This is a genomic window from Paraburkholderia sediminicola (genome assembly GCF_046026855.1).
Lineage (GTDB): Bacteria > Pseudomonadota > Gammaproteobacteria > Burkholderiales > Burkholderiaceae > Paraburkholderia > Paraburkholderia sediminicola_A.
Genome location: NZ_JAQQET010000017.1, coordinates 1 through 115,343, shown reverse-complemented (window position 1 = coordinate 115,343; position 115,343 = coordinate 1). Strand labels below are relative to the sequence as shown.

The 115,343-nt window shown below is 62.3% G+C and carries 96 protein-coding genes, 3 pseudogenes and 1 riboswitch (1 of these 100 running past the window's edge); of the genes and pseudogenes, 40 read left to right on the top strand and 59 right to left on the bottom strand.

Annotated features, from left to right (window positions below; genetic code table 11):
- Both PQR40_RS20165 and PQR40_RS20160 read right to left on the bottom strand, forming a co-directional pair.
- Position 1 carries a 1-nt sliver of a hypothetical protein gene (locus PQR40_RS20165; protein WP_408235343.1) on the bottom strand. Its footprint begins 137 nt before the window's first position, so just 1 of its 138 coding nucleotides falls inside the window; the start codon is cut by the window's left edge — 1 of its three bases falls inside, at position 1; the stop codon falls past the left edge of the window.
- A gap of 401 nt (positions 2–402) precedes the next feature.
- Complete coding sequence (locus PQR40_RS20160) at positions 403–705, bottom strand: hypothetical protein (protein ID WP_408393662.1); 303 nt, start codon at positions 703–705, stop codon at positions 403–405.
- A gap of 20 nt (positions 706–725) precedes the next feature.
- Between PQR40_RS20160 and PQR40_RS20155 the strand changes: the two are divergent.
- Positions 726–977, top strand: a pseudogene (locus PQR40_RS20155) (nuclear transport factor 2-like protein); the annotation flags it as partial.
- A gap of 85 nt (positions 978–1,062) precedes the next feature.
- Here the strand turns inward: PQR40_RS20155 and PQR40_RS20150 are convergent.
- The 5 genes from PQR40_RS20150 to PQR40_RS20130 all read right to left on the bottom strand — a co-directional run bounded on the left by PQR40_RS20150 (position 1,063) and on the right by PQR40_RS20130 (position 6,408).
- The gene (locus tag PQR40_RS20150) at positions 1,063–2,079 is read right to left on the bottom strand and encodes a 1-aminocyclopropane-1-carboxylate deaminase (RefSeq protein ID WP_408235340.1); all 1,017 of its coding nucleotides are present in this window, start codon (positions 2,077–2,079) and stop codon (positions 1,063–1,065) included.
- Positions 2,080–2,739: 660 nt separating this feature from the next.
- On the bottom strand, positions 2,740–3,342 hold the full coding sequence (locus PQR40_RS20145; RefSeq protein WP_408235337.1) for a helix-turn-helix transcriptional regulator: 603 nt from the start codon (positions 3,340–3,342) through the stop codon (positions 2,740–2,742).
- A gap of 257 nt (positions 3,343–3,599) precedes the next feature.
- On the bottom strand, positions 3,600–4,373 hold the full coding sequence (locus tag PQR40_RS20140) for an ATP-binding cassette domain-containing protein (RefSeq protein ID WP_408235334.1): 774 nt from the start codon (positions 4,371–4,373) through the stop codon (positions 3,600–3,602).
- Positions 4,370–5,344: an ABC transporter permease subunit gene (locus PQR40_RS20135; protein ID WP_408509731.1), complete on the bottom strand. Its 975-nt coding sequence runs from the start codon at positions 5,342–5,344 to the stop codon at positions 4,370–4,372. The genes PQR40_RS20140 and PQR40_RS20135 overlap by 4 nt, the downstream gene beginning before the upstream one ends.
- 83 nt (positions 5,345–5,427) lie before the next feature.
- Positions 5,428–6,408: an ABC transporter substrate-binding protein gene (locus PQR40_RS20130; RefSeq protein WP_408509730.1), complete on the bottom strand. Its 981-nt coding sequence runs from the start codon at positions 6,406–6,408 to the stop codon at positions 5,428–5,430.
- A gap of 79 nt (positions 6,409–6,487) precedes the next feature.
- Here PQR40_RS20130 and PQR40_RS20125 point away from each other — a divergent pair, with 79 nt between their 5' ends.
- Entirely contained in the window at positions 6,488–7,087 is a 600-nt protein-coding gene (locus PQR40_RS20125; RefSeq protein WP_408509729.1) for a cupin domain-containing protein, read from the top strand.
- A 171-nt stretch (positions 7,088–7,258) separates the two neighbouring features.
- Here PQR40_RS20125 and PQR40_RS20120 read toward each other — a convergent pair whose 3' ends face one another.
- Positions 7,259–8,590 carry a chloride channel protein gene (locus PQR40_RS20120; protein ID WP_408509728.1) on the bottom strand — a complete coding sequence of 444 codons (1,332 nt, stop codon included), beginning with the start codon at positions 8,588–8,590 and terminating at the stop codon, positions 7,259–7,261.
- Between the two features lie 221 nt (positions 8,591–8,811).
- Complete coding sequence (locus tag PQR40_RS20115; RefSeq protein ID WP_408235319.1) at positions 8,812–9,186, bottom strand: MAPEG family protein; 375 nt, start codon at positions 9,184–9,186, stop codon at positions 8,812–8,814.
- A gap of 398 nt (positions 9,187–9,584) precedes the next feature.
- On the opposite strand from PQR40_RS20115, the gene PQR40_RS20110 reads away from it, so the two are divergent.
- From PQR40_RS20110 to PQR40_RS20075, 8 genes are all read left to right on the top strand, one after another.
- The gene (locus PQR40_RS20110; RefSeq protein WP_408235316.1) at positions 9,585–10,805 is read left to right on the top strand and encodes an MFS transporter; all 1,221 of its coding nucleotides are present in this window, start codon (positions 9,585–9,587) and stop codon (positions 10,803–10,805) included.
- A 465-nt stretch (positions 10,806–11,270) separates the two neighbouring features.
- On the top strand, positions 11,271–12,137 hold the full coding sequence (locus PQR40_RS20105; RefSeq protein ID WP_408235313.1) for a TetR/AcrR family transcriptional regulator: 867 nt from the start codon (positions 11,271–11,273) through the stop codon (positions 12,135–12,137).
- A gap of 323 nt (positions 12,138–12,460) precedes the next feature.
- Positions 12,461–14,959, top strand: coding sequence for an acyl-CoA dehydrogenase (locus PQR40_RS20100; protein ID WP_408235310.1), 2,499 nt, complete (start codon positions 12,461–12,463; stop codon positions 14,957–14,959).
- Positions 14,960–15,083: 124 nt separating this feature from the next.
- A complete protein-coding gene (locus PQR40_RS20095; protein WP_408235307.1) occupies positions 15,084–16,496 on the top strand; it encodes a 3-oxoacyl-ACP reductase in 1,413 nt (470 codons plus the stop codon).
- Positions 16,497–16,498: 2 nt separating this feature from the next.
- Positions 16,499–17,419: a MaoC family dehydratase gene (locus PQR40_RS20090; protein WP_408235304.1), complete on the top strand. Its 921-nt coding sequence runs from the start codon at positions 16,499–16,501 to the stop codon at positions 17,417–17,419.
- A gap of 150 nt (positions 17,420–17,569) precedes the next feature.
- On the top strand, positions 17,570–18,871 hold the full coding sequence (locus tag PQR40_RS20085) for an acetyl-CoA C-acetyltransferase (protein WP_408235301.1): 1,302 nt from the start codon (positions 17,570–17,572) through the stop codon (positions 18,869–18,871).
- A gap of 150 nt (positions 18,872–19,021) precedes the next feature.
- Positions 19,022–20,827 (top strand): AMP-binding protein, encoded by a 1,806-nt coding sequence (locus tag PQR40_RS20080; RefSeq protein WP_408235298.1) that lies wholly within the window; start codon positions 19,022–19,024, stop codon positions 20,825–20,827.
- 254 nt (positions 20,828–21,081) lie between these two features.
- A complete protein-coding gene (locus PQR40_RS20075) occupies positions 21,082–21,942 on the top strand; it encodes a DUF1571 domain-containing protein (RefSeq protein ID WP_408235295.1) in 861 nt (286 codons plus the stop codon).
- On the opposite strand, the gene PQR40_RS20070 is transcribed toward PQR40_RS20075, so the two are convergent.
- The 6 genes from PQR40_RS20070 to PQR40_RS20045 form a co-directional block, all read right to left on the bottom strand.
- A complete protein-coding gene (locus tag PQR40_RS20070) occupies positions 21,939–22,346 on the bottom strand; it encodes a hypothetical protein (protein WP_408235292.1) in 408 nt (135 codons plus the stop codon). The genes PQR40_RS20075 and PQR40_RS20070 overlap by 4 nt on opposite strands.
- Positions 22,347–22,423: 77 nt before the next feature.
- Positions 22,424–24,001, bottom strand: coding sequence for an FAD-binding oxidoreductase (locus PQR40_RS20065; protein WP_408235289.1), 1,578 nt, complete (start codon positions 23,999–24,001; stop codon positions 22,424–22,426).
- A 39-nt stretch (positions 24,002–24,040) separates the two neighbouring features.
- On the bottom strand, positions 24,041–24,514 hold the full coding sequence (locus PQR40_RS20060) for a hypothetical protein (protein WP_408235286.1): 474 nt from the start codon (positions 24,512–24,514) through the stop codon (positions 24,041–24,043).
- Between the two features lie 264 nt (positions 24,515–24,778).
- Positions 24,779–25,645, bottom strand: coding sequence for an anti-sigma factor (locus PQR40_RS20055; RefSeq protein WP_408235283.1), 867 nt, complete (start codon positions 25,643–25,645; stop codon positions 24,779–24,781).
- Positions 25,645–26,187, bottom strand: a complete 543-nt coding sequence (locus PQR40_RS20050) for an RNA polymerase sigma factor (RefSeq protein WP_325043298.1) — start codon at positions 26,185–26,187, stop codon at positions 25,645–25,647. The genes PQR40_RS20055 and PQR40_RS20050 overlap by 1 nt, the downstream gene beginning before the upstream one ends.
- A gap of 15 nt (positions 26,188–26,202) precedes the next feature.
- A complete protein-coding gene (locus PQR40_RS20045) occupies positions 26,203–26,346 on the bottom strand; it encodes a hypothetical protein (RefSeq protein WP_408339711.1) in 144 nt (47 codons plus the stop codon).
- 352 nt (positions 26,347–26,698) lie between these two features.
- On the opposite strand from PQR40_RS20045, the gene hfq reads away from it, so the two are divergent.
- Positions 26,699–27,193, top strand: a complete 495-nt coding sequence (gene hfq, locus PQR40_RS20040) for an RNA chaperone Hfq (protein ID WP_408235277.1) — start codon at positions 26,699–26,701, stop codon at positions 27,191–27,193.
- A gap of 20 nt (positions 27,194–27,213) precedes the next feature.
- Here hfq and PQR40_RS20035 read toward each other — a convergent pair whose 3' ends face one another.
- A complete protein-coding gene (locus PQR40_RS20035; protein ID WP_408235274.1) occupies positions 27,214–27,441 on the bottom strand; it encodes a hypothetical protein in 228 nt (75 codons plus the stop codon).
- A gap of 313 nt (positions 27,442–27,754) precedes the next feature.
- Here PQR40_RS20035 and PQR40_RS20030 point away from each other — a divergent pair, with 313 nt between their 5' ends.
- Positions 27,755–27,943, top strand: coding sequence for a hypothetical protein (locus tag PQR40_RS20030; RefSeq protein WP_408235271.1), 189 nt, complete (start codon positions 27,755–27,757; stop codon positions 27,941–27,943).
- 516 nt (positions 27,944–28,459) lie between these two features.
- Here the strand turns inward: PQR40_RS20030 and PQR40_RS20025 are convergent.
- The 14 genes from PQR40_RS20025 to PQR40_RS19960 all read right to left on the bottom strand — a co-directional run bounded on the left by PQR40_RS20025 (position 28,460) and on the right by PQR40_RS19960 (position 42,561).
- Positions 28,460–29,185 carry a DUF2968 domain-containing protein gene (locus PQR40_RS20025; protein WP_408235269.1) on the bottom strand — a complete coding sequence of 242 codons (726 nt, stop codon included), beginning with the start codon at positions 29,183–29,185 and terminating at the stop codon, positions 28,460–28,462.
- Between the two features lie 47 nt (positions 29,186–29,232).
- Positions 29,233–30,624 carry a sigma 54-interacting transcriptional regulator gene (locus tag PQR40_RS20020; RefSeq protein WP_408509727.1) on the bottom strand — a complete coding sequence of 464 codons (1,392 nt, stop codon included), beginning with the start codon at positions 30,622–30,624 and terminating at the stop codon, positions 29,233–29,235.
- Positions 30,625–30,630: 6 nt separating this feature from the next.
- Positions 30,631–32,676 (bottom strand): TadG family pilus assembly protein, encoded by a 2,046-nt coding sequence (locus PQR40_RS20015; protein WP_408509726.1) that lies wholly within the window; start codon positions 32,674–32,676, stop codon positions 30,631–30,633.
- Between the two features lies 1 nt (position 32,677).
- Positions 32,678–32,995 carry a DUF3613 domain-containing protein gene (locus PQR40_RS20010; RefSeq protein ID WP_408509725.1) on the bottom strand — a complete coding sequence of 106 codons (318 nt, stop codon included), beginning with the start codon at positions 32,993–32,995 and terminating at the stop codon, positions 32,678–32,680.
- Between the two features lie 122 nt (positions 32,996–33,117).
- Positions 33,118–34,014 (bottom strand): tetratricopeptide repeat protein, encoded by an 897-nt coding sequence (locus PQR40_RS20005; protein WP_408509724.1) that lies wholly within the window; start codon positions 34,012–34,014, stop codon positions 33,118–33,120.
- A 10-nt stretch (positions 34,015–34,024) separates the two neighbouring features.
- On the bottom strand, positions 34,025–35,038 hold the full coding sequence (locus PQR40_RS20000; protein WP_408509723.1) for a type II secretion system F family protein: 1,014 nt from the start codon (positions 35,036–35,038) through the stop codon (positions 34,025–34,027).
- A gap of 2 nt (positions 35,039–35,040) precedes the next feature.
- Positions 35,041–36,033, bottom strand: a complete 993-nt coding sequence (locus PQR40_RS19995; protein ID WP_408509722.1) for a type II secretion system F family protein — start codon at positions 36,031–36,033, stop codon at positions 35,041–35,043.
- Positions 36,034–36,044: 11 nt separating this feature from the next.
- Positions 36,045–37,394 (bottom strand): TadA family conjugal transfer-associated ATPase, encoded by a 1,350-nt coding sequence (locus PQR40_RS19990; protein ID WP_408509721.1) that lies wholly within the window; start codon positions 37,392–37,394, stop codon positions 36,045–36,047.
- A gap of 3 nt (positions 37,395–37,397) precedes the next feature.
- Positions 37,398–38,636: a fimbrial protein gene (locus tag PQR40_RS19985; RefSeq protein ID WP_408509720.1), complete on the bottom strand. Its 1,239-nt coding sequence runs from the start codon at positions 38,634–38,636 to the stop codon at positions 37,398–37,400.
- A gap of 144 nt (positions 38,637–38,780) precedes the next feature.
- Positions 38,781–40,226, bottom strand: a complete 1,446-nt coding sequence (locus PQR40_RS19980; protein ID WP_408509719.1) for a type II and III secretion system protein family protein — start codon at positions 40,224–40,226, stop codon at positions 38,781–38,783.
- A gap of 40 nt (positions 40,227–40,266) precedes the next feature.
- Positions 40,267–41,205, bottom strand: a complete 939-nt coding sequence (cpaB, locus tag PQR40_RS19975) for a Flp pilus assembly protein CpaB (RefSeq protein ID WP_408509718.1) — start codon at positions 41,203–41,205, stop codon at positions 40,267–40,269.
- Positions 41,206–41,218: 13 nt separating this feature from the next.
- Positions 41,219–41,710 carry a TadE/TadG family type IV pilus assembly protein gene (locus PQR40_RS19970; protein WP_408509717.1) on the bottom strand — a complete coding sequence of 164 codons (492 nt, stop codon included), beginning with the start codon at positions 41,708–41,710 and terminating at the stop codon, positions 41,219–41,221.
- Positions 41,707–42,207 (bottom strand): A24 family peptidase, encoded by a 501-nt coding sequence (locus PQR40_RS19965; protein WP_408509716.1) that lies wholly within the window; start codon positions 42,205–42,207, stop codon positions 41,707–41,709. The genes PQR40_RS19970 and PQR40_RS19965 overlap by 4 nt, the downstream gene beginning before the upstream one ends.
- A 165-nt stretch (positions 42,208–42,372) precedes the next feature.
- Positions 42,373–42,561 (bottom strand): Flp family type IVb pilin, encoded by a 189-nt coding sequence (locus PQR40_RS19960; RefSeq protein ID WP_408509715.1) that lies wholly within the window; start codon positions 42,559–42,561, stop codon positions 42,373–42,375.
- On the opposite strand from PQR40_RS19960, the gene PQR40_RS19955 reads away from it, so the two are divergent.
- The 5 genes from PQR40_RS19955 (at position 42,548) to PQR40_RS19935 (ending at position 49,168) form a co-directional block, all read left to right on the top strand.
- Positions 42,548–42,736, top strand: a complete 189-nt coding sequence (locus PQR40_RS19955; RefSeq protein WP_408235233.1) for a hypothetical protein — start codon at positions 42,548–42,550, stop codon at positions 42,734–42,736. The genes PQR40_RS19960 and PQR40_RS19955 overlap by 14 nt on opposite strands.
- Positions 42,737–43,218: 482 nt before the next feature.
- Positions 43,219–44,853, top strand: coding sequence for a collagen-like triple helix repeat-containing protein (locus tag PQR40_RS19950; protein ID WP_408509714.1), 1,635 nt, complete (start codon positions 43,219–43,221; stop codon positions 44,851–44,853).
- A 206-nt stretch (positions 44,854–45,059) separates the two neighbouring features.
- On the top strand, positions 45,060–46,484 hold the full coding sequence (locus tag PQR40_RS19945) for a collagen-like triple helix repeat-containing protein (protein ID WP_408509713.1): 1,425 nt from the start codon (positions 45,060–45,062) through the stop codon (positions 46,482–46,484).
- Positions 46,485–46,730: 246 nt separating this feature from the next.
- Positions 46,731–48,431 carry a ShlB/FhaC/HecB family hemolysin secretion/activation protein gene (locus tag PQR40_RS19940; protein WP_408509712.1) on the top strand — a complete coding sequence of 567 codons (1,701 nt, stop codon included), beginning with the start codon at positions 46,731–46,733 and terminating at the stop codon, positions 48,429–48,431.
- A 251-nt stretch (positions 48,432–48,682) separates the two neighbouring features.
- Positions 48,683–49,168 carry a DUF2147 domain-containing protein gene (locus tag PQR40_RS19935; protein WP_408235221.1) on the top strand — a complete coding sequence of 162 codons (486 nt, stop codon included), beginning with the start codon at positions 48,683–48,685 and terminating at the stop codon, positions 49,166–49,168.
- 154 nt (positions 49,169–49,322) lie between these two features.
- Here PQR40_RS19935 and PQR40_RS19930 read toward each other — a convergent pair whose 3' ends face one another.
- From PQR40_RS19930 to typA, 6 genes are all read right to left on the bottom strand, one after another.
- Positions 49,323–49,772: a transposase gene (locus tag PQR40_RS19930; RefSeq protein ID WP_408389304.1), complete on the bottom strand. Its 450-nt coding sequence runs from the start codon at positions 49,770–49,772 to the stop codon at positions 49,323–49,325.
- A gap of 162 nt (positions 49,773–49,934) precedes the next feature.
- Positions 49,935–51,032 (bottom strand): cell division protein ZapE, encoded by a 1,098-nt coding sequence (zapE, locus tag PQR40_RS19925; RefSeq protein ID WP_408235215.1) that lies wholly within the window; start codon positions 51,030–51,032, stop codon positions 49,935–49,937.
- Between the two features lie 90 nt (positions 51,033–51,122).
- Complete coding sequence (gene lpdA / locus PQR40_RS19920) at positions 51,123–52,553, bottom strand: dihydrolipoyl dehydrogenase (protein ID WP_408509711.1); 1,431 nt, start codon at positions 52,551–52,553, stop codon at positions 51,123–51,125.
- A gap of 139 nt (positions 52,554–52,692) precedes the next feature.
- Entirely contained in the window at positions 52,693–53,955 is a 1,263-nt protein-coding gene (odhB, locus tag PQR40_RS19915; RefSeq protein ID WP_408389300.1) for a 2-oxoglutarate dehydrogenase complex dihydrolipoyllysine-residue succinyltransferase, read from the bottom strand.
- A gap of 133 nt (positions 53,956–54,088) precedes the next feature.
- A complete protein-coding gene (locus PQR40_RS19910) occupies positions 54,089–56,950 on the bottom strand; it encodes a 2-oxoglutarate dehydrogenase E1 component (RefSeq protein WP_408389298.1) in 2,862 nt (953 codons plus the stop codon).
- Between the two features lie 429 nt (positions 56,951–57,379).
- Complete coding sequence (gene typA / locus PQR40_RS19905) at positions 57,380–59,206, bottom strand: translational GTPase TypA (RefSeq protein ID WP_408235203.1); 1,827 nt, start codon at positions 59,204–59,206, stop codon at positions 57,380–57,382.
- Between the two features lie 318 nt (positions 59,207–59,524).
- Here typA and PQR40_RS19900 point away from each other — a divergent pair, with 318 nt between their 5' ends.
- The 4 genes from PQR40_RS19900 (at position 59,525) to PQR40_RS19885 (ending at position 64,513) form a co-directional block, all read left to right on the top strand.
- Entirely contained in the window at positions 59,525–60,040 is a 516-nt protein-coding gene (locus PQR40_RS19900; RefSeq protein WP_408509710.1) for a MarR family winged helix-turn-helix transcriptional regulator, read from the top strand.
- Between the two features lie 49 nt (positions 60,041–60,089).
- On the top strand, positions 60,090–61,613 hold the full coding sequence (locus PQR40_RS19895; protein WP_408389295.1) for an efflux transporter outer membrane subunit: 1,524 nt from the start codon (positions 60,090–60,092) through the stop codon (positions 61,611–61,613).
- A gap of 76 nt (positions 61,614–61,689) precedes the next feature.
- Positions 61,690–62,916, top strand: a complete 1,227-nt coding sequence (locus tag PQR40_RS19890; protein ID WP_408389294.1) for an EmrA/EmrK family multidrug efflux transporter periplasmic adaptor subunit — start codon at positions 61,690–61,692, stop codon at positions 62,914–62,916.
- Positions 62,917–62,950: 34 nt separating this feature from the next.
- Positions 62,951–64,513 (top strand): DHA2 family efflux MFS transporter permease subunit, encoded by a 1,563-nt coding sequence (locus tag PQR40_RS19885; RefSeq protein WP_408232726.1) that lies wholly within the window; start codon positions 62,951–62,953, stop codon positions 64,511–64,513.
- 219 nt (positions 64,514–64,732) lie between these two features.
- On the opposite strand, the gene truB is transcribed toward PQR40_RS19885, so the two are convergent.
- The 5 genes from truB to rimP form a co-directional block, all read right to left on the bottom strand.
- Entirely contained in the window at positions 64,733–65,668 is a 936-nt protein-coding gene (gene truB / locus PQR40_RS19880) for a tRNA pseudouridine(55) synthase TruB (protein ID WP_408389292.1), read from the bottom strand.
- Positions 65,669–65,760: 92 nt separating this feature from the next.
- Complete coding sequence (rbfA, locus tag PQR40_RS19875; protein WP_325043011.1) at positions 65,761–66,126, bottom strand: 30S ribosome-binding factor RbfA; 366 nt, start codon at positions 66,124–66,126, stop codon at positions 65,761–65,763.
- A gap of 203 nt (positions 66,127–66,329) precedes the next feature.
- Complete coding sequence (gene infB / locus PQR40_RS19870) at positions 66,330–69,296, bottom strand: translation initiation factor IF-2 (protein WP_408509709.1); 2,967 nt, start codon at positions 69,294–69,296, stop codon at positions 66,330–66,332.
- A gap of 94 nt (positions 69,297–69,390) precedes the next feature.
- Complete coding sequence (gene nusA, locus PQR40_RS19865; protein WP_168793450.1) at positions 69,391–70,866, bottom strand: transcription termination factor NusA; 1,476 nt, start codon at positions 70,864–70,866, stop codon at positions 69,391–69,393.
- Positions 70,863–71,321: a ribosome maturation factor RimP gene (rimP, locus tag PQR40_RS19860; protein ID WP_120296367.1), complete on the bottom strand. Its 459-nt coding sequence runs from the start codon at positions 71,319–71,321 to the stop codon at positions 70,863–70,865. The genes nusA and rimP overlap by 4 nt, the downstream gene beginning before the upstream one ends.
- A gap of 186 nt (positions 71,322–71,507) precedes the next feature.
- On the opposite strand from rimP, the gene PQR40_RS19855 reads away from it, so the two are divergent.
- Positions 71,508–71,822, top strand: a complete 315-nt coding sequence (locus PQR40_RS19855; protein WP_408509708.1) for a hypothetical protein — start codon at positions 71,508–71,510, stop codon at positions 71,820–71,822.
- A 32-nt stretch (positions 71,823–71,854) separates the two neighbouring features.
- Here PQR40_RS19855 and rluB read toward each other — a convergent pair whose 3' ends face one another.
- The 4 genes from rluB to PQR40_RS19835 form a co-directional block, all read right to left on the bottom strand.
- Positions 71,855–73,756: a 23S rRNA pseudouridine(2605) synthase RluB gene (gene rluB / locus PQR40_RS19850; RefSeq protein WP_408509707.1), complete on the bottom strand. Its 1,902-nt coding sequence runs from the start codon at positions 73,754–73,756 to the stop codon at positions 71,855–71,857.
- Between the two features lie 64 nt (positions 73,757–73,820).
- Positions 73,821–74,921, bottom strand: a complete 1,101-nt coding sequence (scpB, locus tag PQR40_RS19845) for an SMC-Scp complex subunit ScpB (RefSeq protein WP_408389286.1) — start codon at positions 74,919–74,921, stop codon at positions 73,821–73,823.
- A 353-nt stretch (positions 74,922–75,274) separates the two neighbouring features.
- Positions 75,275–76,498, bottom strand: coding sequence for a pyridoxal phosphate-dependent aminotransferase (locus tag PQR40_RS19840; RefSeq protein ID WP_408389284.1), 1,224 nt, complete (start codon positions 76,496–76,498; stop codon positions 75,275–75,277).
- Positions 76,499–76,624: 126 nt separating this feature from the next.
- Entirely contained in the window at positions 76,625–77,527 is a 903-nt protein-coding gene (locus PQR40_RS19835; RefSeq protein ID WP_408232747.1) for a LysR family transcriptional regulator, read from the bottom strand.
- 409 nt (positions 77,528–77,936) lie between these two features.
- On the opposite strand from PQR40_RS19835, the pseudogene PQR40_RS19830 reads away from it, so the two are divergent.
- Both PQR40_RS19830 and PQR40_RS19825 read left to right on the top strand, forming a co-directional pair.
- Positions 77,937–78,332: pseudogene (locus PQR40_RS19830) on the top strand (transposase); the annotation flags it as partial.
- Between the two features lie 300 nt (positions 78,333–78,632).
- Complete coding sequence (locus PQR40_RS19825; protein ID WP_408232750.1) at positions 78,633–78,887, top strand: hypothetical protein; 255 nt, start codon at positions 78,633–78,635, stop codon at positions 78,885–78,887.
- Positions 78,888–79,281: 394 nt separating this feature from the next.
- Here the strand turns inward: PQR40_RS19825 and PQR40_RS19820 are convergent, their stop codons facing one another.
- The gene (locus tag PQR40_RS19820) at positions 79,282–79,605 is read right to left on the bottom strand and encodes a hypothetical protein (RefSeq protein ID WP_408232753.1); all 324 of its coding nucleotides are present in this window, start codon (positions 79,603–79,605) and stop codon (positions 79,282–79,284) included.
- Positions 79,606–79,870: 265 nt separating this feature from the next.
- On the opposite strand from PQR40_RS19820, the gene PQR40_RS19815 reads away from it, so the two are divergent.
- The 3 genes from PQR40_RS19815 to PQR40_RS19805 all read left to right on the top strand — a co-directional run bounded on the left by PQR40_RS19815 (position 79,871) and on the right by PQR40_RS19805 (position 81,540).
- Positions 79,871–80,590 (top strand): YdcF family protein, encoded by a 720-nt coding sequence (locus PQR40_RS19815; RefSeq protein WP_408232756.1) that lies wholly within the window; start codon positions 79,871–79,873, stop codon positions 80,588–80,590.
- A 247-nt stretch (positions 80,591–80,837) separates the two neighbouring features.
- Complete coding sequence (locus PQR40_RS19810) at positions 80,838–81,086, top strand: hypothetical protein (RefSeq protein WP_408232759.1); 249 nt, start codon at positions 80,838–80,840, stop codon at positions 81,084–81,086.
- Positions 81,087–81,282: 196 nt separating this feature from the next.
- A complete protein-coding gene (locus PQR40_RS19805; protein WP_007182306.1) occupies positions 81,283–81,540 on the top strand; it encodes a hypothetical protein in 258 nt (85 codons plus the stop codon).
- Positions 81,541–81,628: 88 nt separating this feature from the next.
- Here the strand turns inward: PQR40_RS19805 and PQR40_RS19800 are convergent, their stop codons facing one another.
- The gene (locus tag PQR40_RS19800) at positions 81,629–81,919 is read right to left on the bottom strand and encodes a putative quinol monooxygenase (protein WP_408509706.1); all 291 of its coding nucleotides are present in this window, start codon (positions 81,917–81,919) and stop codon (positions 81,629–81,631) included.
- A gap of 543 nt (positions 81,920–82,462) precedes the next feature.
- Here PQR40_RS19800 and PQR40_RS19795 point away from each other — a divergent pair.
- Entirely contained in the window at positions 82,463–83,758 is a 1,296-nt protein-coding gene (locus PQR40_RS19795; RefSeq protein WP_408232765.1) for a sensor domain-containing phosphodiesterase, read from the top strand.
- Positions 83,759–83,893: 135 nt separating this feature from the next.
- Here the strand turns inward: PQR40_RS19795 and arfB are convergent, their stop codons facing one another.
- A complete protein-coding gene (gene arfB, locus PQR40_RS19790) occupies positions 83,894–84,298 on the bottom strand; it encodes an alternative ribosome rescue aminoacyl-tRNA hydrolase ArfB (protein WP_408509705.1) in 405 nt (134 codons plus the stop codon).
- Positions 84,299–84,442: 144 nt separating this feature from the next.
- Between arfB and PQR40_RS19785 the strand changes: the two genes are divergently transcribed.
- The gene (locus tag PQR40_RS19785; protein WP_408232771.1) at positions 84,443–85,084 is read left to right on the top strand and encodes a VC0807 family protein; all 642 of its coding nucleotides are present in this window, start codon (positions 84,443–84,445) and stop codon (positions 85,082–85,084) included.
- 209 nt (positions 85,085–85,293) lie between these two features.
- Here the strand turns inward: PQR40_RS19785 and PQR40_RS19780 are convergent, their stop codons facing one another.
- From PQR40_RS19780 to recC, 3 genes are read right to left on the bottom strand one after another with little or no spacing between them, the layout of a single operon-like run.
- On the bottom strand, positions 85,294–87,501 hold the full coding sequence (locus tag PQR40_RS19780; RefSeq protein ID WP_408509704.1) for an AAA family ATPase: 2,208 nt from the start codon (positions 87,499–87,501) through the stop codon (positions 85,294–85,296).
- Entirely contained in the window at positions 87,498–91,190 is a 3,693-nt protein-coding gene (recB, locus tag PQR40_RS19775) for an exodeoxyribonuclease V subunit beta (protein WP_408509703.1), read from the bottom strand. Before recB ends, PQR40_RS19780 begins: the two co-directional genes overlap by 4 nt.
- The gene (gene recC / locus PQR40_RS19770) at positions 91,187–94,564 is read right to left on the bottom strand and encodes an exodeoxyribonuclease V subunit gamma (protein WP_408509702.1); all 3,378 of its coding nucleotides are present in this window, start codon (positions 94,562–94,564) and stop codon (positions 91,187–91,189) included. Before recC ends, recB begins: the two co-directional genes overlap by 4 nt.
- 224 nt (positions 94,565–94,788) lie before the next feature.
- On the opposite strand from recC, the gene PQR40_RS19765 reads away from it, so the two are divergent.
- Positions 94,789–97,287 (top strand): FUSC family protein, encoded by a 2,499-nt coding sequence (locus PQR40_RS19765; RefSeq protein WP_408509746.1) that lies wholly within the window; start codon positions 94,789–94,791, stop codon positions 97,285–97,287.
- Between the two features lie 145 nt (positions 97,288–97,432).
- Here PQR40_RS19765 and PQR40_RS19760 read toward each other — a convergent pair whose 3' ends face one another.
- Both PQR40_RS19760 and PQR40_RS19755 read right to left on the bottom strand, forming a co-directional pair.
- Positions 97,433–97,639, bottom strand: coding sequence for a hypothetical protein (locus tag PQR40_RS19760; protein WP_408232783.1), 207 nt, complete (start codon positions 97,637–97,639; stop codon positions 97,433–97,435).
- 86 nt (positions 97,640–97,725) lie between these two features.
- The gene (locus PQR40_RS19755; RefSeq protein ID WP_120305114.1) at positions 97,726–98,208 is read right to left on the bottom strand and encodes an Lrp/AsnC family transcriptional regulator; all 483 of its coding nucleotides are present in this window, start codon (positions 98,206–98,208) and stop codon (positions 97,726–97,728) included.
- Positions 98,209–98,481: 273 nt separating this feature from the next.
- Here PQR40_RS19755 and PQR40_RS19750 point away from each other — a divergent pair, with 273 nt between their 5' ends.
- The gene (locus PQR40_RS19750; RefSeq protein WP_408509745.1) at positions 98,482–98,991 is read left to right on the top strand and encodes a cysteine dioxygenase family protein; all 510 of its coding nucleotides are present in this window, start codon (positions 98,482–98,484) and stop codon (positions 98,989–98,991) included.
- A gap of 18 nt (positions 98,992–99,009) precedes the next feature.
- Here the strand turns inward: PQR40_RS19750 and PQR40_RS19745 are convergent, their stop codons facing one another.
- The 4 genes from PQR40_RS19745 to PQR40_RS19730 all read right to left on the bottom strand — a co-directional run bounded on the left by PQR40_RS19745 (position 99,010) and on the right by PQR40_RS19730 (position 103,640).
- Complete coding sequence (locus tag PQR40_RS19745; RefSeq protein ID WP_408509701.1) at positions 99,010–101,622, bottom strand: mechanosensitive ion channel family protein; 2,613 nt, start codon at positions 101,620–101,622, stop codon at positions 99,010–99,012.
- A gap of 198 nt (positions 101,623–101,820) precedes the next feature.
- On the bottom strand, positions 101,821–102,468 hold the full coding sequence (locus PQR40_RS19740; protein ID WP_408232789.1) for an NAD(P)-dependent oxidoreductase: 648 nt from the start codon (positions 102,466–102,468) through the stop codon (positions 101,821–101,823).
- A gap of 143 nt (positions 102,469–102,611) precedes the next feature.
- Positions 102,612–103,067, bottom strand: coding sequence for an Rrf2 family transcriptional regulator (locus PQR40_RS19735; RefSeq protein WP_408232791.1), 456 nt, complete (start codon positions 103,065–103,067; stop codon positions 102,612–102,614).
- Positions 103,068–103,166: 99 nt separating this feature from the next.
- Positions 103,167–103,640 carry a BCAL1086 family glycoprotein gene (locus PQR40_RS19730; RefSeq protein ID WP_408232793.1) on the bottom strand — a complete coding sequence of 158 codons (474 nt, stop codon included), beginning with the start codon at positions 103,638–103,640 and terminating at the stop codon, positions 103,167–103,169.
- Positions 103,641–103,959: 319 nt separating this feature from the next.
- Between PQR40_RS19730 and PQR40_RS19725 the strand changes: the two genes are divergently transcribed.
- Both PQR40_RS19725 and PQR40_RS19720 read left to right on the top strand, forming a co-directional pair.
- A complete protein-coding gene (locus PQR40_RS19725) occupies positions 103,960–104,541 on the top strand; it encodes a DJ-1/PfpI family protein (protein ID WP_408232796.1) in 582 nt (193 codons plus the stop codon).
- Between the two features lie 129 nt (positions 104,542–104,670).
- Positions 104,671–104,996 (top strand): annotated as a pseudogene (locus tag PQR40_RS19720) (hypothetical protein).
- On the opposite strand, the gene PQR40_RS19715 reads toward PQR40_RS19720, so the two are convergent.
- Positions 104,997–106,751 carry a sensor histidine kinase gene (locus PQR40_RS19715; protein ID WP_408232802.1) on the bottom strand — a complete coding sequence of 585 codons (1,755 nt, stop codon included), beginning with the start codon at positions 106,749–106,751 and terminating at the stop codon, positions 104,997–104,999.
- A gap of 410 nt (positions 106,752–107,161) precedes the next feature.
- Here PQR40_RS19715 and PQR40_RS19710 point away from each other — a divergent pair, with 410 nt between their 5' ends.
- The 3 genes from PQR40_RS19710 (at position 107,162) to PQR40_RS19700 (ending at position 109,182) form a co-directional block, all read left to right on the top strand.
- Positions 107,162–108,364, top strand: a complete 1,203-nt coding sequence (locus PQR40_RS19710; protein WP_408509700.1) for an ammonium transporter — start codon at positions 107,162–107,164, stop codon at positions 108,362–108,364.
- 108 nt (positions 108,365–108,472) lie between these two features.
- Positions 108,473–108,534: riboswitch (Fluoride riboswitch) on the top strand.
- A gap of 79 nt (positions 108,535–108,613) precedes the next feature.
- A complete protein-coding gene (gene crcB / locus PQR40_RS19705; RefSeq protein WP_408232811.1) occupies positions 108,614–108,994 on the top strand; it encodes a fluoride efflux transporter CrcB in 381 nt (126 codons plus the stop codon).
- Between the two features lie 26 nt (positions 108,995–109,020).
- Positions 109,021–109,182 carry a hypothetical protein gene (locus PQR40_RS19700; protein WP_408232814.1) on the top strand — a complete coding sequence of 54 codons (162 nt, stop codon included), beginning with the start codon at positions 109,021–109,023 and terminating at the stop codon, positions 109,180–109,182.
- Here the strand turns inward: PQR40_RS19700 and PQR40_RS19695 are convergent.
- Positions 109,179–110,141, bottom strand: a complete 963-nt coding sequence (locus tag PQR40_RS19695; RefSeq protein ID WP_408509699.1) for an alpha/beta fold hydrolase — start codon at positions 110,139–110,141, stop codon at positions 109,179–109,181. The genes PQR40_RS19700 and PQR40_RS19695 overlap by 4 nt on opposite strands.
- Before the next feature lie 220 nt (positions 110,142–110,361).
- On the opposite strand from PQR40_RS19695, the gene PQR40_RS19690 reads away from it, so the two are divergent.
- The 4 genes from PQR40_RS19690 (at position 110,362) to PQR40_RS19675 (ending at position 115,072) form a co-directional block, all read left to right on the top strand.
- The gene (locus tag PQR40_RS19690; protein WP_408509698.1) at positions 110,362–111,327 is read left to right on the top strand and encodes a LysR family transcriptional regulator; all 966 of its coding nucleotides are present in this window, start codon (positions 110,362–110,364) and stop codon (positions 111,325–111,327) included.
- Between the two features lie 156 nt (positions 111,328–111,483).
- The gene (locus tag PQR40_RS19685) at positions 111,484–112,686 is read left to right on the top strand and encodes an NAD-dependent formate dehydrogenase (RefSeq protein ID WP_408232823.1); all 1,203 of its coding nucleotides are present in this window, start codon (positions 111,484–111,486) and stop codon (positions 112,684–112,686) included.
- An 8-nt stretch (positions 112,687–112,694) separates the two neighbouring features.
- Positions 112,695–113,207 (top strand): HPP family protein, encoded by a 513-nt coding sequence (locus tag PQR40_RS19680; RefSeq protein WP_459252660.1) that lies wholly within the window; start codon positions 112,695–112,697, stop codon positions 113,205–113,207.
- A gap of 299 nt (positions 113,208–113,506) precedes the next feature.
- Positions 113,507–115,072, top strand: a complete 1,566-nt coding sequence (locus tag PQR40_RS19675) for a tannase/feruloyl esterase family alpha/beta hydrolase (protein ID WP_408509697.1) — start codon at positions 113,507–113,509, stop codon at positions 115,070–115,072.
- Positions 115,073–115,343: the final 271 nt, after the last annotated feature.

Below are 115,343 nucleotides of genomic sequence, written 5' to 3'. Positions count from 1 at the left end.
TGATCGGATCTTCCTTCGGGGAGGCCGGACCACGCGTGTCGCGTGCTGCAAGCCTCCGGAATGTGGCTTGATTCACGGGTGCGGGGGGACGCGCGAGGAACCGTCAGGACGAAAAAGCAGGTGTACAGCGTCTGCGGGCATGATCCGCGATGACGGCCGCTAGCGCGGCCGAAAAATTCCGCCGGAATGATACGGATATCGGGAATGCATCAGTGCACCCCCATATGCAAACCGCTAACTGGCGTTTAGCGGCGCACTAAAACGTCGGATAGACGCCGATCAGACCGATGCGGCAAGGAATGAGAGAAAGGAGCACCTGCGCAGCCCTCCAGGCGCAGTTCCTGGCTGACCACCCGGGCAGGGTGGAGCAGAAAGGACACGGATCCGTGCCCCGGGTGTCTGCTATTTCTTCTTCGCAGGTGCGCTGGCCACGGCGGTCTTCGGCGCAGTCGCCAGGGACACACCCGCCGCAGGAGAGATCACTTTTTTGGGTTGTTTGGGCTTTTTGACCTCGCGATTACCGCGCATCGTGCTCTTCGCCAACATGTTTCTCCTGATTTGCCCGTCGCGAAGCGACAGCCATGTCGCGCAGTTTGGGCGCATCTGGTCACTCTGTCGCGATTTTTCTTTTAGATGTCCGCTGCGCGCCTGCCGGTCAAGTTCCGAAAACGCACTTCCCAGGATCAGGCACGGAGGCGGCCACATGCCCGCGCTCGGATTTGGCACGTTGCCTCGGGCGAATTAATTTGCAGGCACTGCGGAGTCATCATCCAGATAAGCCATCAGGTTTCGATGTCAGGCGAATTCAAGGAGAAGGTAATCTCTGGGTCACGGAATACACCATAACCTACAAGCGGCGAACGGCCTACACGGTCAGCATTATGGAGTTCCGCAACGGCAAGGTCGTTCACGAGACCCAGTATTTTTCGGAATCCTTTGAGGCACCGGCTTGGCGGAGTCGATGGGTCCAGCCGATCGCGCGACGTCGCGTTGCGGCGAGATACGCCCTGACACCTATCGCTCGTGCCCGACTGCGAAAGACAATCGGGCACAAGCAGGGCTTCAGCCGTTCTTGAACAGGAAGCTATAAGCATTCAACGCGGGCACCCCGCCGAGATGCGCATACAGCACGCGCGAGCCATCGGGAAACTCTCCTCGCCGAACCATATCGATCATGCCCTGCATCGATTTACCCTCGTACACGGGATCGGTCAACATGCCCTCCAGCTTCGCGCTGAGTCGAATCGCCTCGAGCGTACCCTCCGACGGAAGACCATATTCAGGACCGCCATAGCGCGTATCCAATACCACGTCCTCGTCGCGAATTGGGCGGCCAAGCTCCACGAGCTCGGCTGTGTGGCGCGCGATGCGTAGAATCTGATTGCGCGTCTGTTCCGGTTTTGCTGACGCATCGATGCCGATCACCCGGTCAGCACGGCCATCCCTCGCAAAGCCGACCACCATGCCGGCCTGCGTGCTGCCCGTCACCGAACAGACGACGATGTAGTCGAACCTGAAGCCAAGTTCGGCCTCCTGCGCCCGCACTTCCTCCGCGAATCCGACGAACCCCAGTCCGCCGAGCGGATGTTCGGAACATCCGGCGGGAATCGGATAAGGCTTCCCGCCGGCATCGCGAACGCTTTGCATCGCCTGTTCCCAGCTGGGGCGGATGCCGATGTCGAAGCCGTCGCTGACCAGTCGCACGTCCGCGCCCATCATGCGCGACATCTGGATGTTGCCCACGCGGTCATAGACAGCGTCCGAGTAATTGACCCAGTTCTCCTGAACCAGCACGCACTTCAGACCAAGATGAGCAGCGACGGCTGCTACCTGCCGGGTCTGGTTCGACTGAATGCCGCCAATCGACACCAGTGTGTCGGCGCCCTGTGCCAATGCATCGGGAATGATGTATTCCAGCTTGCGCGTCTTGTTGCCGCCGAACGCCAGACCGCTATTGCAGTCTTCCCGCTTGGCGTAGAGGTGAACTTTGCCTCCGAGGGATTCGCTCAGGCGAGGCAGCGCATGGATCGCGGTAGGACCAAAGGTCAGCTTGTGACGAGGAAAACGATCAAGGTTCACGCAAGTTCTCCGAATGGATAGGACGGTGGACTTCGTCGCCGGACATCTCATGTCGACGGCATACCATCAAATCTTAGAGAAAATCGTGCGAAACATGGTTGCGAATATTTTGGTTGTGACCATCTATTGATGGTGTTTTATCGCAATACAGCAAACTGAAATTTCTTCCAGAATATTGAAAACGAAACAAAATTGCGTACGCAAATTTGCGTATCAGACGTGCCCCGCCTTGAACCTGATCGAACCGGCAAGGAGATCCCGCGCGCGTCAGAAAGACTCATCAACCCCGAACGTCGCTTTGGCTGCCAAGGTCGCGTTGAGTCCGCCAACGTGCCTTCCTGCGACGAAGCAGGACGACGTCAGCACATGTGCGACCCGATCGTCACCCCTCTGATTAGCAGGATAGGTTGGGCGCGCTGTTTCGAGTAGCATCAGTCCCTGCATACCGGCTTGACTGTGTCGTCGGCAGTTTTGGAAGCGCGACCGTTAAGCCACAATAATTCGAAAGAGCCGGAAACCTGAGAGAACAAGACGAGAGCCCGGAAAACGCGTGCAAAAGCGGCGGGCTCAGCGTGGGAAAAGCCACTCCACAATACCTACTCGCGAGGCTAGCGAGTACCCTCGTGCGCGGGCGGTCGTCCCACGTGGGAACAGCCGCGCCTACCTGGCGCCAGGCTGGGCGGTGCCATTGGAAAGATGCTTGAGCCACAGGCTCATTAAGCCCGCTCGTCCTCGCACACCGTATTTGCGGAAAATCCCGGTGATATAGGAATGTGTGGTCGATGCGGCGAGGCCAAGTCGCTCGGCGATCTGTTTCTCGGTCGCCTCGGTGAGCAACAGCTCGACAACCTTGCGTTCGTACGGAGCAAGAACAGACAACAACGCTGAGGGTGCGGACTCCCGGCGACGGAGTTCTGTCACGTCGCGGGCTACACCGACGCGCAGGCGCTCGTGCTCCATCCAGCGTGCGGACCACGTGACGTAGACGTCGCTTCCATTCTTATGACGATAGCGGTTCTCAAAGCCGACCCGCTTGCGGCCGGCGAGGACCTCCTTCGCTTCCTTGCGCGTGGCGTCCTGATCGGCTGGGACCACGAAATCGATGATGAACTGATCGACAAAATCGCCCGGCACATAGCCAAATATATCCTCGCATGCAGGACTGGCATGGCGTATACGTCCCTGCTCATTCACGAGGAAGATTGCGTCGGGCGAAAAATCCGCGGCAGCGGTGACAAGATCTTCGATGAGTTCGCGTTTCATGGCCGGGTTGACTCCTGCGCATCCGGATCGCGCCTGGGACACCACTTCGCGTGATGCGTAAGAAATGGGAAGCAGGCTGCATTGGAGCGTCAGGGTAACGCGATACCAATATATGGTCAATTTTACTTGGCGAGTAGGCGGGCTCGCCAAGATGGCGGAGAAATTTCCGATCGCCACCCATAAATTGGGGCAATTTGATTAAGCCCCCTCCTGGTCACGGTGTTGCATCAGCAATAAATAAGGGGCGGATACGGCGCTCAGTGGTCCGATCTGCGCGCGTTCGCGTACGTGTCCCCCACCATCAGATGCACAATCTCGTCGCCGTTAGTCCCGGCTACAAGCCGTTCGCCAGCGACCTCGCCGCGCCGCAGCACAACGATGCGATCGGCAATGGCGAAGATGTCGTGAAGGTTATGCGAGATCAGAATCACGGAGACGCCCTGGGCTTTCAGCGCGGCGATCAACTCCATCACCTTGCGTTGTTCGGGTACGCCGAGCGCGGCGGTGGGCTCGTCCATGATCAGCACGCGCGCATTCCAGTAAATGGCTCGGCCGATCGCAATCGCCTGCCGCTGGCCACCCGAGAGCATCTTCACCGGACCGCTGAGCTTACGCTCGGGAATCACGATGTCGAGACGCTCGAGCACTTCGCGTGCAACCTGCGCCATGCGCGGCCGGTCGATCACCTGAAGCCCGAATTGGCGGCGCGTCGGCTCGCGCCCGAGGAAGATGTTGCTCCCGACATCGAGGTTGTCGGCAAGCGCAAGATCCTGATAGATCGTCTCGATCCCCTGGGCGCGAGCGTCCTGCGGGTCGCGCATCTGCAAGGACGCGCCGTTGAACAGCAGGTGGCCCGCGTCCGCGCGGTAGACCCCGGAGATGATCTTGATGAGGGTCGACTTGCCCGCGCCATTGTCGCCTGCGAGCGCCAGCACTTCGCCCGCCATTAGTCGCAGCGAAACGCGCCGGAGCGCCTCCACGCCGCCGAAGCGGATCGAGATGTCGCGCGCCTCGAGGATCGGCGTGCTCATTGGGCACCTCCGAGACGTTCTTTGTACTGGTCGATCAGCACCGACATGATGATGACAATGCCGACCACGATGAACTGCCAGAACGCATTGACGTCGATAAATACCAGTCCGAACTCGATCACCGCGATGATCAACGCGCCAATCAGCGTGCCGATGACATTGCCGGTACCGCCGAACAGACTCGCGCCGCCGATCACGACCGCTGCAATCGAATCGAGAAGCATCGGCTCCCCGGCGTTGGCGGCACCCGCAGCAAAGCGCGCCGTATAGACGATGCCGCCGATCGCGGCAAACGCAGCGGCGATCAGATAGATCACCAGCAGATGGCGCCTGACATTGATGCCGGCGCGGATCGCCGATTGTGGATTGCCGCCGATTGCATAGGTGTACTGGCCAAAACGCGTCTTTGACAGCACGAAATGCATGATGACCAGCAAAACAGCGGTCAGCGCCACCGGAATCCAGCCGCGGCCGAGCCACGCGAGTCCGGCATTGTCTACTGCCACCGTCATGCCGCTTCCCGCCGCGAGAAAGCCCACACCTCGTGCGACACCATACATGCCGAGCGTGCCGATGAAGGCGGGTACACCGAGCCGCGCGATCAGTACGCCGTTGACGAGGCCCGGAATCGCGCATACCGCGATGGTCAGTGGAATGGAAAACAGCAGGATCCACGGCGAGCCGCTGCCCAATATCGTGAATTGCGCGACACACACGGCGGCCAGTCCCATGACAAATCCTACCGACAGGTCGATGCCCGCGGTGATGATCACGAACGTCTGACCGATCGCGAGCAGCAGCGGCGCGCTGGCCGCCAGCCCGATCGACTGGAGATTGTAGACATTGAAGATGAACGAGCGATGATCCGAGATCCGCGCCCAGACTTCGAAAAACACCAGTAGCGCACAAAGGAAAATCCAGGGCCACACCTTGCTGACCAGTGCGAGCCGGTCGAGCCGTGAGTTATCCATAAAGTCGTCCGGGAAATCGGCAGCGGTATCCACGTGCGCGCATCGGCGCACGCGGGGATAGGTCCTCGTTCGACAGCGCTTGCCTAGTTCGAATAGATGTACTGCTTCATGTCCGGCTGGTCGATGTTCGTCTTGTCGAGCACCACGAAGCCCGTGCTCTTGAAAGGCGGAATCTTCTTGCCGCGAATCACGTCTGCCGCGAACTTCACGCCGTAATAGCCGATCTCATCCGGGCGCTGCGCAATCGCAATGTCCACGAGGCCGCTTTTGATCTGCTGGTCGATGCCAGGCACGGCGTCGAACACCACGACCTTGACCACGCCCTGCTTGCCGGCCGCCTTGACGCCTTGGGCAGCGCCACTGCCGGAGAAAGTGTTGGCGCCAAACACGCCAGCAAGGTCGGGGTTGCGCGCTAGCACCGCGGCGACGTGGGATGCAGCGCGGTTCGCATCATCCTCGTTATATTGCGTTTGCAGCACCTTGATGTTTGGGTGCTTCTTCATCTCTTCCTGGAAACCCTCGGCGCGCGCATCGGTACTTGAGATGCCCGGCTTGTTGTTTTCGCAATAGACCGTACCCTTGTCGCCGATGGCCTTCGCGAGCGAGCGCGCCGCAACGCGGCCGCCTTCCAGGTTATCCGAAGCAATATAGGACAGTGGGAAATCCGCGTCGCCCTTGCCGGTCTGATAGTGCCCATCGCCGATATACGTATCCACCGTGATGACCTTGATGCCAGCGTCTGCCGCTTCCTTCAGTGGTCCGATCAATTGCTGCTTGTCGACCGGTGAAACCAGCAGTACATCCGGATGTTTGGCAATGAACGCCTTGAGGATCGGCACCTGCTCGGTGGTGTTCCATGCCTTGGGCACCTGGAATAACAACTGGACGTGTTCTTCATTCGCAGCCCGTTCGGCGCCGCGGTGCATCGTGAAGTAGAAAGGATCGGTGACGCCCGGCAGCAACGCGACGACTGGATGCGCGGCATCCGCATGCGCCGGCCCCGCGAACGAACAGGCCATGGTCGTTGCGAGTGCAACCAGATAGTGGGAAACGAAGCGCTTCATTTTTGTCTTCCTCCTGTTGAGTCCGACGAACGGCGCCTGAGCTGATTCGTTCTGACCTTCCAGTGACGGCGTCCGGCAGTTGGCCAGTATACTGGCGGGTGTCAGCAGCGAGCCTGGTGTTTTCCAGCATCGCTTCCGCATAACTCCGCCGATGGACGCGGTTTGCCGCGGTCTCGCAGACGCGGTCTCATACCTGCCAGGCGCAGTGGCTTTGATCGCCGCGGCCACGTTCGAACAACCCCAAGTTTCTGGGTTCGTCACCAGCGAAGTTTTATGTGGACATACGCAGACCGAAAGGCGACACGACATGACTCACGATCCATCGACGGCGCCACAATTTCGCTGGAGCGATTCGAACGACGTCCCCTGGATACCTTCAACGCTCGCAAAGGGTGTCGAAGTGAAAAACCTGGGCAAGGCGAACGGCCGCGCAATCCAGCTCGTGAGATTCGCACCCGGAGCAGCGTTTCCCGATCACCTTCACACCGGCCCTGAGTTCATCTATGTCCTGGAGGGCGAAGTGACCTGGAACGGTCGAGTGCTAGGGCGTGGAAACGTCGGGGTGGCGGAAACGGGGACGGTCGAGCGCGGTTTTCACAGCATGACCGGGTGTGTGTTTCTGCTCGCGTACGACCTCGATCAGATTTTGGATTCGGTGAGGCCGGCATCGGGTCAATAAAGGTCGCACGACCCGGACGTGCTTGAGTGCCTCATGCCGCTCCACGAAACCATCAGGTTCTTGCGCTTCGGCAAGGATCACATGATGGTAGCGGCTCGCCTTCGCGGCGCTTCGGATCTGCATGCCTTGGGCGATACGGCACGTCATGCCACACCGTCAAAGACAAAAAACCTATCGCGCTTTGCCCGCCCCACCCCAATTGAAACCAGAACCAAATTGCATTGCCGGCGCCCACTTCGCGCACGCCTGAAAACTCAACGCGGCACCGCCGACGGCGAACAACACCGGAATCAGAAAGTCGTGGCTTACCCGGGTAAATTCAAAGACGAGAACAACAGCCGTAATAGGCATCTGCATCGATGAAGCCAGAAACGCCGTCGCGCCGACAACGGCGAAAGCGCCTGGAGAAGCGCCTGGCCAGAACAGGCTCCAGGCCCCGCCGAGCACGATCGCCAGCAAGGCGCCATTCGCGAGCCCGGGCGTCAACAGACCGCCTTCAGCGCCCGCACGCAAACTACTCGCGGTAATCACCACCTTCAGCACCAGCAACATAGCCGCGAGACTCATCGTCAAGCTGCCATCGAACGCCATTCCCGCGGGCCCTTTGCCATTGCCGAGCAACTGCGGAAAGTGCATCGCCAGCACGCCGATGATCGCGAAGTTCAACACCGACAACACAGGCAGGCGCCAATCCCTGGGCGCTTCAGCACGCGCGCGTTTGGTCAGTTCGGTAAAGCCCCACGCCGCAGCACCGAAAATCGGCCCACATACCACGGACCACACCACCAGCGATGTACTCAAGGTTAACGGCGGCACCAGATACTGATGTTCATTGCCCAGACCGAGTTGCGCGACCAGCGCCGCCACCGCCGACGTGACGACCGCCGGCACGAGCGCCTTCCAGCCGAATGTGCCCAGCAAGACCTCGAGCACGAACACCGCGCCGCCAAGCGGCACGTTATAAACAGCGGCAAGGCCCGCTCCGGCCCCGCACGCAACCATGATCCGGCTCTGTTCGACCGATAAGCCCGCGCGGTGGGAGAGCCAGCCGGCCAGCACCGAGCCGATCTCGCGAGGCGCGACTTCGCGCCCGAGCGGCGAGCCCAGTGCCACCGTCACAATCTGCAGTAACGCATGCACGATGGTGCTCAGCACAGGCATACGCGGATCGTTAGACTTGACGGCCTGACGAATGCTGACGAGCGGCCGCCCGAAGCGATACAGCAACCACCAGCCGAGCCCCGCCACCAATCCGCACGTCATCAGGACAAGCAGGCGCCGCTCAGGTTCGGCGCCGGTGACACCTTGCAGAAAACTCTCGCTGCTGATCACGTGCGTCACGCTGTAGCCGTATGCGAGGTGCTGAATGGTGTGCAGCAGCAAGGCAAGCAACATGCCGCCGAGACCGGCGCCAATGCCCGTGAGCAGCGTGACCGTGGCAAACGCCATCAGCGGCTTTTGTGCGCGCCGCACAGGCGCTGAAGTGAGTGATTTGAGTGACATGGCGCGTCGGGACCGGCGACATTAATAAGATGACAACGATCTTATTCCGCGCCGCAACATGAGTCCAATTAATTTTTCTGCTCGACTGATGCGTTATTCACATAAGTAGCGCATGCCGGTCCCCTTCAACAGCAGCGCAAGCGCGCTCGAGCCCATCCGCATCGTGGGAGCCGACGAACGACGCGCGCATCCGCCAGCATCGCCCCACGCTTCGCCTTACCTCAGTTCACTGAGACGAAAAACATCGACACCACGCACGCGACGCCGACAAACCACACCAGCGAACGCAACGACGCCAGGTTCGCCACATACAAAACGCCGTGCAACACGCGCGTGACAACAAAGGTAATCGCCAGCCAGTTGATCCACGGGCTCGATCCGCCCGCCTGCCCCGCGACGACGACCGCAGCGGTGAACATCGCCAGTGCTTCCCACGCGTTCTGATGCGCAGCGTAAGCACGCGCGCGCCAGCCTTCGAGGCCCGAGAGATAGGTGCGCGGCGCGCCATTGTCATAGCGCTTGCTGACCTTCGCCAGCATGATCCAAGGAAACGGCAGCACAACCACGATGAGCAGGCATAGATGCGGAATCGTCATTCGTTAGTCCCTTTGTATGCGCGGCGTGAATGCCGCGAGCCGCTGTTATACCTGCAGGCATCCGCTCCCGCCAACCTGAATCCCGCGAGTGCCACCTCTACCCGACACTCGAATCCGGAGAACCGGACCGCTGTTCTCAGAAGCGAAATAAACATTACAAATAACAAACAAAGAAGCAAACATGATTAATACGATAATTACATTTGCCAAACATTTTCCATGCATCGAGATTCAGCATGAAATTCGCTCCAGGGATTAATACGGATAAACGCGGGTTCATTCATGCAAGCGCTTAACGCTCGGCGTACACTCGCTCGAAGCCCGCACCACGGGGCGCACGGGGCTGCAGAGCCGCCCGTCGTCAAACACGGGTTATTGGAGACTCAGGAGAACAATCAATGAGCTGGACACGGGAACAGAGAAACGTCACGATCGCCGCCTATCTGGGCTGGACCCTGGACGCATTCGATTTCTTTCTAATGGTGTTCGTATTGAAAGATATCGCGGCCGAATTCAATACAAAAATCCCGACGGTTGCCTTCGGCATCATGCTGACCCTGATAATGCGTCCAGTCGGCGCATTGATTTTCGGCTGGCTCGCCGACAAATACGGCCGCCGTCCGACGCTGATGGTCAACATCGCGTGCTTCTCGCTGCTGGAATTGCTGTCCGGCTTTTCGCCTAACCTGACCACCCTGCTCGTGCTGCGCGCCCTGTTCGGCATCGCAATGGGCGGCGAATGGGGGGTGGGCGGCGCACTGACGATGGAAACCGTGCCGCCGAAGTCGCGCGGCATCGTCTCAGGTCTCCTGCAAGCCGGCTACCCGAGCGGTTACCTGCTCGCCTCGGTCGTGTTCGGCGTCTTCTATCAATACATCGGCTGGCGCGGCATGTTCTTCGTCGGCGTGCTGCCAGCGCTGCTGGTGCTGTATGTGCGTGCGCACGTGCCGGAATCGCCCGCCTTCAAGACGCTCGAGAAGAAAACACGTCCGGGTCTCATCGCCACGTTGAAACAGAACGTCGGGCTGTCGCTCTACTCGATCGTGCTGATGACCGCGTTCAACTTCTTCTCGCACGGTTCGCAGGATCTGTATCCGACCTTCCTGCGCGTGCAGCATCAGTTCGACGCGCATACGGTGTCGTTGATCACGATCACGCTGAACATCGGCGCGATCTGCGGCGGCCTGTTCTTCGGTTTCATCTCGGAGAAGATCGGCCGCAAGCGCGCGATCTTCATCGCCGCATTGATCGCGTTGCCGGTGCTGCCGCTGTGGGCTTTCTCGTCCACGCCCGTGCTGCTCGCGGTTGGCGCGTTCCTGATGCAGATTTCCGTGCAAGGCGCATGGGGTGTGATTCCGGTGCACCTGAACGAAATCTCGCCCGATGAAATTCGCGCGACGTTCCCAGGCCTCGTGTATCAGCTCGGCAATCTGATCGCGTCGGTGAACGGCCCGCTGCAGGCGAGCGCCGCCGAAGCGCATGGCAACAACTACGCGCTGATCATGGCTGTCGTGATCGGTATCGTAGCGGTGGTCATTGCCGCGCTGATTCCGTTCAGCCGCGAACGCCGCGGCATCGACATGACGCAGTCGGCGAAACAGGTTGCAGCACAGCTTTAAGCGTTCGAACTAAACAGCTATTTCGACGCCGCGTTATCGGGCACAATAGATACAAAGGCGGCTCGAACCGCCACAAAGCAAAAGTCAGGCAAAGCAGGCGCAAAGCAGAAGCAGAAGCAGAAGCAGAAGCAGAAGCAGAAGCAGAAGCAGAAGCAGAAGCAGAAGCAGAAGCAGCAATGCGCACAAAACTGGCGGCAGAAAGCAAACGCAAGGCCAAACAGGTAGCAAGCAATACGAGGCCGTTCCGATTTCGATCGGAACGGCCTTTTTTATTTCCGCGTGGTTTGACGCGCCCGCGCCCATTGGAAAGACGGACCTTCGTCAGGTCTTCTAGAGGAGTTCGTCCACACAGAGCCCTTGATCGCAGTCCCTATCCTTCTTTATCCTGAAAAAAAACGGCTGTTTCAAATGATAATTTGAATCGCTTGTTTGCGGGCCGGATGCCCGGCAACTGGGAGACGCAAAATGGCAGTTCGCACAACAGGCCGGCACGCCGGCGACACGAAGTCCCGCATCCTCGACGCCGCCGAAACACTCTTCATCGAATGCGGCTATGAGGCCATGTCCCTGCGTCAGATTACTTCGCGTGCCGAGGTGAATCTCGCGGCGGTCAACTATCACTTCGGCAGCAAGGAATCGCTGATTCATTCGATGCTGGCGCGCCGGCTCGACCGGCTCAACCAGGAGCGGCTCAAGCTGCTCGACCGCTTCGACCAGATGCTCGGCGCGCGTCTGACCTGCGAGCACGTGCTCGGCGCAATGTTCATTCCCGCGCTGCGGCTCTCGCGCGATCCGCGTGTCGGTGGCAAGGCGTTTTTGCGCTTGCTGGGCCGCGCTTATACGGATCCGTCGGCGTTCATCCGGGACTTTCTGAATGCGCATTACGAGTCGGTGGCGATACGCTTTTTCGATGCCTTCCAGCGTGCGTTGCCGCATCTGCCGCGTGAAGAGCTCGGCTGGCGTCTGCACTTCGCGATCGGCGCGCTGTCCGGCGTGCTGGCCGGTACCGATACCGACAGCCTGATTTCGGAGTTCTCACAGGGCAAGTCGATGAACGACCTGCAACTGATCGCGCGTCTCGCCTCGCTGATGGTGGCCGCGCTTAAAGCGCCCCTGCCTGACGGCTCGCAACTGGCCACGTTCGCCGCCGTGCTGGGCGACGCCACTGAAGGCGGCCCGGAAGGCCAGGCGGATGACGCAAACCCGGCTGCGGGTACCCAGTCGGCGTCAGGCGGGTTTGAATCGTCGGGGCCGGCAGTTTCAGACGGTGAACGACGCGGTGGCAACATCGAGGCAAGTTCGTTTCAGCCCGCGTTGCACGGCACGGCCTGAATCAAACGGCGCGGGCGGCGCTGCCATAGGCCGTCCGTGCGCAGACATCATGAATACCGCATACCCGAGCAGCACATCTAAGTCCCGCACCTAAGCGACGTCACGCTGTCGAACTGCAGACATGACACGAAAAGCGAAGCAGGCACGACTCGAAAGCCGCTTATGAGTGACCCGAAGCGACCAGGACGCGGCTAAAGGCGACTTGAAAGTGCCCCGAGCGCGCAGCGTAACAGCAACACCGCCAGTCAGAAGATCAACAGAACGCGAGCCGTCCGCGACCCGTGGATGCGTTCGCACGCACTATCGAAACAGGAGGAAACGTCATGCCGTGGTTCATCCTAGTACTCGTCATTGCCGCTCTCGCACTCGTCTACGTTCAGGCGCGTGCCTCATGGTGGCTTGCCGTCATGATCATCTGGGTGGCGGCCGCGCATGTCAGCGGAGCAGCGGGTCCGGTGGCGACAACGGTACTCGCGATTGTCTTCGTCCTCCCTGCCCTCGTACTCACGATCAAACCATTGCGCCGTACGTGGCTCACGAAGCCGGTGCTCGACATCTTCCGCAAGATCCTGCCGGAGATGTCGCCGACCGAGCGCGACGCAATTGAAGCCGGCACCGTCTGGTGGGACGCCCAACTGTTCTCAGGGCGCCCGCATTGGGACACGCTGCTCGGCTACGGCCCGGCCACGCTCTCCGCCGAAGAACAATCGTTTCTCGACGTCGAATGCGAGCGTCTGTGCGATCTCGCGAACGATTGGGAAACCACCATGGTGTGGCAGGACCTGTCACCGAAAACCTGGCAGTACATCAAGGAGCGCGGCTTTCTCGGCATGATCATTCCGAAGCAGTACGGCGGCAAGCAGTTCTCCGCTTACGCGCATTCGCAGGTCATCATGAAGCTCTCCACGCGCTGCTCGGCCGCCGCCGTTTCGGTGATGGTGCCGAACTCGCTCGGCCCGGCTGAGTTGCTGATGCACTATGGCACGGAAGAGCAGAAAAACCACTACCTGCCACGTCTCGCTCGCGGCGACGAAATCCCCTGCTTCGCGTTGACGAGCCCCTACGCCGGTTCCGATGCGGCAGCGATTCCCGATGTCGGCATCGTCTGCAAGGGCACGTTTGAAGGCCGCGAGACGCTGGGTTTTCGCGTCACATGGGACAAGCGCTACATCACGCTTGGACCGATCGCGACTGTTCTCGGCCTCGCGTTCCGCGCGCTAGACCCCGACCATCTGCTCGGCTCGGACGAAGAGCCCGGCATCACCTGCGCGCTGATTCCGACCGACCATCCGGGCGTCAACATCGGCCGCCGTCACTGGCCGCTGAACGCGGTGTTCCAGAACGGTCCGAACTCCGGTAAAGATGTCTTCATTCCGCTCGACTGGGTGATCGGCGGCCGCACACAGGTCGGTAACGGCTGGCGCATGCTGATGGAATGTCTCGCGGCGGGCCGCGCGATTTCGCTGCCGTCGTCGAATGTGGGGATGGCGAAGATCGCTGTGCGCGGCACCGGTGCTTATGCTGCGGTTCGCCGTCAGTTCCGCACCGCCATCGGCAAGTTCGAAGGCGTGCAGGAAGCGCTCGGCCGCATGGGCGGCAATCTCTACGTGATGGACGCGGCGCGCCGCCTGTCCGCGCATGCGGTGGATCTCGGCGAAAAGCCGTCGGTGATTTCGGCGATCGCGAAGTATCACATCACCGAACGCGCCCGCATGGTCATCAACGACGGCATGGACGTCGCCGCCGGCAAGGGCATCTGCATGGGACCGTCGAACTTTCTCGCGCGCGCCTATCAGCAGGTGCCGATTGCGATCACCGTGGAAGGCGCGAACATTCTGACGCGTTGCCTGATCATCTTCGGTCAGGGTGCGATTCGCTGTCATCCGTATGTGCTGAAGGAAATGGCGGCCACGCGCGAAACAGATCACGCCAAGGCGCTGCGCGATTTCGATGCGGCCTTTTTCGGCCACGTCAGCTTCACGCTCTCCAACGTCGTGCGCAGTTTCGTTTATGGCATCACGGGCGGCGCGTTCATCGCCAAGCCACGCACGGCGTACGCCCCCCTGCTGTCGTATTACCGCGCGGCGACCCGTATTTCGACCGCATTCGCGCTGCTCGCCGACGTCTCCATGTTCGTGCTCGGCGGCGATCTGAAACGGCGTGAACGCATTTCCGGCCGTCTGGGCGATGTGCTCTCCCAGCTCTATCTGATCTCCGCGACGCTCAAGCGCTTCGAAGACGAAGGCCGTCAGGAAGAAGACCTGCCGATGGTACGCTGGGGTGTAGAAGATTCGCTGTACAAGGCACAGTACGCGCTCGACGGGGTGCTCGCGAACTACCCGAACCGCCTCGCCGCGGGTCTCGTGCGCGTGCTCGCGTTTCCGTTCGGCCTGCCGTATCGCGAGCCGTCCGACCGCCTCGGCACCGAGATCGCGGAGCTGATGCAAACGCCGGGCGCGGCGCGCAACCGCCTGGTCTCCGACTCGTACGTGCCGCATCCGGACGTCGATGCACTCGGCTATGGCGAGCTCGTGTTCGAGCTGAACCCGCGCTTCACGCAGATCGACCAGAAACTGCGCGACGCGGTCAAGCAAGGCCTGCTCGAACCGATGCCTCAAAGCCTGCCGCAATTGGCCGCGTGGACCGAAGCGGCACAGCAGAAAGGCCTGATCGATGCCGACGATCGCCGCGTGCTCGAAGACTACGCGCGGTATGGCGCGCAAGTCGTGCAGGTCGACGACTTCCCACCCGACTTCGACATGCTCGCCAATTTGCAAAAGCGCAAGGACGCGCTCGAGAAAGCGCTGGAACTCGCGGCTTGAGCGCCTTAAAAAAACATCCAGGCGGGGCGCTCCCAGATGCCCCAAACTGGGTGCACACTGACACACGTCCGAGGTCCCCTATGGGGACTTCCTTCGGGGCGTGGCCAGCGGAGCAACGAACAATATGAACGACTCTTATCTGAACTTCGTCAACTCGCCGTTCGGCGCGCGCCTTGCGCGCTCGCTGGGCTTGCCGAAGCCCGAGGTGCTGCACCGCTATCGTGCGGACCGGCCCGAGTTCGACGGACTCGTGGCGATCGGTGCGGGCCGCGAACCGCATCTGCTCGAGGCGCTCGCGAATCTCGTCACGAGCATCGGCGTAACCAGTGTTGCGCATGAAAGCGCGGGCCTATGGGTACCGCTCGCGAATCGCCATGGTCTGATGACCGGCCGTTTCGAGGCGGCGGAGTCCGGTTCGCACGGCAAGCTCACTGCCCTGCTGTTCGATGCGAGCGGTATCGAAGACAGCAGCCAGCTCGAACCGCTGCACGGATTCTTCCACGACACGTTGCGCTCGCTCGGCAAGTGCGGCCGCATCATTGTGCTGGGGCGGCCGCCGGAAGCCTGCGCGAGTCCGCGCCAATGGACCGCGCAGCGCGCGCTCGAAGGCCTCACGCGTTCGCTCGGCAAGGAAGCGCGGCGCGGCATTACCGCCAATCTCGTCTACGTGGAGCACGGCGCCGAGAACGGCATCGAAGCGACGTTGCGATTCTTTCTATCGGCGCGTTCCGCCTATGTCTCAGGTCAGGTGGTGCGCATCGGCGTGCGCGCCGGCGCCGATGCCTTATCCGCGTTCGACTGGAATCAGCCGCTCGCGGGCCGGCGTGCCGTGGTTACCGGCGCCGCGCGCGGCATCGGCGCATCGATTGCGAGCGTACTCGCCGCGGAAGGCGCGCACGTAATCGGCATCGACATTCCGTCGGCGCGCGACGCGCTCGATTCGACGATGCGCCAGTTGAACGGCACCGCCCTCGCCTTCGACATCGCCGCGCCCGAAGCGTCCGCGCAGATCGCCGCGGCGCTCGACGAGCAAGGCGTGGATATCGTCGTGCACAACGCGGGCATCACCAAGGACAAAACCATCGCGAAGATGACCGATGCCGCGTGGCAAAGCGTGATCGATATCAACCTGTCCGCGCAGGAACGTATCGACGACGCGTTGCTCGCGGCCGGCATTCTGCGCGACGGCGGCCGCATCATCGGCGTGTCGTCGATCAGCGGCATCGCGGGCAACCTGGGCCAGACCAACTACGCCACATCAAAAGCCGGTGTGATCGGCCGGGTGCAAAGCATGGCGCCGCATCTGCGCGCACGTGGCATCACGATCAACGCGGTCGCGCCGGGTTTTATCGAAACGCAAATGACCGCGAAGATTCCGTTGACCATCCGCGAGGCCGGCCGCCGTATGAATTCGATGAGCCAGGGGGGCCAGCCGGTGGATGTCGCGCAGACCATCGCGTGGCTCGCGCATCCGGGATCGGCGGGCGTGAGCGGCCAGATCGTGCGCGTGTGCGGACAAAGCCTGATTGGAGCGTGAGCATGCGTGAGCCGGGTGATCCGTTCAGGAGTGCTCACGCAGCGAGCGCGGGCCGTCCCAGGACCGTCGTCATCGAGCAGTTGCCCGCGCCGGCAAAGCTGTACGCCCGCGCGTTGTCCGGCATCGTCAAACGTGGGCGCGACACGCACTTGCCGGCATTGCGCCTCGTGCGCCCTGCCGTGGTCCTCGACCCCGGCCCGATCTGGCGTTATTCGCGGGTTTGCGGCTTTATCCCCGAGCACGGCGTGCCGCTCACGTATCCGCATCTGCTTGCCTTCCCGCTGCATCTGCTGATGCTGACCGACCCGGCGTTTCCCTGGCCGGCACTCGGCCTCGTGCATCTGGCGAACCATGTGCGGTTGCGCCGCCCGCTCGCTTACAAGGACATGTTGCGCGTCGAGGTTGAATTCGGTGCGCTGCTGCGTCACGACAAAGGCCAGGCGTTCGTGCTGCATACCCGCATGTACCGCCGCGGCGAAGCGGTGTGGGACGGCGACAGCGTCTATCTGAAACGCGGCGTGCCGGCGAGCGGCGATCCGCTCGATCCGCTGGAACTCGGGCACGACGCGTTGGAACGCATCTCGCGCTGGCAACTGCCGCCGCAACTGGGCCGCGACTACGCGAAAGTCTCCGGCGACTACAACCCGATTCACCTGACCGCGTTATCCGCGAAAGCATTCGGCTTTCCGCGTGCCATTGCGCATGGCATGTGGACGCTGGCGCGCGCCGCCGCCGCGCTGCAACCGCCGAAACCGCTCGCCGAGGCGACGTTGAGTGCTGAATTCAAATTGCCGATGCTGCTGCCGGGCGAAGCAACACTGTGGAGCGCGTCGCCCTCGCTGATCGAGCGCGACATCGAAGTACGCGACATTGCTGGAGAAAAACCGCATTTGCGCGGCCGAATGCAATGGAAGCTGCTATGAGGCCCCGCAGACACGCCTATGTTTTCGTCATCGCATGGAATTGAAGCTGCCTGAGAATCGTTGTTGATCCAACAGAAACACCATTGCAAAGAAGCCTTACTCACCATTCGCACCGTTCAATAACCAGGGAACGACCCAGAGGAGCCGAGCATGTCCAACCCGCTGCCCGCCGTGCGCCGCGTCGCTATCATCGGCGGCAACCGGATTCCGTTTGCCCGCTCGAACACCGCCTACGCGACCGCGTCGAATCAGGACATGCTGACGTTCACGCTGCAAGGCCTGATCGACCGCTACAACCTGCACGGCGAACGCCTGGGCGAAGTGGCCGCCGGCGCCGTCATCAAGCATTCGCGCGATTTCAACCTGACGCGCGAATCCGTGCTATCTACCACGCTCGCCAAGGAAACGCCCGCCTATGATGTGCAACAGGCCTGCGGTACCGGGCTGGAAGCGGCCATTCTGGTCGCCAACAAGATCGCCCTCGGGCAGATCGAAGTGGGCATCGCGGGCGGCGTGGATACGACCTCCGACGCACCGATCGGTGTCAACGAGCGCATGCGCAAGATCCTGCTCGAAGCGAATCGCGGCAAGAGCACCGGCCAACGTGTCGGTGCGCTGACCAAACTGCGACCGGGCATGTTTTTCAAACCGCTTTTGCCGCGCAACGGCGAGCCGCGTACCGGGCTTTCGATGGGTGAACATTGCGAGCTGATGGCCAAGCGCTGGAACATCTCGCGCGAAGCGCAGGATGTGCTCGCTTACGACAGTCACCGCAAGCTCACCGAGGCGTATGCACGCGGCTTCGTCAACGATCTGATGACACCGTACCGTGGCCTCGCGCGCGACAACAACCTGCGCGCCGACCTGACACTGGAAAAACTCGCCGGTCTGAAGCCGGTATTCGATCGCGACGCAGGCACACTGACAGCCGGCAATTCGACGCCGCTGACCGACGGCGCGTCCGCCGTATTGCTCGCAAGCGAAGAATGGGCGGCCAAACATGGCCTGCCGGTGCTGGCCTATCTAAGCTGGTCCGAAACCGCCGCGGTCGACTTTTTCGACAAGAAAGAAGGCCTGCTGATGGCCCCCGCTTATGCCGTGCCGCGCATGCTGGCGCGCGCCGGGCTCACGTTGCAGGACTTCGATCTGTACGAGATTCACGAAGCCTTCGCCGCGCAGGTGTTGTGCACGCTAACGGCGTGGCAGGATGACGAGTATTGCCGCACGCAGCTCGGTTTGGCCGGGCCGCTCGGCGCGATCGATCGGGCAAAATTGAATGTGAACGGCAGCTCGCTCGCCACCGGCCATCCGTTTGCCGCCACGGGTGGCCGCATTGTCGCCGGACTCGCGAAAATGCTCGCGCAACTCGACAAACCGGCCGGCACCGCACGCGGGCTGATTTCGATCTGCGCGGCGGGCGGCCAGGGCGTAGTGGCGATTCTGGAACGTTGAGCGCCGCGGCTGGCTCAGCGCGTGCATTCAATGGATGCCTTGCTTCGAAAGTTGCTGTAATGACCGCTTTGATTGCCGCTTTGATTCGTTCATGACTGGCTGCAAGACCAGCACACAAACAGATGAAGCCACTGCTTCAGGAGACGACCGATGACCCAGCCCACGCAAGCCCCGCTCTCGCCCGCCGCCGGATCCGCACCCCTGACGAATGCAGCAGATCAGGTGTCCAGCCAGGCGGCGAATCACGCGCCCAACACCGACGGCATCTGGTACGCGTCGTATCCGGCAGACGTGCCGCATGAAATCGACGTCAACCAGTACGAATCGCTCGTGCAGTTCTTCGACGAATGCATCGCGCAGTTTCGTGAGCGTGTCGCATATGTGAGCGTCGGCGCGAACATGACGTATGGCGAGCTCGGCCGCAAGGCGACCGCATTCGCGGCGTATCTGCAAAGCATCGGCGTGAAGCCCGGCGAGCGCGTCGCGATCATGCTGCCGAATACGTTTCAGTATCCGGTGTCGCTGTTCGGCGTACTCAAGGCGGGCGGTGTGGTGGTCAACGTCAATCCGCTCTACACGGTACGCGAACTCGCGCATCAGTTGAAGGACAGCGGCGCGCAAACCATCATCGTGTTCGAGAACTTCGCGAAGACGGTCGAGGACGCGCTGCCCGGCACCAAGGTGCAGAACGTGATCGTGACGGGTCTCGGCGATCTGCTCGCCGACGGTCTGAATCTGAAGGGGCGTCTGCTCAATTTCATGCTGCGCCATGTCAAGAAGATGGTGCCGGCATACAACCTGCCGAAAGCGGTGCCGCTGCTCGAAGCGCTTTCGATCGGTTACACGCGGCCGTTGACGCCGGCGCGCCCCACTCACGCCGACATCGCTTTCCTGCAATACACCGGCGGCACCACCGGCGTGGCCAAAGGCGCGATGCTCACGCACAAGAACATCATCGCCAACCTGTTGCAAGCCAAGGCGTGGTCCGAGGGGCAACTGAGCGGCGACATCGAAACGGTGCTCACGCCGCTGCCGCTCTATCACATCTATTCGCTCACCGTGAACGCGCTGATCTTCATGGGACTCGGCGGGCGCAACATTCTGATCGCCAATCCGCGCGACATGAAACGCGTAATGATGATCATCCGTCACGAGAAATTCACCGGCATGACGGCGGTCAACACGCTCTACAACGCGTTTCTCGACAACGAAGAGTTCTGCAAGCGCGACTTCTCGAACCTGAAGCTCGCGATGGCGGGCGGCATGGCCACGCAGAAGTCGGTCGCCGATCGCTTCAAGGCGGTCACCGGCAAACCGATCATCGAAGGCTATGGGCTGACAGAGTGTTCGCCGATCGTGTCGATGAATCCGGTGGACCTGACCAATCTGCGCGACTTCGAAGGCTCGATCGGTTTGCCCGCACCGTCAACGCAAGTACGCTTCAAGAAGGACGACGGTACGTGGACGAACATCGGCGAAGCCGGTGAGCTGTGTGTGAAAGGCCCACAGGTGATGAAAGGCTACTGGAATCGCCCGGAAGAAACCGCCAAGGTGATCGACGACGACGGCTGGCTCGCCACCGGCGACATCGGCGTGATGGATTCGCGCGGTTTTATCCGTCTGATCGACCGGAAGAAAGACATGATCCTGGTGTCGGGCTTCAACGTCTATCCGAACGAAGTCGAAGACGTGATCGCAGCGCTTCCGGACGTACGCGAAGTCGCCGCAATCGGTGTGCCCGACGCCGCGCAAGGCGAACGTGTGAAGGTGTTCATCGTCAAGCGCAACCCTTCGCTCACCGCGGAACAGGTGATCGCCCACTGCCGCAAGAACCTTACGGGCTACAAGGTGCCGAAGCTCGTCGAATTCCGCGACGAGTTGCCGCAAACCAACGTCGGCAAGATTCTGCGACGCGCGCTGCGCGACGAGGAACTCGCCAAGCAAAAACCTGCCTGACAGGAGGCAAGGCGCTCGATGCCATGCCTTGCAACATCTTTTCGGAGAGATTCATGAAGCACAGCCTGTCCGCACGCTCACGCCGCTTGTGCCGATCGAGCCCATTAGGTGGCTCGAACCGCTCGCCGGCCTTCATGCGCCTCATCCGTTGTTCATCGGAGGCCGCGAGGTTGAGCGCGTCCCTGACAGCTTCATTGCGTGCGGTTTCGTCACGGGGACTTCTCATTGGCGCGCTGGTGGCCGGCGCCGTTGCGATGGCAACACCACCAGCGTTCGCGCAGAACGACGACACGCCGCCCGCGCTCGACACTGCCAGTGACGTCAAGGCGCCCACCACGCCGGTCTCGCAGGTCGGCAAGCTCACGCTCGATCAGCAGGTCAAATGGCTGCGCGCCGAGCAGCAAAGCGGCGCAATGGAAAAACTCGACGACGCCCAACTGGTCGCCGTATTTCAGTCGCTCGATCCGCTTGCGTTGCCGCGTTACATCAAGGAAGGGCCGAACGGTTACCCGTCATACGAGTTCACCATGTCGCGCTCGGAACGCATTCATGGGCAGTGGCCCGATAAGCCCGATCACATGCTGGTGCGCATCGCCCACGATCCATTGCGGATCTACGCGAAGTGGCTGCCCGACGGCGCGCACGCCGGTCAGGAAATCATTTACGACGAGTCCAAACGCACCGACGAAATGTATGGCCACCTCGGCGGCATCATGAATGTCATGCCGCTGTGGACCTCGCTGAACGGCGCTCTCGCCCGTGCACAGTCGAACCACCAGGTGCGCGATCTTGGCACCGAGTACATTGCCAATCAGTATCTCGCCGAAGGCAAGAAATACATCGAGGCCGGCTTGCCGCGCTCGACCCAGGTGGAAGTGAAAACCATCGACGGCGTGCGCGTGGTGGCCTTCACCTTCGAAACGCCGGACGGCCAGCCCAAGTTCTATGCGAAGAAAGAAACGCTCGGGCTGGATCTACGGCATCCGTATTTCCGCACGGTCGAGTCATATAACAACGACGGCAAAATCTTCGAGAAGATCGTCTTCGAAAGTATCACGCCGAAAACCTTCGACGACTCGACCTTCGATCCGAAGAACAAGGCTTATAAGTTCTAGCGGGCAAGGCGCGGCGTCAGCGCGAATGCAACGTGCGCGACGGGCCCCGCGCCCTGCTCGTAGCTGTGCTCGGCCATGTGGCCCACGCGGGTGGCAAGTTCCTTGAGCACGAAGTAATCGGAGACGCGTGTGAGGCCGATCAGCGACGCGGGTGTCTGCGCAGGCGTGTGCCTGAGACGCAGCGCAAGTGTGCTGTACCAGAGCACGCCGATGTCGTCGCCGGTTTCGAAGGCGGGCAGCTTCATGTGTGCGACATAGTCGGCGAATGCAGGGCCGCACGCGAGCGTGGAATCGATCACGGCGAGCGTGTCGCCGCGAGCGGCTGCGTGGGCGAGCCACGGCCATGCGCCACCTGCCGCGGTCGAAAACCATGCGCCGGCCATCATGAAAGCACGTCGGTCCATTGCTTCACCACGTCATTACTGGGTGTACGTCATTCGCGTCACTCACGTCATGCACGTCACGCCTTCACCTACGCGCATCACGTATAACCCCGCCGGTCGCGCCACGTTGCCGGCCAGATCCCCTGCTTACCCGGCGCGAGAATACCGTTCGGGTCGAGTGCGTCCTTGATCGTTTCCGAGAGTCGCAGCAACGCGCCGTCGTTAAAACTGTACTGCGCGGCAGCGAAATCCATATACGCAAGATGCGCGCGATATTCGCCGTAGCCCGCCGCGCGCGCATCGCTCATCAGCGACCGCAGTAAAGCACCGGCCTGCTCAACCTGATTTGCGTCGTCGCGGTCAAAGATCGCCGCGAAGATGTGATGCAAATGACGCACGCCCGCAGTAAAACCGCCGTAGTAATCGAAGCCGTATTCCGCGGCGCGCGTCTTGACCATCGTGTATTGACGCAGCGCGTCGCGCCCGGTCGCCGGGCACACCGGCGCGAAGTCCACATGTGCGCCCGCGCCGCCGCGCCAGTCGAGCATGCGGAACGCGCTCATCGCCGGGATACCGGCCAGGTTACGATCGCCGCCCGCGGCGGGTTGCGCGTCGCCCGTATAACGAGCCGCCGAGAGTTTTGCGTGCGGCACGCGGGAGAAAGCGCGCTGCACGATCGCATAGCGGGCGTCGATCAGTTCACGCGTACCGTACAGTGCGAAATGCAGATTCCAGCGGCCGACGTTCAGTTTCTCGAGCATCGCCGCCACCGCGTTCTCGGGCATTGCGCCTTTGCCTTCGTACCACTGCTGACGTGCCGACAGTCCCGCAGCCCGGCGCAAACCACCTTCGATCACCGCGTTATTGCGGATCGTTTCATCGAGCCGCAACGGCCGCAAGATATCGACGATCGCTTCGAGATCCTCCTCATGCCGAAACTGGATTTCACCGAGCAGGTACGCGGGCGGCGCGGGCATCAGCCAGACACCGAGCTTGGTGACAATGCCGTAGTTCGACTGCATGAACATCGCATCGAAGGAAGGTCCATAGCCCGGTTGATACAGTTGCCATGCAGTGCCGATTTCGATTCCGCCCATCCCGGTGCGCAACACGTCGCCGTTGGCAAGCACCACTTCCATGCCGCACTGCGCAGCCGCGTGATCACCGTACGCGGTATAGCCAAAGCCGCGCTCGAGCGTATTGCCGACCACGCTGCCCCAACCCGCCGCCGGCGGATCGACCCAGAGCCTGTAGCCTTTGTCGCGCAAATGCGCGTAGAGATCGAAGTAGCTGACGCCCGGTTCGACCAGCGCGTAGGCGAGCGTTTCGTTCACTTCGATAATGCGGTTCATCCGCTGCAGATCGAGCACCACCGAACCCGTCAGCCGCGGCGCAGCACCACCGTACGCGAAGTTGCGTCCGGTCGAAACCGTCCACAACGGAATACGAAATTGATTGGCAATCCGCAACACCGCGCGAATCTCGTCGACGGATGCGGGCAGCAGCGCTGCGGATGCAGAAAACGCTTCGCGCTCGCCGGGCGCGAACGGATCGAGGTAAGCGGCGAGCCCGGCGGCCGAAGTCACCACCTGCGGCTCACCGACAATCGCGCGCCAACCGGCGAGCGCGCGATCGAACTCGACGGCGGAAACTTTCGGCGGCAAGCTGCGCGTCAAGGTTTCTCCTCTGCGGCCGCACGCGTAGGCGATGGCGCGCTAGCGGCGCATTCCACCGCCACCACCGCCGTGCGACATGCCGCTCCACATGTGCATCGACCCGCCGCCGTGCCAGTTTCCATACGATCCGTGTCCATAACGCACGTGGTCCATGTGATGAAAATGATGGAAGCGGTCGACGAAAATGAACGACACGCCGGCACCGAATACCACCGGCGGCCCCCAGTACCATGGATCGTAGTAATACACCGGGGCCGGCCCTAAAGCCTGCGCGGCGGCATCGTCTTCGACGATCTGCCAGCTACCGTCCGGCTGCAGGCACGCGCGGCCGCTGATTTGCTGCATGACACCGTCGATTTCCGCCTGACCCACGACAAGACGGCACGTCGAAGCGTCGCTCGACGGCGCGTTCGCGTCCGATTGCGCCTCGGCCGGCGCCGCGCAAACGGCGCACACACACAGACACACTACGCCGGAACACAACCCGGTGCCGGATTGATGAAAAGTAACCATGATTTCGCTGCCTCGACGCGCCGGCGTTGCGACTCGCAAAAAACGTGTCGACACCGTAAAGACCCCGTCGGTTTGCCTCGCACGAGACCGTGCCGTCCGCGCACATGCAAAGCGGTTCGGCATGATCCTGCAGCAAGTAAACGAAGCGTCGCGTGACGCTATTCCGACGCCGCGCGTGGGCCACAACGCTTTTCTGTTACCACGTGTTGCAGGCAGTTCGCGGCCGGCGCCGGGCATGTCCAGATGCTTGCCGTGCTTTCAGCGCTACTGCCAGCTTTCCGGCTTGCCGCCGAGCGCACTGCATACCTCGATAGCGATGCTGCGCAGCTTGCCTTCCGCAATCGGCCCGGACAACGCGTAGCCCATACGGTCGTTGACCCAGTAGAAGGTCCGGCGGTTTCCGTCGCGGAACAGGCGGAACGCGGTTTCGTCGCGAGAAATACCCGTGATGTACAGCGTGAGCCGTGCACCGCTGGTATTTTCATACATGAACTGCGCGGCCGGTCCCGCTTCGCCGGGCAACAAACGCCCACCCACCAGCGAGTAACCGTACTCCTGCAACGACGGCACCGATAGCGGCCGGTTCAGGCGCCTGGACAGCCAGTTGATCAGATGCTCTTCTTCGCTCGCGGCGACTTCCACGGGATGACGCCGCTCGGGCGTGTACACCGCATAGGCGATATCGGCGCGCTCGGCAAAACTCGGCGGCTGGCCGCCCAGACCGTTCCACGCGCCGCCCGTCAGACGCGGTGCGAGCGGCCCCAGGGCGAGCGCGAGACCCGCGCCGGCTGCAAGCCAGCACGCTGCGAGGCCAACGCGTTGCCACCACGGCGTAGGCCGCCGCACTACGATGAAGGCCGGCTCGCCGGCGCCGCTCCGACCGATGCTTCCGCTGCGCTCGTTGTGTTCCTGATGTTCGTTGTGCTCATTGCGCTGTGGCGCACCGCACAGCGCCTGCAGCGCCGCTTTCTGTGCGCGCCACGCAGCCACTCTTGCGGCAGCCTGCGGCTGCTGCGCCAGTTGCGCCGCAATCGCGGCGCGCTCCATCGGCGGCAACTCGCCGTCGACAAACGCCGACAGCGCTCGCAGATCGAGTCCCTCAGGCAAACTGGAATCGTGGTCGTTATTCATCACGGATTTCTCACTACTTTCAGCGGCGGGACTTTACGCGCCAACCCCACAGCGCCCCCTTCAACCGGCCCCTCCGTCATCAGCACGCGCATATGTTCCCGCGCGCGCGACAGCCGCGACATCACCGTGCCGATCGGCACACCGAGCGCCTTCGACGCTTCCTGATAAGACAGTTCCTCCACGCAAACGAGCAGCAGCACTTCCCGTTGCTCGACCGGCAGGCAATACAGCGCGCGCTGCAGATCGCGCAACACCAGACCGTCGACCTCGCCGTGCGGCGCCTCGAGATTGCGCCACGGCGCGCTTTCATCGTCGACGGCAATTTCACGGCGGCCGCGCAACTGATCGATGTAAAGATGCCGCAGGATCGTCAGAAGCCATGCGCGCAGGTTGCTGTTCGGACGAAACGCCGCCCAGCGAGCGAGCGCGCGCTCCGCCGTGTCCTGCACGAGGTCGTCGGCCCAGGCGCGGTCGCCCGTCAGTGCGCGCGCATAGCGGCGCAACTGCGGGAGCCACGAAATCACTTCCGCTTCGAAATTCACCCGGCGCGACAACGCTCAGTAGCCGCCGCCGCTGCTCGTGCCACCGCTGGCGCCTGAGGCGCTGCTGTCGGTCGCGGAGGTGCAGGCGCTCGTTGCAAGCGAGCCTAGCGCGAGCGCCAGCAGCACGAAGGCGGCGGAAAGAATGCGGGATACGTTCATGGTGAGTCTCCTGATGGGTGCCAGGCCGGTGCGTGCGAGCCGGGCCCCCGATCGGCCACGTGCGACATGCAGCGCTGCCATGCCTGACTTAACGTGAGCGGATTGCGATTTATTCCGCACACGGCACTGCCATGAGCGATATTTTTCCGCCATCCACGCTGGGAACGCCAGAACGTGGCCGAAGAACGCGCTATTCGTCCCCAGATTCGTAACTCAACGTTACAGCCAATAGTTATCAGATGCTTATGTGCGCGCAAGCCGTTATAGTGGACGCAGTTCGGCCGCCAACGCGTTCCGCCCCCACACAGGGTAGAATCGCGGCGAACACCCGTCTTACTAACCTGAATTGTCCATGGCTTCCGCAGAATCGCATCCGCAAAACGACTTCATGAACGCTGCGCGCAAAGAACGAAAGCGCGTCGAGATCTACCTTGTCAACGGCATTCGCCTGACGGGGTGTATCGAGTCGTTCGATCAGTATCTGGTGATGTTGCGCACGCCTGTCGGCCTGCAAGGCATCTACAAGCGCGCGATCTCCACGATCCAGCTCGACACCGGCACGCGTCCGGCGCCGCGCGCCGGGAGGCCTTCGCACGGCGAGCACACCACGCGTGGCCCGCACGGCTCGCGTGAACCGCGCGACCATCGTGAGCCGCGCGAACCGCGTGAATCGTATGGCGCGCCATCGTCGGATCGCCCTGCGTCCGATCGTAGCGGCAGCACGTCCGACGGTCCGGTGGTCGTCACACGCCGCCGGCGTCTGTTCGGCACGGGTGGCGGCGACGGTGGCAACCATGGCGGCGGCAATCATGGTGGCAACGGCGGCACGAGCGGCGGCAACGAATAAACACCTGCCGAAGCGGCCGGCTATTCCGACGGATGGCCGAGCCGCTGCAAAATCTTTTCCAGTCGCATCATCTGCAAGTCCGTCAGCTCGAATCCGCCTTTGACCGCCAGCACGCGGCGCCGCCAGTACAGGGCGTCCAGCATGCGCAGCGCCGGTTGCCGTGTCGCCCAATCCAGATGTTCCAGTTCGGCTTCCACCACGTGTGAGGCGTTGAAGCGCTGCGCGCGCGCAGGGTTTTTTCGGTCCATGTCGTTCGCTGCCCTATTGTTCGCTGCTCTTGTTTGCTCCCCTCCCGAGCTGGAAATTGCCGGTTCACGGCATGTCGTGTGGCCTGCCGATCGGGGCTGCTTTTGTTTTTAAGCGACACACTGAAAACGACTTGATGCGGATTGGTTTTAAGTTTTGCTTTTTTTGTTCGTGGGTTTCCGGTCTGGTTTTTGGGGTTTGATGTTTTTGAAGGAAGTGCTTACAACTTGAAGGCTCTGGTCGTTTGGCTGGCGTTCGCCCGAGGCCGCTTTGCGCTATGCTGGATTGTCGATTCTCTTCTAACTGGAGTACGTCATGACCAAGCAGAAGCAACCTGTATCTATTCCGAAGGACGCGGCGCGGTCCGCTGAGTCTGCCGATAGTCGACTCGATGAGGCGCTCGAGGAGAGCTTTCCTGCTAGTGATCCGATCGCGGTCGATATGAGTGAGCCAAGGCACTTGCCAGTGGAAGGGGAGCCTTCGGCTGGGAAAAAGCGGCATTGAAGGTGTGGGGTTTTGCCTCGGGTGGGTTTTTTTGGCTGTTCGCCTGGGGTGTTGGCCTTTCCTTGAATTCTTATTGGTTTATTAGCGTAGCCCCTGTGCGGGGCAGGCACTTACTTTCTTTGCCGCCGCAAAGAAAGATAAGCAAAGAAAGCGGCTCACCCCGCTAATTCTTAAGCGGGTCCCCCGCGCAGCCACGGTAGTGGTACATCTGGAATCCGTGCCCCCGCACCTTCGACGCTGGTGACAAAGGGCTCATCAGCTCCCACTCCGCACTACGTGCGTCGCGGATCGATCTGCCAGGGAAACCAGTGGGCTTGGGTGCGTCGCTTGTGCGGCAGACGGAGTTGCCTTGGAGATGGTTTTTTTACTGCGGGGTTTTTACTGCGGGGCTTTGTACCGTCGTACTGCGGGGATAGGTGACTTGTATTGCTACTACGGCTTGTATGTCTGGTGGGTCGGGCGGTGCGTTCAAAGCCGCCTCGCCCTCCCCACCTTCCGGTTTCCCAGCCGTTGCGTTTAGTGCGTCGGCAGGCCGGTTTCCAGTTGACGCTGCAATTCGCGAACCTGGCGTTGCGCGGCGCGCAACTGGTCTTGTGCGGCAGCCTTCTGCTGCGCCAGCGCCGTTGCTTCGGCACGGGTCTGCTGCTGCTGATTCGCCACAATGGTCTGCTGCTGATGCGCAACGTCGAGGTCGGCCTGCAAGCGGTTTGCACGGTCCTGCGACAACGCGATCATGCGCTCCGTGAACGCCTTCTGCGCTTCCAGCTGCGAGCGTCGAATCTCAACGTCCGACAGTTGCAGCGTCTGGCGCACAAAATCCTTATAGATCATGTCCGCGCGCGTGGCGTCCTGCGTCTTGATGACGCGCCAGAAATTCTTCTGCTGGAACAGCGCCACGTAGTACGTCATCTCCTTGCCGTAAAACAGCAAGCTCGCACCGTAACTGCCGTTGTACGTCGTGCGCAATTCGCTCAGATCCGAGCCGCGGATCATCTGCTGCAATTCCGCAACGTTGCCCGCAGCAGATTGCCTGGCTTCGTCCGGCGTCAACGCGTTCGTCTGCGCCTGTCCATTCTGCCCAGCCACTGCATTGGCCGGCAAGGCCGTCGTCGTGCCCGGCTGGGAAACGACGCCAGCGCTCGATCCGCTATCCGGCAGAGCCTGCGCATACACGCCCTGCACGGCCCCCATCGCGATGAATGCGGCTAGGGCAATCTGCCGTAGTTTCGACTTTCGGTCCATGTAAATCCTGCTTGAACAGTTTTTGTTTTAGTACAACCGTCTCATTATTACTCACTTTCGCGTGTTTCGGGCTCTTCGTCAAAAATTTGGTATTTACGCATCTTCTCCCACAAAACCTTGCGGCTAATACCTAGATAAAGAGCCGTGTCCTGCCGGCGCCACCCATTTGCGTCGAGCGCGGCCAACACACGGTTTCGCTCCGCCATGTCCCATTTGCTGCGATCCACCAGCACCTCGGCCGCACTCTCGGCCGGCACCGGCTGGCTGGTGCGTGCAAGCGCGAGCAACCGCTGCAGGCGCGCCGCGTCCCACGCGCCGATCTGACGCACCGTCACACCAATCCGCTCGGCCAGGTTGCGCAGTTCGCGCACATTGCCGGGGAAGTAAGTGTCGGCCACCGCGTCGGCCAGCCAGTACGGCAGGTCCGGCAACGCGGAAAGACGTTCACTGCCGACGATCTGCGCGATGAACGCCTTGAAAATTGCAATCTTGTCGACGGCGCCCCGCTCTTCGAGCGACGGAATCTTCAACTCGATCACGGCAAGCCGGTAGTAAAGATCGGCGCGGAAAGTGCCGTCCTTGACCAGTTGCGGCAGATGCTTGTTGGTCGCCGCCACCAGCCGGAAGTCGAGCTTCACCGGCGCGGCCGAACCGATTCGGGTGACCGCGCTGTCTTCGAGCACGCGCAGTAGCTTGACCTGCTGATAGAGCGGCAGATCGCCGATTTCGTCGAGGAACAGCGTGCCGCCGTCCGACTGTTCGAAGTAGCCCTTGTGCGCGACCACTGCACCCGTGAACGAGCCTTTCGCGTGGCCGAAGAACAGTGATTCGAACAGGCCGTCCGGAATCGCGCCGCAGTTCACTGCGACGAAGGGCCCCTGACCGTAACGGGTATGTTTTTCGTGCAGCAGTTGCGCGATGCGCTCCTTGCCAACGCCGGTTTCGCCTTGCACCAGCACGCTCGTGTCGCAGTCGGCAAACGTGTCGACTTCGTGCAACAGCGCCTGCATGCACTCCGAGTTGGCGATCATCGCGTCCGACTCGTGCGTCTTGGCGCTGTGCGCGCGCAGTTGCAACACGAGCTTCATGACCATGCCGCGCAATTCTGCGCAGGTGAAGTCGAGCGGCAGGATATGCGAATAGTCGGACGGGTAAGTCGCCGGGTCATGGTCGCGCGGCGCGGCACCGACCCACACAACGGGGATGCCGTGCGCGGCCTGCCAGTCGCGCATGAGCAGCGCACCGCTGTCGATCACCGAGACGCTGATGATAGCGAGCGACGGCCGCTGCGCCGTCCGTTCAGGCGAGATCGCGATATCGTCCGCGCGGATCACTTCGACGTCGAAGCTCGCCATGCAGCGCGCGACCCGGTCGACGATGTCGGCCTTGCCCTCCCAGACGTAGATATCGAGTTCATCGATTTTTGGGGATGTTCTCATTGAATATTATTGAACCAATTGGGCTTCGCCGCATTGCAACGATATGGCATGAACAGTCGCTACACCGATCTGTACCCCTAGCAATTGCAGCAGCGGCACGATCAGCGTGTCGAGCGCCGTCAGCAGTGGCTGCAACAACAAGGACGTGATGCCCGTGAGTACGGACGAAAGCGGCGCCAGGACAGGAGTGAGCAACGGAGTGAGCACCGCATTCAAGGCCGCGCCCACGAGGGATCCCAATGGGCCCAGCGTCTGGGATAACGTCGACTGGAGCACGCTGCCCAGGTTAAAAAGAGCCAGCGGATAGGTCTGGGTACCCACCGTTGCATACAACGCTGCCGATTGCGGTAAAAGAGCAGCAGTCAGTTGCGCCAGTAAGTCGCCAGCCTGCGCGCCGAGTTGATTCGAGTTGGCTTGTCCACTCGACGGCAGGAACGCATTGAGGCTCCCAGCACCTGTGAAGGTCAAGGATTGCGCGCCGGGTGGCTGCACACTCAATGAAAACCCATGCGTCGGCGCGCCACTTCCATTCGGCGCGCTGCCAATCGACAAGGAAACGTTCGGAACAGAGATCGACAAGGACGATAGCAGATTTAGCAGCGGCGCCAGCGCCGGCACCGACCCCAATGAGAGTGTCAGGATACTGGCTGGCTGTTGAGACGTAGGAGCAGACATATACGCTTGATAGGCCGCCGCGGAACCATTCGTCATCACCGTCTTCACGTCATTGCTGATAATGGCGTGCGCAATACCGGGCGAAACTGAAACGTTCATATTGCTCGTATTGGTCGTCGAACCACACTGGGTCGACACCAACGGCGCCGTGGCCTGAAATCCCTCCACGTACAGCGGCAAGTCGAGCGTCAGCGGAGAGCCGAGAATCGACGACAGCAACGACGGTATCGCACTCACTTGCAGGTCTGCGAACAAGGCGATGTCGGCCGTATGAGCCTGGGTTCTCCAGTTACCATTCGCGTCAACCCCGGCCTCGCCGATCATGATTTTCGGTGGCGTGCCGACCACCAGCTTGACCTTGGTCCCGTTCAGCAGGCTAATGCCCGACAACAGCGAACCGGCGTTTGCGGTAAACGCCGCACTCAGATCGATCTGCGACGTCCCGTTCGCGAGCGCGACGGTCGTCAGCAGATCGAGCGCATTGACATACGCCGACGCCGCGTTATCCGGATTGGCGAGCGTGACACCCAGCACATTGCTGACGGCGACCTTCGCCGGACCGGTCAGACCCGCAGTGATCTTCCCAAGCGCAGTACCGGCCGACACGCCGGCCACCGTACCGTTCGCGGACAGGACAGTGGCGGCGGCGCTGAGAAGATCGGCGACTTTCACGTTGGCACCGAGCAAGCTGCTGACCGTAGCCGCGCTGATATCCGCCTGTACGTAAAGCTGCTTCGCCAGATCAAGAAGCTTGATCTGGCCGCCCAGAATATTGTTGTAGTCGCCTATCTGTAGATTGATCGAGGTCCCCAGCGTCGTCGTCAGTAGCGCATTAACCACCCCGCCCTGCAATTGAGCCACCTGAGTCGCAAGCGAAAAGGACGCAATATTGGTGGCCTTGGCAATCGCCGTCGCCTCGATAGTGCGCCCCGGACCTACGAATAGGGTCGGCACACTTCTGGACACCGTGACCTGCACGGCATTCTGCGGCACGTTGGCTGCCACCGCGCTTGAAAAGTACGGTGGTGCCGCTGTCATCGCAGGGTCCCAACGGCCGCACACCACCGTGGGTGTCGTGGCAAATGCATTGGAAGCCGCGCTGGCGTTCGCGGCGGCTTTCGCCGCAGAGCATCCCGGCGTGACGCCCGCTTGTCCGCCGACGGACGGCGCGCTGATTGTCTGCGCGCCAGCAATCGCGGCGAGATCGGCGGTGCGCTGCAGTGTGCGCCGGGCGAGGAAAACGTTGCCGACGTCCAGCGCGCCCAGCGCCGCCACCACCAGCGCCGCCGCGAAAATCGCGCCGATAATGCTGATGACACCGCGCGAACGCGCTAGCGACCGCCTTCGCGAACCTCGCTTGATCTTGCCGACACTCATGTCAATTGGCTCCGCCACCCTGGCCATTCCCTTGCTGGGATTGCAGCGATGAGGCAAAGAAAGGTGGAATCTTGCTGTCGAACGAGTCCAGATAGCGCCGATAAGCCGCCGTCGCCTCCGCGCCGAGCATAGGCAGAGGCTCACTCGCTTCTGCTCCGCTGGTCTGCAACTGCAACCATTCTTTGGTCGCGTCGCCAAGTTGCCGGACCGGCGGTTGAGTGGCCTGTTGAGCAGGCTGCTGATCCGGCTGCTGAGCGGATGCCATCTCGCTGCCGGCCAGCAACATCGCGCTAACCAGCGAGACATAGATCAGCTTCACGGCATTGTCCCCGCGTGCTCTCGTTGTCGAGCGGCGCGCCCCGATACCAGCGCTCGCGCCCCGTATCGTATCTTCAGTTATCCGAAAATCATTCATCGTTGTGTCCATGGAAATATCACCTGCTACCGGCTGACGGATGGGCGATCGAGCAGGCGTCCCTGCAATCCGTCCGCCAGTGACGTGTTACTACGCGTCTGGTCTGAACGCGCCGGGACATTGTCGATCGTTCCCGTCGACGTCGCGAGCGCGGCCTGCGCGAGAGTCGCCGCCATGCGCCGCTCGCGAACCGCCTTTCCGACCGCTTCGGCCTGCTTGCCAATCGCAGTTCGCACGTCAGGCGAAAGGTCAAGTTGAGCCATCGCCGCTTTCGCGTCCGCTGCATGGCCGTCCACCAGCATCAGCAAGATGACGTTGCTCGAGATCTTGCGGCTTTGCTGATCCAGTTCCGCCGCTTTCATCAGCGGCACCCGCGCGCCTTCCACGTCGCCGCCGCGCAACCGTGCATACCCGAGATCCGACAGCATGCCTGCGTCGGTCGGCGTGAGCTGCACGGCCTGCTGCAATTCCTGCGCGGCGCGGCCGAAATCGCCCTGCTCACCCGCGATCAAGCCGATGCCCCAGTGACCGCGTGCCGCCAGCGGCGTTTGCAGCAGCTTGGCGTAGGCGTCGCTCGCTGCGGCCGGCTGATCGGTCATCCGCAGCGCATCCGCGCGCAGCAGGATCGTGTCGGGCGTCACGCTATATTGTTTTTCGTAAGCATCGATATGTGCAAGCGAAGCGTAGTACAGCCCCTGCGATTGCATCTTGTCGATGAGCCCGAGATACATGCCCGGAGTGTCCGGCGCGGGATCGCGATTAGCCTGCTGAATCATCGCCTGACGCTCCGCCTGTGGCCCGACCCCATAGCCCGACTCTTTCGACGCACATGCACCGAGTAACGCAATCACAGCCAGCGCGAGCGCCCACCGTCCGCCTTGCCGACATTGCATCCGTTGACCTGCTGTCAGGTGGTATTTCATATTCCACTCCTCATCGCCGTGCCGATTCGAGCGAGTGCAAAACCGACAGCACGCCCGGACCCGCCGTCACGATCATCAACGCCGGCAGTAGCGTCAGAATCATTACGCCCGTCATTTTTACGGTGAGCCGGCCGATCCGTTCGCGCAGTGCCGCACGTCGCGTTTCTCGCAGCCGGTCACCAAACTGCTTGAGCGGTTCCTGCACGGCGCCGCCGTGGCGGTCCACCTGGACCAGCAAACGCACCACTGCCCGCAGATCCTCGTTGCTATAGCTGGAGGCCAGCCGGTTTAGCGATTGCTCTCGGGTGCGACCCGTCGCGAACTGACGCTGTGCAGTTTCAAGCTCACTCGACAGCACCGGTAGCACGCCGCGAAAATCGCTCACCATCACCTGCAGACTCTGGTCGAGCGACAGGCCGACACCCTGCAGCAGCCGCAGCAGATCGACCAGCATTGGCAGTTCATCGACCACGCCGTTGCGACGCGCCGCCGCCCGGCGCGACAGCAACACCTTCGGCAACATGAACCCGACAATCAGCGCGGCGATCACGAGCCCCATGTAGCGCGGGCCTTTCACATAGTCGCTTGCCAGCAGCACGGCCAACAGGCAAAGAACCAGCGCACCGCCAAGTCGCGCGATCAGAAAAAGTCCGCGCGTGCGGGCATCGACAAAGCCGCATTGCTCGAGCAGCCGGCGATCTTCCTCGGCAACGATCTGGTGGCCAAACGGCGTATCGAGCCAGCGAATACCCGCGTGAGCGAAGTGTTCGAGTAGCGCTTTCGAGTTTTTCGGACGCGCCGGCCTCACTGCAGGCTGCCCGGCCTGCGCGACATCCGTCTGGCTCGCTGCCGCTGCGGTAGCCGTGAGCGCCGCGCTTTGCAGTGCGCGTTCGTCGAGCGCGTGTGCGAGAGTGCGTTCGCTGCGCCGGGCGGCCGCGAGGCGCGCGATCAACAGCGCGCCGATCAGGAGCGCGGCGAGCGCGGCAAGCGCGAGCGCAAGGGCCAAGAGATGATCGGGATGCATGCTCAGCTCCGCAGCCGGGCAAGCCGGTACAGAAAATAGGCGCCCATCATCTGCAGCGCGAATGCCAGATAAACCAATAGCCGGCCGGTCGGGTCATACCACATCGACCCAAAATAGCTCGGATTCGACACAATCAGGAAGCCCGCGATACCGGCCGGCAACAGACCCAGTACCCACGACGACAGTCTTGTTTCTGCGGACATCGCAACCAACTCACGTTCAGCCTGTTCGAGATCGCGCATGAACGACGACATCCGGTCGAGCATCACGTCGGCGCGCCCGCCGTATTTGACGGACAGCCGCAGCACCGCACCCACCAACTCGAGCTCGTTGACGCCGTATAACACGGAGACATGCGACAGCGCGCGGTCGATCTCGACGCCGGTACGCAGCATCCGGGATACCTGGTCGAGGCATTCGCGCAACGGTGCCTCGGTGGTTTGCAACGACGCCTGAAAAGCAGCCGGCACACTATTGCCGAGCGTGATCAGACGCACGATGCCGTCGAGAAACAACGGCACTTGTCGCACGATCTGCTGGCGGCGCTTTTGCGCACGCATCGACAGCACAAAATAGACGAACACCACGCATGCGCACAACGTGCCGCCAGCTGCCAGAAGACCGCCCCGGCTGACGGCAAAACACAGCAAGGACACCACGAGTGCAGCGATCAGATAAAGTGACCCGCGTGCGTTTGCGAGACCCGCGCGGTTCAGCAGGTTGCCGAGCGCAAAACGCAGCCGCGCTTTCAGATAGTGCAAGCGCGCACCGAGGCTCGCCCCCGCCTGTGGCGCTTGCGGCGCCGAGCGCGAAACACGCGCCGCCTGTGCGTTCGCCGGCAGCGGCGCGCCTGGCGTTGCCGGCGCCATGCGGCTGTCGATGAAGCGTTCGGCACTGACCTGTCCGCTGCGTCGTGCGCCACGCTGCAAGACCAGCAGCGCGCCCGCCGCACACAGCAGCGCGAGGGCGGCAACGATCAGCGGCACGCTAGACATGGACACCTCCGTTAGACATTGAAGCCACCGCCGCTGCCGAAGCCGCCCCCGAATCCGCGGTCATCGCCTGGGCCGCTCAACGCCTGACGAAAGCGCAAAAGCTTCGGCGAATGCGGATGAATGCCAAGTGACACCCACTGGTCGCGCTCCTCGCCGTTCTGGGTCATCACCGGCTCGTAGCGATACAGTTCCTGCGTGGCGATGATGTTGTCTGACAGGCCGGTTACTTCGGTGATAGAGAGAATGCGCCGCTTGCCGTTCGAGAGACGCCCGATCTGCACGATGAAATCGATCGCGTTGGCGATCTGCCGGCGCAGACTCGATTCGGTACCCTGAAAGCCCGCGAAGCCGGCCAGCATTTCGAGCCGGTACAGGCATTCGCGCGGCGAGCTCGCGTGGACAGTGCCCATCGAGCCGTCATGGCCGGTGTTCATCGCCTGCAGCATTTCGAGCACCTCACCGCCGCGCACTTCGCCGACGATGATGCGGTCCGGCCGCATCCGCAGCGTATTGCGCAACAGGTCGCGGATCGTCACGACGCCCGCCCCGTCGAAGCCACCCGGTCGGCTTTCGAGCCGAACCACGTGCGGGTGATTCAGCGACAGTTCGGCCGTATCTTCGATCGTGACGACACGTTCCGGCTCCGGGATATGAAACGCCAGCGCATTCAGAAGCGAGGTCTTGCCAGAGCTCGTGCCGCCCGCCACCAGCACGTTGCAGCGCGCGGCCACCGCCGCTTCAAGCAGCGCGCCGATTTCGGCGCTGTACGTGCCGTTGCCAAGCAGATCGTCGGGACGCAGCGGATCCTTGCGGAATTTGCGTATCGACACGATCGGGCCATCGATCGACAGCGGCTCGATCACCACATTCACACGGCCGCCGTTCGGCAGCCGCGCATCGACCATCGGGTTCGATTCGTCGAGACGCCGGCCGATCGGCGCAAGAATACGCCGCACGATGCGCAACAGATGCGCGTTGTCGGCAAAGCGCACCTGGATCTTTGTCAGGATGCCGTGCCGCGACACATACACGTCGTTGTAGCCGTTGATCAGAATGTCTTCGACGGCGGGATCGTTGAGCAGGTCCTCGATCGGACCGAAGCCCGCGAGTTCCTTAGTCAGCGCCTCGGCGATCGCCCGCACCTCGCTTTCATTGATCGGGATCCGACGCAGCCGTACGAAGCTGTCCATTTCCAGATCGACGAACTGGTTGATCGCGTTGCGCGACCAGCGGCCGAACTCCGAGCCAAGCTCCTCGATACGCGTCAGCAGATGTTCATGCGCGGCGTTCTTGATGTCCTGGAACTGCTGACTATGTGCAAACGAAGGTGCGTCGTCGGCAAATTCGATGTCTCTTGCCATCGTCTATGACCGCTTGTTAGAGGTTGGAATAAAGCGCCTGAGCGCAACGAGTGCGGCTTTGCCGGCCGGGGCGCTCACGCGTGCGGCGCCGCCCAGTTGCTCAATCAGCGGTTCGAGTGCACGTACATACGGATCGCGCGCCGACGTCTCGGCGAGGAGATGCCCCTGGTTGGCCGCCTGGCCAAGCGGCACGCGCCGTTCCGGCAGCGTGGTCAGCAGCGCAATGTCCAGACGCTGTGCGATCTGCGCGGCAGCCAGCCCCAGATCGGGTTCGAACTTGTTGACGATGAGGCGGATGTTGTCTGTATTGACACCCTGCTCACGCAGCGCATCGAGTACGCCAACCGCTGACACGATCGACGCTACACCTTGATCGCAGACGAGCCACGTGTCATCGGCGGACTGCACGACCTGCGCGATGAATTCGTTGTTCGTAAAGCCGCCGAGATCGATAATCTGCTGGTCAAAGAACGCTCGCAGCCGGTTCAGCAGGCCGATCGACGACGAATACGACACCTCGCGCATCTCCGCAAGATTCGGCGGCAGCGCAGTCAACGCGAGGCCACTCGTATGGTGCGACAACGCCGTATGCACGAACGTCTGATCGAAGCGGCGCAGATTGCGTACTGCATCGACGAAATTGAATTCGCTGCGGGTGTTGAGCAGCAGTGAGCCATCGCCGGCAGGCAAACCGAGATCAAGCAGCGCCGCCTGCCGGCCGTGCGCAACATCACGCCGCTGCAGCATGACGGCAAGATTCGCGGCGAGCGTGCTCACGCCCATGCCGATCCGCGCACCGAGCAATGCCGTGACCTGGCCATGCCGACTCACCGGCTCGACGAGGTTGTCGATCACCTGGCGCGTAATGCGCAGCGCGTCGGCAGCCGGCGCGGACAGATCGATGAAATCCCTGACGCCGGCCCGCAACGCAGCGAGTGCGCTTTCCGGCTCGGCGAGCGAACCGATCGCGATGATCTGCAGCCCGGGATAAACGGTGCGCACCGCGCTCGCGGCAGCACTTGCCGCCGCCGCGCGGCCGCCCGAAAAATCGATGTACACGAGTGACGGATTCAGCGTGCCGATCCGTTGCGTGAGCATCCCCGGATCGAGCGTCGCGGCTTCCACCGCTCCGGCACCGATCAAGGTTTCGGCGAGCCAATGCACATGCTCGTCGTCCAGCGACGCGAACACGAAATAATCGGCGATAGCCCGTTCAGTCAATGAATGCGTTCTCGCGTTCATGTTGCACACACCCTTGCGGCATCGGCCGCAAAGCCGCCGCCTTATATTGCACACCGCTGCATGCAGGCCGCCCGTACGTGCCGGCCGCCATACCTATCTGCCGGCGTGAGCGAGATGACACTCGCACCGCTCGCACGCACCGGCTCATTTGGAAAATCCCGGCACCGCATCGCGTGCCGCCACGCCGCCCAGAAACGAACGCCACACCGGACCATTGCGCTGCTCGGACTGCTCGCCCGGCGTCGAGGGCAACTTCGCACCTTTGGCGAGCGGAGCAACCAGATGCGGCGTCACGATGATGACGAGTTCCTTGTCGTTCTGCTGGTAGTTCATCTGCTTGAAGAACGCGCCAATGATCGGCAGGTCGCCGAGCAGCGGCACCTTCGCTACGTTCGAGATCGTCTCCCGATCGATCAGTCCGCCGATCACGAAGCTTTCTCCGTCACCCAGTTCCACTGTCGTGTCAGCGCGACGCGTGGTGATCGCGGGCACCGACACGCCACTGATCGTGACCGCATTCGAAAAGTCCAGCTGACTCGCTTCGGGCGCGACTTTCAGCGCGATGCGTTGCGGGCTCAGCACTGTCGGCGTCAAGGTCAGGCCAACGCCATAAGGTTTGTATTCGATCGACGTGGTACCGAGACCTTGCGGAATCGGCACAGGAATCTCACCACCGGCAAGAAAGCTCGCGCTTTGCCCCGATAGCGCCACAAGAGTCGGCTCGGCCAGAACGCGCGCGAGGTTGTTCGATTCCATCAAACTCAGGTCGGCAAACAGACCATGGGTAGCCGAATTGAAAACCAGATTGAACGCCGACGAAATCGGCGCAATCGAGTTGAAGCTCGGCGACGAGCCGCCCGTCGCCGACGTCAGGGCCGATGGCGAGAAGGATCCGAACGTGAATCCGTTGTTCTGCTTGAGGATATTCAAGCCCACCTGCTTAAGTACGGAACGGCTGAACTCGACGACGCGCACATCGACCTGCACAACCGAACGCATGTTGACGGTCGAGGTATCGTAGATCGCATCGGCCCCGCCCGATGCAGCCGACGAATTCCCGCCACTGCTACCGTTGCCTCGGGCGCCGCCTTCGCCTGCCGCAGCGCTACCGGTGCCAGTGGAGCCGCGCGACGCGCGCCGGCTTGCCTCGATCTCAGCGGCGGCGACCGCGCGCTGATGCTTCTCCATCGTCGCGGTCGAGCCTGTGATCAGCGCCGTGTCGCCCAGCACGCGAACCTCGGGCGTGTCTGGAGCGAGCAGTGCGCGCGACGCGATGGTGGTTACGTTGACGGTATAGGACATTGGCGCATCGCTGCCGCGCTCCCACAGCATCAGATTCGTGGTACCAGGTGACTTGCCGATCAACAGCACGCCGCCCGTCTTGTCGCCCTTGATGATCAGCACATCCGCCACACTCGGGTCGCCAATGGCCACCCGGCGCAGCGTGTGGCCGCGCGCCAGCGGCTGCTGGGCGCCGACCGTGATATCAACCGTCTGCGGGCTGCCCGACGCTGCACTCGCTGGCGACGCGACAAAAGACGCGGTGCACAACATTGCAGCCAACCCGAATGCATCAATCCGATTTTTCATATTCTTATGGACGCGCGTGGCCGCCCGCTCCCTGAACCATCTATTGGGCGACCGTTTCAGCGCGCCCACCCCGTATGACTTCAATGCCGCTATTTGTGTTGCCCGCCGTACGTACCGCCGGTGCTCCGACGCGCGGCGCGAATGACGGACGCGGCTTGCCGGCCGCGCCGGTACTGCCCGAAAGTGCGTCGAGCGCGACCCCCGCTGCTGCACGTGTGGAATCCTTCAATGAATCGGCATCATTCGCGCGTGCCGTGATTTTCAGCACGCCAGGCACGGCCGCAAAGACGCTCTCGTCGACCACCTCGGGATCGCGCGGATTGCGTAACGCAAACACCAGGCGCCCGGAGGTTTCGGCAAGAGTCAGCCGGTCAACGTCGGCAACGGGCACAGCGAGTACCGCGGTGCGGACCATGCCGTTCGGATCGCCCGACGTGTCATTACCGGCCGTCGCGTTGCCGAAAGCCAGTACCCGTACCTTCGACATCAGGAGCCGCGCCTGCGACTGATCGATCTCGCCTGTGCCCATGGCGCCGTCACGCTTGAGCGTAAAGAACACATCGACAAGGTTGCCGGGCCGCAGACGGTTGCCAACCGCATTGCCTTCTTCGACACGGACGGCAACGGCCCGCTCGCCCGGTTCGATCCGCTCGGCAATCCCCGACGACAATTGGGCTTCGAGAACGGGCGATTGCGCACCGAGGTCCGCGTTGGGCACGCGGCCCACAAGAAGTGAAGGATCGGTGAATGCGCCGTTCGGATTGATCGGCAACGATTGCACGCGCAATGCATCGGCCGTGATCGGTTTGCCCGCGGGCAGGTCACGTGTGGTCACCACCACGGGATAGGTGGCCTGGGCAGCAGGCGTGACAACGACAGGCGCCTGCGCGGGCCGGCGCGCGAGTGTCCACGCAAAAACACCGAGCAGCGCGGCGACGGCTATTAATGCCCCGGCGGCGATCTTGGTCAGATTAGGCATGATGAATCGTCAATCACAGTAAGTTCACCGGGTTGAGTTGTATCGTCGCACTGCTTGTGAGTGTCTTGGGGAGAACGTCGCCCAACAACGGCAACGATGGGACCAGCGGGTGGTCCACATAGGAGTACGTGAGAACGACATTCACACACTGCATCCCGGAGTTGCAGGCGGCAGCCGTCGCATTGCACCCCCCCGTGGCCGCTATTGGCGTCAACATCGGCGTCAACATGCCGTATACCGTTGGGCATACGGCGTTGACGCGTGCAGCGAGCGCATCGGTCGGGTTGTCGCTTATCTGGTACGTGAGTGCCGCTCGTGCACCCTCTTCGGCCAAAAGCGTCAGGTTCTGCTGTGCAACAAAAATCATGCTGAACGTGATGATCCCGTACAGCACGACAAAAAACAGCGGGAAGACCATCGCGAATTCGATAGCGGTACTGCCGCGTTGCCGGCGCGAGCGACCCGGCTTCACTGGTTTCCCCATGGCTTTGACGCATGCGTTCATTGAATATGCTCCGCGAATAGGCCCATCGTCAGCGCGATCATCGCGGGAACGCACAGACAGGCGGCATATGGCGTGGCACGTCTGCCGGCAACTTCGAACGTGGGCGCTGAGCCCCTGCGGAGCGCGGCCAATGGCGTGCGCGATCTGATCAACAGCCAGAGAGCATGCAAACCGGCGGCAACGCTTGCGATCATCCAAAGCCCCAATAACGGATGCATTCCACACCATGCGCCGAGCACGGCGAATACCTTGACGTCGGCCGCGCCCATCATGTTTAACGCGAAAAATGGCATCAGCGCGACGAGCCCTACAGCCATGCCGATCATTGCCTGCGTTACCGACACACCGAATGGCGCTTGCAATAGGAGCGCACAGCTCAATGCCGCAACGAGACCAGCAATAACAAGCGCATTGGGAATACGCCGGGCGCGGCAATCACATACCGTGACTGCCGTGGCCCAAGCGATAAATAAGAGAAACGCGGTCAGCAATTTCATGTCGCACTCGACAGGCGTGACAAACCGATACGGCCTGCAATTGCAGTCCGTATCCGCCGTCATACTCCAGTTAGACAACTTGATCAGGAGACAGAATGACTGCCATCAGAATCAAGAGATCCTCAGGATGTGATGCCTGTATGCCCGTGACGGGCTGCCGCGTTATCAGCTAGCCTTGGGCACCGCAGTGGTGGTGATCGAACTGGTGACCGCGTCGAATACGGCGCTTAACTGTTTGCCGACCCCAGTAACCGACGTTGCAATGACCACCGCCAGAAGCCCCGCGATGAGCCCATACTCGATGGCCGTAACGCCTTTGTTATCTCTCAGGAAGCGTTGTGTGAATTTTTTCATTTTTACCCTCGGACTTTCATTTATTTCGTTTGTTTACGTGCTGCCTCGGATGGCGGAGTCTTCAGTGCTGCGGACCATTGGTCTCTCATTCCTGGCCCTGCGTGTTGCACTGCAGAAGCACCGCCTTGCAGCCGGCTTCAATAAAACAGATGTCTATGAGCTTTCTGTTCGATAACCCACCTCCCTCGTCAATCCATGATGCTTTTGGGTTTTATAGCTGAACAATCATATTTAAGCAATTGTCCGCTTCCCTGAGCCCACACCATATGCGTTTTAGCAGCGTACTCAGGTTAACGGCAGTTCGTGCGTTGCAGCACATAGGAATAACCATGAGTTAGATTCGCTGCACTAATTATTTGTTTGAACAGAACGTTTCAAGCGTCTGGAACCCTCTCGTTGCGCTTGCGTTACGTCGTGTTTCGTAACGGCGCGCCCGGCTCGTTACGTTACGAAACCCTCGCAAACGTTTAGCAAAGTCAATTACTCGCGGTATATCTGGGTTAGCAGACACTCCATCAATTCCTCTCAAAGCCATATCACATATGGCTTCACGCTCTTCAACATAAAAATAATCCGCATTGCTCAGTCGAAATGGCACGGCTCGTGCAGAGATAGGCACGCAGCAACACCCAAAAACACATGCGATGCGAGGGCGACATGAACATTCAAACGGCCAACACTACAGTACGAACAACCCTGATTGCTGCCGGCGTGGCAGCGATGCTTTCTCTTGGCGCTTGCGGAGGCTCCGGAAGCCTCAGTTCCGGCACCGGCAGCAGCGGTAGCGGCTCCGCCGGCGGCTCACTTTCCACCGGCGGCGGCAGCAGCGGCAGCGGTTCGATGGGCTCAGGCGGTTCCGGCACGGGCACTTCTGGCACCGGCACTTCCGGTACTGGAACGTCGGGTACCGGAACGTCGGGTACAGGAACGTCGGGTACGGGAACCTCCGGCACCGGTACAACCCCAGTCTCGAATGCGCTCGGCACAGTCGTCGGCAACACCGGTGGCGTGGTCGGCGATCTCGGCTCGACGGTCTCGGGTATCGGTAGCGTGATCGGTTCGCAATCGCTGCCAGGCGTCAGCTCGCAAACCACCCAGGCTGCCGGCGGCATCGTGCAGCAAGTCGGCGCGGCGGTCACGACGCTCGGCAGCGGCGTGTCGCAAGGGCTCGGCCAACTCGGCACCGGCAGCAACGCAGTCGGCACAACGGTCTCGAGCCTCGGTGGCGTGGTCGGTCATGTCGGCGGCGCAGTGACGGATGCAGGCAACCTGGTGACGAGTCTCGGCACCGGCCCGCTCGCACCGTTGGCAGCCATCACCACACCGCTCGGCGGTGTCGTCGATACGCTCGGTGGCGCAGTGACCAACGGCGGCGCCACGCTCACCACCGTGCTCTCAACGGGTCCGGTTCAGCAAGTCACGCAAACGCTCAGCACCGCGATCACGCCAATTACGTCGATGGTCGTAGCGACCACGCAAACGGTCGGCAACACCACCGGCCTCGGCGCACCGCTGAACAACCTGCTCACGACCCTCGGCGGCGGCCTCGGTAAGGCCGGCACGCTGATCAGCGCAACCGGCGGCAATCCGATCACGGCCGCTCTTGGCAATACGGTCACGGATACGGGCACCACGGTCGCATCAGTAGGCGGCCTGCTCACCGGCAGCACCAGCGGCAATCCGCTCGCTCCGCTCACCAGCCTGCTCGGCGGCCTGGCCGGTGGCACCGGCACCAGCACCAACCCGCTTGCTCCACTCACCAGCGTACTCGGTGGCTTGACCGGCGGCACGAGCAGCAGCGGCACCAACCCGCTCGCTCCGCTCACCAGCTTACTCGGCGGCTTGACCGGCGGCACGGGCACCAGCACCAACCCGCTCGCTCCGCTCACCAGCGTACTCGGTGGCTTGACTGGCGGCACCGGCACCAGCACCAACCCGCTTGCTCCGCTCACCAGCGTACTCGGCAGCGTAACGGGCGGCCTCGGCGGCGCCTCGAGCGGCAGCCCGCTGGCGCCTGTCACCGGCCTGCTTTCGAGCGTGACGAGCGGCCTGAGCAGCGCGAGCGGCGGTAGCAGCGGCCCGCTCGCCCCGGTCACCGGCTTGTTGTCGAGCGTTACCGGCGCGCTCGGCGGCGTCACGACAACGACGACCACGACGACCACCACCGCCTCCACCAACACGACCACTGGCCTGTCTCTGTCGAGCACCAGCGGCAAGGGAACGGGCAGCAACCTGCTCGCCCCGGTGACGTCGCTCGTCGGCGGCCTGCTCGGCGGTTTGACGAAGAAGTAAGGAATGCAGTTGAAGTTATCGAAAGAAGTGCAGTAACCGGCAACCCGGCGTCCGAAAACCCGGCGCCCGGAAACCCGGAGTGCGGCCCACCAGCCGCCCCCGGGCCCCGCCGGACCTGACTGAACTGAGCCGCGCCGCTCAGACACCCGTAGCACCGGCGCACGGAAACAACGCACACGACATTTAGAAGACACTGAGGAGCACACATGTCCACACAACGTTTTTTTACTCTCCATGCGGCGTGCGCGACCGTGTCGTCGTTGCGCGCACCGCTGATCGCCGTAACGGTCGCCGGCTTGCTCGCGGCGTGTGGCGGCAGCGGCGTCACTGCGCCACCGAGCGCGTCATCCGGCAGCGGTAGCGCCGGTGGCGGAGGTTCGACCAGCGGCGGCCCGACCACCACCACGACGTCGGGCACCTCCGGCGTTGTCACCGCCGCCGCGAAGACCACGAGCGACCTCGGCAACACGATCGCCTCGCAGACGATCCCGGGTCTCAGTCCGCAAGTCACACAAGGTCTCGGCAACGCGGTATCGAGCACGAGCAGCACGCTGAACTCGCTTGCCAACGCAGTGAGCGGCGGCGTCGGGCAGATCGGCACGACGTCCAATCCCGTCGGCACCACCGTCGCCGGACTCGGCTCAGTGGTCAGCTCGACGAGCGGTGTCGTGCAAGGTCTGAGCACCGCGGTCGGCGGCCTCGGCACCGGCAATCTCGCGCCGCTGTCACCGCTCACCACACCGCTTGCAACCGTCCTCTCGACGACTGCCGGCGCACTGAATGCCGGCGGCGTAACGCTCGGCAATTCGCTGGCCTCCGTGCCGGTGCAACAGATCACCCAGCCGATCAGCACCGCGATCACGCCGATCGTGCAGACGGTCGGACTCGTGACGCAGACGGTGGGCACGCAGACCGGTCTCGGCGCACCAGTAGGCGGCCTGCTCGCGCAAATCGGCGGCACGTTGAGCTCGACCAGCGCGCAAGTCGGCGCGGCAACGAAGAACCCGCTCGGCGCCGATCTCGGCACGCTGGTCGGCTCGCTCGGCAACACGGTGACGAACGCCGGCGGCCTCGTCAATCCGAATGGCCCGAATGGCGCGAATCCGATTCCCGGCCTGATTACGAGCCTCGTCGGCAGCACGAACGTGGCCGTCGTCAATGGGCCACCTGCCAACGGCAGCCCGTTCGGCCCGCTGCAAAGCACGCTCGCGAGTCTCGGGCTCGGCAGCAACCCGCTCGGCTCGCTGTCGACGCTGCTCGGCGGCACGCCGCTGTCCGGTCTGACCTCGGCGCTGAGCGGCACGCCCTTGAGTTCGCTGACTTCGGGTGGCTCGCCGCTGAGTTCGCTGACCTCAGTACTCGGTGGCACGCCCTTGAGTTCGCTGACCTCGACGTTAGGCGGCACGGGTAGCACATCGAATCCGCTGTCGACGCTGACCAGCGTGCTCACTGTCGTCACCAGCAGCACATCGGGCAGTAGCAGCAGTGGCCCGCTCGCCCCGGTAACGGCCCTCGTTGGCCAGTTGACCGGTACGCTCACCTCGGTGGCCGGTTCGACGAGCAGCTCGAGCAGTGCGACCGGCGGCTTGACGACGCTCCTCGGCGGCCTGGTGCCGGTGAGCCATAAGTAGTCCACATAACCCGCCGTCGATGCGGCGCGCATAAGGCGCCTCATCAGACGTTCAGTTACGCAGTACGCATAAGCAGTCCGCTTCAGCACGTGCTCCGCGCTTTTGCAATCGATGCTCAAGCCCAACGGAGCACGTGACGTAATACATACAAGCATGGCAGTATGCGTCGAGCCACACATAAGCGATCGCGACCAGCCCGGCCAGGCGGCGCGTCCGCAAGACAGAACGGCATACGAGGAAAATCCGATGAAACTCGGGTACGGTAGTAAATGGACCCTACTGCTCGCTGCAATCGCAGCAAGCGCGATGCAGGTAGAAGCACAAGCGCAGTCACGGCCAGTGGTCGGCGGCAACCCGATGGATTCGCTGCCGCAAATCAAGGCGCCCGATAAGGGCCCGAACGTGACCCTGCAGGTCACGCCGCAAGCTCCCCAACTTCAGGAACTGCTCGCCCGCCACCTGACTCCTTCAAAGATTCAGGTCGAGGGCGTGAAGTCCATTCCGTTCGACGAAGTCGCGCAGCGCTTCACACCGCTTGTCGGCAAAGACACCACCATCGGCGACCTGATTCAGGTCGCCAACGGCGTGACGAAGCTGTATCAGGACCGCGGCTTTGCGCTCTCGTTTGCATTCATTCCCGCACAGACATTCGAGGGCGGCGTAGTACGCGTGACGGTGGTGGAAGGTTACGTGTCCGCGGTCAAGGTGACCGGCGAGCCGGGCGTGCTCGAAAACAAGATCCGCGCGATCGCCGACCACATCGTCGCCGACCGCCCGTTGCGGCGCGCCACCTTCGAGCGCTACATCAACTTGCTGGGTCTGTTACCCGGCGTGAAGGTCGCGGCCAACGCGGCGCCGCCGCAGAACACCGACGGCGCCACCACACTCGAGCTGAACGTGGAGCGCAAACGGTTCGACGTCAGCACGGGTATTGACTTCAATCACCCTGGCGTACAAGGCCTGCTGACCGCAACGGAAAACGGCCTGACCGCGCTCGGCGAACAACTGAGCGTGTCGGCCTTGCTGCCGAAGGGACGCGACAACGTCACCTACCTCGCCGCGCACGCTACGGTACCGATCGGCAGCGACGGACTGACCGGGAAGATCGACGCGTCGCACTATCGCGGCAATCCGACCGACAATCCCGGCCTGCCCTCTTACATCGCGCGCACGGTCATCAACGACAAGGTCAGTGGCTCACTGACCTATCCGATCCTGCTGAGCAACACGCGAAGCCTGATCGGCACCGCCACGGTCTATGCCTCGCACGACGAAGACCGCTACAACAACCAGGACACCGGCGCGCAGATCGGCTTGCGCTCGCAGGTGCGGGTAATGCAACTGCAGGCCGACTACGCCAGCGCGGAACCAGGTCAGGTGCGCCGCGCGAGCATCAATGTGGCAAAGGCATTCGATATCCTGGGCGCGTCGAAAGCCGGCGACTCGAACGTGCCCGGCACGACGGTCACGAATCCGGCATCGATCAACTTCGTGCGGACCGGCGCAAGCTTTTCGCAAACCAACGAGTGGCCGCTGAAGATCGGCACCGCAGTTTCGTTGACCGGCCAGTACAGCCCCGTCTCACTGCCGACCTCGGAACAGATCTCGTTCGGCGCGCAACGTTTTGCGCAGGGTTATCAACCGGGCGAGGCGTCGGGCGATTCGGGCTGGGGGGCGATGTTCGAAGTCAACCGGGCGTTTACGCCGGGCTTCACCTATCTGCGCACCCTCACACCGTATGTCTCGTTCGACATGGCGCGCGTGTATCTGCATGCGGGGACGCCGTCGCCGTCGAGGCTGTCGTCGATTGCGTTCGGCTTCCGGATCTCGGACGCGAAGTACTACAGCCTGGATTTGTCGGTCGCCAAACCGATCGGCGACGCGCCGGTGGAAAGCGCGTCGCGCAGCCCGCGCATCAACGCAACATTCTCGTATCAACTGAACTGATATTTAGAAGCGCCGCGTCCTGATTAGAGGTTCCACTATCAAACGGCGCGCGCACTTTCACGTATTCTGCGCTGAGGATGTGCAATTCGCGGCACTCAGGCCGCGAATTGCAAACCGATGTAGCCGAAGTTGAACCTGAGGGGCAATACAAGGCATACGAGGCGTCACGGCGGCCGCAGTAGAAGGCCGCCCGAGATGCTAATAACGCCGCGCGACCATGATCGCGCCGTCTTTAATCAAGGAGGAAGACAATGATGCAATTCGCTCAACGCGCGCGCGCAATCGCGCTTCGCACAGCCAAACATGCCGCCCTCGCAGGCGTACTGCTCGCCAGCGCTGTCACGGCAATGGCGCAGACCGATTCCCCAATCGGCACGTGGCAAACCATCGACGATCACACCGGCCAGCCCAAAGCGCTCGTGCAAATTACACAGGACAGCGGCGGCTCGCTGAGCGGCAAGGTGATCAAGGGACTCAATGCCAATGATCAACCGGATCGCCGCTGCACCGAATGTACGGACACGCGCAAGGACCAGCTGATTCTCGGCATGACGATTATCAACGACATGAAAAAGGACGGCGACGCCTGGGATCACGGGCAGATTCTCGACCCGGAAAACGGCAAGGTCTACAAGTGCAAGATGCACCTGGAAGACAGTGGGAACAAGCTGATCGTGCGTGGCTACATCGGCGTTTCGCTGCTGGGTCGCTCGCAGACCTGGATTCGCCAGCAATAGTAATAGCAGGCGGGTACTTCAGGCCCCGATGCCTGACGCGCGAATGTGGCGTTCCATCAAGGCCGCTACTGCTGCCAGGATGGAACCGGAAGAAACGGCCGACGATCGAAATCGTCCGGCCGTTTTTTTGTTTGAGTCTGGCTGGTCGGGGTGGTCATGCAGCGTGCTTGAAGGGCGACGCATACGCGAACGGCGAAGACGGTAACGGCTTGACCGATACCGGGCTATACGCCGTGGGCGCAGTGGCCGGAACCTTTTCTGCGTCAACACTCTTCTGTTCCGCGCTCACATGCGTGCGCATGCGCGCTTCCATGAGGTTACAGAGCTCTTCGCTCGCCGCGCCGAATAGCTGATCCATGACGCGCTTGAGTACGCCGGATTCATACCACGCCTTGAAGCGGCGATGGCAGGTTTGATACGACGGGTATTTGCGCGGCATGGCGGACCAGGTCGCGCCACTGTACATCACCCACAACACGCCGTTGAGCACCGAACGCGTGTTGGCAAGCGGCCGGCCACGCAGTTCAGAGCGCGGACGCAGCTCAGGGAGCAACGGTGCAATGCGTTGCCATTCTTCATCATTGATATCACGGTGCGGATTCATGGTTTCTCCTTTGTTAGAACCATGACAAAGAAGATATCCAGTCGTCCGCGGACGGAACATAAGACCAATCCGAATCTTGAAAATACGCCTTCGGACCCCGCCGGTTCGGTGAGCGGACCGTGATCTATCGCAAAAGCATCGACACCCGCGTCACGCGGCTGCTTACGTCAACGACGTATCGACGAGCCGGCGCGGCGCGTCGAGATATTCTTTCGACTGCATTTCAACGATGCGCGAGACCGTGCGTGTGAATTCGTTGGCCATCGGGCCGTCGACGTACAGTTGATCGGGCGGCACCGCTGCCGACATCAACAGTTTGACCTTATGGTCATAGAACACATCGATCAACCAGGTGAAGCGGCGTGCCTCCGACGCCATGCGCGCCGACATCTGCGGCACGCCGGACAGGATCACAGCGTGAAAACGGCTCGCCAGTTCCAGGTAATCGTTCTGCGAGCGCGGACCGCCGCACAACGTCGCGAAATCGAACCACACAACACCATCAGCACGCCGCAACGCCTTCAGCTCGCGCTTTTCGATGTGCAGGATAGGACTCTCATCGGGCACCGCTGCAAGACGCGAGAATGCGTCGCGCAACGCTTTGTCCGAGGCCGCGCCGAGCGGCGTGTGATACACCTCGACCTGGGCCAGCGTGCGCTGGCGGTAGTCTATGCCCGCGTCGACATTGATCACGTCGAGCTTCGACTTGATCAGTTCGATTGCCGGCAGCATACGGTCGCGATGCAGACCGTCCGGATACAGCGTGTCCGGATCGTAATTGGACGTCATCACGAATTGCACGCCGTTCTCGAACAGTTTGTCGAGCAAGCGGTACAGAATCATCGCGTCGGCGATATCCGACACGTGGAATTCGTCGAAACAGATCAACCGGTAGCGCTTGGCGATACGGCGCGCGAGTTCGTCGAGTGGATCGGCCGTGCCTTTCAGGTCTTCCAGTTCGCGGTGCACCTCGCGCATGAATTCGTGGAAATGCAGCCGCGTTTTGCGCTGCACCGGCACGATCATGTAGAAGCTGTCCATCAGGAAGCTCTTGCCCCGTCCTACGCCGCCCCACATGTACACGCCGCGCGGCAAGTCCGGGTGGATGATCAGCTTCTTGAACGCATTCGAGCGGCGCGACTTGTACTCGACCCACTCGTCATAACACCGCTGCAGACGGTCGACCGCCGCGCGTTGCGCCGGATCCGATTGGTAACCCCGCGTCTGCAGTTCTTTTTCGTAGTATTCGGTGACGTTCATTGTGTTGCTGCAAAAAGAAAGGCGGGAGGGAGTGAACCCGCCCGCCTTTGTGGTGATGCCAGAATTGCGTTCAGTCAGGCGTGCGTGTGATTACATGTTCAGCGCGCGTTTGTCCACGGCGAGCGCCGCTTCACGCATGACTTCCGACAACGACGGGTGCGGATGGCAAATGCGGCCGATGTCTTCCGACGCCGCCTTGAATTCCATCGCCACCACGGCTTCCGCGATCAGATCCGATGCGTTTGCCGAGATGATGTGCACGCCCAGCAGTTCGTCGGTCTTAGCGTCGGCGATCATCTTGACGAAACCCTCCGCCTTGTTGATGCCCAGCGCACGGCCGTTCGCCATGAACGGGAACTGACCCGTCTTGACTTCGCGGCCTTCGGCCTTCAGTTGCTGCTCCGTCTTGCCGACCCACGCGATTTCCGGTTCGGTGTAGATCACCCACGGAATGCAGTTGTAATCGATATGCGGCTTCTGACCGTCGATGATTTCGGCAACCAGCACGCCTTCGTCTTCAGCCTTGTGCGCGAGCATCGGGCCACGCACCACGTCGCCGATCGCGTACACGGTCGGGACTGCCGTCGCGCAGTGGTCGTCGACGTCGATGAAACCACGCTCGTTCGCCTTCAGGCCGATGGCTTCGAGACCGAGGTTGTCGGTGTTCGGCACGCGGCCGATCGACACGATCAGGCGGTCGGCTTCGAGCGTTTGCGCGTTGCCGTCCTTGTCTGTGTAGGCGATCGTGACGCTCTTGTCGGTGGTCTTCACTTCGCCGACCTTCACGCCGACCTGGATGTCCAGACCTTGCTTCTTGAACTGCTTGGCGGCTTCTTTAGCCAGTGCCTGGTCGGCCGCGCCGAGGAATTCCGGCAGCGCTTCGAGCACGGTGACTTCCGCGCCCAGACGACGCCACACCGAACCCAGTTCCAGCCCGATCACGCCCGCGCCGATCACGGCGAGTTTCTTCGGCGTGGATTCGAAGCTCAGTGCGCCTTCGTTGTCGGCGACGATCTTGTTGTCGACCGGAATGTTCGGCAGGTGACGCGCCTTCGAGCCGGTCGCGATGATCACGTTCTTTGCCGTGACCACCTCGGTTTCGCCTTCGCCGCTCACTTCGATCTGCACGCCGGCGTCCGTCTTGCCGGTGAACTTGCCGTGGCCCTTGAGCCACGTGATCTTGTTCTTGCGGAACAGGAATTCGATGCCCTTGGTCATCTTTTCGACGATGCCTTCTTTACGGGCCATCATCTTCGCGATATCGACCTTCACATCCGACACGGAAATGCCGTGGTCGGCCAGGTGATGCGACGCGTTTTCAAATTCTTCCGACGACGCGAGCAGCGCCTTCGACGGAATGCAACCCACGTTCAGACACGTGCCGCCGAGCTTCAGCGTGCCGGCCGGGTTCTTCCACTGTTCGATACATGCGACGGTCTTGCCGAGTTGCGCTGCGCGGATTGCGGCGATATAGCCGCCGGGGCCGGCGCCGATCACGACGACGTCAAATTCTTTGGACATGACAATCCTTTTGATGACGGAACAGCGCGCGGCCACGCTTCGTGGCGCGCGTCGTTTCAGTACTGCGGAATGCTAAAGACGTGCTGCTTACATGGCGTCGGCATGCGCGATCACAAGCCGACGCCGGCCTAACCGGCGCTTACAGGTCGAGCAGCAGGCGCGCCGGGTCTTCCAGCGCATCCTTCATCGCGACCAGCGACAGCACCGCTTCGCGACCGTCGATGATCCGGTGGTCGTACGACAGCGCCAGGTAGTTCATCGGGCGGATCACGATCTGGCCGTTTTCGACCACAGCGCGTTCCTTCGTGGCGTGGACGCCCAGAATGGCGGATTGCGGCGGGTTGATAATCGGGGTCGACAGCATCGAGCCGAACACACCACCGTTCGAGATCGAGAACGTACCGCCGGTCATTTCTTCGATCGACAGCTTGCCGTCTTTGGCCTTCTGGCCGAATTCAGCAATCTTCTTCTCGATTTCGGCGAGGCTCAGCTGATCTGCGTTGCGCAGGATCGGCACCACCAGGCCACGCGGCGAACCAACCGCGATACCGATGTCGAAGTAGCCGTGATAGACGATGTCGTTACCGTCGATCGACGCGTTCACGAGCGGGAATTTCTTCAGCGCGTGAACAGCCGCCTTCACGAAGAACGACATGAAGCCCAGCTTCACGCCATGTTCCTTTTCGAACTTGTCTTTGTACTTGTTGCGCAGATCCATCACCGGCGCCATGTTCACTTCGTTGAACGTGGTGAGGATGGCGTTGGTTTGCTGCGACTCGAGCAGACGCTCGGCGATACGCGCACGCAGACGCGACATCGGCACGCGTTGTTCCGGGCGGTCCTTCAGCCACTGGTCGGCCGAGGCCGGTGCCTTGACGTCCGGCAGCGACGGCTTCGCAGCCTTCGGTGCGGCAGCCGGTGCCGGTGCCGCCTTGGCAGCCGGAGCGCCCGCGGTCAGCACATCGCCCTTGGTGATGCGGCCGTCACGGCCCGTGCCGGCGACGTCGCCCGCGCCCAGACCCTTCTCGGCCATCAGCTTGCCGGCAGCCGGCGAAGCAGCGGTGTTCGTACCCGTTGCGGATGCGGCCTGAGCGGCCGGTGCCGGTGCGGCAACGGGTGCCGGCTTCACTTCGGCTTCGACAGCAGCGGCGCTTGCCGTGCCTTCGGTGTCGATCTTGGCGATCACCTGATCCGCGACGACGATGTCGCCGTCGTTCGAGATCACTTGTGCGAGCACGCCAGCGGAGGGTGCCGGCACTTCGAGCACGACCTTGTCGGTCTCGATTTCGATGAGAATTTCGTCTTGTGCAACAGCCTCGCCGGGCTTCTTCTTCCACTGCAGCATCGTGGCTTCCGAGACCGACTCGGAAAGCTGGGGAACCTTGACTTCAACAATAGCCATTATGAATATCCTGAATACGTATCGGGTGACGGCGCAGTGAACGACGACCGCCTGCGAACCTCGAATGCCGCGAATGATCTTTCAGACGCGGCACGGGAAAGCGCCCTGCGCTTTCCCGGTTCGGCTCTAGTGTTTATTTAGCGATCGACGCGCTCTTGAGGCGGCCGAAAGCGCCTTCGATCAGCGCCTTCTGCTGCTCGTAGTGCTTCGCGTAGTAGCCGACAGCCGGCGAGGCCGAAGCCGGACGGCCGCTGTATGCCAGCTTCTGCCCTTCCTTCATGCCTTCCTTCAGGTGGTGCTCGATGTAGAACCACGGGCCTTGATTCTGCGGCTCGTCCTGCACCCAGACCACTTCGGTCGCGTTGTCGTACTTCTTCATTTCCGCTTCGAACTGCTTGTGCGCGAACGGATAGAGCTGTTCGATACGGATGATCGCGACGTCGTTCGACTTCGATTCACGGCGATGCGCCAGCAGGTCGTAGTACACGCGGCCCGAGCAGGCCACCACGCGCTTGACCTTCTTCGCTTCGATCGCTTCGTCGATTTCGCCAATGATCGGCTGGAACGCACCCTTCGCCAGTTCGGACAGATCCGACACGGCTTCCTTGTGACGCAGCAGCGACTTCGGCGTAGCGACGATCAGCGGCTTCCTGAACAGGCGGATCATCTGACGGCGCAACAGGTGGAAAATCTGCGCCGGCGTGGTCGGCTGAACGACCTGCATGTTGTGGTCTGCGCACAGTTGCAGGAAACGCTCGATACGTGCCGACGAGTGCTCCGGACCTTGACCTTCATAGCCGTGCGGCAGCAGCATCGTGAGACCCGAGACGCGGCCCCACTTCACTTCGCCCGACGAGATGAACTGGTCGATCACGACTTGCGCGCCGTTCACGAAGTCGCCGAACTGCGCTTCCCACGCGACGAACGTATTCGGTTCAGCGGTCGAGTAACCGTATTCGAAGCCCAGCACCGCTTCTTCCGACAGCACCGAGTCGATCACGTTGAACTTCGCCTGACCTTCTGCGACGTTCTGCAGCGGCACGTAGGTGCCGTCGTTCCAGCGCTCGCGGTTCTGATCGTGCAGCACCGCGTGACGGTGCGTGAACGTGCCACGGCCCGAGTCCTGACCGGTCAGCCGCACTGCGTAGCCCGACGCGACCAGCGACGCGAATGCCAGGTGTTCGCCCATGCCCCAGTCGAGCTTCGCTTCACCACGGCCCATCGCGCGACGGTCGTTGATGACGCGCTCGACCAGCGGGTGAACCTTGAAGTTTTCCGGGATCGTGGTGATGCGCTCAGCAAGGCGCTTCAACTCGGCGAGCGGTACTGCCGTGTCGGCTGCGTCGGTCCACTTGCGGTTCAGGAACGGAACCCAATCCACCGCGTACTTGCTCTTGTAGTTCGAGAGCACCGGGTCGACCGTGTGATGACCTTCGTCCATCGCCTTGCGGTAGGCCTTGACGAATTCGTCGCCTTCTTCCGCGGTGATGACGCCTTGCTGGACCAGCTTCTCAGCGTACAGTGCGCGCGTGCCCGGGTGCTTCGCAATCGTCTTGTACATCAGCGGCTGCGTAACAGCCGGCGTGTCCTGCTCGTTGTGACCCAGCTTGCGGAAGCAGACGATGTCGACGACGACGTCCTTGTGGAACTGCATGCGGAAGTCGATGGCCAGTTGCGTAGCCAGCACGACCGCTTCAGGATCGTCACCGTTCACGTGCAACACCGGCGCTTCGATCATCTTGACGACGTCCGAGCAGTACAACGTGGAGCGCGAGTCGCGCGGGTCCGACGTCGTGAAGCCGATCTGGTTGTTGATGACGATGTGCAGCGTGCCGTGCGTGCCGTAACCGCGCGTTTGAGCGAGGTTCAGCGTTTCCATCACGACGCCCTGACCTGCGAAGGCCGCGTCGCCATGGATCTGCACCGGCAGCACTTGCAGGCCGCTGTCGTCGCCGCGACGATCCATACGCGCCTTCGCCGAACCTTCGACCACCGGGTTGACGATTTCGAGGTGCGACGGGTTGAACGCGAGCGACAGGTGGACCGGGCCGCCTTCGGTCGAGACGTCCGACGAGAAACCCTTGTGGTACTTCACGTCGCCGGCCGGCAGGTCGTCGACGTGCTTGCCTTCGAATTCGGCAAACAGGTCAGCCGGCATCTTGCCAAGCGTATTGACCAGCACGTTCAGACGGCCACGGTGGGCCATGCCGATGACGATTTCCTGCACGCCGTTGGCGCCGCCATGACGCACGACTTCGTCCATCGACGCGATGAAGCTTTCGCCGCCTTCGAGCGAGAAGCGTTTCTGGCCGACGTACTTGGTGTGCAGGAAGCGCTCGAGGCCTTCAGAGGCCGTCAGGCGATTCAGAATGTGCTTCTTCTTTTCATTGGAGAAGTTCGGCGTCGAACGGATCGACTCGAGCTTCTCTTTCCACCAGCGCTTCTGTTCCGGATCGCTGATGTACATGTACTCGGCGCCGATCGTGCCGCAGTACGTGTCACGCAGGGCCTTGACGATCTCGCGCAGCGAAGCACGCTCGAACCCGAAATACAGATTCGTTGCGCTGAACTCCTGGTCCATGTCGGCTTCAGTGAAGTCGTAGAACGCGGGTTCAAGTTCGGGGATAGCGGGACGTTCGCGGCGCTTCAGGGGATCGAGATTGGCCCATTGCGAGCCGAGGAAGCGATATGCGCCGATGAGGGACTGCACATAGACCTGCTTGCGGGAAGTAGCGAGATCTTCGCCGCCGGCCGCCGCGCGCGGGATAAAGGCATTAGCCTTGGCTCGTTGCGCAAACGATTCGACGATCGGGCCGTGGGCCACGTCGTTGGCATTGCTGCCATCCGATGCAGGGACGTTCTGCAACGCGTCGAAATAGCTGCGCCAGTTCTCGGGCACTGACGCCGGATTGTCGAGATACGCTTCGTACATTTCTTCTACGTACGGAGCATTGCCGCCGAACAGATAGGAGTTCGACTGGAATTGCTTCATCATTTTTACGCTCACCTTTCTTCGAGTTTCTCGAGAAATAGCGGGTTACAGAACCTTCCGCGACACGGCCTGACCGTTTGGCGGATTGCGCGAATCAAGTCTTGCTTGGAAGGACCTAAAACTTTGCACCCGGGGAGCATATCACAGAACGGATAGTGCAGATAGCAGACGGATTGCCGCTCGAGCCCGTCGTGACGGGCTTTCAGGGGCATTACCAGCGCTCGCAACAGTCTTCTGCGAGAAACGGGGACAAACGGGAACAAACGGAACACCAACCGCAGAACAACTGCATCCAACGGCTGCAGGCGGTCTGAGGTAGCCGGCGCAAACTGCCGGCCACCGCTCCCTCGACGCCAGAGGGGCCAGAAACGGCAAAAGCCACCCAGAGGTGGCTTTTGCCTGACATCGCACCGCTAAAGGCCCGGTGCCGATTTAGTCCACTGCGCCCTTACGGCTGGCGCTGCGGCGCTCGTGTTCCTTCAGGTAACGCTTGCGCAGACGAATGGATTGCGGCGTGACTTCGACCAGTTCGTCGTCGTCGATGAATTCGACCGCGTATTCCAGCGACATCTGGATCGGCGGCACGAGGCGCACTGCTTCGTCCGTACCCGACGAACGCACGTTGGTCAATTGCTTACCCTTGATCGGGTTCACGACCAGGTCGTTGTCACGGCTGTGAATGCCGATGATCATGCCTTCGTACAGCGGCTCGCCCGGCGATACGAACATACGGCCGCGGTCCTGCAGCTTCCACAATGCGTACGCGACTGCCGCGCCGTCGTCCTGCGAAATCAGCACGCCGTTACGACGCTCGCCGACACCGCCTTCCCTGACCGGCTGATACGAGTCGAACGTGTGGCTCATCAGGCCCGTGCCGCGCGTCAGCGTCAAGAACTCGCCCTGGAAACCGATCAGGCCACGCGCCGAAATACGGTACTCGAGACGCGTACGGCCACGGCCGTCCGACGCCATGTCGAGCATTTCACCCTTGCGGCGACCCAACTCTTCCATCACGCCGCCCTGGTGAGCGTCTTCCATGTCGACCGTCAGGTTTTCGTACGGCTCGTGCTTCACGCCGTCGACTTCCGTCATCACCACGCGCGGACGCGACACGGCCAGTTCGTAGCCTTCACGGCGCATGTTCTCGACCAGAATGGTCAGGTGCAGTTCGCCGCGGCCTGCCACTTCGAACGTGGTCTCGTCGCCCGTTTCTTTCACGCGCAGCGCCACGTTGTGGTTCAGCTCCTTCATCAGGCGGTCACGGATCTGACGGCTCGTGACGAACTTGCCTTCGCGGCCGGCCAGCGGCGACGAATTGACGAGGAAGTTCATCGTCAGGGTCGGTTCGTCGACGGTGATCATCGGCAGCGCTTCCGGTTGTTCCGGAGCGCAAATGGTCACACCGATACCGATTTCTTCGATACCGTTGATCAGCACGATGTCGCCCGCTTCAGCCGCCTCAACCTGCACGCGCTCAAGACCCTTGAACGACAGCACCTGGTTGATCTTGCGGTTCAGAATCGCACCGTCCGGACCCGAACGCACGGCCACTGCCATACCCGGCTTGATACGGCCGCGCGTGATGCGGCCCACGCCGATACGGCCGACGTACGACGAGTAGTCGAGCGACGTGATCTGCAGTTGCAGCGGACCTTCCGGATCGGCCGGGCGGACCGGAACGTGTTCCAGCACGGCGTCGAACAGCGGACGCATGTCGCCTTCACGCACATCCGGGGTCAGGCCGGCATAGCCGTTGAGACCCGATGCGTAGACGATCGGGAAGTCGAGTTGTTCGTCAGTTGCACCCAGCTTGTCGAACAGATCGAACGTCTGGTTGATCACCCAGTCGATCCGCGCGCCCGGCCGGTCAACCTTATTGATCACGACGATCGGCTTGAGACCGAGCGCCAGTGCCTTCTTGGTCACGAAGCGCGTTTGCGGCATCGGGCCTTCGACAGCATCGACCAGCAGCAGCACCGAGTCGACCATCGACAGCACGCGCTCCACTTCACCGCCGAAGTCGGCGTGGCCCGGCGTGTCGACGATGTTGATGTGCGTGCCTTCGTACTCGACCGCGCAGTTCTTCGAAAGAATCGTGATGCCACGTTCCTTTTCGATGTCGTTCGAGTCCATCACGCGCTCGACAACCTGCTGGTTGTCGCGGAACGTGGCCGTCTGGCGGAGGAGCTGATCGACGAGCGTGGTCTTGCCGTGGTCGACGTGGGCGATGATGGCGATATTGCGTAGGGCGCGAGTCATAGGAACCTGGAGACAGTTGAGTGCGCCCGCAGCAGCATTGTGTACGAAGCCAACAAAGCCCAAAGCGCACTTTTGGGAACCCAACATTATAGCACGGCGAAATGAAGCTTTCTGGTATTCCCTGATAGCCCCACTGTTTTCCTCGCAGCGACGTGTAAGAAATAAGGTCATTCTGCATCAGCAATAACCTAGGCAAACCCGCACGCATTGTGCCTTGAGCAGGAAAAGTTCCTTGCCTAAGCTGTAATAACGCTTGCCGCGTCAATCAACCGCCCCCTATAATCCTGCCTAGTCAACCATTGCATTCGCACGAGAATCATGACGGAGCCGTCCTCTACCCCCACGCCGGATATCAGCGAGTACCAGCTAGGCGAAAGTGTCGGCTATCTGATCTCGCGGGTGAGGTCGACCATGTCCAACCTGGTCACGCAGCGCAGCATGGCTGAACTGGGCATCACCAGCCAGCAAGGCAGCATCCTGTTCATGGTAGCGAGCGGCAAATGCCTGCTGGCGGCTGAACTGGCGCGTGAATACGGCATTGACGCAAGCGCCGTCACGCGTCTGGTCGACCGGTTGGAAAAGCGCGGCCTGCTGACGAGGGTGCGCAGCAACGAAGACCGCCGGGTCGTGCGACTCGCGCTGACACCGGAAGGTCACGCGATCGCGGCAAAAATGCCCGCGATTTTTAACGGCGTGCTGGGCAACCTGCTGGGTGGTTTTACCCCTGAGGAAGTCGGTTTTCTGAAAAGCATGCTGCGTCGTGTACTCGTCAATTCCGGTGAACAAACGGGACTAACCCGTGATGCAACAAGCAATTTTGACAGCAAATCGTAATAAATTGCTTGCAGTGTCCATCATTACATTCCACTCAAAGAGTCGAGCGATGAAATCCCTTTCCCTGTCCGCGCCCGCGCTTTCGAGCCGGGCCGCTGTCGCCGCCGCGGTGACGGCGCTCGCCCTCACGGGGTGCGCGAACTACTTCGGTATGAAGAGCGACAAGCAGATCTCGTCGCCGGCCCAGTACGAGTCTACCCAGAGCCTGTCCGGCCAGGGTGGCCAATGGCCGTCGCTCGACTGGGCCAACCAGTTCGGCGACCCGCAGTTGCCCAGGCTGATCGCAGAAGCGCTGGAAGGTAGCCCCTCGATCGCGCAGGCTCAGGCGCGCCTCGCCAAGGCTTCGTCATACATTGAAAGCTCGCGCTCGGCGCTGTACCCGAAGGTCAACGGCAGCTACTCATGGACCCGCGAACTGTTCTCGGGAAACGCGCTCTACCCGCCTCCGTACGGCGGCACCTGGTATAGCGAGAACAACGTGCTGGCGAGCGCGTCGTGGGATCTGGACCTGTGGGGCAAGAACCGCCAGCGTCTGGGCCAGGCCGTGTCGCAGGAAAAGGCGGCCGAAGCCGACATGCAGCAGGCGCGCGTGACGCTCGCTGCATCCGTGGCGAGCACCTACAACCAGCTTGCGCAATTGTATGCGTACCGCGACATCGCCGCGCGCGAAATCGCCAACCGCCAGGATATTGGCCGCATCACCAACGGTCGCGTGGCCGCCGGGCTCGATACCAACGTCGAACGGCAAACCGCGAACGGCAACATCGCGACCAGCCAGTCGAATTTGACGGATCTCGATGGTCAGATCACTGTGGTGCGCTATCAATTGGGCGCGTTGCTCGGCAAGGGTCCGGATCGCGGCCTGCAGATCGCCAAGCCGGTCCTGACCAGCGGCGAAGCGGTAGCGCTGCCGGACAACCTGCCGGCCGACCTCGTGGCGCGCCGCGCGGATATCGTCGCCGCACGCTGGCAGGTGGAAGCCGCGATGCATGACGTGAAGGAAGCGAAAGCGGAATTCTTCCCGGACATCAACCTCGCCGCCGGCGTCGGTTTCGATGCGTTCGGCTGGGGCCGTTTCCTTAAGTCGGGCAGTCGCCAGATGCAACTCGGCCCGGCGATTCATCTGCCGATCTTCGACGCCGGCGCACTGCGCTCGCAGTTGAAGGGCCGCTACGCAGACTTCGACCTCGATGTGGCGAACTACAACCAGACCCTGATCAGTGCCCTCTCGGACGTCGCGACGCAAGTGTCGTCGATCCGTTCGATCGACCAGCAATCGGGCGACGCACAGCGCGCGCTCGACGCGTCGACCAAGGCCTATCAGTTGGCGGTGATCCGCTACAAGGCCGGTTTGTCGCCGCAGTTGCAGGTGCTGACCGCCGACCAGAACCGCCTTAGCGCAGAACAGACGGTGACGGGCCTCAAGATGCGCCGCCGCGACATGCAGATCGGTCTCATCAAGGCGCTCGGCGGCGGTTTCGACGCAACGCAGACCGGTCTCGTGGTGCCGACCGATGCCCCGGCATCGGCCGCCGCGGCATCGGCCACCGCCGCGACCGCCGCTGCAAACTGAAGCCACATCGACGCGAGCCACGCCCGCACGAACATCCGAATAAACGACGACGTTTGAGAGAAACCGGAGCACATCAATGAGCACCCCCCAGCAGCCCGCGGCCCCCGCACAACCGGCGAACAACGGCAAACGCAAGCGCATGATGACGCTGCTCGTCATCGTGATCCTGATCGCCGCGGTCGCCTACGGCCTTTACTACTTCCTCGACGCACGCTTTCATGAAGACACCGACGACGCGTATGTAAACGGCAACGTCGTACAGATCACGCCGCAAGTCACCGGCACCGTTGTCGCCGTGAACGCAGACGACACGCAAACGGTGAAGGCCGGCGACCCGGTCGTCGTACTCGATCCGGCCGACGCGCGCGTCGCGCTCGAACAAGCCGAAGCGAATCTCGCGCAGACGGTGCGCCAGGTTCGCGGCCTGTTCGCCGACGACAATCAGTATCAGGCGCAAGTTGCCCAGCGTCAGTCCGATCTATCGCGCGCGCAGGACGACCTGAAGCGCCGCCTGACGGTTGCGCAAACGGGCGCCGTGTCGCTGGAAGAAATCTCGCATGCCCGCGACGCCGTGAAAAGCGCGCAAGCCTCGGTCGACGCCGCCCAGCAACAACTGGCGTCGAACCGTGCATTGACCGCCAACACCACGATCGCGGATCACCCCAATGTGCAGGCCGCCGCCGCGAAGGTCCGCGATGCATACCTGAACAACGCGCGTAACAACCTGCCGGCACCGGTCACGGGCTACGTCGCGAAGCGCTCGGTGCAGGTCGGCCAGCGCGTCTCGCCGGGCACCCCGCTGATGGCTATCGTGCCGCTGGGCGGTGTGTGGGTCGATGCGAACTTCAAGGAAGTGCAACTGAAGCACATGCGCATTGGCCAGCCGGTCGAACTGACGGCCGACGTGTACGGCTCGTCGGTGGTGTTCCACGGCAAGGTGGTCGGCTTCTCGGCGGGTACGGGTTCGGCGTTCTCGCTGCTGCCCGCGCAGAACGCAACCGGCAACTGGATCAAGGTGGTCCAGCGTCTGCCGGTACGGATCGCGCTCGACCCGCAGGAACTTGAAAAGCATCCGCTGCGCATTGGCCTGTCGATGCAAGCCGACGTGACCATCAAGGATGACAACGGCGGTCAACTCGGCAACGCGCCGAACACGGTCTATCAGACCAACGTGTTCGAAAAATACGGCGACCAGGCCGACGCCGAAATTGCTCGCATCATTTCGGAGAATGCAGGTCCGAACGGTGGTTCGCAGAAATCAGCTCAAGCCGGCTCCGCGAAGCCCGCTGCGAAGTTAATGTAAGCGGCGCGACGATTCATATAAGGTTTTTTGATTAATGGCTCAGGCTCAGGCGCAAGTCCCTCATCCGCCGCTCGAGGGCGCGCAGCTGGTGATCGGCACCATCGCGGTGTCGCTCGCCGTTTTCATGAACGTGCTCGACACGTCGATTGCAAACGTGTCGATCCCGTCTATCTCAGGCGATCTCGGTGTGTCGTCCGACCAGGGCACGTGGGTCATCACGTCGTTCGCGGTGGCGAATGCGATCTCCGTGCCGCTGACCGGCTGGCTTACCGAACGTGTCGGCCAGGTGCGCCTGTTCATGGCGTCGATCATTCTGTTCGTGATCTCGTCGTGGATGTGCGGCCTCGCGCCCACCCTGCCGTTCCTGCTTGCCTCGCGCGTGCTGCAAGGCGCTGTGGCCGGCCCGATGATTCCGCTGTCGCAAACGCTGCTGCTCGCGAGCTATCCACGCGCCAAGGCGCCAATGGCTTTATCGATGTGGGCGATGACCACGCTGATCGCGCCGGTGGCCGGGCCGATTCTCGGTGGCTGGATCTCGGACAACATCTCGTGGCCATGGATTTTCTACGTCAACATCCCGGTCGGCGCGATCGCCGCCATCGCGACATGGACGATCTTCCGCAACCGCGATTCGGTCATCAGAAAGGCACCGATCGACGGCGTCGGTCTCGGTCTCCTGATTCTCTGGGTTGGCTCGTTGCAGGTGATGCTCGATAAGGGCAAGGACCTCGACTGGTTCTCGTCGACCACCGTCGTCGTGCTGGCGCTGGTCGCGGTGATTTCGCTCGCGTTCTTCATCGTGTGGGAATTGACGGCCGAGCATCCGGTGGTCGATCTATCACTCTTCCGGCGGCGCAATTTCACGAGCGGCACGATTGCGCTATCGATCGGCTACGGGCTCTACTTCGGCAACCTCGTGTTGTTGCCGCTGTGGCTGCAAACCGATATCGGCTACACGGCCACCGAAGCGGGTCTTGTGATGGCGCCGGTCGGCCTGTTCGCCGTGCTGCTGTCACCGATCACCGGCAAGGTGTTGCCGCGTACCGATCCGCGCTATATCGCGACCTTGTCGTTCCTCGTGTTCGCGCTGTGTTTCTGGATGCGCTCACGTTATACGACCGGCGTCGATACTTATTCGCTGCTGCTACCCACGTTGATTCAGGGGATCGGCATGGCCGGATTCTTCATCCCGCTGGTGTCGATTACGCTGTCGGGTTTGCCAGGCAACCGGATTCCCGCTGCGTCGGGCTTGTCGAATTTCGTGCGGATCATGTGCGGCGGTATTGGCACGTCGATTTTCCAGACCGCGTGGGATCACCGCACCATCATGCATCATGCGCAACTGGCCGAACAGGCGAGCGCGTACAACCCGGTTTTCGATCAGTCGATCCGACAGATGGGTGCGGCGGGCTTCAGTCAGCCGCAGGCGTATGGTCTGTTCAATACGATGGCCACGCAGCAGGCCGCGCAGTTGGGCGTGAACGATCTCTTCTTTGTCTCGGCGGGGATCTTTGTCGCGCTGATCGCGCTGATCTGGATGGCAAAGCCGGAACGCGCCGGTGGTGACGCGGGTGCGGCGGCTGCGGCGGCGCATTGAGGGTTTAGCTTCGGTCCGCAGCAGCAGATGACGTGAAAAAAGGCGGGACCGCTTGGTAGCGGTCCCGCCTTTTGTTTGTGGCGCGCAATGCCGAGATGGATTACCTGCGCGTGTCGTGTCGATACCCGCGCTGTCTGCGCGCGGACTGGACGTCGTCCCACGAACCCAGCCGGGCTCGCGTGCTGGCAGCCTTCGCAGGTCGACCGGCGAGCTAGTGACCTAACTCTCAGTCGTGACCACCAGCCGCTCGGGCGCCAATACGCCCTCGCCTTGCTTCGCGACGCCGAGCAGACGTCCTTCGGCTGAATACACACGTACGCGAGGTGCATTCACAGCATCGCCCGTGATGGTCAACTCGGAAAGCTTCAGACGTTGACCATGCAGGAAGCGACGGGTCGCGTCTTCGTCCAGGGTGACGAGCGGGAATGTGGACAGCAATGCATCGACCGGCTGCAGCCAAACATCACGCTCGCTCTCCGTCGCATCGGACAAAGCGTCGAGCGTCACCGAGTTTTCAAGCGTCAGCGCGCCGACGCCGGTACGCCGCAGCGCAACCAGATGCGCGCCACAACCGAGCGCTTCGCCGATATCCTCGGCGAGCGTGCGCACATATGTGCCTTTGCTGCACGTCACGCGAAACGTCACGTCGGGCAACGCACAGGCAAGCATTTCAAGCGCGTGAATCGTCACCTGACGCCCTTCCCGTTCAACCGTCTGACCGGCGCGCGCATATTCGTACAGCGGCTTGCCGTCGCGCTTGAGCGCCGAATACATCGGCGGAATCTGGACGATGCCGCCGAGAAAGTTCTGCATAGCCGCCTGCACCACAGCCTGGTCGCACGTCACGTTGCGCGTATCGATAGCTTCGCCTTCGGCGTCGCCGGTGGTCGTGCGGATACCGAGGCGCATGGTCGCCTCGTAGGTCTTGTCGGCTTCGAGCAGATCTTGCGAGAACTTGGTCGCTTCACCAAAACACAGCGGCAAGAGACCTGTGGCGAGTGGATCGAGCGTGCCGGTGTGGCCGGCCTTTTTGGCCAGGTAGAGACGCTTCGCACGAATCAGCGCGTCGTTGCTCGACAGGCCGAGCGGCTTGTCGAGCAGCAGCACGCCGTCGAGCGCGCGACGCGGCACGCGGGGGCGTTGAGGTGCAGTCATGTCAGAAAGACAGGGTCTTCGAAGTGGTCGGAAACAGCGCTAGACGAACTGCAACTGAGACATTGCAGCCAGGAACGCGGATAACGGCGCGCTCAGTCTTCTTTCGCGCGATTGGCGTTCGCCTCGTCGATCAGGCGAGACATTTCGACGGCCCGTTCGATCGTCTGATCATAGTGAAAATGCAGCGTCGGCACGGTATGAATGTGCAGGCGCTTGAACAACTGATTGTGCAGATGGCCGGCCGCGTGCGTGAGCGCTTCGAGCGTCTGTTGCGGATCACCGGTCAGCGTCGTGAAGTAGACCTTCGCGTGCGCGTAGTCGGGCGTCAGCTCGACGCTTTGAATCGTGACGAGACCGATGCGCGGATCCTTGACCTCGCGCAGCAACTCGGACAGGTCGCGCTGGATCTGATCGGCGATCTGCACGTTACGATTGGGAGAAGAACGTTTTTTAGCCATGATGTTTGTGTGATCCGCTCTGACGGATGCAAAAAAGTTGTTCACGCGAGCCGTGGCGGTTCATGGCTCTACGGCAATGAACGGTTTGACAGCGACTGCAAACCACCGCGGGCCGCAATACGCGACAAATGCTCAGGCCCAAAAACCAACGGGCGGAGCGGGCGCTTAAGCCCGCTCCGCCCGTTGAGCCAATGCCGCGTGAATTACAGCGTACGCGCGACTTCGGTAACTTCGAAGACTTCGAACTGATCGCCTTCGACGATATCGTTGAAGTTCTTGATCGACATACCGCACTCGAAGCCCTGGCGGACTTCCTTGACGTCGTCCTTGAAGCGCTTGAGCGAATCGAGCTCGCCCGTGAAGATGACAACGTTGTTGCGCAGCACGCGCACCGACGACGAGCGCTTGACGAAACCGTCCGTGACCATACAGCCGGCCACCGCGCCGATCTTCGGTACCTTGAAGACCTGACGCACTTCGACCGTACCCGTCACGATTTCGCGCTTCTCCGGTGCCAGCATGCCCGACATCGCAGCCTTCACTTCATCTACTGCGTCATAGATGATGTTGTAGTAGCGAATATCGACGCCGTTGCTTTCCGCCAGCTTGCGCGCCTGTGCATCCGCACGGGTGTTGAAGCCGATGATGACCGCCTTCGAAGCCGTAGCCAGGTTGACGTCCGACTCGCTGATGCCGCCAACTGCGCCGTGCACGATCTGCACGCGAACTTCGTCGGTCGACAGCTTGAGCAGCGACTGCACCAAAGCTTCCTGCGAACCCTGCACGTCGGCCTTGACGATGAGCGGCATGTACGCCACTTCGCCTTCGCCCATCTGCTCCAGCATGTTCTCGAGCTTCGCGGCCTGTTGCTTGGCCAGCTTAACGTCGCGGAACTTGCCCTGACGGAACAGTGCCACTTCGCGCGCCTTGCGATCGTCCGGCATGACGATGACTTCTTCGCCTGCTTGCGGCACTTCCGACAGACCTTGAATCTCAACCGGGATCGACGGGCCTGCCGATTTGGTCGGCTTGCCGGTTTCGTCGAGCATGGCTCGCACACGACCGTAAGCGCTACCTGCCAGCACCACGTCGCCGCGGTTCAGCGTACCCGACTGGACCAGGATCGTTGCAACCGGACCCTTACCCTTATCGAGCTTCGCTTCAATGACGAGACCCTTGGCCGGCGCTTCGATCGGTGCCTTCAGTTCCAGCACTTCGGCTTGCAGCAACACGTTTTCCAGCAGTTCGTCGATACCCGCGCCGGTTTTAGCCGACACCGACACGAACGGCGAATCGCCACCGTATTCTTCCGGCACGACGCCTTCCGCGACGAGTTCCTGCTTCACGCGGTCCGGATTCGCATCCGGCTTGTCGATCTTGTTGATCGCGACGACGAGCGGCACGCCGCCTGCCTTCGCGTGGGCAATCGCTTCCTTCGTTTGCGGCATCACGCCGTCGTCGGCTGCAACCACCAGAATCACGATGTCGGTTGCCTTCGCACCGCGAGCACGCATGGCCGTAAATGCTTCGTGGCCCGGTGTATCGAGGAACGTGATGACACCGCGCGGCGTTTCGACGTGATAGGCGCCGATATGCTGCGTAATCCCGCCCGCTTCACCCGCTGCAACCTTGGCGCGGCGGATGTAGTCGAGCAGCGAGGTCTTGCCGTGGTCGACGTGGCCCATGACCGTGACGACCGGCGGACGCGGCAGTGCTTCTGCGTCCGTGATTTCGCCTTCGACCAGCATCGCTTCCGGATCGTCCAGCTTGGCCGCAACCGCGTGGTGGCCCAGTTCCTCGACGATGATCATCGCCGTTTCCTGGTCCAGCATCTGGTTGATCGTGACCATCTGGCCGAGCTTCATCATCGACTTGATGACTTCCGAGGCCTTCACCGCCATCTTGTGCGCCAGATCGGCGACCGTGATGGTTTCCGGCACGTGCACTTCACGCACGATCGGTTCGGTCGGCGCCTGGAACGTGGTGTTCTGATCCTGATGCTTGCCGCGACCCTTCGGGCCACCGCGCCAGCCGCGATCAACACCGCCGCTCGAATCGCCACGCGTCTTGATACCGCGGCGCTTCGCTGCGTCGTCCTGCCAGCCGCCTTTGCCACCACCCGGCTTCTTCTTGTCGCCAGCCGACGGCGTGGTCGTTGCAACCGGAGCCGCAGTAGCCGGCTTCTTGACTGCCGGACGTGCAGGCGCTTCACCTGCCGGACGCGCCGGCTTGTGCAGCGTGCCCTTGGCTTCCACGGCCTTGACCGGCTCAGCGGGCTTCGGTGCCGGTTCCGGCGCCTTGACCTGCGCCTTGCGCGGCGTGTTCATCATTTCGCGAATCGCACGCGCTTCGGCTTCCGCCGCCGCACGGCGCTTGCTCACTTCTTCCTGCTCGGCACGCGTTTTCTCGGCGGCCTGACGCGCTGCGTCTTCCGCTTTCTTCGCTGCTTCGCGTTGTGCGGCACGTTCTGCCGCTGCGCGCTCGTCTTCCTGCTCGCTTTCCTTCGCGACCGCCGGCTCCGCAGCCTTGGCCGCTACCGGTTCAGCCTTCGCGGTCGCCGCCTGGGCAGCCTGCGCAGGCTCTGCAACTTGAGCCTGCTGGCGAACAGCCGCCTCAGCCGCAGCCGCTGCGCGCTTCTTCGCTGCTTCTTCTTCCGCACGACGGCGCTCGGCTTCGGCAGCCTGCTCGCGCGCCTGACGTTCCGCTTCTTCGCGCTCGAGCTGCTCCTGACGCGCCTTCAACTCCTGAGCCTGCTTTTCGAGCAGCTCGGCTTCGTGACGAGCTTCCTCTTCACGGCGCTGGAGCTCCAGATCGTCGACATCGGCCTCGGCCACATGATTCGATGCATCGCCGCCTTCAGCGGCGGATTCGTCGCGGCGGACGAAAGTGCGCTTCTTGCGCACCTCGACCTGAATGGTGCGAGCTTTGCCCGTCGCGTCGGATTGTTTGATCTCCGACGTATGCCGTTTCGTCAGCGTGATCTTGCGCTTGTCCGCATCAGTCGAGCCGTGAGACTTGCGCAAGTGGTCGAGCAGACGCGCCTTGTCCGTTTCGGACAAGCTGTCGTCTTCGCTCGCTTTAGTGACGCCTGCTGCCTGAAGCTGCTCAAGGAGCACGCCTGCAGGCATTTTCAGTTCCGCGGCAAATTGGGCTACGTTGTTACTCGCCATTCATTCCTCTTAATGCAAGGACCGATTCCTTGCGGTTAGCATCTTGTCATGCGGCCTAACGGCCGCGGTCAATTTAGTGCGCCATGGTCATTTCTCACTGGAACCAATGTTCACGTGCTTTCATGATCAACGCCTTAGCGGCATCCTCTTCCATTCCGGTCATCTCGACCAGTTCATCCACAGCCAGCTCGGCGAGTTCGTCGCGCGTCTGGATCTGATGTTCGGCAAGCTTGGCGAGCAGGTCGGCATCCATGCCGTCCAGGCTCTTCAGGTCGAGTGCAACATTCTCGACCTTTTCTTCATTCGCGATCGCCAGTGTCAGCAACGCATCGCGCGAGCGATTACGCAGTTCGTGAACGGTGTCTTCGTCGAATGCTTCGATTTCGAGCATCTCGTTGAGCGGCACATAAGCGATCTCTTCGAGGCTCGTAAAGCCTTCGTCGATCAGGATGTCGGCAACTTCTTCGTCGACATCGAGACGCGCCATGAACAGGTCGCGCAGTACACCGCGTTCCTGATTCTGCTTTTGCGCAGATTCGTCCGGCGTCATGATGTTGATCTGCCAGCCGGTGAGTTCGCTGGCAAGACGCACGTTCTGGCCGCTGCGGCCGATCGCGACCGCCAGTTCGTTTTCGTCTACGACGACGTCCATCGAATGCTTTTCTTCATCGACGACGATCGACTGGACGGCTGCCGGCGCGAGCGCGCCGATCACAAACTGTGCGGGATCTTCCGACCATAGCACGATGTCGACGTTTTCGCCACCGAGCTCATTGCGCACGGCCTGTACGCGCGAACCGCGGATACCGACGCACGTGCCGATCGGATCGATGCGCTTGTCGTAAGCGACCACGCCGATCTTGGCGCGCACGCCCGGATCGCGGGCAGCCGCCTTGATTTCCAGCAGGCCCTGCTCGATTTCCGGCACTTCCATTTCGAACAGCTTCATCAGGAATTCGGGCGCCGTACGCGACAACTCGATCTGCGGACCGCGTGCGGTGCGATCGACCTTGGCGATGTAGGCGCGCACGCGGTCGCCCACGCGCAGGTTTTCCTTCGGAATCAGCTGGTCGCGGCGCAGCAGCGCTTCGACACGGCCGGTTTCGACGATGAAGTTACCCTTATCAAGGCGCTTCACCGAGCCGGTCATGATGTGCTCGCCGCGCTCGAGGAAATCGTTCAGGATCTGCTCGCGTTCCGCGTCGCGCACCTTCTGCAGGATCACCTGCTTGGCAGCCTGCGCGCCGATACGGCCGAATTCGATCGACGGCACCGGCTCTTCGATGAACTCGTCGAGCTGGATTTCCGGCTTCTGTTCACGCGCTTCGAACAGCAGGATTTCCTGATCCGGCTCTTGCAGGCCGGCTTCGTCCGGCACCACTTTCCAGCGGCGAAACGTTTCGTGCTCGCCGCTTTCACGGTCGATCTGGACGCGAATATCCGCGTCTTCTTCGAAGAGTTTCTTGGAGGCCGAAGCGAGGGCCGCCTCGAGCGCGGCAAATACCACGTCTTTATCGACGTTCTTCTCGCGTGCCAGCGCATCCACCAGCATCAACACTTCGCGACTCATTGTTTGCGGCTCCTAAAGTCAACTTTCGGAACGAGGCGTGCCTTATCGATATCCGCGACGGTGAAATCGAGCATCGCGGCGCCTTCCTTCCCTTCAAATTCCAGGCCGATCGTCTCGCCTTGCGGAGCATGCAGGATGCCCCGGTACGATTTCCGTCCGTCCAATGGCTTTTTCAATGTGATTACCACTTCGCTGCCTGCGAAGCGTTCAAAATCCGCCAGTTTTTTCAGCGGGCGGTCGAGCCCCGGCGACGATACTTCAAGCCGCTCGTATTCGATATTTTCGACCGTCAGAACGTGCTGGAGCTGACGCGTGACTTTCTCGCAATCTTCGATCGCAATGCCGGCCGGCTGGTCGATATAAATGCACAACATGCCGCGCCCGGTGCGCTCGAGATCGACGAGCTCGTAGCCGAGTCCCACGACCGTGGTTTCAATCAGTTCCGTCAGTTGCACAGTGCCCTCTAAGATGTTCGCGCGGCGAGACCTGCCGGGTTTGTCTGCAAACACCAATGCGGGCCGCGCGCCAAGCTGGCGCACGTTCGTGCTACCCGAGATGCCGAACCACCTGGAACTGAGCGGCAAAAAAAAATGGGCTAAACGCCCATCATCTTATTACCGGTGGTCGCACCTGAGCCGCACATGAAAAGCCGCACGCCCAGCGACTTCGCGATTGTAGCCATTTTTCGGGACAAACGCAAACCGCAGAACGCCGCGCGAAGCGCATTTCAGCTTGATTTCATGGGAATCTTTCAACGATATAGCGACGCTCCGGGCCTTTTGCAAGGCGGCTTGCGCCGCCTCGGCCCCGCGCCGGACAAGCGGGGCCAGGAAAATCTGCCCCTACTTATGCGCACGCCGCGGTTTTATGCGTTACATGAAACTCGCGATGAAACCTGCAGCGCTCGTCGATCGATTCTGACGGTAATGAGGCGTAAATCGTTGAAGAACGATTAGCGGCCCACCGTCATGCTTATGCTGATTGTTGCTTAACGGCCACGTGAGCGGCCGCGCGGCGCGCCGCCACTACGATTGGCGCCGCCCGCGTTGGCGTTGCCGCCACCGGCGCGGTTGGCGTTACCACCACGATTGCTGCCCGGCCCACGGCTACCGCCGCCACCGCCCGGGTTGCCGCCCGGGGCGCCAGTGCGCTTACCGCCGCCAGCCGCACGATTGCCATTGCCCGACGGCGCCCGATTGCCATCGACGTCACCACGGCCGCCACGCGGGCCACCCGTGCTACCGCCACCGCCGCTCATCGGGCCGCTAAAGCCACCGGCACTGCGTCCAGCGCCGCGGCTACCGTAGCCGCCACCGCCGCCGAAACCACCACCCGCGCCACCTGCACCACCACCGAAGCTGCCACCCGCTGTGCCGCGGCGGCCTTGACCGCGCGGCTGCTGCTGATCGAAGCGGCCATGCGACATCAACACCGGTTCACGGTTAATGAAGCCCATCGACGTTTGCATCGGATCCGGCTGCTTGCGCTCCGGTGCCGAGTTGCGGCTGCCATGTTCTTCCGACGGAGCCTTCAGGCCGACAGACGCCATCAGCGCGCGTACCTGATTGTCTTCGAGCTCTTCCCAACGGCCACGCTTCAGACCCTTCGGCAGCGAGATCGGGCCATGACGCGTGCGGATCAAACGGCTGACCATCAGGCCGGCGGCCTCGAACATGCGGCGCACTTCACGATTACGCCCTTCGGCGAGCGCGACGTGATACCAATGATTGGTGCCCTCGCCGCCGCCATCGCGGATGCGCAGGAAATTCGCCGGGCCGTCTTCCAGCTCGACGCCGTGCAGCAACTTCTGACGCATGCCTTCAGCCAGTTCGCCGACCACGCGCACCGCATATTCACGTTCGACGCTGTAACGCGGATGCATGAAACGGTTGGCCAGATCGCCCGAAGTGGTCAGCATCAGCAGACCTTCCGTGTTGAAGTCGAGGCGGCCGACCGCGAGCCACTTGGCGGTCTTCATGGGCGGCAGATTGTCGAACACCGACGGGCGGCCTTCCGGATCGGCGTGGCTGACGATTTCGCCGGTCGGTTTGTGATACAGCAGCACGCGCGGCGGCTTGTTGGCCAGCTTGCGCTTGACCGGCTTGCCGTTGATGCGGACCTGGTCGGTCGGCATGATGCGTTGGCCGATGTGAGCCGGCTCACCATTCACCGACACCCGGCCGGCAATGATCAGCTCTTCCATGTCGCGGCGCGAACCCATGCCGGCTTCGGCCAGCACTTTATGCAGCTTCGGCGCGTCGTCGTCCGCAGCCAGGACACGCTTGGGCGCGACCGGCTTGCCACGACGCAGCATGGGGGCGCGCACGCCGCCAGTGGCGCTGTTGTCCGCATCGAATGCGGGCGAGGTGACGTACGAGAACAGGTCGTCCGGGCTCGCTTCGGTTACAGCTACAACCGGTGCTTCACCGCCACGGCGATTCTGGCGCTGACCACCTTCGCGCGGCTGACGCTCGCGCGGGCCGCCCTCGCGCTGCCCTTCGCGGGGGGCGCCTTCACGCTGACCACCTTCGCGCTTCGCACCGCCCGCATTGCGGCGCGGGCCTTGACCCTTGGCGCCGGCATCTTTGCGCGGCATGCGCACCTGCGCTACGACCTCGCCGTCCGGCGGCGCTTCTGTGACGACCGGCGCTCCTTGCGCGGGCGCGCCTTCGGCGCCCTTCGTCTTCGCTCCGGCGCGGCGCCGCGCGATCAGGCTACGCGGTCCGCGACGCAGACCACGGCGCGGACGGTCTTCGCCGTCTGCTTCCGTGGTCTGTGCCGGGCGCTCGCTTTCGCCTGCCGACGCTTGCGTGGTGCGCGCTTCGTCGGCGCGTGCCGACGGCACGGCGCGCTCGGATTCGGACGAATCGGTGTCGTGGGTATGTGTCAAAACAACCTCAAAATGTCAGGTCGCGCGCGCCCATTGCGGGCGCGGCAAAAAAAGTTCGGTTACGTCAGGCGCTGCGCGACTCGGGTTCGTCGTCGGTCAGAATGCCATCGTCCTGCGCCGCATCGCGACGATCCTCAGGATCGCCGTGCGCCGCGGTGGTCGGGTTCGGCTCGGCGGCATGCTCCGTATCGCGGAGCACGCCCGAGTCGTGCGCGGGTGTTGCAGGATCGGCCTGGGAGGCCGGATCATGATTCAGTGCGGGCCCGGCGCCGCCGGCCTGCGGTTCAACCTGCGTTTCAACTTTTGCCGCTTCGGCATGTTCTTGCCCGGCCGGCGCTGCGGCGGCATCCTGATGCGGCCCGGGTGCCGTCGCGACATCCGTCGCACCCTGCGTTGGCTCGGCAGATTCAGCTGCCTCGCCTGCTTCGGCGGCCCGGTTTGCCTCGGCCGACTCCGCGTGCTGCGCCTGATCGGCCGGCGCTTGATGCTCTTCTGCGTGTTCGCCAGCGATTTCCGTTCCTGCGGCCTCGCCTGCGGCGGAGTCCACCGACTCTTCGAGCGGGCCTTCTTCGCCTGAAACCAATGCCTGTGCGGTCTCGATCTCGGAAAATTCGATCGCATGCTGACCGAGCAGATCCGCGTTCAGCTGCGCCGACGGATCGGCGAGCGGCGGCAATTCGTCGAGCGCCTTCAAACCGAGGTCGTCGAGAAATTGCCGCGTGGTCGCGTAAAGCGCCGGACGGCCTGGCACATCACGATGGCCGATCACCTCGATCCAGCCGCGATCCTCGAGTTGCTTGACGACCTGCGTATTCACCGTAACGCCGCGAATCTCTTCGATATCGCCACGCGTGACCGGCTGCCTGTACGCAATGATCGCGAGCGTCTCGAGCACCGCGCGCGAATATTTCGGCGGCTTCTCAGGATGCAAACGATCCAGGTACGAACGCATCGCGGGCTTGCTTTGAAATCGCCAGCCCGACGCCAGCCCGACCAGCTCCACACCGCGCCCAGACCAATCCTGCTTGAGGTCTTCGAGCAAATTCCGAACAGTGTCTGCCGACACGCCGTCGGCAAAGAGCTTGCGTAAATCGCCGAGCTTTAACGGCTCCTGCGCGCAGATCAAGGCAGTCTCGAGGACGATCTTCGCCTCTTGGGTATTCATGCAGCTAGGTCAGACCCTGTGGTCAAAGAACCGGATCAAACAGACGATGTGGAACTGAAGACGCGCTCGCCCGATTCTGATCGGTCATATTGATGGGAGCACGCACCGGGGGGAGGCGAAACAGGCAATCGAGCCAAACCCAGCCGGACGGAGCAGCGATATTCCTGAAAGGAATCGCGTGACTGAGCGCCATATTACGCAAAAACAACCAGTGCGTAAAGACGAAATCCCCGGCGCATTTTTTAGTTTGGCCTTTGCTCGCGTGCTTTCGCAGAAAAGTGGGCCGAAAAGCACGAGAATCGGGCTGAAATGGGTCCTTAAACGGCCAGAACACCTGTCTGCTCCGCCACGGCTCAATGTGCGCCGTGTAGCGCCAGAAATCGCTTCAGACGCTCCACACCCGCGTCGAGCCGCGCCGTGTCGCAGGCATAACACCAACGCACGAAGCCCTCGCCTTGCGGTCCGAACGCGCTGCCGGGCGCGACGCCCAAGCCGACCTCCCGCACCATTGCCTTGCACAGTTCAAGACTGCGCGACGCGCCCGGCATGGAGAAAAACAGGTACATCGCCCCGGGCGGCGCCTTCACGTCAACACCCGGCACGGTGGACAGCGCATGCACCAGATGATCGCGTGACGCCTTAAGGTCGAGCACCAGCTCCTGCGTAAAGCGCTCGCCCTGCTGGACGGCCGCGATGCCCGCCTGCTGGACGAAATCCGGTGCGCACGACGTGTTGTATTCGACCAGCTTGCCCAGATCGTCCATCAGCGAGGCCGGCGCGACGATCCAGCCGAGCCGCCAGCCGGTCATCAGCCACGCCTTGGAAAAAGAATTCACGCAGATCACGCGCTCGTCGCGCGTGGCCAGATCGAGAAACGACGGCGCCGTGCGCGAATGAGCGCCGCGCGCGCCGGCATTGGCGTCCGCATAATAAAGACGCTCGTAGACTTCGTCGGCAACGATCCAGATGCCGTGGTGACGGCAATGCGCCAGCACGGCGCGCTGCTCGTCGCGGCTCATCACCCAGCCGGTTGGATTGTTCGGCGAATTGATCAGCAGCATCTTCGTGTCAGGCGTCAGCGCAGCCAGCAACTGCTCGAGATCGAGCTGCCACCCGCGTTCGCCGTAGCCCAGCGCGACCGTTTCCACCTGCGCGCCCAGAATCTTGGGAATCTCGACCAGATTCGGCCATAGCGGCGTTACCGCGACAACACGGTCACCCGCACCCACGACCAGTTGCGCAGCCAGCATCAACGCGTTGACACCGGCGCTCGTCACCGCGATGTGATCGGGAGACGTCGCCCCGTGCAACTCGCCGACGTAGCCCGCGAGCGCCGCCCGCAGCGGCGCAATGCCCAGGTTATGCGTATAGAAGGTGGCGCCGGCGGCCAGGGCGGCGCTGGCGGCATCGCGAATAAAGGCAGGGGTCACCCGGTCGGACTCGCCGAACCAGAACGGCAGCACGTCGGCGACGCCGAAACCGGCATTCGCAACTTCACGGATCTGCGAAGGACGCAAGGCGCGCACGGCATCGCGTGCGTTGGGGATGAAGGGCACAGGCCGATCCGATTCGCTCATCGAGGCTTCCATACGGGTGATGGACGGGTAATGGGGCAAGGCTGACGCCTGGGAGAGGCGACAGTTTAGCGCGGCACCTGTTTTTGGCGCGTCGAAATCACCCGGTGACGCGGCGCGCCTGGGTCATCAGCTCAAATCCTCCGCGCGCGCCGGCAATTGACGAATCAGGCTCCATACCGCCTCCGCCGCCGGCGACAGCGAACGGTCGCGCCGCCGCACCAGTTCGACCGTGCGCTCGGCGCGCGGCACGAGCGGCCGCGCCACCAGCGAAGCGCCCGCTGGCAGCGGCAACGCCAGCCACGGCAGCACGCTCACGCCGACACCCGCCTCGACCAGCCCAAAAACGGTCGCGGAATGCCCCAACTCCTGTACTACGGTGGCGCTCACCCCGTGCTCCTGCATCACGGCGTCGATAATCGGCCGGCTACCTGACGCGTAATCGAGCATGACAAGCGGCTGACCCTCGAGGTCGGCCCATGCGATCTGCCTCTTCAACGCCAGAGGATGGTCGTCGCGAGAAACGAGGCAAAACGAGTCCGTCATCAGCGATTCGCTGACCAGGTCGTCGGCGGAAAATGGGCCGATGATCACGCCGAAATCGACTTCGCCCGACTTCACCTTGCGCACCACGTCGCTTTGCACGTCGTCGCGCAGCCCCAAGGTGATGTAGGGGAACTGGCGTCCGCACGACGCCACCACGCCGGGCATCAACCGGCAGGCGACGGTCGGGCTTGCGGCCACTACCACGCGTCCGCGGCGCTGCTCGCCAATTTCACGGATCTCACGCAACGCGTCGTCCAGATCCGTTAGCAGGCGTGACACGCTCGACACGAGGTTGCCGCCGACATCCGTGAGCTGCACCTCACGCGTGGTGCGGTCAATCAACTTCAGACCGATTTCCCCCTCCAGTTCGCGTACGCAGCGGCTGACCGCCGATTGCGTCAGGCCGATCTCATCTCCGGCCCGGCTGAAACTCTGCAAACGGGCGACCTCAATGAAAACCCTTAGCTGGCGCAGCGTCACATTCATTTACCGACCTCATCAATAACCCCATTTGATGCGCATTGTATGGCCAAATATCGCACCACAATCGCATTTAATGCGATCGCTGCAATGCAGCAATAAGGCGCAAACGCACGCTGGCCGGGCCTGATTGCACAAGATTGGTGATTGTCCCGATTTGCGAGATGGGTTTTTTGGATTCTTATACGCCCCTAGCTAGCGCCCGCGCTGGCCCGCTGTCACAGGGCTTTCAGGTAGTCGGACTCAACTTGGCACACTTCCTGCATTTACATGCACACAGGGTCGGCGCCATGACTTCTGACTGAATAGCAGACCGTGGCAAGCCCGACCCCCCTTGGCACTCGCCTATCGAGTGCATGGAGAGTGCGCGGCGCGGGGCAGCGCACCGGAGTTAGCTTCGCTGAGGTGAAACATGATGCTGTTCGACGATTTGAGAGACAACGAGTGGGCGCTGGTCGAGGCGTTGTTCTGTGCGGAGCCAGCACGGAGCGAACGGCGCGGTCGGCCACGCGTGGAAGCACGCGCGGTTGTCAACGCCGTGCTTTGGGTGCTGTCGACGGGCGAAGGCTGGTCCAAACTTCCGGGCCGCTATCCGTCGCCGCCGACTTGCCGCCGTCGCTTCGACGAATGGCAAGCCGATGGTACGCTCGCCGAAATAGTTAAGCGACTCGGTACGAGCGGTCGTGAAATTTCGCTGCGCGGCCGGATTGGCGCAACGGCGGCGAAACCGCCGGCACCGCCGAGCCGTGACCGTTTGCGTGGCGCATTCTGGACCAATCCGGAATCGTGGCGCGCGCCGGTCAAGATGGCCTGACGCGAATTGTTTTGCCTCCGGGCGCCTTGCGGGCGCCCGGCGTGTATCTGGGCCGCCGTGCGCCGTGTATCGACGCCCGCCCGACCTGCAATGGGCACCGCTCCCCGGCGCGCCCAGCGTAGTCGTCCCTCCCCGCTTTGCCGGCTTCGTCACCGATCCGCTCCAGACATCTGAAGCGGATCGATGGTTGCGTGTGAAACATCCATTTACCATTGCTTACAGCGTGCTTTCGCTACTCGGCATACCTTATGTGTATGCAAACAGGCCTTGAGTCGATCGGCTTGACGGGAGCTCAGCATGAAACCAATGTCACTGCTTCTGTGCGGCATTGTCGTTTCATCAATGGCCGCACCGGCGCTCGCACAGCAGCGCCCACAAGGTTGGAACTGGCGGCCAGACCACACGGCCAGCGTTGAAGCGTGGCAGCAAAGCGGAACACGCAACCGCGACTTCACGCCGCCCGCGCCTCGTGGCGACTTGCGCGGCGATATCGCAAGCAATGTACGCCCGCGCCCGGAACCGCCGCGCGAAGACACTTCACGCCGCCGCTAGGCGCACATCAACGTGCCACTAACTGGTTGAGCGCGTGTCGAATTGTGTGTATTGGGATCGTCGTCATTGTTCGCCGTTGTTATCCGCGTTGGCGGGTAACTATGCGAGGCAATGCGTTGCATGGCGAATTGACGATCGGAGGGAACCACCCGACGGCACGCCAGTCTGATTTAACGCCATCAGCACAGCGTGGCAGTAGTAATTCCGGTATGCCCGTATCCTCGCGATACGGGCTTTTTTTTGCGTCAATGGGATGGGGCGGCGCGCACTATACCCAGGCGCGTAAGCGAGGCAATAAAGTGGAGCAACTCGCAGAGCAACAAGCGGAGCGATAAAGCCACCACCAGCCGCGCAAAGCGGCCGGAAAAAACAGCGCCAAGCAGCTCACCGCCCCCTAAGATCGGGCTTCGAGAGCGGCTGCGGGCCGCGTTTCGGGTGTCGCGACGACGTAGTCGTTCATTCGCTGTGCGGTCCAGCTCAACAGGCGCTCGTCGTGCTCGAGCCGTGCAAACTCGGCCCTGCCTCGCTCGGTGAGCACGGCGATATCGACAGGCGCGTGAAAACCGGGAGCCGGTGCGACCGTGCGCTGCCGAACGGTGTCCATCAGGCCGAGCGCACGAAGATATTGGAATACACCCGGCCGTCTGGCCCATGGAACCTGGCGATATTGCGCCCGCCGCAGCGCTTCAAGTACCGCTTCGTTGGAATACGTGGTCATCTCACTTCTTTCTTAAAGTAGCTATGACACATCTATGCCCAACACGTCACCGCGCCACCAGTGACGCGCATAGCACCCGCCCTTGGCTGGAAGCTCGCTGCATGTGATGCATGTCGAATTCCGCCAGGTGCTGCCTGATCTCGTTTTCGGAACCCCCGTCTGAACGGCATGTTAGCGTTCTCTCTAAGGGCCAACGATGCAACCGCTGCGGCGCGATAGCAAGCCCATAGATTTGTCCCGAAAGTCATACGTTACCGCATTTAAATTGATTCTATTCACTTTATTAGCGCTTTTTTTTGCAGCAATCGTGCTATGGAAACGCGGCCGCCGGCCTCTGACCATCGGCACGATCGCACTGTTCTGGCTGCTCGCCGCCGGCTGGCTCACTGCGCCCTTACTGGAATTTGCGCAGCCGCATCGGCAGACCGACACGCCTGTCAGCTTCGCCTCACGCACCGCGATCATTATGCTCGGCGGCGGCACCATCTACGACGACGACAACGTACTCGTGCCGCCGCGTGACGTGCTCGCGCGCATAGCGGTCAGCGCGGAAAATTACGCGGCCTGTAAGCGTACGGCAGCCACGTGTCAGGTGATCGTGAGCGGTGGCAACCCACAGCGGCATAGCGCAACCGAAGCGGATACCTATCTACCCTACCTGTTGCGCAAACAGGTACCGCGTGCGGACATCGTGCTGGAAAACAGCAGCCGCACGACTTACGAAAACGCGCGCAACGTGTCGGCTATGCTCGATCGGTCACGTTACGACTCCCTGATACTCATTACCTCCGCATATCAGATGCCGCGCGCATTGCTCGACTTCCATCGTTTCGGCCTTGCGCCGCAACCGTTGATCTCGAGTGCGCTGCACGCCTCTCTCGGCGTACTGCCACGCTATGACAATCTGGTGAATGCGGAGACTGCGCTGCACGAGCTAATTGGAATCGCACAATTTCATGTCTATCGTGCAATCGGATGGTTCTGAATTTCAAGCCCGGTGACAAGGAAATTTATTTAGAGATGCGAATATTTTCTTTATATCGGCATCACTCTGCCGAGCTTGATGCGAGATCGTTGTCGACAGCAACAGTGAGTCGAACGTAACGAGATGTAACTAATTGTCACTACCGTTACAAAACGTCCGCTGGAGCGGATATTGCTGGCTAGAATGCATTGTCTTTCCGATTGGACAGGCATGTACTCGGATCCACAACCACTCTGCGGAGGTAACAATGAAGAAAGTGTCCCTGGCGATCCTGGTTTCCCTCAGTGCCGTAACGGGCGCGGCCTATGCGCAGGACAACGGCGTCATGATGAGCACCGATCCGGCCAAGGCCGCCGACGTCGAGCAGCGCGCGCAAGATTTGCAAAACCGCCAGCAAGCAATGGAAAGCGCGCCGGCCATGTCGGAGAAACATCACAAGATGGCTCCGCATCACCATCATAAGAAGGCCGCCAAGGCCGACGCCGCCAGTTCGTAAGCGCAGTTGACAGCATCACCCGCGGCCTCGCCGCGAAGGTGAAAAGCCGAAGCCGGCACCGCCGGTTTCGGCTTTTTTATTGTCTAATGGACTTGCTGCAGGCCCGCTGCGCCCGGCTGGCGTTATGCTAAAGTCGCGCACCGACCGGCGCCCAGCCGGCCCCCTAACCTGCGCGCACCTTGGTGCGGAGGACAGCATGAGCAACATTCAGCTAGATATCGAATGGACTGAAGCAGCATCTCGCAAAATCGAAAAACTGATGCCGCGCGGCGGTCAGGAAGCGTTCCTCGCGCTGCCGCCCGTCGAATGCCTGCCGATGGAAGGCGACGTGCTGTTTCTTGGCCCGGACGGCAAGCAGCAACCGTTCATCGTCGCGGAACGCCAATATCACCACGATGGCGATGCCGACTGGACCATCATCCTGATCCTCGACGTTCCGCAAGCCACGCACTAAAAATTAAACGGCGAGCGCCGCACGGGCCGAATCCGGCCTGGCAGCTCACTCGCCATTGTTCAGCGCTTAAACTTCGCCTTTCAAGCGCTTATGCGATCTTCGACACGACGCGAATTTCCGCGTGTTCGACCCAATCCGCCACCGCTTTCTTATAAGCCGCAATGTGCGCGGATCTGGCATGCGCCGCCAGTGCTTCCTGGCTTTCCCAGCGCTCGACAAACACGAACCGGCGCGGCTCCTGCACGTCACGATGCAGATCGTATTGAAGCGCACCCTGTTCTTTACGCGTCGGCCCGACGATGCCTTCGAGCGCTTCGCGCAGTTGCTCTTCATAGCCCGGCTTTGCCACCGAGATTGCGACCACCGCGATTTCCGCCATGCCTGCCCTCCGTTTTTTCACGAAAAGCAGCAGCATACCCGCCGGCCACCAAACCTGCAGGCGCTCACGCGCGCAGGGCGGATTACCCTGGCGCATAGCCTCATGCGTGCGCGAAACGTCTGAGCACCGTCCTTGCCTGGAGTTTGGCGGGCGACCACTCACGACCCTGCTACCCTCGGCTTCATACACGCGATTGATTGCGTTTGAAACGATTGACTTCGCGCCATGCAAACGAGCGCGCAACTCCCGCGAGACGCCTGCTACGCCGGGGTCGGCTGCCACGTCACGGCTGGTTTGCCGGGCGTCCGCCATGTTCCTCGTTTGTGATAACCCGCACATTCATGCGAAGTTCGAACTGCTAGACTGGTTTTGATTAATCCCGCCGGAGTCCCGCATGGCTGGCATTGCTCTACGCGTTCCCGGGCTGTGGCCGCCAGGCCCTGCCGGCGCCTGGGCTGTGCATCCGTTGCGCGCTGAATCTGTTCGCGCGCCCCGTCACCCGCTTGCCGCGATGTCACTATGCCCGCTCTCATGCCTGCCCTTATGCCATCCGTCAGCGAATTGACCCTGAGCGGCCTGCTCCCGCATCTGGTCCGGGACGAGTCCGGCTGGACCGCGACATGGCGCGCGCTGACCCTGCACAGTGTGTTCCAGCCGGTGCTGTCCGTCACGCATCAGTGTGTGGTCGGTTATGAAGGCCTGTTGCGTGCGGTCGATCCAGTCGGCTTGCCGGTATCGCCGGAAGTGCTGTTCTCCGGCACACGCTCGGCCGCCGACGCGCGCGAACTCGACCGCATCGCGCGCTGCCTGCATGTGGCAAATTTCATGGAACAGGGCATCAGCACAGGGTGGCTGTTTCTGAATACGCGCCCGCAGGTGTTCGAAACCGGCTGGCCACAGCGCACCTTCATCGACGAGCTCTCAGCGCACTTCGGCCTGCCGCAGGAGCGCATCGTCATCGAAGTACTCGAACAACCCGCCGACGATGAATCCGCCGTTGCCAGCATGCTCGCGGCGTCGCAGCCACGCGACTTCCTGATTGCGATCGACGACTTCGGCACCGGTTTTTCGAACTTCGACCGTGTGTGGCGCTTTCGCCCCGACATCGTGAAACTCGACCGCTCCCTGGTCGCGCGGGCGGGAAAGCGTGACGGCGACGATTCGATGATCAGCCACCTGATCGCAATGCTCCATCAGTCCGGTACGCTGGTGCTGGCCGAAGGCGTCGAAACCGACGAAGAATTGATGATTCTGATGCAGGCCGACGTCGATTTCGTACAGGGTTTCTGGCTCGGCCAGCCGAAGAGTTCGGTAGAGGCTGCGTGCGCCAGGGTGCCGGCGCTGATCGAGTCGATGTGGACCAAGTTTGCCGCTTATGAACGTGCCCGCGCCGGCCACCAGCGGCTCGGCTTCGAAGGATTCGCTGAAGCCGTGCTCGCCGCCGCCGAAACCTTCAAAACCACCGGCGATCTACGGCAGGCGGCACAAAAGATGTGGCATCTGCCCGAAGCGCGCCGTGTGTTTGTCACTGACGGTCAAGGCGAGCAGACGCAAGCGTCGATCGCGGCAGCCTCGGTGCCCCCACCGCCGCTGCGGCTCGCCCCGCTCTATACCGATACGCGCAGCAACTGGTCGCGGCGCGCGTATTTCAAGCATGCGCTCGCCGCACCGGGGCGTGTCGCCATGATGGGGCCGCACTATTCGCTCGCGGACGGCCAGGACTGCTATACCGCGGCAATCGCATTCGACCGTGACGGCACGCATGTGCTTTGCGTCGACTTTGTGCCGACGACGTCACCAGCCGCTACCCGTTCTGGCGGACGCGGGGGCAAACGCTGAGCCTGAGCGGGTCCTGGCCTGCTCTCTGCGTACTGCGGCGAGAGACTGTCAGGGCGCATCTGACGCACCTCTGGAGGCATCTTTATGGCGCTTCCGGGGTCTAGCGCCTCGGCTCCGCCTTAATCCCTCCACCCGTCAATCCTCGACCCGTCCGCGGCCGGATTTGATCTCACTGCGCTTGGCCTTGCCGTCGAGGCGGCGCCGATTCGAGGCACGCGTCGGCCGGGTCGCGACGCGCGGCTGGCGCGTCACGCTGACGCTTTCGATCAGTTCATCGAGCCGCGCCAGCGCCGCCGCGCGGTTCATCTCCTGAGTGCGATGCTCCTGCGCCTTGATGATCACTACCCCGTCGCGCGTGAGCCGATGATCGGACAACGCGAGCAGGCGCATCTTCAGCACTTCCGGCAACGACGAAGCGTGCACGTCGAAACGCAGATGAATGGCACTCGAGACCTTATTGACGTTCTGACCGCCCGCTCCTTGCGCGCGCACTGCGGTCAATTCGATTTCGTTCGGCGGGATCGGATAGCGGGATGTCATGACTGGATTGGGCTAGGAGACGCAAGTGTACACAGGGCGTAGTCGATTGCGGACTATCGGGCGCGGCTGCCGATGCGAAAAACCATTTGCAACGACACAGCCGGTTCACCGATACTGCCGTTTTCGCTTACAGCGTAAATTAATATGAAACTCCGTCCGGGTTTTGTGCTGGAACTGGCCATCAACTTTCTGCTGCCATGGCTTGCTTACCGCCTCGCGCTGCCGCATCTGGGCGAAACAGGCGCGCTGATCGCCTCCGCCGTGCCGCCAATCGTCTGGAGCCTGATCGAACTGATACGCTTTCGGCGCGTCGACGCACTCAGCGTGATGGTCGTGGCCGGCATCGTGCTGTCGGTCGCGGCGATGGCGTTGGGCGGCAGTCCCCGCATGTTGCTGCTGCGAGAGTCGCTGGTGTCCGGCGCGGTGGGCGTGGTGTTTCTGCTGTCCTTGCCGATGCGCCGCCCGCTGATCTTCTATCTCGCGCGCGCCACCGTCGCCCGTGAAATGGAAGGCGGCGCCGCGCGCTTCGAAGCGTTGTGGCGCGAGAGGCCTGCTCTCGTCAGTGCAATGCGGCTCATGACACTGGTATGGGGCATCGGCCTGACCGGTGAAACGGCGCTGCGCGCATGGATGGCGCTCACCTGGCCGATCGAGCGCTTTCTGGTGATCTCGCCGTTCATCGGCTATGGCATTTACAGCGCTTTGGCGCTGTGGACGCTCTGGTACCGCAAGACTATGCGTAGCCGGGTCGAGACGCGCGTGCAACCGGGTGGGATCGCGAGCTGAGGGGTTTGGCTGCCTGCCTACTCGGCTGCTCGGCCGCTCGGCCGCTCGGCCGCTCGGCTACTCGGCTACTCGGCTACTCGGCTACTCAGTTGCTCAGTTGCTCAAGTTACCTGAGTTGCCTCGCCTGCTTGCGCCACCCGGACTGCGTGAATCGCCCGAACTCCTTGCCGGGTCCGCGAACGAATACGCGCGTTGCCCACGCCAGCCCGCTAGGCGACGCGCCACGCCTCCGCAATTCGCGCAGCCAAGCCCGAGTCACGCTGCGTCGGCGTCGCGATAGCCTGCGTCAGCACGGCGCGCGCGCCGATCACTTCCACCCGCTCACGCGCACGGGTAATTGCCGTGTACACGAGTTCGCGCGACAACACACGGCTGAACACCGACGGCAGCATCAACACCGCATGCTGGAACTCCGAGCCTTGCGACTTATGAACCGTGAGCGCGAATGCCGTATCGTGCGGCGGCAGCGCCGCAGGCGATACGGCACGCAGACCGCCGTCACCCGTACGGAAATACACGCGCAACGCGCCGCCCCCACCTGGCAACGCAATGCCGATGTCGCCATTGAACAGCCCGAGCGCGTAATCGTTGCGCGTGACCATTACCGGACGACCCGCAAACCACTGTGCGCCTACAGCCAGTGTCACGCCCGCCGAGCGCCGCACCTGTGCGGCCATTGCGGCATTCACCTGATCGACGCCGCGTGGTCCTGAGCGCGTCGCGCACAGGATTCGAAAACCATTCAGCGCGTCGAAGAGCGGCAATGGATCTGGTGTATCGGCGGCTAGCGCTACAGCAAGCGCATCCGCGTACGCTGCAAAACCTGCGGCAAGACGCGCGATCGTGCGATCGGCGAGCGTCGCATGCGTGTCTTCGTACAGCGCCGCTGCGCAGGGTTCGGCAGGGTCGATGCGCAGGACTTCGAGCGCCGCGCCGGCCGCGCCGTTGCGAATCGCGAGCGACAGGCGGCCGATCGGCGATTCGAGGCCGAATCGATAGTTGCGCTCGAGCCAGACGACGCAATCGGCAAGCGGGTTTTGAGCCGGCGAAGGCGATACTGATGGCAATGCCGATGCCGACCGCGGAGACGTTGACGACAACGGCGCGCCGGCAGCGTGCTCCGGGCTAGTCGCGAAGAGATCGTCGCCGGGAAGTTCACCGAAGCCGCCGCGCGTTTCACCATCGACGAACAGGTCGTCAGGCAGCGCATCGACATCGTCCGGCGCGCCTGCATGTGCAAAAAAATCGTCGGCCCCGTCTCCGAAGCCGCTCGATGCGCCAGGCAATGCTTGCGACAACCGTGCCGCTTCAATGCCAAGCGCCGCAGCGATCCGCTCCAGTCCGTTTTGCGTAAAAGCAGGCCGCGCGCTGAGCTCGGCGAACACCGCACCGGCCTCGACGGCGGCGAGTTGGTCCTTGTCACCCAGCATCACGAGACGTGTCTGCGGCGCGATGGCATCGAGCAGATGCGCCGCCATCGCAACATCGATCATCGACGCCTCGTCGATCACGACGACGTCATAAGGCAGCGGGTTGTCGCGATGATGCCGGAAGCGCCCGCCCGGCCCGGACCCCAGCAGCCGGTGCAAGGTGTACGACGTCTGCGGCAAGCGCGCAGCGAGTTCGGGCGGCAAATCGCCGGCACGCGCAAGCAAGGCTTCCTGCATCCGTTGCGCGGCTTTGCCGGTGGGCGCTGCCAATGCAATCCGCAGATCGGCTCGCCCATCCAGCAAACAGGCGAGCACTCCGACTACCGTCGTCGTTTTGCCGGTACCCGGGCCGCCGCTGACGATGGTCAGGCGTCCGGACAGCGCCATGACTGCCGCGGCCCGTTGCCAGTCGATATCGTCGTCCTGCGGTGGGCCGAAGTAGCACAGCAGACGCTCGTGCAGCGCTTGGGCGTCGGCGTCGGCACCTGTACTAGTGCTAGTACCAGCGCTAGCCGCGACAGCATCATGACTATGCGTGCGCGCATCCGCCGACCGCCCCCCACCCGCATGCGCAATCAGCGAGCGCGCGAGACGCCGCTCGTAGTCGTAGTAGCGCGCCAGATACAGCCGCCCCTGCCCGTCGATCACCAGCGGCCGCAAAGCCGCCGCGCTTTGCGAGCCGTCGCTAGCCATGCCGCTTGCAAACAGCGCCGCGCGCACTTCCGCGCTCGACGCATCGAAACGTTGCGCCAGCACGACAAGCGGCAGACACACGTGCCCTTCGGCCGTCGCACGGCTCGCGGCAAAGGCTGCCCGCGCCGCCCACTTCACCGCCTCGCCTGACGCGCCGCCGCGCCGCGCCAGTGTACCGATGCGGCGCGCGAACCCTTCGGCAAGCGCCGTGCTGAAATCGGCCGGCGCCGGTAAATTCACTCCGATGTCATCGAGCTCCGGCGGTGCGGAAGCGTTCCGCTCGAATGTGCTCATGCGACACCTCCGATCATCGCCGCGTCGAGCAGCGCCACCAGTTCAAATGCGGGCCGCCGCATGTGCACGCCTGCCGCCCCGGCGGCATCACGCCACTGCGGACGCACACCGCGCACGAACAGATAGAGATAGCCGCCGATGTGCGTGTCGTACGCATAATCGCGCACGCGCGTTTTCAGATAGCGATGCAGCGCCACCGTATAGAGCAGCGCCTGCAGGTGATACGCGTGACTCGCCATGGCCGCTTCGAGCGGCGCCCCAGCATAGTCGGCAGCGGTGTCGCCCAGATGGTTCGACTTCCAGTCGACAATCCAGAAGCGTCCGTCGTGCTCGACGATCATGTCGATAAATCCTTTGACGAAACCGCGCAACACGCCGGGTTCCAGCGCAACGTCGGGATAGCCGTGTTCGATCAGCAGCTCGCGCAACGCTGGAAAATCGAGCGAAGGCGCGGCAAACAGAAATTCGAGTTCATTCAAACGGTGCTGCGGATTCAGCCCGGCGAGCGCCATGCCGGGCACGAGCTCGGTGCTCACCACGTCCGCGATCAGCTTATGCATCATGGCGGGCAAACGTGCCGCGAGTTCGGGCACTGCCGGCGCCGGACGCTCGCGCAACGCGCCCCGGATGGCATCCGGCCACGTCTGCGGATCGGTGAAATCCGCGAGCTCGAACATACGATGCAGACACTCGCCCGCCGCCGCGCCGCGTGGAAACGCGAGAATGTCGTCCTCAGCGTAAGACGGTGCTTGCGGCATCGGTAACGGCGTTGGCGCGATCGCATCGGCGATCTCGTCGTGATCGGGACGCACGTCTTCCACCGGCGCATGCGCTTCCTCGGCTTTGCTGCCGGCGGCGATCAAGCCACTGAAACTCGCCATGCGCCACTGATCGCGCAACGGCCGCCGATTGGCGCGCGCCAGCATCTGCGTGCCGCTGTCCTGGAGGCTTTCCAACGGCATGCGGCGCTCCACCTTCGGCAACCCCTGCAACGTGACCGGGCCGCCCGCCAGCGCCTGCCATCGCTCGGACAAGGCCGCTTCGTCGGGTGGATCGGTGAGCCAGTCGTCGAAGCTGTGACCGTTGCCGCCCACCAGCCAGTTCAGCACGCTGCGCCGCGACTCCTTGGTCGAGCGCGACGAAAGATACGTACCGGCGACCAGATAGCAGCGGTACACCGCGCGCGTCAGCGCCACATAGACGAGCCGCGCCCGCTCCGCCGCCTGTTCGCGCACCGCGTAACGTGATGCGCGTTCGGCTTCTTCGTCATCGCAACCGTAGTGCAGCACCGCATCGCCCGTTTCGTCGTGATACTCGCGCGCATCGGGCAAGCCGGAGGATGGCGGCTCGCGCAGCGCACCGTCGTTCAGAAACGGACAGAACACGACTGCGTATTCCAGCCCTTTCGATTTGTGGACGGTGACGATCTGCACGAGGTTACGATCCGACTCGAGCCGCAATTGCGCGTCTTCGCCGCCACCTTGCGTGCGTTGTGCGGCGAGCCAGCGCAACGTCGGTGCGATGCCGGGTTGCGTGGCGGCACGTGCCTGCACGAGTTCGGCCAGGTGATTCACGTTCGTCAGCCGACGCTCGCCGTCCGGTCCGGCCACCAGCCGCTGTGCGACACGCAGCTCGCGCATCAGCGTACGCCACATCAAGGCGAAGCCGCGCTCGTGCCAAAGCGTGCGATAGCGTGAAAAGCGTTCGACCCAACCCATCGCATCGGCAGCATGCGCGGGATCGTCGGCCGGGGCCGGCGCGTCGGCGACCTGCTCGAGGCGCCACAACGCTGCGGCGTCGAGGCCGAGCCAATCGGTGGCGAGCGCGGCGCGCAAACGGCGCAGATCGCCCGGTGTATCGACCGCGGCCAGCACGCGTTCGATCTGCTCGGCGTCGAGCGTTGCGAACACCGAGGCCTGCGCCAGTTCCACACTGCCGACGCCCCACGACGCCAGCACGCGCTTAATCAGACTGCCCTGCTTATGCGTTTGCACCAGCACCGCGATATTGCCCGGGGCGAGCGGTACGTCGCCAATCGTCACCGCCCCCTCGCGCGCATCGCGCAGCAGCCGCACGATCTCGGCGGCGCAGGCTTCACTCGCCGCGCGCTGCGCATCGCGTTTGGTCAACGCGGCGTCGCCTTGCGGCAAGGTCCAGATACGGAAATCGCCCGCGTTCGCATCGGGTTCGGAAAATGGCGGACGACGACGCTCGCCGGCCCGCACCGGCTGATAGTCGAGACCGTCGAGCACGAACGCCTGTGGATTGGCTTCGAACAGCCGGTTGCAGGCCTCGACAATCGGCGCGGTCGACCGCTGATTGACCGCGAGCGTGTAGCACGCCGACGCTGCCGCGCGCGCCGCCAGATAAGTATGCAGATCCGCCGCGCGGAAACTGTAGATTGCCTGCTTCGGATCGCCGACCAGAAACAGCGGACCGGCCGGCGCGAAGATGCGGCTGAAGATCGCGAACTGCAACGGATCGGTATCCTGAAACTCGTCGATCAGCGCGGCCGGATAACGTGCGCGCAAAGCATCGGCAAGCCAGGGGTTGGCCGCGAGCGCGCGATACAGATTGGAGAGCAGATCGTCGAACGACACCACGCGGCGGGTGCGTTTGCGCGCCACCAGTTCGGCGGGGGCATAGTCGAGCCAGGTTTCTATGAGCGAGAGCCAGCGCACGCGTTGCGCGGCTTCGGCCGCGATCACGGCTGCAGCCAGTGCTTCTGCGTGCTCGAAGAACGGATGCCCGGGCGGCTCGAACTTGACCTTGGTGGCTTTTTTCAACGCCGACGCCGTCAACTTCAAGGCCGCCTTCGGCGGCGGCGCATGGCAGTCGTCCTGGGCGAAATAGTCGGTCCACGCGGCGATCGCGGCGCTCACAAGGTCTGGCTTGTGCGAGGTCTTGCTCAGACGGTCTTGCGCTTCGCCAAGCAGCCTCACGATCCCGTCGCGCTCCGCCTGCCAGACTGCGCGGGCAGCGTCGAAACCCGCCTGCGGATCGGCATGGTTTCCACTTGCATCGACCTTGCCCCAGCGCAACTGCGCCAACGGCTTTTTCAACCGCCGCGCGAGTTGCTCATCGAGCGACGCGGGACCGGCACGTTTGGCCACCAGCCATGCTGCGAAAGCAGGATACGCATAAGCCATCGGTTCCACTTGCTCGCGCCAGAAATCGGCTGCCATATCGAAACGCAGGGCTGCGTCGTCAGCTTCCATTTCGAATGCGAACGGCATGGCCGCGGCGAACGGCGCTTCCTGCAACGCACGCTGACAGAACGCGTGGATGGTATGAATCGCGGCCTGGTCGAACGTACGCAGTGCACGGCGCACGACCTTCAACGCTGTCTCGCGACCGATGCCTCGCTCCGGCGCCAGCGTCGTTTCAAAGAGACGCTGGATGAACGGATCGCCGCCGTCGTCGTCAGTATCGATAGCCCGATCCAGTTCCGCAAGCCGCCCGCGAATCCGCTCGTGTAACTCCGCGGTCGCCGCTTTTGTAAAGGTCACGACAAGAATCTGATCGGCGTTCAGGTTCTTTTCGAGCAGCAGTCGCACGTATAACGCGCAGATGTTCCAGGTCTTGCCAGTTCCCGCCGATGCCTCGATCTGATTGACGCCGTCGAGCGAACACGCGAAGACGTCGAGTTCTTCCGCGACCAGCGCGACATGGTGAACGGCGCCGCTCATGATGCGCTCCGAAGATGCTGCACGAGCGGTTTGAAAACGATCGAGGCAAGACTGCCGAACGGTTCATCGAGCGTCAGCGGCGTGCCGCGCAGCGCGATACGCAAGGCGGGGTCGTCCGACTCGCCGCGCACACGGTCATTGATCCACACGCCCAGCGCAGCAGAATCGCTCTCGCTGACCTTCACCCACGCGCTCTTCGGGAAAAAGCGCAGCGGCAGCATGCGCCCTGCTCTGAACAACGCGGCAAGCGGCGCCAGTTCATCGAGCGGCGCGGCGACCGGCGTGAGCTCAAAGCTCTCGCCGCTGCCATGCCAAACCGTGCGGCGCGGGCCATTCGGCTGCGCCGCGCAATAAACCAGATGCGCGAGCCACGCCGACAGATAGTCGCGCGCAGTAGGCTTGGCGTAGCGGAAAATCACCTGCCCTGTTTCGGTCAGCAAATTCAAGGTGCCGTGCAGTTGCAGCGGTGTTTCGGCCGCTTTGCGGAGCGCCGCGTCATGCGGGCCGAAGAGCGCATCGGCGATGTCGGCATGATCGGGCCAGCGCGGCACGATATCGAGCACGAACGGCAAACGCTCGACCCCCGACGCAACTTCGCGGCGCACGCTGTCGGCGAGCTGGCGGAGCGCCCCGAGTTCCCGCGAGCGCCATACCGTACCGGTCGCCCCACCCGGCAACTCGGGACTGGCCGCTGCAACACGGCGCACGCGTTCGAACATGCTGTCGTCGTCTTCGGTATCGCTATTCAGCAGTACCGGCAGGAGCCGCTCCGCCAAGGCATCGCGACCCGCCCAATCGAGTTCGAACGGCTCAGTGTCGAGCAATTCGCCCTGCGCATCCGACAACACGATACCCAGGCGGTCACGCAACAACGCACGCGCCGGATGACGCCAGAAGCGCACGAATTCGTCGAAGGCAACCGAGGCCGTATCTTCCGCGGGCAACGGTTGATCGAAGAATGGCGCAGCGGCCGGATGCTGCGGCGCGGCCAGCAAACTGGCCAGTTCCGCACGATCCCTGTCATACGTGAAGAGGCCCCGCTGCGACGAGAAATAGTCCGACGCGAACGCCTGCAGCGGATGATCGATGATGAAGGCATGCCGTGCGGCTTCGATTTCCGCAGGACTCGCCCCTTCCCCCGCCGACACTTGCGCGAGGTGATCGAGCAATTCGTCGACCAGCGCGGCGGGCGGCAACGGCGCGTTGTCGCGAATGCTGCGGCCCGTATAGGCGATAAACAACCGGTCGCGCGCAGCCAGCAGCAGATCGAGGAACAGATTGCGTTCGTCATCGCGACGCTGCCGGTCACCTGCTTTACCGAACGCGGCCATCAGGTCGAATTCGTCGGCGCGGGCGAGACTCGGCAACACGCCGTCGTCCATACCGAGCAGGCAGACAATGCGATACGGCAAACCGCGCAAACTGGTCAGCGACGAAAACGTCACGCTACCCCAAGGCACGCCGCCGCGTGCCGGGTCGTCAAGCGCCTCGGTGAGTGCGCCGCGCACCACGGCGGCCGGCAATACGACGTCTTGCGCGCCCGCCTGCATCGCGTCGCCCATCTTGTCGATGGCGTCGCGCACCGCCGCCAGCGAGTCGGCAAACTCAACCCCGCCGTCGAAACACTGCGCGAGCGTCTCGAGCAGCAGTTGCGCCCATTCAGCAGGTGTCTGCTCGACCGCGCAGCGTTCTGCGAAGGTATCGATATCGTCGACGAAACGCGACAGGCGGCCGAGCAACTCGGCGTCCGAGCCATCGGCGCCCTCAACGGGCAACCAGGCATCGACCGGCTCGCCTCCGTCCGGCATCGCGTAGCCGAGGTACAGACGGGTCAGCGCATCGGCGAACGTATGGCGCGCGACAGGTACGTGTTCGCCCGTCGGCTCGCCCGGCACAAGCCCCCGACGTGCGCCGGCGGCCGCGAGCCATTCCTGCGCGGCTTCGAGGGCGCTTGAATCGATCCCGTAACGCGCGGCAATCGCATCGACCCGCAGCCATTCGATCAGATCAGGCGCGCCCACGCTGCGCTCAGGCAACGCCAGCCAGTCCAGCAGCAATCGCGCGACCGGATTGGCCTGCGAGGGCGGCAAACCGGTGATCCGATACGGAATGCGGCGAGTGTCGCCAGGGGGCGCGGTGCCGAACACCGCGTCGATCAGTGGTCCGGCAGCCGCGAGGTCGGACACGGCCACCAGCACGTCGGACGGCTGCAGATCGTCGAACTCATCGAACCAGCCGAGCAGGCGGTCATGCAGCACTTCGAGCTGCCGCGACAGGCTGTGACACACATGTACCTCAATGCCGTTTTCGATCGGCAGTTCGTCCGTGTCCGTTTCCGCCCGCAGATCGAGAATGCCGTTCTGCACGGCGGCGAGCCAGCTCGGTTCCGGATTCTCGGTGAAGTCGCCCGTTTCGCCGGATGCGGCGCTCTCGGTCAGCTCGTGCAGCATGTGCAGTTGCGCCTGGGTCTGACGGCCCCACTCGGCCAGCAGCGGATGGCCCACTTCCTGATAGTCGAGCTGACCGGCGACATCGAGCGCTTCGACGCGGCCCGCGCTGACAACGTCGAACCAGAACTCGCGGCACGGGTTCATCACATACAGACGCACATCGACCCAGCGTGACAGCGCGCGCAGCAAAGCGACGTGCAGCGGCGGCATGGTCGGCAGCGCGAACACGCTGACCGCTTCGGGCCACTGCGCGTTCGAGATGGCTTCGAGATCGAGTGTGCCGATTTCTTCAAGAAAGCGATACGCAGGCGGCAACGCCGCCGCAGGCGTTTGCGCGTCGCCCGCCACTTCGGCAAGCACGGCGCGCCACAGCGCGGCTTGCCAACGCTCGTCCTCGCGCGCCGCTTCGCTCGCGCCGACGAGACGCGGACCGTTGTCGTCCGCGGCGCCGCTCGCGAAAATCGACCCGCCCTTCTGCCATTGCAGCAGCCATTCCGGGCGATAGGTCAGATAGTGGTCGAGCACGGTGGCCACGCGGCGCGCCAGTTCGTAGCGCATCGACGCATCCGCCGCGTCGAGATACGTACGCAGACGCGGCGAAGCGTTCCAGGGCACCGCTTCATCTGCCTCTCCCAGCAGCCGGTAGCACCGCCAGACAAGCCGGTCCGGCGCGAACGGCGAATGCTTCGGTACTTCGATCACGCCGCCGATTTGCGCCCACAGCCACTGCGCGAGATAACCAAAATTGACATTCGCGCAGATGCCCTGGCGCGCCGCGATGTCGAGCTCGAGCCGGCGCCTCACCGCCGCGCTCGGGACGATCACGGGCTGCGCGGCCCAAGGATCGGACGGCGCCTGCGCCAGGTCGTCGAGCAGCGCGCCGACAAGGGTTTCGTAGCGGTTCGAGTAGAAGAGTTGGAGCATGGATCCTGGAAAAGCATGCGACGCGAGCGGAACGCCCGGGCCGCGACAGACATTGAAGCGACAGCATAACAAACGCGCTCCCAGGGCAGAACCTGGCCAGACGGACGAGGTCAGATCAGGCACAAAATCAGTTAGACTCGACGGCAGTTTGGGTCTGCCCCGGGTCGGCCCCTGGGTCGACCTTTTCAACCGCGTTTTCTCAGTGAATGGAATCCAGGCAGTCGATGCGCTATTCGGTTGAAATAAAAAAATTCCTCTACAGCCAGTACTTTTATGGCGGCCTGCGCATCGCAGTCGGCGTGTCGTTACCGGCCATACTGTGTTTGATCGTGTTTCACGACCGCGAACTCGGCTTCACGATCGCGACCGGCGCACTCGGCGCATGTGTGGTCGATATGCCGGGGCCGCTCAAGTACAAGCACAACGAGATGCTGGCGTGCACGTTGATCGGCTTCCTGTCCGCGCTCGCCACCGGTCTTGCCACAGTCAACCCGGTGGCGCTGTGGTGTACGGTCGTGCCGCTCACCTTCGTGCTCTCGTTGATCGTCGTGTATGGCAACCGCTGGCCGCAGATCAGCTTCGCCACGCTGTTCATGATGATCATGACGCTGGAAGATCGTTTCACGCCGATGCAGGCGCTCGTCAATGCGTCATGGATTCTGGTGGGCGGTCTCTGGTACACGTACTGGTCGACCTTCGTGAGCCGCTGGATGATGCATCGCATCGAACAGCAGGCGCTCGCCGAAAGCGTGTTCGCGTGCGCGGACTATCTGCTCGCGCGCGCCGCCTTCTACGATCTCGATAACGATCTCGACGAGTGCTATCGCAATCTGGTCGACAAGCAGATTACCGCAGTCGAGCGTCAGGACGCCGCACGCGACATCGTGCTGCGCAATCTGCCCAAACTGAAAGCCGGCCGGCTCGAACCGCGCCGGGCGATGCTGTTCAATCTGTTCATCAATACCGTCGATCTGCACGAATTGTTCGTCGGCACACATGTCGATTACTCGCTGGTACGCAACACGTTTGGCGGCTCCGACCTACTGGTGTTTTACCGCGATCTGATTCGCAAATCCGCAGCCGATCTCGAAGAAATTGGGCTCGCGGTATTGCAAAACCAGCCGCCGCGTATCCGCGTGAATGTAAAAGCCGAATTGCGCGCCATCGAGTTCGAGATCGAACTGATGCGCAAGCAGGACCTGGCGGCCAAAAATCCTGAGGCTTATTCGGCGATATCGTCCACGTTCCGGCGCATCTGGAGCGCCACGCGTCTGATCGACAAGATGCGCAAAAGCCTGTCAAGCGATCCCAGCGCGACCGAGACCGAACTGCGCCTCGACCAGGCGCTTTCCCGTTTCGTATCGAGCCGCCGCGTGCCGTTCGGGCAAATCTTCTCGAATCTGACGATGGCCTCGCCGAGCTTTCGCCATGCGCTGCGCGTGACGATTGCGGTCGCCGTGGGTTTCTGGCTAGGCCGTCTGCTGCCGCTCACCAACGCATACTGGATCGTGATGACCACGGTCATCATCCTGAAGCCCGGCTATTCGCTGACCAAGCAGCGCAACGGGCAGCGGATAATCGGGACGCTGATCGGCTGTGCGGCAAGCATCGCGTTGATGATCTTCGTCAAGGAACCGCACATCCTGATGGTGGTGATGTTCGCGTCGATGGTGATGAGCTACAGCCTGTTGCTGTTCAATTACACGGCGAGCGTGGTGTTCACGTCCTCGTATGTGCTGCTCATGTTCCATCTGCTCGCGCCGGGCAGCATGCGCATCATCGGCGAACGCGCAATCGACACCGTGGTGGGCTGCGCGATTGCGATTGCGGCGAGCCACCTGTTCCCCTACTGGGAATACCGGTTGATGGGCAAGCTCGTCAACAACATGATCAATGCGACGCGGCAGTATCTGGAGGCGAGCTGGTGGTGGAGCGGCAAACCGGCTGCCGCGGTTGTCGCTACGGTAACCGAAGCCGGTGCGTTTGCACCCGCTGCGGCGATGGCTGATCCGGCGATCGAATTCGCCAGACCGGCGCTCGCAGCGGCAGACGCCGGAGCGAATGCGGGCGGCAACGCTGCTCCCAAAGTTGGCGCAAACGCTGGTGAGACTGCTGGTATAAACGCCGGAGCGACCATTGGTGCAAGCAACGCCGGCACCACCATGGTAAGCAACGCGACCGCCAAGCCGACCGGTGGCGCGTCCCCTGCCGCCGTAGCCGCTGCCACAGCGCTCGATCGCGATTATCGCTACCGGCTCGCGCGCAAGAACGTCCACGTGGCGTTCGCCAATCTGGGCCAGGCCTTCCAGCGCATGATGCTCGAGCCGAAGTCCGCACAGAAGTTCGTGCCGGAATTGAACGATCTGCTGGTGCGCAGCCACGTGCTCGCCTCGCAGATCACAGTGGCCGCGCCGTTGCTGCGCACCTCCGCGCAGCAGGCAGACAGCGTTTCGCTACAGCCGTTGCAACGCGCGCTGAGCGCGATCCGCGACAATCTGACCGAAGCCGAAGCCGGGAGCGCGCCTGCCGCCGATCAGGGCGAGCAGGTCAAACAGCTGGCACGTGAGTTGGATGCGATGGTGGTCGAGACGGAGAAGTCGCCGGACCACTCGGCGGACGCCGTGCACGACATGAAATTGCTCGCGCATCAGTGCAAGCAGATGCTGACGGCGTCGGCACTGATTCGCAAGGATGCGAGCATGATTCGCCTGCCGGAAGAGTGAAACGACAAGGGCTGCGATAAGGAGCCGCGCCTGTCGTGTGCGGCGTGCTCGCGGCTAGCGTTCTGTGCACGCCAGCTATCAACGTTGCGTCAGGCGTCGCGGCCAAATCCGGCACGATGCCGGACCATCGTTCACTCGGGCCGTCTTATTGCGCGGCGTCGCTTGTGGGCTTCGCTACCGTCGCAGCCGCAGCGTCCGATGAAATGGTCGGCGCCGGCGCGTTCTCGCGGTCGAAATCGCGCTTTTCGGTGATGGCGTTATAGAAGAGCGTGGCGATCACCAGCAGTACCGCGACCACGATGAAAACAGCAATGCCAAAGGTCGGGTTCTTCTTGCGCGGCGGTTTGTTCATGAGGCGGGCTCGGTTCGCGAGGCAGTCGCGGATAGTGTCTGGGAAGGCGGCATTCTACGCCCACTGAGCTTGCACACGGCTTGCAGTCAGCGCCCCTCCACCACCGCCGAAGGCCGCACCGGCAGCGCCGTCGAGTACTTGATCTGTTCCATCGCAAAACTCGAACTCACGTCATACAGCGGCACAGCGGCAATCAATAGCTTGTAGACGCGATCGTAGTCGTCGATATCGGACACCACCACGCGCAGCAGGTAATCGGTTTCGCCGCTCATCCGGTACACCTCCACCACCTCCGGAATCTCCTGCACCGCACGCGTAAAAGTCTGCGCCCAAGCCTCGGTGTGCTGGTTCGTGCGCACCGCGACAAACACGGTCGTGCCCACGCCCAGTTTGCGCGCGTCGCACAGTGCCACCTGCGCGCGAATCACGCCCGTCTCCTTGAGACGCTGCAGGCGCTTCCAGCAAGGCGTTTGCGACAGATTCACGCGCTGTGCCAGCTCGGCGATCGGCATGGTTGCGTCTTCCTGCAGCAGTTCGAGCAGCTTCCGATCGATAATATCCATTCCCATCATCACACCTCCATAGGAAATTATTCTACTTTTATGACTCTAGGGGGAATTATATGGAAACTCTTTCTCCAGGCAAACGGGTATAAATATGTCTATCCAAAAATAGCCGATAAGCAGCCATACCGCTGCGCAGCGATCATGAGCCAAGACCTCCGTTCAGCACCCGTCACCCGTTCCTCTGTCAACGCCGCACAGTTTGCCGCGGCGAATGAAACGCCCTCGAGCGCGCATCGCAGCGCGCCGCTCGCGCATCTGTGCGACGCGCTCGACGCGATGTTCGAAGCCTGTGTGAAATTCCCCGAGCCGTCGGATTCGACCTTCTTCGCGCGCAGCATGCGCATCGCGCTTGCCGAAGCCGCGGCGAATCCCGGGTTGCTCACACCGGCACAGCGCGAAGGCTCCGCTGAAAATTACCGCCGTCATCTGCTGGCCGCCGACCCACATGGCCGCTATGCGATCGCTGCGCTCGTGTGGCAGCCACACCAGGCGAGTCCGGTGCATGCGCATCACACGTGGTGCGGCTACGCAGTGCTCGACGGCACGCTGAGCGAAACAGTCTTCGAATGGAATGGCGCACAGCACTGTGCAAGCGCCACCCGCACACAAGCGCGCAATACCGGCGCCGTGTCGTTTGTGCGCGGCGGCAGGGCTGGCATTCACCGGCTGGGAAATTGCAGCGACGCGCCCGCTGTCTCGCTGCATATTTACGGTGTCGCGGGTGCGCAGATCGCCACGCACGTCAACGACATCGTGCGCACAGCCGACGCACCCGCGCTCGTCTGAAACCCGCGTGTAGCGCAATCAGCTTTTGCCGCCCGCCTCGCCTGCCGTCGGAATCTGCGGCGGGATCGGCGCGGTCTGCCCGGTCGGCGGCGGCGCCGGACGCGGTTCGTGCGACACATCGCGCGCCACCGCCGCGGCAGCGTGCGCGGCCCGCGTCGAACCCGCTGTCTCGGCATGTGCGTGCCCATGCACATGCGGCCCGACCCCGGACATTTCATCGTCCTGCAAAGGCTGTCCTTCACTATCCTTCGACGATGTGTACACCCGCATCTGTGGCACCGGAATCTCGATACCGGCTTCGTCCATCTTGCGTTTAAGCCTCAAATTGAAGGCGCGCGCCACGCTCCATTGCTGTAACGGCCGTGTCTTGATCTGCCCTTTCACGACCATCCAGTTCGGATCAAAACGGTCGAGCCCCCACACCTCGATCGGTCCGAGCATTTCGCGGCGATAACGGAAGTCGGCCATCAGATCGGCGCCGACTTCGCGAATCAGTTGCGTGATCTGATCGACATCGGTCGAAAACGACATCCGCACTTCAAACACTGCATAGGCGAAGTCGCGCGAAAGATTCTTGACGATCTTGATCTGCGAGAACGGAATCGCGTGAATCGCGCCTTGCCCATCGCGCAAGCGAACGGTGCGGATCGACAGATGCTCGACGGTGCCCGCGTGACCACCGTCCACATCGATCCAGTCGCCGACCGAAATCGTGTCTTCGATGATGATGAACAGGCCCGTGATCAGGTCGGTCACGAGCGACTGCGCGCCGAAACCGATCGCGAGGCCGATCACACCGGCGCCTGCCAGCAGCGGCGTCACATTGATACCCAGATTCGCCGCCGTGACGATGCCGGCAATCGTCATGATCGTCACCAGCAGCACGTTGCGCAGCAGCGGCAGCATCGTGCGCGCCCGCATGCTTGGATTGCGCGACTTGTTGCGCGGACCGCCCGGATTGAGGGTTTCGGTAATCGCGGTGTCGACCAGAATCCACAGCAGCCACGAAACGAACACCGTCGCGATGATCGCTGTCACCGCATGCGCAATCCCGCGCGCCGCAACGTTTTCCTCGACGACTTCCGCAAGCGACACCCCCCACAAACGCGCCGCCAATTCGAAGAAGAACAGCCAGATAAAAAGCGTCAGCAGCGTCCCGCAAAAGCGCAGCAAGCGCGTCAGATACGGTGAGCGGCGCCGGGCACGCGGGCTGCGCGGGCGCGTCATGCGCAACACGATAGCCGACAGGAAGAATGCGAACACCAGCAAGAGTGCGGTCACCACCGAAATCTGCAGCACGTTTTCGCTGGATCCCGAGCCGCCGAGCGTGGCCACCACCGATGCGGCGGCGAGCACCAGCACCGGCACGTGCCAGAGCGAAGCGAGCACGTCGAACGCGTCGGTCGCGGCCCGGTGATCGTGGCGCTGCTCGTAAGGCCGGTTGCGAATCAGATGCGCGACGGGCCGGCGGAACGCCAGCGCGAAATAGCCGGTCAGCACGGCGGCCGTCATGTTGGCGGCCGTCGAAATCAGCGCCGCGAGATTCGATCCGAGCTGATGCTCGACGTCATAGTTGACCGCCGCATCGCCGAGCGCGGCGCATACGCCCACCACGAACAGCACGCGCCGCGCATGATCGATCAGCAGGCGCACCGCAACCCGCCGATGCCCCGAGCCGAACAGCGAAAACATGATCAGACAGATCGCCGAGAACACCGCGCCCGCAACAATCGCATAAGCGACCACCATGCCGAGCGTGCGGCCGAGCGCATCGGGCATGGCGCGCACGAACAGCAGCGCCGCGAGAAAGGCCACGATCCACGGGCCAACGCGGCGCAGCGCGAAGATAAGCAGCTCACGCGTAGTGGGATTCGGATTGAGTCCCATGAGAATACCGAAGCGCCGGTATAGCCGGTGTTGCACGTAAATCAGCGCGCCGGCGCACGCGCCCCAGCCGGCCAGCATGGCAATCATCGAAAAGACGATGCGACCGAAGCTCTCTTTCCCCTGGCCCGAAACGATCGTGTAGAGCTCGTTGGCGGCCGCATTGAAGCGTCCGCCCCAATAGCGCACCGGCGTGCGGCCCTGATGCACATCGGATTCGAACGACGCGATGCCTGACGCGATCGCGCCGAGCAAGCCAGGACTCGGTTGCGCGGGCGCGGGCGGCGCGACGTTTTGCGAGACCTCGCGCAGCTTTTTGAGCTGGGCGACGAGCGCCGTGCGCTGCCGGTCGTTGTCGAGCGTGGCGATCACGCTGTCGAGCGAGCGCGCCAGTTCCGCCTGGCTAGCGGGCGACGGCGCAGAGGCCGCTTCCGCGGCAGAAGCGGCCGAGGCGGCAGACGCAGGCGTTGCCGTCGCGCTATTGATCAGGCTCTGCAATGCCGGAATGACCGGCGTGCCGGTGCCGGCAGCCTGGGCGGTTGCGGGCATCCACCCGATGCCGAGGATCAACGCGAGGCAGACCGTGGCCGCCCATGCGCCGAACCACGCCGCGACGTGAGCGCGAACGCCGCGTCGAGCGCTGAATCCGGAATGACTGGACGAAACATGAAAGTCGGCGTGAGTCGCCGGTTGGCCGCCGTTGGACGGCGCGGCCCCGGACTCACGCCGCAACGGGCATGACTGCATGGCGATCCGTGAGAAAACGGGAGACGCCAGTGTAGCCGCAGTTTTACCGCCAGCAACCGAACATGCGTAACCGATTGTTAGGACGCTTGCCTGAATTCAAGGATTTGCGGGCCGCCGTCATCCCCTCGAACGGCCGCTACGACACACGCAACGGGCCACGCGGGGCACGAGCCGCGCGCGAACCCGCTCCGTTGAGGCTCAATAAGCCACCGTCGCGATCTGATGGACAAAACGGCCCTGCTCCAATTCATCGACGAAGGCAATCGCATAGTCTTCCGCGGAGATACGGCTATTGCCCTCGGCGTCGGCCAGAAGCGTGTTCGCGCCCGTGCGGAACGTGCCGGTACGCTCGCCCGGGGCGATCAGCGCGGCCGGTGCGAAGAAAGTCCAGTCGAGATCGGTGACGCCGCGGTAGTAATCGAATGCGTCGCGGTGCGCCAGTGCGATCGGTTTGTAGGCGTCCGGGAAACCATCCGTGTCGACCAGTTGCTTGCCCGGCGCCACTTCGAGCGAACCCGCGCCACCCACTACCACGAGGCGCTTGAGACCCGCTGCGCGGACGCCGTCGACGAGCGCATGGGTCGCCTTGGTCAGCGCCGCGAGATCGTCTTGCGGCGGCGCATAAGCGCTCGCCACCACATCGTGCCCGCGCACCGCGGCGCTGACACTCGCGGCGTCGAGCAGATCGGCCTGAGCGGCTTTCAGATTCGCCACATCCGCCGGCACGCGCGCCGGATTGCGCGCCAGCGCCGTGACCTGATGTCCGCGACGGGCCGCTTCCGCGGCGATCCGCGAACCAATCGTGCCGGTGGCGCCAAACAACGCGATTTTCAACTGTTTGCTCATTTCGATACTCCGGTCATTAACTTATATGTAACTACATTGATTACATATAATGGGGAAAAAAGAGGGGCTTGGGCCCCCGTCCATTCTCAGGCACGCGCGTCGACTACATCACACGCGCCCTTCTCTACTGCTTCCTCACTACGTTATCCATGCGGACGCCGTTTGCTTTCACGCGTCCGTTCGGCGCGTACCACGTCGGCGGTGGCGTCGGCCAGCGTGCGTGCGCCGAGCGATGCTTCCATGGCTTGCTGCGCTTCGTCGATGATGCCGCGCAGCACGACCTGGATATTGCGCCCCACCATGCACGCCGGATTCGGCTCCTCGCGATGCATGGCGAATAATTGTGCGTCGTCCACCGCACGATACACCTCGACCAAGCTGATGTCCTCAGGCGCCCTGGCAAGCAGCGCGCCGCCGCCCGCGCCGAGTTGCGAGGTAGTGAGACCCGCCTCGGCCAGCATGGTCAACAGACGCCGGATCAACGCAGGATTCGTATTCACGCTGCCCGCGATCATTTCCGACGAGAGCGGCACGCCCTCCTGCAACGACAGCAGTGCGAGTACATGCACCGCAAACGCAAACCGGCTACTCGTATTCACAACAAACCTGCCCGGCGACGACAATGTGTAACCATGGTAATTACATTTAATCCGGCTGTCAAACCGGCTGTCAAACGGACCGGCGCACAGGCCACGATCTCACTTGTCCATCTGCTTTTGCGCATCGCTGGAATCACTCGACGTCGACGAAGAGGCTGAAACGCTCGCCGACGACGCCGAACTTTGCGCCGACCACTCCTGCAACTTGCGCCCTGCCGTCTCGAGGCCCTGGCCGGTCAGCGCCGCCGCCTTGCCGAGTTGCGCGTTCGTCGCGCTCGCCGCACCTTGCAGATTGGCTTGTGCGGTCGATGCCAGTGAGGCTGGATCGATCGTGATCGACGGCGCGGACGCCGATTCGAGGTTCTGCTGGGTGGCGGCCTTGGTCGCATCGACCTGCTGGCCGACGTAGCTGGCCGCCTGATCGAGCTTCTGACCGGCGGCTTGCGCCGCATCGTTGAGCTTGCCGGCAACCTGTGCCGACGCATCGTTCTTCTGACAAGCCGTCAGGCCGCCGAATACGAGGGCGACAACAGCGACGCGGCGCAGCAACGGTGAACGAATAGATAAAGTCATATTTGAGTGTGAGCCGCATTGAGCGGCTTCCGCATGCGAAAACGCGCCAATGATACGCCGTCGCGCATCACGGTCTCCGCGGCGAGTCCCCGGGAGCCCGCGCGCCCGAAGCTGCGGCGCGCGCCGCGGCATCAAAGTCAGCGGCGCCAGGCTGCGCTAGGGCTGCCCGAAAACAGGTCAGCAAACGCCGCTGCGCGCCCAACTGCAATCCTGCATCCCTGCATACGCGCCATCGGGCCTCCGTCGCGGTTCTGTCAAATGCGTTGGAGTAGACTGCCTGAGCGTTCGATGTGTTCCGTTGATCAATTGGAGGCATGCGATGGCAGCAAAGAAGATTCTGTTCCTGACCGGCGACTTCGCCGAGGATTACGAAACGATGGTGCCGTTTCAGGCACTGCAGGCGGTCGGTCACGTGGTTGACGCGGTCTGTCCGAACAAGAAAGCCGGCGACAAAATCAAGACCGCAATCCATGATTTCGAAGGCGACCAGACCTATACCGAAAAACCTGGGCATCAATTCACGCTCAACGCAACGTTCGAAGACGCCGATCCCCGTCAATACGATGCGCTGGCAATCGCGGGCGGCCGCGCGCCGGAGTATCTGCGACTCAATCACAAGGTAATCGAACTCGTGCGGCAGTTCGCCGAAGCGGGCAAGCCGATCGCCGCGATCTGCCACGCCGCGCAACTGCTGGCCGCCGCCGACGTGATTCGCGGCAAGCGCATTTCCGCCTACCCGGCCTGCGCGCCCGAAGTCAAGCTGGCTGGCGGCGAGTACGCCGACATTCCGGTCGACGCTGCGATCACCGACGGCAATTTCGTCACCGCCCCCGCATGGCCCGCGCATCCTGAATGGCTGCGTCAATTCCTCGTGCTGCTCGGCACGCGGATCGAACTCTGATCCTGAGGCGAGCGCCTTGCCCTCGCGGCAATGCGCGCTCGCCTGAACCTACCCGCATTTGAGACTAATCCGATAGTTCGCAACGGAAAGCTTTCCTATAGTCGCCGGTTGACCTGGGAGCCTTTTTCGATGGAACTGACTGATTGGATCGTCATTCTCGCCGTCACGTTGATGGCGATTGCTTTTTTCTGTGCGCGCACACCGGCCAACTGGTCGCGAGAAAACCGCGCGCGACGTCTGGCGGGCACACGTATGCTGGTACAAGCGGCGTGCGCGCTGTGGGGGGCGCTATTGATCGTCGCACACGGCCTGCTCGCCCTGGCGGCTTGCCCGGCCTGCATCCCGCGCCGCTCGAGGCGCTCACGGGCGTTGCGATCCTGATCGTTTGCGGCTGCTACTGGTCGATTCGCGGCAGCAAACTGCTCAAACCGCGCCGGCTGTTTACCGCTTACTGATTACCGCGTACTGATATCGGGCGTGGCATTGGCGGCATGCGCCGCCGCACCGCCGTTCAGGCCAGGGCCTTCACGATCAGCGAGGCCCGCGCCTACTTCGCGCACATCACGAACCGCGTGAACACCCTCCGCTAACGCGACATGCGTCTCGACAGCCAGTTGCGCCGTCCGCATCCCGGCTTCGGGCAGCGAGAGATAAAACGTCGTACCCATGCCCTCCTTCGACTCCACCCACACACGGCCGCCGTGCCGCTCCACCACACGCCGCACGAGCGCAAGGCCAATGCCCTCACCCGCCGCCACATTGCCGTGCAGACGCTGAAAGGCGTTGAAAAGCCGTGGCAGCGCGATCGCCGGAATGCCCAGGCCATTGTCCCGCACGTAGAAAATCCGCAGTGAATGCACGCCCGGCGGCGCCGGCGTCGTACCAATTTCAATCTGGCCTTCGCGGGCCGGGTCCAGATAATTGACCGCATTGCCGATCAGGTTCGCGAATACCTGTTCGAGCGCGGTCGGATCGCCCCACACCGCCGGCAAGTCGTGGACGATGACGTGCGCCCGGCGCGCCCGGATCGACCCTTGCATCGCATCGATCACGCGCGGCACGATATCGCCCACTTCGACCTTTTGCTGCCGGTACTCGACGCGGCCGACACGCGACAGCCGCAACAGCGCGTCGATGATGTGCGATGCGCGCAGCACCGCCGTCTGCAGGAAATGCAGCGCCTCACCGATATCCTCGTCCACCACCCGTTCGATACGCTGCCGCGGTTCCGCCGCGAGCGACGACCGGCGCAGCATCGCGCGCAGTTCGTCACATGCGCGAATCAGTTCTTTCGAGAAGCCTTGCAGATTCACCAGCGGCGCACGCAGGTCGTGCGACACGCTGTAGATGAACATTTCATTTTCCTGGGTCTGTTGCCGCAATGTCTCGTTGATGCGCGCAAGTTCACCGGCGCGACGCGCCAGATCGGACTGGAAACGCGCCTGGATGCGCTCGGCTTCGAGCAGGCGCCGGCTGGTTTCATGCAAGGTCAGATCGAGCCGGGCGATTTCATCGCGGCCGGGGCCGATCGGCGCTAGCGGCTCGTTACCCGCGAGTCGCCCGGCGTTATCGGACAGCAGTGCGAGCCGGCCGCGCACGCCGCGCGTGAACAACCAGACAGCCAGCGCGACGAACAGCAAGGAGCCGAACACGGCCGCGACGATCAGCATCTGTTGCCGTCCGCGCGCGGCTTCGGCGGCGTTCGAGCGCAACGTGTCGAGGCTCCGCTCTTCGGTCTGGAAGGCCGCCACCTGCTGACGAAAGCGATCGAGCACGTCGGCCGAGGCCAGCTCGCGGAAACGATCGAGCAGATCGCGCCGCCGCCCCGAATGCAGCATGTCCTGAACGCGATCCGACCACTGGCGGTACCCCTGCACCGCCTGGCGCACCTGCACCACGCGCTCGACCTGCGCCGGGTTATCGGCAACCAGCTCGGCCAGTTGATCGATGCGCCGGTCGACGTCCATCCACAAGGTAACCGGTGTCGTAAAGCGGGTATCGTTGGCGAGCACCGCGCCGCGCAGCGCCACGGATTCGCCCAGCACCGGATCGAGAATCGCGGTGGTCTGGCGCAGCACGTCTTCGCTATGGATGGCCCACTGCTCCGCCTGGGTCGCGTCGGACTGCGCCTTGACCAGTCCGGACAACAGCGCCAGTTCGAAGAGGGCCGGAATCGCGATCAGCAACAGGCCTTTAGTGGTCAGTCTCATGCGTGCGCATTGGAGGTCGATGGCCGGCAGATCGTGCACGGGGACGGCACATTATGTCGGCCTTTGGGCAGGAAGACAAAGACGACACGCCACGGACCAGACTTCTTCCGCCAAATTCAGCGCCCTCTGCAGCGAATGTGCATACAACGTCAGGCTTTTGAATTAAACGTAAATAAAATCGAATGTTTTGCCCATGTTTGGATCACGAGATCAGTTATGGACCCAATGTGCACTTATATTGTGCTTTCACTGCCGTTCACGGTGCAAAGGCCGGCGCGTCGCACGATTGGCGGCGACTGACATGAAACCCATCCCGGTGCGGATTTGCACCTGATCGACGCTTCAAGGCACAAATTTGGCCCGCTTCTTGCATTCAATGCCCGTTTTTTTGGCATAAGCGGGACACATCGATGGAAAGTCTGAAAACCGGCACCGACACCCTCTTCCTTTTGCTAGGTGGCGCGATGGTGCTGGCCATGCATGCGGGCTTTGCATTTCTCGAACTCGGCACGGTGCGCAAAAAGAATCAGGTCAATGCACTGGTCAAGATTCTGGTGGATTTCTCGGTTTCGACGATCGCGTATTTCTTCATCGGCTACACGATCGCCTATGGCGTGCAGTTCTTCGGCAGCGCCGAGTCGCTGGCCGCGCACAATGGCTATGCGCTGGTGCGCTTCTTCTTCCTGCTGACCTTTGCGGCGGCGATTCCCGCGATCGTGTCGGGCGGCATCGCCGAGCGCTCGAAATTCAATCCGCAGCTGTTCGCCACCTTCGTGCTGGTCGGGTTCATCTATCCGTTCTTCGAGGGGATCGTGTGGAACGGCCGCTTCGGCATTCAGAACTGGCTCGCCCAGGTATTCGGGGTGCCGTTTCATGACTTCGCCGGTTCAGTGGTGGTGCATGCGTTCGGCGGCTGGGTCGCGTTGCCGGCCGTGCTGCTGCTCGGCGCGCGCCACGGCCGCTATCACCGCGACGGCGGCATTGCCGCGCATCCGCCGTCGAATATTCCGTTCCTCGCGCTGGGCGCATGGGTGCTGACGGTCGGCTGGTTCGGCTTTAACGTGATGAGCGCGCAGACCATCGACAAAATCAGCGGCCTCGTGGCAGTCAATTCGCTGATGGCGATGGTCGGTGGCACGCTGAGCGCGTGGCTCGCGGGCCGCAACGACCCCGGTTTCACGTACAACGGTCCGCTCGCCGGGCTGGTCGCGGTATGCGCAGGCTCCGACGTGATGCATCCGCTTGGCGCGCTGGTGACAGGTGGCATTGCGGGCGTGCTGTTCGTCACCATGTTCACCTGCGTGCAGAACCGCTGGCGCATCGACGACGTGCTCGGCGTATGGCCGTTGCATGGTCTGTGCGGCGCATGGGGTGGCATCGCAGCCGGCATCTTCGGTCTGCATGCGCTCGGTGGCCTGGGCGGCGTATCGTTCGGGGCGCAACTGGTCGGCACGCTGGGCGGCATCGTGGTGGCGACGCTCGGCGGCACGCTCGTGTACGGGGCCATTCGCATGACGGTGGGCTTGCGGCTCGATCCGGAAGACGAGTACAACGGCGCGGACCTGTCGATCCACAAGATTTCGGCGACGCCGGAACGCGAAAGCGTCGGCTGACACGTTAGCCGCAACACACCGCTAGCGGCGCGCCGGATGTTTCGTATCCGGTTGCCCGCCGAGCATGCCGCGCCCACCTGTCCCCCAGTGGGTTCGCCGATGCTAGACTTGCGCGCTGGAGATGGCATTCTCCCTTAACCGCCCTTGTGGCTGATGATGCCTGCTTCGCCCGGATGACGACGGACGCGGCATCGCGCGCCCCCGCTCAGCCCGGTTTGTCGACCTTTTCGCTTCGCCAGGGCAATTTTCATGTATTGGTCCATTCTCGCCGTCGGCATCGGTGGTGCACTCGGCTCGCTGTTCCGCTGGTTCCTCGGTATCCGTCTGAACGGCCTGTTCGCCGGCTTGCCGCTCGGCACGTTCGCCGCCAACGTGATCGCCGGCTACGTCATCGGCGTCGCGGTCGCGGGATTCGCGCGGGCGCCGCAGATCGCGCCCGAATGGCGGCTCTTCGTCATCACGGGCTTGATGGGCGGCCTGTCGACTTTCTCGACATTCTCAGCGGAAGTCGTACAGCGCTTGCAGGACGGACGGCTCGGCTGGGCAGCAGGCGAGATCGCCATTCATGTGGGCGCGTCGCTCCTGATGACCGTCCTCGGCATCGCAACTGTTTCGTTGCTGGCGCGCTAACAAGCCGGAGCTGGATACACCGGCCGATGCCCAACTGGAATGGGTACACGGGCTATACATACCTGAACGTCAACTACGAGAACGACGCACCAGATCTGACCGACGGCACCGACCCGAAGCATGTTTTAAGGATCTGGACGAACTACACGTTCATGCAATGCCTGACGAACGGCGTGACGATCCGCTAGTAGTCCGATGTATTGAATGTCCGCAGGAAGTCGAGGAGCGCTGCCGTCACTGCTTCCGGCGCCTCCTGCTGTATCCAATGGCCGATGCCGGGGAGCAGTGTGCTGGAGACAAGGCCCGGCAAGTTCTCCGAATGAGCCGTATAGGCGTCACGTCGCCAATTCAGCACAGGGTCCCGCGCGCCCGCGAGGAACATCGCCGGTTGTGTGATGCGTGCGCCGGCAAAGGCGCCGAGCAATCCCCAATTCCGGTCAAGATTGCGATACCAGTCGAGTGGCGCACGAAAGCCACGGGCGAAAGCCGCTGTTTGCAGGCTAAGGTCCTCCGGCGTCAGCCAATCCGGCAGACCGGCGGGCGCCGGGAAGGTAGCAAGAAATCCGCTCCCGGCGACCATGCCGTTCCAGAGCGGCTCGGGCGCGCCGCCAGAGAGGCCCCAGTAAATGCGGCGGAGGCTTTCCGCCGGATCAGCGTCAAGCTCCGCCTCGGCGCGACCCCGCGGTTCGAACCAGAGCCAGTAGAAGTGCGCCCGCCCCAGGCGGCGCAGGGTCGCGAGCGGCGGAGAAGAAGTGCGAGGGATGAACGGAACCGAAAGTCCGGCGACGCCGATAAACCGGTCAGGCCGCAACATGGCTGCCGTCCAGGCAACGACCGCACCCCAGTCATGACCGACGATCACGGCTTTCGGATGCCCAAGCGTATCGAGCAACCCGACCATGTCGCCCACCAGATGCAGGATCGTAAAATCCTCGATCGTTTCGGGGGCACTGCTGCCGCCATATCCCCGCATGTCAGGCGCGATCACACGGTATCCCGCTTCGGCGAGCACCGGCACCTGATGGCGCCAGGAATGCCGCGATTCGGGGAATCCGTGGCAGAGCAGGACCGGCATACCGCTGCCGGCAATGTCGGCTCGTAGCTCGATCCCGTTGGTGGAAAAATCCCCTGTCTCGATTCGCATCATTTGCAAACCCACCTGCTGATTTTCTCGGCGCAGCGTAGCACTCTGCGCATGCGCCGGTATGTGGCTGAAAACCCTGATTCAATCCTGGTCGGCATAGTGGTCTTTTCTCCCGACATCCGACTGCACTCATGCCTGGGTGTGTGGCACGCGGTCATGATCACATGATCCAGCACAGTGCGTGGCGAGTTCGTTATATTCCTTGTGATATAACGAAGCCGGCATGTGCAAATGGCATCTGCCGGTACCCGGGAGCGCGATGTTCATCCGTCAACTTCATTATCTGGTTACGCTTGCGAAAGAGCAGCACTTTGCCAAGGCTGCCGAACTGAGCCATGTCTCGCAGCCCGCGCTTTCCTCCGCGATCCGAAGCCTTGAAGCAGAGTTGGGTCTGGTCATCGTCAGGCGCGGCAGGCGTTTTCTTGGCTTCACCGAAGAAGGCGAACGGGTGCTCGGATGGGCCCGCCAGACGCTCGCCGCGCTCGAAAATATGCGGCAGGACGCATCGGCCGCCCAGGTGCGGCTGACCGGCACGATCCGCATCGGCGTCATTCCCACGACGATGCCCATTGTGGGCTTGTTGCTGGGCGCGTGCCGATCGGATCACCCCGCGATCCGATACGCCGCGCGCTCGCTGAGTGCGGACACGATCCTTCGCCAGTTGGACGACTATGAACTCGATATCGGGTTCACGTATCTGGATAATCGCGTCCAGGCGGGGTTTGCGGTTCTTCCACTGTATAGCGAGCGTTACTTTCTGCTCTCCCCTCCTGACTCGCCTGCCAGACTGGATCTGAACCGTTGGGACGCGCTTGGCGAACTGCCGTTCTGCCTGCTGGGCACTACGATGCAGAATCGCCAGGTCATCAACGCGGCATTTCGCAGCGCCGGCGTTCAACCAACCGTCGTGCTCGAAACGGATTCCTTGCTCGCACTGTATTCGAACGTCCAGCATGCCGGCCTATACAGCATCCTGCCGCACAGCCTGTTAAGCGTGCTCGACACCCGGACCAGCGTCAACGCAACGCCATTGCTGCCCGAACTGACACGCGAGATCGGTCTGATCACGCGCAATTCTCCGTCCATACCGCCGCTCGCTGCAGCGATGTGGAGCGCGGCAGAACGACTCGATCTGCAGCAATCGTTCGATACATTACTCAACAACGCAGACATCGCCGCGCTGCAATAGCGGGAGTTTAATAAGCAGCGGTTATCAGTCGATCCGTCCAAACGATTGGACCGGCCCGCTTCCCTCAAAGACACTGTGCTCATCGATGCCTCGCATCGACCCGGCCGTCAAACGGTTGACGCCGGATCACTATTGCATTGAGTGGAGCGAGACGACATGGCCAAGGTTCTTTGTGTGCTGTATGACGATCCGGTTGACGGTATGCCGAAGCGGTATGCGCGTGACACCATTCCTGACATCACCCATTATCCCGACGGGCAAACCGCGCCAACCCCCGAAGCGATCGATTTCACGCCGGGTCATTTGCTGGGTTGCGTATCGGGCGAACTGGGACTGCGCAAATATCTCGAATCGAACGGCCACCAGTTGGTCGTGACGTCGAGTAAAGACGGTGCCGATAGCGTGCTCGACCGCGAACTGCATGACGCTGAAATCGTCATTTCGCAACCGTTCTGGCCGGCCTATATGACCGCCGAGCGCATCGCGAAAGCACCCAGACTCAAAATGATCGTCACCGCCGGCATCGGTTCGGACCACACCGATCTGCAGGCGGCAATGGATCGGGGCATCACGGTCGCCGAGGTCACTTATTGCAACAGCAATAGCGTAGCCGAACACGTCGTGATGACAACGCTTGCGCTGGTGCGCAACTATCTCCCGTCGTATGACTGGGTTATCAGGGGCGGCTGGAATATCGCCGATTGCGTCGAACGCTCCTATGACCTTGAGGCGATGAACGTGGGCACCGTCGCCGCCGGCCGTATCGGCCTGCGCGTACTGCGGCTGCTCAAGCCCTTCGACGTGAAGCTGCACTATCTGGATCGCCACCGCCTGCCGGAGTCGGTCGAGAAGGAACTCAACCTCACCCACCACACCAGTCTCGAGAGCCTGACCAAAGTGTGCGACGTCGTGACGCTGAACTGCCCGCTGCACCCCGAGACCGAGCACATGATCAACGCGAAGACGCTTGCGAATTTCAAGCGTGGTGCTTATCTGATCAATACGGCACGGGGCAAGCTGTGCGACCGCGATGCCATCGCCGCAGCACTGGAAAGTGGTCAGCTAGCCGGCTATGGGGGCGACGTCTGGTTCCCTCAGCCTGCACCGGTCGACCATCCGTGGCGCAGCATGCCGCACCACGGCATGACGCCACACATCTCCGGCACCAGCCTGTCCGCGCAGACTCGCTACGCCGCAGGCACCCGTGAAATCCTCGAGTGCTTCTTCGAAGGCAGGCCGATCCGCAATGAATACCTGATCGTGCAAGGCGGCAAACTTGCGGGTGTCGGCGCGCACTCGTACAGCGCAGGCAACGCGACGAAGGGATCCGAAGAAGCTGCCCGCTTCAAGCAGAGCTAACCCCGCATATGGCCTCCCCGTCCGCCGCTCCCTCTGGCGTCAACGGGGCCTCGACGCGGCACGCCCGGGCCGGCAGCATCATGCTAGCCGGCCTGGGCGCGTTCGCGGCCCTGGCTCTCGTGGGCATGCTGGCGCAGAAAACCTCGCAACCGTGGATCCTCGGGTCGTTCGGGGCAACCTGCGTGCTGCTGTTCGGCTTTCCGGCCAGCCCGTTTTCACAACCGCGCAACATCATCGGAGGTCACGTTCTGACGTCACTGGTCGGTTTGCTATTTCTGCATCTACTCGGTCCGGGGTACCTGCCAATGGCCGCCGCCGCGGCATGTGCCACGATGCTGATGATGCTGACACGCACCGTCCATCCACCGGCCGGCAGCAATCCGGTCATCATCTTCGTGGCTCAGCCAGGCTGGTCTTTCTTGCTGTTGCCAACGCTCTTTGGGGCTTGCGCGCTGGCTTTGATCGGATGGCTCTACTGGACAATCGTTAAACGCGGTTCGTGGCCAACGCCGCCGCAGTGACTCCGCGGTCAGCTACTCGATTGCAACGATGACCCTGGACACGTCCCCGCCCCCAGGCCAGCCCCTCCCTCTGTCGACTTCAACTTTCACACGCAATACGTCGTGGGGTGCGTTTGTACCCCACGCACTTCCTGCGTTCGCCCACTGCGCGCCACTTCAATCAAATCTGCGTTGGTTCTCCAGGGTTAACGTCGCTATCCGAGCGATTTCCGACAACTTATGCTGCACCTCACTCACAAAACCGACCGGTCGGTTAATTAATAAAAACAAAAATTGTTGTCCTCAACCAGGAGATATGAATGGCAAATCAGAATGTCAGAGGCTCGGACGGCGCGCGCAGGCGGATCACCCAGTCGTACCTGGTATGGGGCATCGGCAGTCTTTGCAGCGTATTTGTCACTGCATGCGGAAGTGGTGACGTGACACCCCCCACGGTCGCCCAGACCAATGCGTCCAAATGCACCACGCTCAACGGCCAAACCATCGGCGGGATCCAGATCACCGCCACGAAGCGCACCGAAGCGAGCGGCGATGTGCCCGCCTACTGTAAAGTTAGCGCGACCGGCGCTCACGGCACCACGCTCGACATCGAGGTCGATCTTCCGGACAACTATGCGAACCGGTTATTCCACCAGGGCGGGGGCGGTTTCGACGGATCCATTCCAACCGTCGAATCTGTCAACCTGACTTACCCTCTCACCAAACCGCTGCAACGCGGCATGGCTTTCACGGCTTCAAACGGTGGCAACCGGGACGGCAATCCTGCCGATTTCATCACCAATGCGACCCAAAAACAGGACTACTCGTACGCCGCGCTCGGCACCACCGTACATTTTGCCAAAGCGGTGATTAGCGCCTTCTACGGTCAGTCACCCAAGTACACCTACTTCGAAGGCGCATCGAACGGCGGCCGCAATGCTTACCTCGTCGCACAGGATTGGCCCGGCGATTACGACGGCATCATCGCCGGCTCCGAAACCATGAATATGGCGACGCAAACCATGGCATGGCTGAACATGGCCTCCAAGGTCGGGACGCCCGCCATGCCCAGCAGCGCGCAATGGACGGCGGCCTATCAGGCAGCGCTGCAACAATGCGGGAACGCCAACGGCGTGATACTGAACCCGGACGCGTGCACCTACGATCCCGCTCCCCTTCAATGTGGAACCGCAGGCGCGCCCGCCGCGACCTGCCTCACACCGGCTCAATTGCAGACCGTCCGGCAAGAAATCGGCGCACTGGATACCGGTAGCGGAACGCTGCTCTATTCCGGTTACTACTGGGCCGACTTCGGCAGCTCGCTCGGTGTCGGCGCGTATGCAACGCTGGGCGGCGGATTCGCCGGGATCGCGACAGGCAATGGCAATTGGCTCTTACCGGCCACTGCCGCAGGAAGTTTGCAGGCAACCTTTAATGTCGATAGCGCCTATCCGGTCATCGCCGCAGGTTTGCAAAGCGCGGGAGCCGATCACAGCCTTCAGGCTATCGCCCAGTATCTGACTTCGGGCAAAAAGCTGATCTCGTTCCACGGCGGCGCCGATCCGCTGCTGTCGGCTCGTGACCATATCCGCAACTGGCTGACAATGACGCAACTCGCGGGGTCGGCGGCCAGTAATGCGCGGTTCTACCGTGAGGCCGGTGTGGGTCATGTCGAAGGTGGCAATGGACCGGATCAGTTCGACTACATTGGTCCGATGATCGCCTGGGTCGAGCAAGGCGTCGCACCGGGTCAACTGACTATGACCAAACTCGACACGAACGGCAACGTGACAGCAACGCTGCCTGACTGCCCGTATCCGACGGTGCCGCACTACAACGCGGGAGACATCAATCAGGCGGCCAGCTATAGCTGCGCAAGCAGTTAAAAACGCAACGACCCATGATGCGGACGAACGCTGACTACGAGTTGTCACGCGTCCAACGCATGGGTCGTTTCCGCTTGTCAAAGCGGTTTGCACTCAGGTCTGAGCACATCGTAACTAGCGCAAAAATATCAGCTGTGCGGGCCGCACTGCATGTACTTTGACGTCAAAGTTGGGCGAGCCGCGCCAAAAAGGCGTCAATCTGATGTTCCTCTGTGGCCCAGGACGTTACGAGGCGAATCACAGAATGATCGTTATCCGCCTTTCTCCAAAC

Coding starts and splice junctions, on each gene's coding strand:
- PQR40_RS20160 (WP_408393662.1), bottom strand. CDS start 705: ATGTGGCCGCCTCCGTGCCTGATCCTGGGAAGTGCGTTTTCGGAACTT.
- PQR40_RS20145 (WP_408235337.1), bottom strand. CDS start 3,342: ATGAAACGCGAACTCATCGAAGATCTTGTCACCGCTGCCGCGGATTTT.
- PQR40_RS20140 (WP_408235334.1), bottom strand. CDS start 4,373: ATGAGCACGCCGATCCTCGAGGCGCGCGACATCTCGATCCGCTTCGGC.
- PQR40_RS20135 (WP_408509731.1), bottom strand. CDS start 5,344: ATGGATAACTCACGGCTCGACCGGCTCGCACTGGTCAGCAAGGTGTGG.
- PQR40_RS20130 (WP_408509730.1), bottom strand. CDS start 6,408: ATGAAGCGCTTCGTTTCCCACTATCTGGTTGCACTCGCAACGACCATG.
- PQR40_RS20120 (WP_408509728.1), bottom strand. CDS start 8,590: ATGTCACTCAAATCACTCACTTCAGCGCCTGTGCGGCGCGCACAAAAG.
- PQR40_RS20115 (WP_408235319.1), bottom strand. CDS start 9,186: ATGACGATTCCGCATCTATGCCTGCTCATCGTGGTTGTGCTGCCGTTT.
- PQR40_RS20110 (WP_408235316.1), top strand. CDS start 9,585: ATGAGCTGGACACGGGAACAGAGAAACGTCACGATCGCCGCCTATCTG.
- PQR40_RS20105 (WP_408235313.1), top strand. CDS start 11,271: ATGGCAGTTCGCACAACAGGCCGGCACGCCGGCGACACGAAGTCCCGC.
- PQR40_RS20100 (WP_408235310.1), top strand. CDS start 12,461: ATGCCGTGGTTCATCCTAGTACTCGTCATTGCCGCTCTCGCACTCGTC.
- PQR40_RS20095 (WP_408235307.1), top strand. CDS start 15,084: ATGAACGACTCTTATCTGAACTTCGTCAACTCGCCGTTCGGCGCGCGC.
- PQR40_RS20090 (WP_408235304.1), top strand. CDS start 16,499: ATGCGTGAGCCGGGTGATCCGTTCAGGAGTGCTCACGCAGCGAGCGCG.
- PQR40_RS20085 (WP_408235301.1), top strand. CDS start 17,570: ATGTCCAACCCGCTGCCCGCCGTGCGCCGCGTCGCTATCATCGGCGGC.
- PQR40_RS20080 (WP_408235298.1), top strand. CDS start 19,022: ATGACCCAGCCCACGCAAGCCCCGCTCTCGCCCGCCGCCGGATCCGCA.
- PQR40_RS20075 (WP_408235295.1), top strand. CDS start 21,082: ATGGCAACACCACCAGCGTTCGCGCAGAACGACGACACGCCGCCCGCG.
- PQR40_RS20070 (WP_408235292.1), bottom strand. CDS start 22,346: ATGGACCGACGTGCTTTCATGATGGCCGGCGCATGGTTTTCGACCGCG.
- PQR40_RS20060 (WP_408235286.1), bottom strand. CDS start 24,514: ATGGTTACTTTTCATCAATCCGGCACCGGGTTGTGTTCCGGCGTAGTG.
- PQR40_RS20055 (WP_408235283.1), bottom strand. CDS start 25,645: ATGAATAACGACCACGATTCCAGTTTGCCTGAGGGACTCGATCTGCGA.
- PQR40_RS20045 (WP_408339711.1), bottom strand. CDS start 26,346: ATGAACGTATCCCGCATTCTTTCCGCCGCCTTCGTGCTGCTGGCGCTC.
- hfq (WP_408235277.1), top strand. CDS start 26,699: ATGGCTTCCGCAGAATCGCATCCGCAAAACGACTTCATGAACGCTGCG.
- PQR40_RS20035 (WP_408235274.1), bottom strand. CDS start 27,441: ATGGACCGAAAAAACCCTGCGCGCGCGCAGCGCTTCAACGCCTCACAC.
- PQR40_RS20030 (WP_408235271.1), top strand. CDS start 27,755: ATGACCAAGCAGAAGCAACCTGTATCTATTCCGAAGGACGCGGCGCGG.
- PQR40_RS20025 (WP_408235269.1), bottom strand. CDS start 29,185: ATGGACCGAAAGTCGAAACTACGGCAGATTGCCCTAGCCGCATTCATC.
- PQR40_RS20020 (WP_408509727.1), bottom strand. CDS start 30,624: ATGAGAACATCCCCAAAAATCGATGAACTCGATATCTACGTCTGGGAG.
- PQR40_RS20015 (WP_408509726.1), bottom strand. CDS start 32,676: ATGAGTGTCGGCAAGATCAAGCGAGGTTCGCGAAGGCGGTCGCTAGCG.
- PQR40_RS20005 (WP_408509724.1), bottom strand. CDS start 34,014: ATGAAATACCACCTGACAGCAGGTCAACGGATGCAATGTCGGCAAGGC.
- PQR40_RS20000 (WP_408509723.1), bottom strand. CDS start 35,038: ATGCATCCCGATCATCTCTTGGCCCTTGCGCTCGCGCTTGCCGCGCTC.
- PQR40_RS19995 (WP_408509722.1), bottom strand. CDS start 36,033: ATGTCTAGCGTGCCGCTGATCGTTGCCGCCCTCGCGCTGCTGTGTGCG.
- PQR40_RS19990 (WP_408509721.1), bottom strand. CDS start 37,394: ATGGCAAGAGACATCGAATTTGCCGACGACGCACCTTCGTTTGCACAT.
- PQR40_RS19985 (WP_408509720.1), bottom strand. CDS start 38,636: ATGAACGCGAGAACGCATTCATTGACTGAACGGGCTATCGCCGATTAT.
- PQR40_RS19980 (WP_408509719.1), bottom strand. CDS start 40,226: ATGAAAAATCGGATTGATGCATTCGGGTTGGCTGCAATGTTGTGCACC.
- cpaB (WP_408509718.1), bottom strand. CDS start 41,205: ATGCCTAATCTGACCAAGATCGCCGCCGGGGCATTAATAGCCGTCGCC.
- PQR40_RS19970 (WP_408509717.1), bottom strand. CDS start 41,710: ATGAACGCATGCGTCAAAGCCATGGGGAAACCAGTGAAGCCGGGTCGC.
- PQR40_RS19965 (WP_408509716.1), bottom strand. CDS start 42,207: ATGAAATTGCTGACCGCGTTTCTCTTATTTATCGCTTGGGCCACGGCA.
- PQR40_RS19960 (WP_408509715.1), bottom strand. CDS start 42,561: ATGAAAAAATTCACACAACGCTTCCTGAGAGATAACAAAGGCGTTACG.
- PQR40_RS19950 (WP_408509714.1), top strand. CDS start 43,219: ATGAACATTCAAACGGCCAACACTACAGTACGAACAACCCTGATTGCT.
- PQR40_RS19945 (WP_408509713.1), top strand. CDS start 45,060: ATGTCCACACAACGTTTTTTTACTCTCCATGCGGCGTGCGCGACCGTG.
- PQR40_RS19940 (WP_408509712.1), top strand. CDS start 46,731: ATGAAACTCGGGTACGGTAGTAAATGGACCCTACTGCTCGCTGCAATC.
- PQR40_RS19935 (WP_408235221.1), top strand. CDS start 48,683: ATGATGCAATTCGCTCAACGCGCGCGCGCAATCGCGCTTCGCACAGCC.
- PQR40_RS19930 (WP_408389304.1), bottom strand. CDS start 49,772: ATGAATCCGCACCGTGATATCAATGATGAAGAATGGCAACGCATTGCA.
- zapE (WP_408235215.1), bottom strand. CDS start 51,032: ATGAACGTCACCGAATACTACGAAAAAGAACTGCAGACGCGGGGTTAC.
- lpdA (WP_408509711.1), bottom strand. CDS start 52,553: ATGTCCAAAGAATTTGACGTCGTCGTGATCGGCGCCGGCCCCGGCGGC.
- odhB (WP_408389300.1), bottom strand. CDS start 53,955: ATGGCTATTGTTGAAGTCAAGGTTCCCCAGCTTTCCGAGTCGGTCTCG.
- PQR40_RS19910 (WP_408389298.1), bottom strand. CDS start 56,950: ATGATGAAGCAATTCCAGTCGAACTCCTATCTGTTCGGCGGCAATGCT.
- typA (WP_408235203.1), bottom strand. CDS start 59,206: ATGACTCGCGCCCTACGCAATATCGCCATCATCGCCCACGTCGACCAC.
- PQR40_RS19900 (WP_408509710.1), top strand. CDS start 59,525: ATGACGGAGCCGTCCTCTACCCCCACGCCGGATATCAGCGAGTACCAG.
- PQR40_RS19895 (WP_408389295.1), top strand. CDS start 60,090: ATGAAATCCCTTTCCCTGTCCGCGCCCGCGCTTTCGAGCCGGGCCGCT.
- PQR40_RS19890 (WP_408389294.1), top strand. CDS start 61,690: ATGAGCACCCCCCAGCAGCCCGCGGCCCCCGCACAACCGGCGAACAAC.
- PQR40_RS19885 (WP_408232726.1), top strand. CDS start 62,951: ATGGCTCAGGCTCAGGCGCAAGTCCCTCATCCGCCGCTCGAGGGCGCG.
- truB (WP_408389292.1), bottom strand. CDS start 65,668: ATGACTGCACCTCAACGCCCCCGCGTGCCGCGTCGCGCGCTCGACGGC.
- rbfA (WP_325043011.1), bottom strand. CDS start 66,126: ATGGCTAAAAAACGTTCTTCTCCCAATCGTAACGTGCAGATCGCCGAT.
- infB (WP_408509709.1), bottom strand. CDS start 69,296: ATGGCGAGTAACAACGTAGCCCAATTTGCCGCGGAACTGAAAATGCCT.
- nusA (WP_168793450.1), bottom strand. CDS start 70,866: ATGAGTCGCGAAGTGTTGATGCTGGTGGATGCGCTGGCACGCGAGAAG.
- PQR40_RS19855 (WP_408509708.1), top strand. CDS start 71,508: ATGAAAAGCCGCACGCCCAGCGACTTCGCGATTGTAGCCATTTTTCGG.
- scpB (WP_408389286.1), bottom strand. CDS start 74,921: ATGAATACCCAAGAGGCGAAGATCGTCCTCGAGACTGCCTTGATCTGC.
- PQR40_RS19840 (WP_408389284.1), bottom strand. CDS start 76,498: ATGAGCGAATCGGATCGGCCTGTGCCCTTCATCCCCAACGCACGCGAT.
- PQR40_RS19835 (WP_408232747.1), bottom strand. CDS start 77,527: ATGAATGTGACGCTGCGCCAGCTAAGGGTTTTCATTGAGGTCGCCCGT.
- PQR40_RS19825 (WP_408232750.1), top strand. CDS start 78,633: ATGAAACCAATGTCACTGCTTCTGTGCGGCATTGTCGTTTCATCAATG.
- PQR40_RS19820 (WP_408232753.1), bottom strand. CDS start 79,605: ATGACCACGTATTCCAACGAAGCGGTACTTGAAGCGCTGCGGCGGGCG.
- PQR40_RS19810 (WP_408232759.1), top strand. CDS start 80,838: ATGAAGAAAGTGTCCCTGGCGATCCTGGTTTCCCTCAGTGCCGTAACG.
- PQR40_RS19805 (WP_007182306.1), top strand. CDS start 81,283: ATGAGCAACATTCAGCTAGATATCGAATGGACTGAAGCAGCATCTCGC.
- PQR40_RS19800 (WP_408509706.1), bottom strand. CDS start 81,919: ATGGCGGAAATCGCGGTGGTCGCAATCTCGGTGGCAAAGCCGGGCTAT.
- PQR40_RS19795 (WP_408232765.1), top strand. CDS start 82,463: ATGCCATCCGTCAGCGAATTGACCCTGAGCGGCCTGCTCCCGCATCTG.
- arfB (WP_408509705.1), bottom strand. CDS start 84,298: ATGACATCCCGCTATCCGATCCCGCCGAACGAAATCGAATTGACCGCA.
- PQR40_RS19785 (WP_408232771.1), top strand. CDS start 84,443: ATGAAACTCCGTCCGGGTTTTGTGCTGGAACTGGCCATCAACTTTCTG.
- PQR40_RS19780 (WP_408509704.1), bottom strand. CDS start 87,501: ATGAGCACATTCGAGCGGAACGCTTCCGCACCGCCGGAGCTCGATGAC.
- recB (WP_408509703.1), bottom strand. CDS start 91,190: ATGAGCGGCGCCGTTCACCATGTCGCGCTGGTCGCGGAAGAACTCGAC.
- recC (WP_408509702.1), bottom strand. CDS start 94,564: ATGCTCCAACTCTTCTACTCGAACCGCTACGAAACCCTTGTCGGCGCG.
- PQR40_RS19765 (WP_408509746.1), top strand. CDS start 94,789: ATGCGCTATTCGGTTGAAATAAAAAAATTCCTCTACAGCCAGTACTTT.
- PQR40_RS19760 (WP_408232783.1), bottom strand. CDS start 97,639: ATGAACAAACCGCCGCGCAAGAAGAACCCGACCTTTGGCATTGCTGTT.
- PQR40_RS19755 (WP_120305114.1), bottom strand. CDS start 98,208: ATGGGAATGGATATTATCGATCGGAAGCTGCTCGAACTGCTGCAGGAA.
- PQR40_RS19750 (WP_408509745.1), top strand. CDS start 98,482: ATGTTCGAAGCCTGTGTGAAATTCCCCGAGCCGTCGGATTCGACCTTC.
- PQR40_RS19745 (WP_408509701.1), bottom strand. CDS start 101,622: ATGCAGTCATGCCCGTTGCGGCGTGAGTCCGGGGCCGCGCCGTCCAAC.
- PQR40_RS19740 (WP_408232789.1), bottom strand. CDS start 102,468: ATGAGCAAACAGTTGAAAATCGCGTTGTTTGGCGCCACCGGCACGATT.
- PQR40_RS19730 (WP_408232793.1), bottom strand. CDS start 103,640: ATGACTTTATCTATTCGTTCACCGTTGCTGCGCCGCGTCGCTGTTGTC.
- PQR40_RS19725 (WP_408232796.1), top strand. CDS start 103,960: ATGGCAGCAAAGAAGATTCTGTTCCTGACCGGCGACTTCGCCGAGGAT.
- PQR40_RS19715 (WP_408232802.1), bottom strand. CDS start 106,751: ATGAGACTGACCACTAAAGGCCTGTTGCTGATCGCGATTCCGGCCCTC.
- PQR40_RS19710 (WP_408509700.1), top strand. CDS start 107,162: ATGGAAAGTCTGAAAACCGGCACCGACACCCTCTTCCTTTTGCTAGGT.
- crcB (WP_408232811.1), top strand. CDS start 108,614: ATGTATTGGTCCATTCTCGCCGTCGGCATCGGTGGTGCACTCGGCTCG.
- PQR40_RS19700 (WP_408232814.1), top strand. CDS start 109,021: ATGCCCAACTGGAATGGGTACACGGGCTATACATACCTGAACGTCAAC.
- PQR40_RS19695 (WP_408509699.1), bottom strand. CDS start 110,141: ATGATGCGAATCGAGACAGGGGATTTTTCCACCAACGGGATCGAGCTA.
- PQR40_RS19690 (WP_408509698.1), top strand. CDS start 110,362: ATGTGCAAATGGCATCTGCCGGTACCCGGGAGCGCGATGTTCATCCGT.
- PQR40_RS19685 (WP_408232823.1), top strand. CDS start 111,484: ATGGCCAAGGTTCTTTGTGTGCTGTATGACGATCCGGTTGACGGTATG.
- PQR40_RS19680 (WP_459252660.1), top strand. CDS start 112,695: ATGGCCTCCCCGTCCGCCGCTCCCTCTGGCGTCAACGGGGCCTCGACG.
- PQR40_RS19675 (WP_408509697.1), top strand. CDS start 113,507: ATGGCAAATCAGAATGTCAGAGGCTCGGACGGCGCGCGCAGGCGGATC.